This window comes from Tropicimonas isoalkanivorans, from assembly GCF_900112335.1.
GTDB classification, from domain to species: Bacteria; Pseudomonadota; Alphaproteobacteria; order Rhodobacterales; family Rhodobacteraceae; genus Tropicimonas; species Tropicimonas isoalkanivorans.
In genome coordinates this window covers 735,789-849,164 of record NZ_FOLG01000001.1, presented here as the reverse complement: position 1 = coordinate 849,164, position 113,376 = coordinate 735,789, and the positions used below count along the sequence as shown (strand labels likewise).

Sequence of the window (113,376 nt, the reverse complement as noted above, 5' to 3'; positions counted from 1 at the left end):
ACGCCGCACAGTAAGCGCCGACCACCGTCACCCCGGACTTACGGGGTGACGGGCAAGGACATTCCACGAACGGGAGCCCAGACCATGCGAGTTACCCCCACCATCGCCGCCGCGTTGGCGCTTGGCGCAGCGAGCCTGTCGCCCGCCCAGGCGGGCGTGTCGTCCGTCCTGACGATCCATTCGAACTACACCACACGGGAACTGCTTTCGCCCTGCCAGGAGGCCGACAACGACGCGCGTTGGGGCGAGGCAGCGGAGATCGAGTGCGAACAATACCTCATAGGCTTCGTCAACGCGCTCGACGTGACCGGTCAGCTTGGACCCGAGGTTGGCATTTGCCTGCCCGAGGACAATGTCGCCGACGAAGTCCGCTGGGCCTTCATGCGGTGGGTCCATGCCTCCTATTCCGAACGTATCGCGATGCCGGCGGCGCAATCGGTCATGGACACGCTGAAAGACTCGTTCCCCTGCGAATAGACGTCGGCTGAACGCCGTTAGCGTTCAGCCCCTAGCGCGCGGCAAATGGCGCCGTTGCGCCGTCAGCCGGTATTTCGCAGCCCGGACGCCACTCCGTTGATCGACAGCAGGAGACCACGCTTGATCCGCTCCGTGGTTTCCTCGGTGCGAACTTTCTCCATGAGCGACACCTGGATGTGGTTGAGCGGGTCGAGGTACGGCGTGCGGTGCTGTTCCACCTTGACTGGCCGCTCTCCAGTGATGGCTTCCAACGCGTCGGCCGTGGCGTGCCACTCCTCCGAGATACGGCTGAAGATCCGGTCCCTGAGCGCCGTGTCTTCCACCAGGTCGGCGTAGTGCGAGGCGATCGACAGATCGCTCTTCTCGATGACCGAGACCACCTTCGCCACCATGGAGTGAAAGAATGGCCAATCGCGATAGAGGTCGGCCAGGGCGTCGCCCCGGTCGGGATTCGCGTCCTGCCAGGACTTCACCGCGGTCCCGAAGCCGTACCAGCCGGGAAGCATCAGGCGGCACTGCGCCCAGCTGAAGACCCACGGAATGGCCCTGAGCGACGTGATCTCCCGCGTGGTCGAACGGGACGCTGGCCGTGAGCCGATGTTAAGCGAGGCGATCTCGTTGATGATGGTGGAGGACCAGAAAAAGTCCTCGAACCCGTCGGTCTCGAAGACGAGGCTTCGATAGGCCCGGAAGGCGTGCTCGGAGAGGCTCTCCATGATTGCCTCGGCGTCTTCTGTGGCGAGGTCCGGGCCGGGCAGCAAGCTCGCCTCCGCCGTTGCGGACACCAGCGTTTCCAGGTGTGCATACCCGCTCTCGGCATGGCCATAGCGCGAGGAGATCACCTCGCCCTGTTCGGTCAGCCGGATTTGACCGTCCACGGCCCCCGGCGGCTGCGCAGTGATGGCTTCGCGAGCGGGCCCCCCGCCGCGGCCGACGGAACCGCCGCGGCCATGGAACAGGCGCAGGCGCAGGCTGCGGTCGCGGAACAGCTTTACCAGTTCACGCTCTGCCTTGTGCAGCTCCCAGCCCGAGGTGACGAACCCGCCGTCCTTGTTGCTGTCGCTGTAGCCGAGCATGATTTCCTGGATGCCGCCCTGGCTGTCGAGCACGCGGCGGTATTCCGGCAGGTCCAGCAACTCGCTGATGATCGTGGGACCCATCTGAAGGTCGGCGATGGTCTCGAAGAGAGGCACCACCGAGATCGTACAGCTGCCGTCGAGCGCAAGAAGGCCCACTTGCTTCAGCAGGACCGAGAGCTCGAGCACGTCGGAGACCGACTGCGCGTTGGAGATGATCGCGGTGCAGATGGCCTTCGGTCCGAAGCGGTCGATGATGTCCTTGGCCGTGCGAAAGATCCGGAGCTCCTTCTCCGTTGCGTCCGAATAGTCCCAGAACGGGCGCAGGAGCGAGCGCGGGGAGTTGAGTTCGGCCCGGAGGAGTTCGACGCGCGCCTCCTCCGAGAGATCCATATAGCCGGTCCCGGGCGCGATCGCTTCGAACAGTTCCGCCACGGTCGTGGCATGGACGGCAGAGTTCTGGCGCAGGTCGACGCTGGCGAGATGGAAGCCGAAGCTGCGGATCTTGCGCCGAAGCGAGAGCAGCCGTCCGTCCGCGATCAACCCCGCCTGATTTGCCCGGAGCGAGGTGTCGATCACATCGAGATCGGTCAGCACTTCCTCCGGGCCGGTGTACGGGGAGGCCGGCAGGGGAACGCGGGGCGGCGGCGCTTCGGGGTCGATCTCCTTCAGCGTCGCGGCAAGCCGGGAGAAGACACCGATCAGGCCGCGCCGGTACGGCTCGTCCTGTCGGTGGACGGAGCGGTCCGGCGACCTCTCGGCGAGCGCGAGTACCTCGTCGCTCACCGGGACGACGCGGGTGGACATCGACAGCTCCAGCCCGAGTTGGTCGATCTCGCTCAGATAGTGCGACAGCGCGTGGCCCGCTTGCAGACGGAAGGTGTTGCGAAGGACCTCGTCGGTCACGAAGGGGTTGCCGTCCCGGTCGCCGCCGATCCATGTTCCGATCCGAAGAAACGGTGGGACATCCTCTCCCGGCCGGAGGTGGAGGGCATCGTGCACGGCTTCCTGTATCTCTGGAACGGCGCGGAAGAAGGTGTGATCGAAGTAGGCGAGCCCATTCTTGATCTCGTCGTTCACCGTCAGCTTGGCACGGCGGAGCAGGTGGGTCTGCCAGAGCGTCGAGATTTCGCGTTCGATGGCCGTATCGATGTCGGAATGATCGAGCCCCACTGTCCGGGCGCGGGTGCGGTCGTCGAGCAGGCGAAAGATCTTGAACTCCGAGCGCATGGTGCTCTGCCGCCGGATTTCCGTGGGGTGGGCGGTGAGGATCGGGCTGACGAGGGCCTCGCGGAAGAACTTGCTGATCTGCTCTTCTGTAAACCCGGCCTCCCGGATCGCTTCCACCACGCTTTCAAGCTGTGACGGCTCGTTCCGGCCGGCGGCCAGCGTCTCCTGATCCTGCGAGATGTTCAGGAGGTGAAGGAAATAGGTGAAGGCGCGCAACACCTGCAGCGTTCTGTCTTCGGACATGCCGGAGATGGTGCGCTGCAGCTTCTGGTAGGCGTTTTCATCCCCCGTCCGGTGGTAATGGATCGACGAGAGCCGGATGTTTTCCACGGTGTCGAAGGCGTCGCCACCCTCCTGCGTGTGAACGACCCGGCCGAGGATCTTGCCGAGGTAACGAATTCCTTCGTCCACGTGCACCTGCGGGTCACCCCCCTCGATTTTCACCGATTCATCAACCAACGCGACGTCTCCTGTTTTTGCATCGCTCCGCCTTAACACGCTTCAAAACGGCCTGCTTCCGAAAAGAGCTGTGGCCTGCGCCGAGGTCGCCTCCGACGCCGATTTGGGGCGGCAAAGCGGAGGAATGGCGCCGTCCTGTGCTGTTATTGAACCGTTAGACGCGTAGCGCGCGCAGCCGCGCGTCCGTCACTTTATGAGCGGGAGGAGCTTCTTGAAGGCTGGTGTGCCAGCCTGCCCGAGCCACTCGAAGACGACCATTTCCGTCGTGACGATCCCCGCCCCATTCGCCGCCAGGCGCGTCACGGCGGCCTGTTCGCTTTCTGCCGTGCGCGACGAAGTGGCGTCGGAAACGAGGAACACCTCGTATCCCTGTTCGATCAGACCGGCGGCGGTCTGGGTGACGCAGATGTGCGCTTCGATCCCGGCCAGCACGGCCTGTTTCCGACCGAGCTTCCGGAATGCGTCGGCGAAGGTGGCGTCCTCCATGCAGGAGAAGTGCGTCTTCGTGAGCACCTTGGTGTCCGGCGGCGGCGAGAGATCGGCAACCGTGGGCCCCAGTCCTTCGGGATATTGCTCCGTGATCAGAACCGGCACGCCCGTTTCCTGCGCGGCGGCGAGCAGGGTGCGCGTGTTGCGGACCGTCTGGGCGGGGGATCGCATGGCAGGCAGAAGGCGTTCCTGAATGTCGATAACGACAAGCACGGATTCGGCGGACCGAATGAGCATGGAAAAGGTCTCCCGTGATAGGTCGGTCGAAGGGCCACGATCCGGGATGTGCCAGATGCGGGCAGGGGAGTGCAACGCGTCTTTGTGCGGTCGCATGCTGTGATGGCCAGCCATGCAGGCGGGCAATACGGCGCCATGGACCCGCAGGCCCAACGGTCGTATGCCTTTGCACCTGCGGTTGTGACGCGGATTGCCAGTCCGAAACTTCGTTCCGGAGCAGGCGTTTGCCGCTTTTGGACGAGCGGGTCTGGCGGATTGCGGGCGAAGGTCTACGCTACGATCCGCAGGGGGAGTGGCGGCTGTTCATGTGCCCGGGCGCATCGCCACGGCACGGACGGGTGTCGTCGGGACTGGAAGGGAGGACCGGATGAAACACAGCACAAGGCAGACAACGGACGGCGCGGGACGTGGAGCGGGGGACTGCCAATGACGCATTCGCTGACTGACATCGAAATCGCCCGCGCCGCCGACAAGAAGCCGATCCAGGAGATCGGGGCGCGGCTTGGCATTCCGGACGAGCACCTGCTTCCCTTCGGACACGACAAGGCGAAGGTTTCGGCCGAATTCATCGCCTCGCTCGCGGACAGGCCGAAGGGGCACCTTGTCCTCGTCACTGCGATCAACCCGACGCCCGCGGGCGAGGGCAAGACCACGACGACCGTGGGGCTGGGCGACGGGCTCAATGCCATCGGCAAGAGCGCGGCGATCTGCATCCGGGAGGCATCGCTTGGCCCGTGCTTCGGCATGAAGGGGGGCGCGGCCGGGGGCGGTTATGCGCAGGTCGTGCCGATGGAGGACATGAACCTCCATTTCACGGGCGACTTCCACGCGATCACGGCGGCGCACAACCTGCTGGCCGCGATGATCGACAACCACATCTACTGGGGCAACGCGCAGGAGATCGACATCCGCCGGATCACCTTTCGCCGGGTGATGGACATCAACGACCGCGCGCTCCGCCAGATCGTCTGCAACCTTGGTGGCGTGGCGAACGGTTTCCCGCGCGAGGGCGGCTTCGACATCACCGTGGCCTCCGAAGTGATGGCAATCCTGTGCCTCGCGACCGACATGGCCGATCTGGAAAGGCGCCTGGGCGACATTATCGTCGGCTACCGCCGCGACCGCTCGCCGGTGACGTGCCGGGACCTGAAGGCGGACGGGGCCATGGCGGTTCTGCTTCAGCAGGCGATGCAACCCAACCTCGTGCAGACGCTGGAGAACAATCCCGCGTTTGTTCATGGCGGCCCGTTCGCCAATATCGCGCACGGCTGCAACTCTGTGGTGGCCACGACGACGGCCCTGAAGCTTGCCGACTACGTTGTCACCGAGGCCGGTTTCGGGGCCGATCTCGGGGCCGAGAAGTTCATGGACATCAAGTGCCGCAAGGCGGGGCTGGCCCCCTCGGCGGTGGTGATCGTGGCGACGGTCCGGGCGCTCAAGATGAACGGCGGCGTGGGCAAGGACGGGCTCGGGGAGGAGAACGTCACGGCGGTGAAGAAAGGTTGTGCCAACCTCGGCCGACACATCGAGAATCTCAAGCAGTTCGGCGTGCCGGCCGTGGTGGCGATCAACCACTTCGTCACCGATACGGACGCGGAGATCGAGGCGATCCGGGACTACGTCAGGGGTCAGGGCACGGAGGCGATCCTGTGCCGGCATTGGGCCGAGGGGTCAAAAGGGACGGAGGCGCTGGCCACAAAGGTCGTGCAGATTGTGGAACAAGGGGCGGCGCAGTTCGCCCCGCTCTATCCCGACGACATGCCGCTTTTCGAGAAGATCGAATGCATCGCCAAGCGCATCTACCGCGCCGACGAGGTGCTGGCGGACGTCAAAGTGCGCAAGCAGCTCCGGGACTGGGAGGCGCAGGGCTACGGGCATCTGCCGATCTGCATGGCAAAGACGCAGTATTCCTTCACCACCGATCCCAACAAACGCGGCGCACCCGTCGGTCACAGCCTGCCGGTGCGGGAGGTGCGCCTGTCCGCCGGCGCGGGGTTCGTTGTGGTGATCTGCGGAGAGATCATGACGATGCCGGGCTTACCGAAAACGCCCTCCGCCGAGGCCATTCACATCAGCGCGCAAGGGTTCATCGAGGGACTCTTCTGATCCGCTGCCCGGCCACACCATGGCCGGCCAAGCACGCCTCCGGCCGCCCGGAGGAACAAGCCCGCTCCGAACCGCGTTCCTCTGCAAGAGGGGCGGCGCGTTCGGTGCCGTTCGAAGTCGGCGCCCGTATAGCGCCAAACTGCCGAGGTTTCCGATGGGTCTGATTGTCTTCCTCCTTTATCTCGCCGCCTGTCTGGTTGCGGGTGCGACTGGGGTGCTGTTTCCGCCGGGAACCTGGTACGATTCCCTCGACAAGCCCAATTGGACGCCCCCGAATTGGATGTTCCCCGTCGTCTGGGCGGTTCTCTACCTGCTCATGTCGTGGGCAGCAGTGATCGTGACAAACTCCCTTAGCGGGGACGACGCATCGCGGATCGGCCTGTCGTTCTGGTCGCTTCAAATCACCCTGAACGCTCTCTGGACGCCGGTCTTCTTCGGGTTGCGGCGTATCGGAAGCGGCCTCCTGGTGATGGTGCCGTTGTGGCTGGCCGTTGCTGGCACCATGGTGACATTCTTTATGGTGAACCTGCTGGCAGGTCTTCTGTTCGTCCCCTACCTCGTATGGGTGACGGTGGCTGCGTCGTTGAACTATGCCATCTGGCGCCGGAATCCGGCACCAGAGCCCATTGATCTCGACGCCTGAAGCGATTGTCCCGACTCCGCCTGCACCTTAACTGCTTTTTTGAGGGCGCCGTGCGGCTATGGCGGTTGCAAGTTGGGTCGGGACCTCACCATAGTATTCCGGATGTCGACTTTCTGGTTTTTGCACTAAGTCATCCATATGGGATGCGGTCTTGCCGAAAGGTCGCAGTGAAGGATCGGGCGATGGCAGCTGAAGTCGCTGCCGGCCCTAAGTTGAGGAGATACTTATGAAGACCTTTTTGTGGGCCGCTGCCCTTGTTTCGATGCCGCTGTCGGTCGCTGCGCAGGGCGATGTCGATGCTGGCGAGAAAGCGTTTCGGCAGTGCCAGACATGCCACGTCGTGGTGAACGACGCGGGCGAAACGCTGGCTGGCAAGAAGGCCAAGACCGGCCCGAACCTCTATGGGATCGCAGACAAGCCGGCAGGTTCCGAAGAGGGCTTCAAATACTCCAAATCCCTCGAGGCGGCCGGGGAGGCGGGTTTGACGTGGAGCGAGGATGACTTCGTGGCCTATGTCCAGGACCCGACCGGTTTCCTGAAAGGGTATCTGGAAGACGATGGCGCGCGGGGCAAGATGTCCTTCAAGGTCCGCAAGGAACAGGACGCGCACGATCTTTGGGCATACCTTTCGTCGCTCGGCGCGGACAGCTGATCAGACGATCGCCTGAAAGAATTCTGATGCAGGGCCGGAGTGATCCGGCCCTTTTCCTTTGCAATCGTGCCGCGTTTTCACCGGCCAAAGCTGCTCGTGCACGACCCCGTTTGGGGCGTTCCGAAATCCGACTGGTGGGGGGGCGCAATTCGGACAGTGTGTCCAAAAAAAATACCGGCGCCCCGATAACCGAGACGCCGGATCCTAAAGTATAAATATATGCGCACCACTCACTCGCGCTAGGAAATTCAAACCGAAATAAACATTCGACTTTTGGCGCTTATCAACACAACCAACTGCACTCACACTACGGTAGAACCACAACTGCAAACTGGCAGTTTTCCGCCGACGGGTGAATTCGTTTGAATACCTAGGTAATACTACCTAACGGCAGCAGTCATCCGTTTTGCCCGCTCCGTTGCCCTTGGGGCACGGGCGACCCAGGCCGGCGGTTCTGGACAGACCGAAATGTTGCATCCGCCGGCTATGGCCGGTTTGATCGCGGCAATCGGTGCGCGATCCGGCAATTGAAGGGGGCGCGTCAGCCGATCCAGACCAAGACGGTGGTGTCATGAGAAATTCGCTCGGCCTGTTGCTGGCGATCGGCCTTGCCGGGCTACAATTCGTTGCCGTTCTGGCGGTGGTCTTTTCGTCCTATGTCACGTCGGAACGGGCGCTGCTGGACCACGCGCGATCGTTGCTGAGTGATGTCGGCACGAACACCATTGCCCACAGTACCGGCTTTCTGCGACCCGCCCGGGCCGCGGCAGAGCTTTCCGCGCGGCTCGCCCAGACGGATGTGATTGCGAGCGACAGGCCTGAGCTGCTGGAAAAGTTGCTGTTTCAGCAACTGCAACTCGCGCCGCAGTTCGCCGGCCTGTTCTACGGCAGTGAGGGGGGCGATTTCGTCTATGTGATGCGCAGCGACGGGCCGGGGCCCTTTCGCTCCAAGTTCATCCGCGTGCAAGACGGCGTCCGGTCCACGGAGTTGATCTGGCGGAACGACGCATTCGAGGTCGTCGAGCGCAGGATGGACCCGGAGGACACCTACGACCCCCGCGTTCGCCCCTGGTACCAACGCGCCCGCGACCAACGGACGACCATCTGGACCGATCCCTACATCTTCTTCACCTCGCAGCAGCCCGGCATCACGCTGGCCTCGCCGGTGATGAGCGGCGTGGACGGCATTCGCGGCATCGTGGGTGTGGACATCGAGATCAGCGACATCTCCGATTTCCTCGCCCAACTCGAGATCGGGAGCCACGGCAAGGCGCTCATCATCCACGACAATGGCGATGTCATTGCCCATCCCAACAAGGACCTTCTGAAGACGACGGATGAGGATGGAACGTTGCGGTTCGCAAATATCCGGACGTTCGACGACCCCATCGCGCAGGCTGCGTTTTCGCAGCTGACACAGGACGGAAAGGTGCCGGTGGCGCGCGAAACGCTGTCGCAGTTCGAGTACAACGGGGAAACCTACGTGTCGGTCGTCATGCCGGTGATGAGCGAGAAACTCCCCTGGACCATCGCCGCCTATGCCCCCGAAAACGACTTCACGTCCGAAATCAAACTCAACCGCCGGATGAATATCTGGATCGCGGCTCTGGTGGCTGCGACCACAGGGCTGGCCGGATTGGCTCTGGCGCAATTCATCTACAAACCGGTGCGGGCCTTTGCCGTCCGCTCCGCGTTGATCTCGCAGGGCGAGCTGGACCCGGAAGAGCCGCTTCCCAAAACCTACCAGGAACTGGAGAACGCCAACGCCATGCTGATGGAGCAGATTGCAGCGCGGCGGGAGACGGAGCTGGAATACGGTCAGACCTTCGCGCTCTCCTCACGCGGGATGGCGCAGGTCGCGCCGGAGAGTGGACAGTTCATCCGGGTGAACGACCGCTTCTGCGAGATCACGGGGTATTCGCCAAGCGAATTGCTCGGGATGACCTTCACCGACATCTGCTATCGCGAAGAAGCGCCCTTCTTGCTGCTCGACGGCCAGCATGGTGCGGAGACTAGCGAGATCAATCACGAGATGCGCTGCCGCCGTAAAGACGGCGAAACGATCTGGACCGCCGTGAACGCGATCATGATCCATAACCAGGAGGGCAAGGCGCTCCATGTCGTGCTGACGTTGGACGACATCACGCTGACCAAGCGCAAGGAGGAGAAGATCTCTCAGCTCAACAAAGACCTCTCCAACCTGTCGCGCGACAATACGATGGGCCAGATGGCGGCGGGGCTCGCCCACGAACTCAACCAGCCGCTGACCGCGATCGCCCAGAACGCGGATACGGCGCTGCTCATGATCAAGGGCGTTCCCGAGGCCGATCCGGAGTTGCGTCAGGTGCTCGACGAGATCGAGGAGCAGTCGCTCCGGGCGGGCGAGATCATCCGGGCCCTGCGCGCGTTTATCCGCAAGGACGAGGGGACACGCACCGATTTCGATTTTGTCGAGCTTCTGGACCAGACGAAGCGACTGGTGATTGCCGAGGCTCATGAAGTCGGTGCCGAGATCGCGACCGAACTGGGCCACCTTCCTCAGGCCAATGCCAACCGGGTGCAGGTGGCGCAGGTGCTGGTGAACTTGCTGCGCAACGCCATCGAGGCGGTGGCGGAAAACCCCGGCAAAGATCGGCTCGTGACGGTCCACGCACGGCAGCGCGGTCCGCAGATTCTGGTCTGCGTCACCGACAACGGTCCTGGCGTCGATCCAGACCTGACGCTTTTTACCCAGTTCGAGACGACCAAACCCGGGGGGATGGGGCTGGGACTGTCGATCTGCCGAGCCATCGTGCAGGAGAACGGCGGGCAGCTTTGGCACGAACCGGCGGAGACAGGCGGCGCACGGTTCTGTTTCACCCTCGATGCCAGCGCCGACGCATAGCGCGCCGCGGCGCCGTCAGACAAAAGGCTCAACGGTGGACAGGGCCAAGCGTCGCATGTGACTAAGTTAACATGACGATGGCGGTCTGCGCGACGTCGCGTTAGTCTCGCCGACGGAGCCCTCGGTTTGACAGAGAAGTGGAATGTCTGACACGGACGCTGTCGTCTTCATCGTGGACGACGACAAGGATATTCGAACGTCGCTGACGCGTGCCCTCCGCACGCGGGGGTTCACCGTGCAGACTTTCGACTCCGCGCAGGCGTTCCTTGATGCATACGACGGTGAACAGCCGGGCTGCGTGGTGCTCGACTTCGGGATGCCGATGATGTCGGGCCTGGATCTGCAGGAGCACCTGAACGCCAAGCGCTGCCCGCTCGCCATCATCTTTATCACCGGGCATGGCGGCGTGCCGGAATCAGTTCTGGCGATGAAGGCAGGTGCGGTGGATTTCCTGGAGAAGCCATTCCGTCAGGCGGTGCTGGTGGACCTTGTCGAGACGGCGTTGGACCTTTCCCGGGAGAAATACGAGGCCCGCGAGCGCAGCCGCGGCATCAAGCTGAGGTTTGATCGGCTGACGGCCCGGGAGGAGGAGATCGTCGCTCGGATGATTTCCAATCCGGCCGAGGTGTCCAGCAAGGAGATCGGCAACTATCTGGGGATCAGCCCGCGCACCGTGGACCACCACAGGGCCCGCATTCTGGAAAAACTCGAGGTCAGCTCCGTCGTGGAATTGATCGACCTGGCATCGAAACTGAAAGAGGCCACCCCGGGCGATAGTCCAAACAGGTGAGCGTCCCGCGACAGAGCCCCCGCGCATCAGTCCGAGGGGGGGACGTGTTTCGGAACCCTCAAGCCGTTCATCTGTTGGACTAAAAGGACTTATGGGACGGATGTGGCAAATGGAACGGGCCGCGGCGCGGACACGGTGCAAAACCGCATGACAACATCACGCGACCGCCGACCGAAGCCAATGAGGGGCTTCCGCCACACAGTGACTCTTGCTGGCGGTCTGGTCGGGTCTGGGCTCATGTCTGGATGCACTGGGCAGCAGTCCGCGCTTATTCCGCGCGGAGAGGACGCCGCGGTACAGTCCACGCTGTTTTTCGTCATGCTGGTCGGGGCCGTCGTCCTATGGCTGATGCTCAACGGCCTCTTCTTCTACCTTACGCGCGTGCGTCCGGGGGCGGTGCCCCAACGGCTCGCCAACGGTATGATCATCATCGGAGGGCTGGTGGTTCCGGCGGTGTTGATCGGTGCGTTGCTGGCCTGGGGTTTGTCCATCCTGCCCGACCAGCAACGTTCCGGGGATGGACTGACGATCCGCGTGACGGGCGAACAATGGTGGTGGCGCGTGGAATACTGGCCGGAGGGTGCCGAGGCGCCGATCGTCTCCGCCAATGAAATCCGGATGCCGGTGGGCGAGCGGGTGGAGTTCGCGCTTGGTGCGAAGCGGGTGATCCACTCGTTCTGGATCCCCGCACTCGGGGGCAAGATGGACATGTTTCCGGGCCGCGACACGCGTGTTTCCCTGAAGGCGACCGAGCCGGGCGTCTACCGCGGGCAATGCGCGGAGTTCTGTGGGGCCAGCCATGCGTGGATGGCATTTGCGGCGGAGGCCATGCCCCCGGCCGACTTCGCCGCTTGGCTCGATCACGAGGCGTCGGCGGCTGTCGCGCCGTCAACCCCCGACGCGGTGGCGGGCGCAGAGATATTCGCGCGCGAGGGGTGTGGGGCGTGTCACACGGTGCGCGGAACGGACCACATCGGGCAGGTTGGCCCGGACCTGACGCATGTCGGCGCAAGGCACACGCTTGGGGCCGGTCGGCTCGGCGCGACGCTAGAGGATTTCGCCGCCTGGATCAGCCACACGGACGAACTCAAACCCGAGGTCGAGATGCCCGCCTATGGCCACCTGCCGGAGGAAGAACACCGTCTGCTCGCCGCCTATCTGAAGGGACTCCAATGAGCGAAGACGATCGCCCGATACCGCGGAAGGTGAGCCAGGCCGACGACCTCGCGCCGGAGGGCGTCTATCCGCCCACGGAGGAGATGCTGTCTGAGCCGGTGCCAGCCGACCTGCAAAAGGCGCAGGCCGACCGTCTGCGCAAGGCATGGGTGGCCCCGACCGGGATTCGCTATGTCACCGCAGTGAACAACAGCGAGGTCGGCGTCTGGTACTCGATGACGGCCTTTGCCTTCATGCTCATCGCGGGCGTGATGGCCCTCATCATCCGGCTGCAACTCGCGTTCCCCGAGAACGACCTGATTTCGGCCGACCGCTTCAACCAGCTTTTCACGATGCACGGCTCGGCTATGATGTTCCTGTTCGCCGTGCCGATCTTCGAAGCGATCGCGATCCTGATCCTGCCGGGGTTCCTCTCCGCGAGGGACCTGCCATTTCCGCGGCTGTCGGCCTACGGCTACTGGTGCTTCCTGATCGGTGGGATCTCTGTGATCGGCTCGGTCTTCGTCGATGCGGGGCCGACGGCGGGCTGGTTCATGTATCCGCCGCTTGCCACGCAGGACGAGGGAATCGGCTCGGACATCTGGCTGCTGGGGTTGAGTTTCATCGAAGTCGCCTCCATCGCCGCGGCTGTCGAGCTGATCGTGGGCACGCTCAAGTGCCGCCCGCCGGGGATGCGCGTGAACATCATGCCGCTTTACGCGTGGTACGTCCTCGTGGTCGGTGGGATGATCCTGTTCGCCTTTCCGCCCCTCATCGCCGGGGATTTCCTGTTCGAACTGGAGCGGTCCTTCGACTGGCCGTTCTTCGACCCGACGCGCGGCGGCGATCCGCTGCTGTGGCAGCACCTGTTCTGGATCTTCGGCCACCCCGAAGTCTACATCGTCTTCCTTCCGTCGATTGCCATCGCGGCGATGGTGGTGCCGACGGTCGCGCAACGCCCCATCGTGGGCTATTCCTGGATCGTCCTGTCGGCGGTGGGTACCGGATTCCTAAGCTTCGGGCTTTGGGTGCACCACATGTTCACGACCGGGCTGCCCTCCATCTCGCTGGGGTTCTTTTCCGCCGCCTCGGAGGCGGTGGTGATCCCGACCGGCATCCAGCTCTTTGCGTTCCTGGCGACGCTTATGGTGGGGCGGGTGAGGGTCAACCTGCCCATGCTGTGGATCGCCGGCGGCCTGGCCATTTTCACCGCTGGCGGGCTGACCGGCGTGATGCTTGCCATGGCGCCGTTCGATTTCCAGGCGCACGACAGCTATTTCGTGGTCGCCCACCTGCATTACACGCTGTTCGGCGGGATGGTGTTTCCGGTGATCGCGGGGGTCTACTATTTCTTCCCGTTTGCCCGCAAGAAACTGCTGTCAGAACGTCTCGGGCGGATCGCCTTCTGGTTGATCTTCGTCGGGTTCAACGTGACGTTCCTGCCGATGCACTGGGTGGGGCTGCTCGGCATGCCGCGCCGGATCTATACCTTCCCGGGTGGGCTGGGGTGGGACACGGTCAACCTGATGTCCACGATCGCGTCCTTCCTCATCGCCGCTGGCTTCGCCGTCTTTGCCTGGGACGTGATCCGACCCAAGACCCGGCAGCCGCAAATCCCGCGCAATCCCTGGGGCGGCGGTACTCTGGAGTGGACCCATGACGTGCCGGAAGAGCTCTGGGGCACCCGATCCATCCCCTATGTCACCTCACGCTATCCTCTGTGGGACGATCCGAAGCTGCTGGAGCGGCTCGACAGCGGCCGCTACTATCTGCCGGATGCGGAGACGGTGCGACGCGAGACGATGGTGACGAGCGTGATCGACGCGAAGCCTCTGCTGATCCAGAAGGTGACGGGGCCGAGCTGGCTTCCGTTGCTGGCGGCGGTCTTTACCGGCGGGGCGTTCATCTTTCCGACGTTCCACGTGTATCCGCCAGCCATAGCCTCGGGGGCCGTTGCTCTCGCCATTATCATCCTCTGGTTGTGGCGGGAGACGTCTTGGCCGCCGGAGCATGAAATGCGCGACGCGGGCTTGGGGCTGAGGCTGCCGAACTACGCCGCCGGTCCGAACTCCGTCGGTTGGTGGGCGATGTGGATCACCATGCTGGGGGACGCCACGGCCTTTGCCTCCGTCGTGTTCGCCTTCTTCTACTACTGGACGTCGAGCGCGGACTTCCCCCCGGTTGCCATGCCGGACCCGGATCGGGCGCTCGTCGGGCTTGCTGTGGTCGGCCTACTGCTGGCTTGGGCCGCCACGGTCAGCGCGGCCTGGCTTAATGCTCGAGCGCGAGTGACGGCTGCCCGTGCGGCCTTGATCGTCGCGCCCGTTGCTGCAGCCGGGGGCGCTGCGGCGCTTGTCCTGTCAGTGATTGGGCTGTCACCTTCCACCCATGTTTACCCCGCCGTCATGTGCGCGCTTGCGATTTGGGTGGTGGTCCACGCTGGTGTGGGGATTGTGATGCAGCTCTACTGCCTCGCGGCCTCCGTCGCGGGAAAGATGACGCCGCGCCATGACGCCGACATTCAGAACGTCACGCTTTACTGGCACTTCCACCTGATCGCGGTGCTCGTGACCTGCGCCGTGATGGGGCTTGCGCCTGGGGTCATGCGATGAAAACCCCGCAAGAGCCCCGCGCCCAGGAGGAACGCCGCGAATTCCGTGAGGAGGCGGAAAGCCTCTTCCGCATCACCTTTGCCCCGGTGATCTGGGCGGCCCATTTCCTTCTGTGTTACTGCACCCTCGCGGTTGTCTGTGCCAAGGGGGGCGACCCAGACTTCTGGCGGACCGCCTTGGTGGGGCTGACCCTCGTTGCCCTGCTGGCAATCACCTGGACGGGCTGGCGTGCCTGGCGGCAGTGGGACGCCCACAACACCGGCGACTACGCCAATGCGCGCGGAGAGGACGAGGACCGGCACCAGTTTCTCGGGCAGGCGGCGCTCCTGCTGGCGATCATCTCGGCAATAGGCGTGATCTACACCGCCCTTCCGCTTGTCCTCGTGGAGGGCTGCAGATGAGACCGACGTTCCTCCTCCCCGGCCTCGCGCTGCTGGTGGCCATATGGACGCTGCCATTGGACACAGTGCTCGGCGTCTTCCCGGTGCACATGTTGCGTCACATGGTGCTCGTGGCGCTTGCGGCACCGCTGCTCGTTCTGGGGCTACCGAAGCTTGCCGCCCGGGTCGCGATCAATCCCCTGATCGCCGCCGTGCTGGAGTTCGCGGTCGTGTGGGGCTGGCACATGCCGCAGACGCACGCGATAGGCCGGCTCAGCGGGGTTGGCTTCGTGGCGGAACAGGCGTCGTTTCTGCTGGTCGGTGTGCTGGTCTGGGCCGGATGCCTGCTGAGCCGTCAGCCGCTGGCCGGGGCAGGGGGGCTGTTGCTGACCTCCATGCACATGACCCTGCTCGGCGCGCTGCTGACGCTCGCCCCGAGGGACCTTTACGCAGATATGTGTGGAACGGCGCCCGACCTCGCCGGTCAACAGGGGGGCGGGATGCTGATGCTGGCCATCGGCACGCCGGTCTACCTGGTTGCCGGGCTCATGCTCACCGCCCGAGCGCTTGGACGGAGCGAGATGGCATGAAGGTCGAGCCAGGAACCCCAAGGATCGTATTTCGCACCCTTGCCGCGCTGGCCAGCCTGGGTGCGCTCGCGGGGGGAGGCGTTGTCGCGTTCGGCCTTTACAACGTGTCGGCACGGGTCGGGCACTGGCCGGGGGTCGGGTGGGTCTTGCACACCACCTTCGTCCAGTCCGTCAAATTGCGCGCCATGCCCGAGGCGGAGGTGCCGGACCTGTCCGACCCGGCGCTCGCAGACCTCGGGGCCCAGCACTACGCCACCGCTTGTGCTCCCTGCCATGCGGCGCCGGGGGTGGAGCGGTCGGCCACGGTGCGCGCAATGGTGCCGGCGCCACCGCATATCGAGGAGGCGGTGGCGCATTGGGAGGCCAATCACCTGCACTGGATCGTCTACAACGGGATCAAGATGAGCGGCATGCCGGCATGGTCCGCGCCGGAGCGCTCCGCAGAGGTCTGGCCGGTGGTTGCCTATCTGCTGCGGGTGAAGGAGGGAACGGCCCCCACGGACCTTGTGGCGCAGGACGGCGGAGCGCGTGGCGACTGGGCGGCCTATTGCCAGGCCTGCCATGAGGATGTGTCCGCCCATGTGCCGCGGCTCGGCATCCTGTCGCCGGAGTATCTCAACAAGGCGCTGTCGGACTACCGTGACGGGTCCCGCCCGAGTGGGATCATGGAGCAGGCGGCGTCGCTCGTACCGGCTGACGACATCCCGGCCCTCGTCCCACGGATGTCGCCACGGACGCCCGCCGAAGCGGTGACAGAGGCTCCGGCCGGCCCCGGTGCCGACCTTGCGCGGCGCGGGACCGATGATGTCCCCGCCTGCGTCGCGTGCCACGGTCCCGGTGCAACGCGCGCGAAGGCGGAGTTTCCATCGCTTGCGGGGCAGGATCCGTCCTACCTCGCGGCGCAGCTTTCCCTTTGGCGCGACGGGCTCAGGGGAGGGTCGGACGTGATGACGAAAGCGGCGATGGATCTGAGCGACGCGGATATCGCCGCCCTCGCGGGCTGGTACGGCGCGCTTTCTCCGGAAATCGCACCCGCGCTGCAATAGTCTCGGCCAGTGCTTCTATGGGGAGCCGTGTCGGGCTAGGACCGGAGGCTCTACGAGATCAGCACGCGCAGGGTAATGGCAATCGCTCCCAAGGTCAGGATGCCGGCCAAGTACAGGCCGGCAAACCAGGCGATCCGGCGCAGGGAGCCTTTTCGTTCGGAGGATCGGTCTTGCGCCATCAGTGATAGCCGTCGTCGGGATCAATCTTGCCGCGGAAGACCCAGTACGCGTAGGCCGTGTAGACAAGGATGATCGGGATCAGGATCGAGGCACCCACCAGCATGAACATCTGCGCGTTGGCGGGTGCCGCGGCCTCCCAGATCGTGACTTCGGTGGGGATGACGTACGGATACATCGACACGCCGAGGCCCACGAAACTCAGCACGAACAGACCGAGAGACAAGATAAAGGGCCAGTAATCATGCCCGTAGAGTACAAGGCTGCGCCAGATCAGGGCGGCCAGCGCAAGAACGGCGGCGGCGACGCCGACGGCGATCCCGATCCGCCAACCGCTGAACCACCGCAGGTAGTAGCCCTCCTGCAGAAATGGCGTCCAGAGGCTTACGACACCGATGAAGGCGACCGTTGCGAGGCACAGATACCATGCCCGCCGGCGCATTCGGGCTTGCAGGCGTCCCTCGGTCCGCATGACGAGCCATGTCGCGCCCAGTAGCATGTAGCCCACCATGAGTGCCACGCCGACGGTCACCGAAAAGGGCGTCAGCCAGTCCCACCATCCGCCGGAATAGCTGCGGGCCTGCTCGTCGATGGAGATCCCCTGAAGCAGCCCCCCGAGGGCGATCCCCTGCGACAGCGTGGCGATGGCGGAGCCGCCGATGAACGCGACGTCCCACACACCGCGCCAACGCTCCGTCCGCCAGCGGAATTCAAAGGCAACGCCCCGAAAAATGAGGGCCAGAAGCATCGCAATGATCGGGGCGTAGAGTGCAGGGAGCACAAGAGCATAGGCGAGCGGAAACGCCGCGAACAGGCCGCCGCCGCCCAGCACCAGCCAAGTTTCATTCCCGTCCCACACCGGCGCGACGGAGTTCATGATCACGTCCCTGTCCCGGCGGTTTGGCTCTACAGCGAACAGCATTCCCAGCCCGAGGTCGAAGCCGTCCAGGATAACGTAGACGAGGACCGCGAAGGCAATGAGGAATGCCCAAATGAGCGTCAGGTCGATGGAGATGCCTTCGGTGAATGGCATGGTTCATTCCCCCGGTTGGCGGTCTTTGGACCGGTGGCTGGCTGCGCCCGCTGCGGGCGTGATGCCCGCCGTGCGCGTCGGTCCTTCGGTCACGCTGCCCAGACGCGGCTCGTTGGCGTCGGCTGGGCGGGACATCAGGCGAAGAATGTAGAACGTGCCGGAGCCGAAAATGGCGAAATAGACGAGCACGAAGGCCACGAGCGACGCTCCGACAGCGGGCGAATCCAGCGGTGCTGCACTCTCTGCGGTGCGCAGCAGGCCATAGACGGTGAACGGCTGGCGGCCGACCTCGGTCGTGACCCAGCCCGCAATCACTGCGATCAAACCGGATGGCGCCATGACAACCGCAGCACGGTGCAGCCAAGGCGCGTCGTAGAGGCGCTTGCGCCACCGCGCCCAGAGAGACCACATGCCCAGGCCGGCCATGCAAAGGCCGAGCCCGACCATGACGCGGAAGGCCCAGAACACGATGAAGACGGGCGGTTGGTCCTCGTCCGGCACCGTGTCGAGGCCGGCGACCGGGGCATTCGGGTCATGTTTCAGGATCAGGGAACCGAGCTTGGGGATGCCGACGGCGTAGTCCAGTCGCTGTTCGGCGTCATTGGGAATGCCGAAGAGGTAGAGCGGCGCGCCATGGGGGTGGCTTTCGTAGTGGCCTTCCATCGCCATGACCTTGGGGGGCTGGTGTTCAAGGGTGTTCAACCCGTGCGCATCCCCTAGGAAGATCTGGATCGGGGCCACGATGGCCGCCATCCACATGGCCATGGAAAACATCGTCTTGGTGGCTTCGGGCGCCGATTGGCCCCGGCGCCTGCGCAGCAGCAGGTGATAGGCCCCCACGCCGCCGACGATAAAGGCCGTGGTCAGGTACGCGGCCGTCACGGTGTGCATCAGCCGGTATGGGAAAGACGGGTTGAAGATCACCTGCCAGAAATCCGTGGGCAGGAACTGCCCGGTCTCCGGGTCGATCTCGAAGCCCGCGGGCGTCTGCATCCAGCTGTTCACGCTGAGAATCCAGAAGGCCGAGAAGACCGTGCCGACCGCGACCGCGAGGCAGGCGATCATGTGCAGCGTCGGGCCGACCCGCTCCCGGCCGAACAGCATGATGCCGAGGAACCCGGCTTCGAGGAAGAAGGCGCTCAGCACTTCGTAGGCCATGGGAGCGCCGATGACCGGGCCCGCACGGTCCGAGAACACAGACCAATTGGTGCCGAACTGGTAGCTCATCACGATGCCCGAGACGACGCCCATGGCAAACGCGAGGGCGAAGATCTTGACCCAGTACCGGAAGAGGTCGAGGTACTTCGTCTCCTTCGTCCAGAGCCACAGGCCGTTCAGAACGGCGAGGTAGCTGGCAAGCCCAATCGTGAAAGCCGGGAACAGGAAATGCATGCTCACCGTGAAGGCGAACTGGATGCGGGCGAGAAGGACGGCGTCGATGGAGTCGAACATGGCATGATCCGACATCCAGCGACGTCGGCCTTGCAGAAAACGGTGATGCGCGGCGGCAGTTAGGCTGCCCTCCTTCCTATCTAGGTCGCACCTGCAGAAATTCGAGGTTGCTGACGCTGCGTAGCCTGCCCGTTTGGGTAGATGCGTTCGAGAACGGCGTCCGTGTCGATGCTGCCAATGGTTCCGGGACCCCGGCCCCTGCGTCCGGTCAGGCGCGTATGGACGAACGCTTCCGCCACGCCCGGTGGCGCGCGGCGCAAGAGTACGGACGCCGCCAGCAGCAGCGCGGTCTGCTCGACAAACCAGCGTGCTTCGGCTTCCTGCGGCTTTTGCGGCCATCTGTCCCGATGCTCCCGCAGGGCCCGCGCGTAGGTGCGGTCGAGTGACGCACCAGCATCCAGTTCGGCGTCTAGCCCGGTGCGCGCGGCGGGCAGGCGCGCGAGCGTTCTGAGAACATCTAGGCAAATCACGTTGCCCGATCCCTCCCAGATGCCGTTGAGCGGGGCCTCCCGGTAAAGCATCGGAACCGGGCTGTCCTCGACGTATCCCGCCCCCCCGAGGCACTCCAGCGCCTCGCCGATGACCATTGGGCAAAGCTTGTTCGACAGGAACTTTGCCAGCGCCACGCCAATCCGCGCAAAGGCCCGATCCTCCGGCCCGCCGCCGTCGAAGGCTCGGGCGACATGCAGGCCGAGGGCGAGGCTTCCCTCGAAGTCCAACGCTAGGTCCGCCAACACGGCGCGCATCAACGGCTGATCGATCAGGGTACGTTGGAAGGCCGTGCGGTGGCTTACCCAATGGTGCGCCTCCCGAAGGGCGGCGCGCATCAGACCCGCGGGCGCCAAAGCCGTGTCGAGCCGCGTATGGTGGATCATCTCTATGATCGCCCGCAGTCCCTGACCCTCGTCGCCGACCTGAAAGGCGAGAGCGCGGTGGTACTCGATTTCCGCCGAGGCATTGGACCGGTTCCCGAGCTTGTCCTTGAGCCGCATCAGGCGGATGGCGTTGCGGCCCTCCGGCAACCAGCGCGGGACAAGAAAACAGGTCAGCCCCGCGGGCGCCTGGGCGAGGGTCAGGAACCCGTCCGACATCGGCGCCGAGCAGAACCACTTGTGCCCGGTCAGGCGCCAGTTTTCGCCGTCACGCTCGGCTCGGGTGGTGTTGGAGCGGACGTCCGATCCTCCCTGCTTCTCTGTCAGGGCCATGCCGAGCGTCGCGCCTGCCTTTTCCGCGACCGGACGCACAGTTGGGTCGTAGTGCCGCGATACCAGCCGTTCCCGCCAGACAGGGAACGGGGAACCCTCCGACGGCAGGGTGGGGATGGCGGCATATGTCATGGTCAGCGGGCAACAATGGCCCGGCTCCATCTGGCTTGCGAGGTAGACCATGGCCGCGTGGCGCAGGTGGCCATCCGTCTGTCCCTCCCAAGGAATAGCCGCATACCCCGCCGCGCACGACAGGTCCATGAACCGATGGTAGGCCGGGTGAAAGCGCACCTCGTCCAGCCGCCGGCCGGCCCGGTCGAATGGCACGAGGTCCGGCGGGTGGCGGTTGGCCTCCCGCGCGGCGAGTTGCATGTCGGCGGTCCCGAGAGCCGCGCCATAGGCCGCCAGCCCGTCGCGTGCGTCGTGGTCGATGCCCGCTACGTGATCGGACAGGGCCTGGTCGCCTCCAAACAGGTCCAGGTCCCCGAGATCGGGCGGTTGGTTCTCGACCCTGTGCGTGCCGAGGTCGGTTTGTGCGGCGGTGGTCGTCATCAACGCTCCTCCCTTGGCGTCGCCGGCAAGCGGCGCGCAGGAGGAGGATAGCACCTTGGGGGTATCATGGCCCCATACGGGTGGCGCCGCGTCGTGACAGGCACGAGAAAAACGCGGGCGTTGGGGGCGCCCGCGGTCTGCCGCGTCACGCGGCAAGAACGGCCCGGCTGGCGGACCGAAGACGGATGGGGTCAGGCGCCGTTCTTCGCCCAGACGACCATGAATTGTGCCGACCCGGTCGGGAGGATTCGCATGGCTGGCATGTTCTTCACATCGAGAATTCTGGAGCAGTCCTCGCTGAGGGTTTCGATGGTGGTCCAATCGTCGCCGGTGGCGTTGCGGCGCTGGATCTGAACGTCTCCGTCTCCGACTTCGGCATGGATGGTCGCCGGCGAGACCCAGTGCGGAAAGACGTGTTCTTCGTCATCAGGCAGGACGAGGGCGGTCGCGCCCCAGGTGCCAAGGGTCATGGTTGTCTCCTGTGTTTCGTAGTGCAGGAGAATGGGGCGGACGGTTTGCCACTCGGTAACCGCGGCGCACGCAGTGTTGCGAATTCGCCCATCTGGCGACGGACCAGCGATGAACTGTCTTCCCGGCAACCTGAGGTTGCCGTAGGGTTAATAAACGTTAACAATGGTTAACGCGATTTGAGGACGAGCATGAAAGATCCGGACCCGGAGAAGGCCTCGGAGACACCCTGCGACCACCACGGCCCGGATGATCCTGATCGGCGTGCCGCGCTGAAGGCCGTGCAGAAATACGCCGCCTGTGTCGCTGGCACGTCCACGGTCATACTGTCGGCGGACGACGCGCTCGCTGCGCAATCGTTCTGCTCGGTCATCGATCCCGACAGAAACGCCTGGATCTACCACTGGTTCTGCGACGGTCCCGAACCTGACGGTCCTGGTAAAAGGTCCAAACAGCCCAACGGAAACCTTGGCCTGCAGCGGTTCGACCGCGACAGCAACGGGTTCAGGCCGAAATAGCCGGTGACGCTGGCAAGGCCTATATCGGCGCCTGCGCGGCGGATCCCGTCCGAGGCTATCGCCAACGTCGAAGTGCTGCCGCTCGGATCGAGCCTGCTCCTACGCTCGCGCGGAACTGGGGCCAGCGTGCTCTCAAACGGCGATGGCGCGGCGATCCTGGATGGCTTGCGCCTCAACGCTCCCGTGGAGGACATCGGACAGGTCGTTTCGGTCCGCAGTGGCATGGCTCAGGAGGCATCGCTCAAACTGGTGAGCGAAACCCTCAGACGCTGGCACGATGCTGGCCTTTTCGCGTCGCCTTCTGAGAACCCGGTCGCAGCGCAAGTGCCTGACATGCGGGAGGCCTTACACCAGGGAGCCTATTGCCTCGGCGAACATGGCTGTGTCGTCCGCACGCCCCATGCATTCCTCCTCGCCCAGATCGACGCGGTGGTGGGTGCCTATGGTGCCGAGAAGGGGCTCGCGGGGGTAGATGTGATCGAGTTGGACGGCGCGTGGGGCGACTTCCGGCTGCGCCGCAATGGGGCCATCGTGGCGACCGGGCTGGACCACGACCAGATCCGCCACGGCACTCTGCGGCAGGTGCTCGCGGCGTTGGCCGGACGGGACCGGGTCGCGGCACTGTTGCATTCCGCCTGTGTTGCACGGCACGGGCAGGGCGTTCTGCTGGCCGGGGCGACCGGAGCCGGCAAGACGACGCTGGCCTTGGCGCTGGCTGCGGCAGGGTGGCAGCATGTCGGAGACGACCTCATTCCGCTCATGCGCGACGGCCAGACTGTGACCGCCATTCCGACCGCGGCATCGGTGAAGCGCCCGGGAAGCTGGGATCCCGCTCAGGCCCGCGCTGGCGGGACGGACGACATTGCGAGCATCCTTGGGGTGGAGTTCCAGCCGCCGGCAAACCCGGCTCGGGCAGGGCGCATCCTGCCAGTTTCGGCCATTGTCTTTCCCCAATACATATCGGGCTGTACCCCCACCACCGAAGCCCTGTCTCCGGAGCAGACCCTGGTTGGCCTGCTGAAGGTTGGGGCGGCCCCTCTTGCGCTATCTGACAGCCTGGCCCCTCTGGTCCGCCTGGCCGACGAGGTGCCCGCCTGTCGCATCACCTATCCCGATACGGACACAGCGCTCCATGCATGCTCCGGAATGGTGATCTGATTGGTGCGGATGCGGGATGACCGGAGCAATCGGGCACGCGCAGAAGGCGAAGTCGTTTCCGGCAAGTGCACAATTGCCCCACGCAAGACAGACAGTTTTCACTTTCTTGCCTTTAACCGGACCTACGACGTGCGAGCAGGCAGGAGCAGAGCAGAAGAAATATCGCCATGAACCAGCTTAACAGGCTCGTGTCCGGCCGCCCCGTCGGCCGCACGACTGAGACGGAAAAGGACGACGAGATCGACCTCCGCTCGATCTTCATGGCCCTTTGGCGCGGGCGGTACTGGATTCTCATCGCGACCGTCCTGGGGCTTGCCTTCGGATATTACCAAGGGGTTGTGGCATCGACGCCGGTCTACGTTGCGACGGCAACCATCATGCTCGAACGCGAGGAGACGCCGGTGGCCGGTCTGCCGTCGCTGACGGCGGGCAGCGGCAACGCGTGGAACGACGCTGTGCTCAAGACAGAGATGGGGGTCATCGAATCCTACAATCTCGCTGAGAAACTGGCGGTGGAACTCGATCTCATCCGCAATCCCGACTTCAATCCCTACCTGCCAAGGGAGGACGCGGGCAGTGATCGGGGCTGGTTGTCCAGTATGCTCGGCAAGGATTCCACACCGCAGGAGACCGTAGCGCCACCGCCGGATAACCAGATCCTGCACTCCATCGCCAGCCGTCTGCGCCGCGCGATTTCGGTCTCGAACCAGGAATTCTCCTACATGCTGGATATTTCGGTTCGGGATACCAACGCCCAACGGGCGGCCCTTTTCGCGAACACGCTGGCTGACCTCTACATCCGCGATCAGGTTGACGTGCGCCTCGAGCGCACCCGCGAGGCGCGGGAGTGGCTGTCGGACCAAACAGCCGATCTCAAGGCGGAGGCAGATGCCTCGGCCCGCAGGATGGAAGCATTTCGTGGCGACGCGGACCTCCAGAATGAACAGACGCTCGAGGCGTTGAACCTTCAGTTCAAGACCCTCCGCGAGCGCGCCGAGACGGCGGAACAGGACGTGCGCGACCTGTCAGACAAGCAGGCGCTGATCGAAAATGCGCGGTCCAGTGGATCGGCCTCTGACCAGCTCGCCGCGGTGGAGCGGGTGACCGGCCGCCCATGGAGCGTGTCCGTGGACGAAACCGACCCGGCTTCGGTCCAGCGGCTCCAAGCGAAGGTGGATACGCTGCTTTCCGATTTGTCCCGGGATCTCGACAAGCGGATAGTGCATGCCGAGAGGCTGCGCGCAGCGCTTCAGGAACAACAGGTGGAGATCGACCAGCAATCCACTGAATACGTCCAGCTTCGCCAGCTCGAGCGTGAAGCGGAAGCCGATCGTCTGATCTACGAATACTTCCTCGCCCGCCTGAAGGAAGCGGCGGTCAAGGAAGGCTTCGCACAGGCGTCGGCCCGCGTCCTTTCGCCGGCCTTCGGGGGGAGGCAGATCGGGGCGAACGGCTTTCGGTTCATGATCATGAGCGGCCTTATGGGCATGGTTCTGACATGTGGCTTGCTAATCCTGCGCGACCGCATGAACGACCGCTATCGCCTGAGTGAAACCCTGGAGGGAGACACCGGTCTGCCGGTCCTGGGGCAGATCCCGCAGATCCCCGGCCGGTCTCGGATCGACCTGATCTCCTACATCGTCGGCAAGCCAGGTTCTGTCGGGGCGGAAGCGGTGCGTGGGCTGCGGACGTCGCTGCAATACACGTCTATCGACTCCCCGCCTCGGGTCATCATCGCGACCTCCTCTGTCCCGGGGGAGGGCAAGACAGTCACCTCCATCGCGCTGGCCCATCACTTCGCCGGGCTAGGAAAATCGGTTCTGTTGATAGAGGGCGACGTTCGGCGTCGGGCGTTCTCCGAGATCTTTCCGGCCCCGAAAGACAAATCCCTGCTCTCCGTCCTTTCGGGGGAAACAGACCTGCTCGACGCCGTGCAGAGCCAGGTTTCGCTTGGCATCGACATCTTGTCCAGCGGCCAAACCACCGCCAATCCGGCTGACATTCTGGCCTCCCAGGCCTTCAGTTGCCTGATCGACGTCGCGCGGGAGGCATATGACTTCGTGGTAATCGACACGCCGCCGCTGTTGCTGGTGCCCGATGCGCGGGTGGTTGGACAGTATGCGGATACGATCCTGTTCATGGTCCAATGGGAGAGCACCCGGCGCAGCCAGGTGCGCGACGCGCTGGCGCAGCTCGAGCTTTCTGGCCTGTCGGCCGATGGCCTGGTACTGACCAAGGTCGATACGGAAAAGATGCGCTCCTACGGTCACGGGCAGCGGTACGGCGCCTATTCCGGCAAGGGCGCGAACAAGTACTACGTCAACTAGGGGCGGCCCTTTCCGCTACCGGAACCACCTACGACGCTCCCGATGGAAAGCCGCAAGCCGGCGCAAACCGCGCCAGCTCGCCAGCGTCTTCAGGTAGTGCTGCCGCCGGTCCGGTTCGTACAGAAAACCGCGGGCGTAGTGCTGCAACCAGCCAAGGTCCGACTGACGGCGAAGGGAGTGTGGTTCGCCGAACGCGGTGAGCACCCGATCCACCCAAGCCGCCTGCCGCGTTGCATCGCCATCTAAGAGACGCGCGGCGAGGGCCGACATCCTATCGAACGCCTCGACTTCTCCGGCTTGCGCGAAACGGTCTCGTGCTGCCGCCAGTTCCTCGCCCGAAAGATCGCGTGAGAGTAGGCCGAAATCGATCACGTCCCGCAAGCTGATCCGGGGCAGGGCGAGACGGTCCGTCTGGCCGAATTGCGCGTGAAGGACGGTGTGGGCGAGCCGGTCCGCGCCTGAAGGGACACGCACCCCGGCCGCGGTCACCGGCAGCGCATTCCGCAAAACAGCCTCGGCCGGCAACACGTGCTCCGCCGCGCCCTGTCCGAGCTGGCGGTGCAATTCCACCGCGCAAGGCCAGCCCGGGGCGAGGAGCGGCGGAAGATGATGATGGCCGCGTTGGTTGATCTCCGAAACGGCCTCCTCCCGTGCCCCAAGGTCGAGAAGGCTCTGCCTGAGCCTTGCGAGATCCGCATTGGCCAGCAGGACGTCGATGTCGCTGAGGAGTCGCGCACCCGGCGACGGATACCGCGGTGCCAATAGCTCCACGGCGCCTTTCAGTGCCACGGGTGTCAGGCGTCCTTCGTCGGCGATCCGTCCGAGAGTGTGCAAATGCGCCTCAATGGCGTGGTTGCGCCGTGCGTTGGCGGCCTGAATTTCGCGGAAGTAGACCGGCAGATCCGGCGGCACCGCGTCTCGCAGGTCCGGTGAATTAGAGAATGCGCACCAGATCAACGGATGGACGTGACTGGCCGTCGCCACCGCCACCAGATCCTCCGGCGAACTGCTGGCAATATCGCGCAAGAGCCCCTCGGGCGCAGGTCGGCCTAGGGCGACCGGAACTATGCCCAGAACGGCGCGGTGGGGGGCGGAGGCGCAGGAGGTCAGGTGGGGCTGCATGATCCTGTCAGGCGGTCTGGGGCGACATGTCTGAGGCTAGCGCGCGTGGTCCGAGAAGGGAACGGCGCACCGGTGGAGCGGACGACCAAGTGGCCGGGGTGGTGGTTTCTTCGTGGTCGGAAAGGGAGACCTCCCGCCGCTCCCTTGACAATTCTGCATAGCCCAAAAATGGCCCTCAAGCCGATCGAAAGAGTCCCCGATCAGAGGGCTCTCCGCGACATGGCGACCACCGCGCCGACCATTTGACGCGGGGCGGCAACTTGCCCCTGAATATTGGGGAATCCCGCGGAAATCTGTCGTTGACAGGGAAGCATGTAAAATCGGCACTCGTCGTGTCCCCAAGGACTTAACCCGATTCGCGACACGTGACCGTTGTAGCTGGGAGACAGTCACCCACTGCCGCAATGGTTGTGCCCCGTCGCGGCCTATCGGCGGTTTACTGCCTACGAAAATGATTGCTAAGGTCATTCACAGGCAGTGTCCGGCGCGACGACAAAAACGCATAAAAAAGCCGGAAGAAAACAACAAATTGTGCCAAGTCGGCCCCTCTCGCGACCGAGTGTTGCGCGGAGATGTTGTGAAGGCACATAAAATAGGGGCGGCGGATGTGAAACGGTTGACCGGATTTTGGGGGCTTCTATCGGCGTACTGGGTTTCGGAAAGGTGGCGAGAAGCCTGGATCCTGACCGCAATCATTATCGCCCTGACCACTTTGCTCAGCAAGTCCAGCGTCTGGGTTGCCATGGCGAGTGCGGACTTCCTTGCCTCCCTGGCAAACTTTCACTCCCTCGACAGCGCGAATCCGGCCCAGGTGGTTCTTCTGGCGGCCGTCACCTATTTCGCGTTCTTCTTTTCCCGGACGGGCGGGGTGGCGCTGCGCCACTTTCTGTCCTCCACGCTTCACCGTCGGGCGCGGGGGTGGCTGGTGGAGCGCTTCAATCGCGAGATCCTGGCCGATGAGCGGATCGCTTTCGACCTGATGAGCGACCGCTCCGAAGCGAATGGCATCTCGCGGATGCCGGATGCCATCGACCAGCGTATCGACGAGTGCTCCGTCGGCCTCTACGGCGGCGTCATCGGTCTGACGATGGGCCTGTGGGGCGCGGTCACCTCGATCTGGTTCATTTCCTCGGCGCTTATCGAACGCAGCCAGCCTGTCCCCTTCCTCGACCGTTGGGGTGTGGCTGCGAGCGATGCGCTTGTTCAGTGGTTCGGCCCTGTCGCCGCACACGTCAATCTGGTGCCGGGCCAATATGGCACGGCCCTGATGGCGGGGGCGCTGGTGCTGGTGTATGTGCCGACGATTACCTATGTTGCCTGGCTGCTCGGGCGCATCATCGAACGGCTCAATCTCCAGCGCCAGCGCCGAAATGGCGCCTGGCGGGGCGAATGGGGCGTGATGCTCAACCGGGTGAGCCAACTTGCGGCCTCCCGAGGCGAGCGGGCGCAGGCCCGGATCAATGGGCGCCTCTACGCAGATGTCGATGTGACCTGGGGGCGGCAGAACCGGCTGGACGCGGGCATGATGATGTTCTCGAACATGTACAGCTTCCTTTCCAGCCGGCTGCTTGCATATCTCCCCGCCCTGCCGGCCTTCATGGCGGGCAACCTGTCCTTCCGCGACTTTGCGGCGAACAGCGAGTTGACGGCGGAACTGATCGGGGACGTGTCCTGGTTCATCAATGTCATGCCCGCGATCGCGACGCTCAAGGCGAACGCAGTGCGCCTGACCGAGGTTGCCAACGCCATCGAACGGGTGCGCGAACGCCAACAGTTTTACGCCGAGACAGGCGTCAGCCGGTTCGAGCGCACCCGGACACAGACTGGCCCGGTACTCGCGGCTCATGGGCTTGCGCTGCGTCACCGTGGGCACGATGCGGAGCCCTTCCTCTCCGTGCCGTCGCTCGATCTGCGCCCCGGCGACCGGGTTTACCTGCGCGGCCAGAACGGTTGCGGCAAGAGCAGCCTGCTGAAGGCGGTGGCCGGGCTCTGGCCTTATGGCGAGGGCCGCGTCTCCATGCGCGAGGGCGCGGCGATGTTCTTCGCCGGTCAGGAGCCGGACCTTCCGGACCGGTTGACCCTGAAGGCGCTGGTCGCCTATCCCGACCACCCCGAACAGCATTCGGACATCGCGGCAGCACATGCGCTGTCCCGCGTGGGGCTGGGCGACTTCATCCACTGCCTCGAAGACGAGCTTTACCAAGGCAAAAACTGGCGCAACGTCTTCTCGGGCGGGCAGAAGCAGCGGCTTGTTCTGGCCCGCATCCTGCTGGCGAAACCGCAGGTCCTACTGCTGGATGAGGCCACCTCCGCGCTCGACGTCAATGCCGTGGTGGACTTCCACCTGACCCTGTGCGAGTGCTTGCAGGAAACCGCGATTCTCGCGGTGCTGCACGGGGAAACCGTGCCGCATGATCCGGATGGCGAGCCGTTCTATTCTTCGGTCCTCGAAATCCGTAATGGCGTCGGGCGCCTGCGTCCGGTCGTGTCGACGGAATACGTTGCTGCCCGTCACGCTGCGGAGTAACGGGACAACACGCAGGGCCCACGCATGGACTCTTACGAGAGTGTTGATCGGCTGATGGCCGAGATGACGCTGGCCGAGAAGATCGGCCAGCTCAATCTTTTGGCGGCAGGCGAAGGCCTGGCGACAGGGGCCGCGCAGCATACGCCGCTGTCCAGGCGGCTGGACGCGGGGCAGGTGGGGGCGGTCTTTGGAACGAAGTCTCTCTCCTCCGCTCGCTCCATGCAGGAGCGGGCACTGGCCGGCTCCCGGCTCAAGATTCCGCTGTTCTTTGCCGAGGATGTCATCCACGGGCACCGAACGGTCTTTCCGATCAATATCGCTCTCGCGTGCAGTTGGGATCTGGACCTGATCGAGGACACCGCCGCCTTTGCGGCCAGCGAAGCGGCGGCCGAAGGGCTGCACCAGGTTTTCGCCCCGATGATCGACGTCTCCCGCGACGCCCGTTGGGGTAGGGTCGCCGAAAGCCCGGGGGAGGACCCGCTGCTGGCCGCGCGCCTCGCGGCGGCCGCCGTGCGGGGGTTTCAGGGCAAGGGCATCGCCGCCCCCGGCCGGGTCGCGGCCTGCCTGAAGCATTTCGTTGCTTACGGCGCGCCGGATAGCGGGCGGGACTACGATAACGTGAGCCTGGCCTGGGAAGATCTTCTGTCCGTCTATCTGCCGCCCTTTGCCGCGGGCGTCTCGGGCGGGGCGGCGAGCCTGATGGTGGCCTTCAACGCGGTCAACAAAGTACCCATGCACGCCGGGGAGGCTCTGGTGGAGGGCTGGCTGCGCGGGCGGGCTGGGTTCGATGGGTTGGTCGTCTCCGACTACACCGGGATCAAGGAACTCATCGCCCACGGCCTCGGGCCAGCGCCCGTGGCTGCCGCGCGGGCTTTGCTGGCGGGCGTGGACATGGACATGGTCGGCGAGGATTACCTGCACCAGCTCCCTAAGCTCGCCCGGGACGGGCTGGACGCGCCGGATGCGGGGCTCTCGCTGTCGCCCCAGCAGATGGTCGACCTTGTCGACCGGTCCTGCCGACGGGTACTGACCTTCAAGGCGCGGCTCGGCCTTCTGGACAACCCCTTCCGCGGCTTGGAAAAGGCGCGCGCTGCCCCTTCCCGCACAGAGGGGCGGAAACTGGCCCGACGGGCCGCAGCGCGCTCGGCCGTACTGCTCAAGAACGATGATGTCCTTCCGTTGGAGCGCGATGCCAAGGTCGCCCTGATCGGCCCCTTTGCGGCGGATCGGGCGAACATGCTGGGCACCTGGGCGGTCTCCGGAAAGGCCGAAGACGTCGTGCCCCTGGACGACGCGGTCGCGGCTCTGACGGGACGGGCGCCCACGGTGGCCTGGGGCGCGAACATCGTGGAGGAGGCGTGGCTGGAGCGGCGGCTCAACGTCCATGGTGTGACGGTGGAGCGCGATCCCCGCGGTGAGGCCGACACGCTGTCGGAGGCCGTAGAGGCCGCTATGGCCGCCGATGTCATCATCGCATGCGTGGGGGAGGCGAAGGAGCATGCCGGCGAGTCCTCGTCCGTGCTGTCACCGGAGATACCCCTGCCGCAGCGCCGTCTGATCGCGGCTCTTGCGAAAACCCGCAAACCACTGGTCGTGGTCGTCTTCGCGGGGCGGCCCCTTGCGTTGGGCGACGTCGCGGAGCAGGCCGACGCGCTGCTCTATGCCTGGCACGGTGGCATTGCCGGGCCGGAGGGGGTGGCCGACCTTCTCTACGGCGCAACCGTTCCGTCCGGGCGTCTCGCGGTGTCCCTACCGGCCCATCCGAACGAGATGCCGTTCTCCTATGCCAGCGAGCCGACCGGCCGGCCGCACACCGGGCGGTTCGAGAAATTTCGCACGGGCTGGCTCGACATGCCGGATGGTGTGCATCGTTTCCCGTTCGGCTTCGGTCTGGGGTACGGCAAGGTGCGCTACGGCAGGCCCAGCTTGACGGCCCAGAGGTCTCCGGCGGACCGCCCCGTGCTGCTGCGTCTTCGGGTCGAGAACGCGGGGCCCGGCGAGGTTGTCGAGACCGTGCAGCTTTACGGCTCGGACCCGGTGGCGCGCGTGACCCGTCCCGGGCGGATGCTGCTGGACTTCAAGCAGGTGACGCTAAGCGCGGGCGAGAGCCGCGAGGTGGTGTTCGAGATCACGGCGGATCAGTTCCGCTACCCCATCGCGCCGTCGCTGGACGCCGCAGAGTGGGTCCGCGATCCCGGCCTCGTTCGCCTTCACGTCGGCCCTAACAGCCGCGACACCCAGACGGTAGAAGTGACGTGGAAGACGTGATCCGAGGTCTTGACGACGACGCCCTGCGAGATCGCGTTTCGCAGGCGACCGCGCTTTATTTTCTCGACTGGAGCCACCCGGTTAGCGGAATGGCGCGCGAGCGCAGCGCCGGCGCGTTTGGCTATGATGTCGAGGAGACCGTGTGTACGGGTGGCACCGGCTTCGGCTTGCTGGCCCAGATCGTTGCCGCAGAGCGCGGCTGGCGGCCGCGACGAGCCATCTTGGACCGAGCGGACCGGATCGTCGACTTCCTGGAGCGGGCAGACCGCTTCGACGGCGTCTATCCCCATTTCCTCGATGGAACGACGGGCCGCGTACTCCCCTTCATGGCGGGTGACGAGGGCGGCGACCTCGTGGAGACCTCCTTTCTCATGCTTGGTCTGCTGGGGGCGGCGGCGTATTTTACCGAAGCGCCGGAGCTCGGCGTGCGGATCGAGGCGTTGTTCGATGCGGTGAACTGGGCGGCGCATCTGCGGACGGACGGCGCAGTGATGTGGCACCGTTTCCCCGGGCGGCCGTGGCCCGCGCACGCGCTGCCGATCCGAGGATGGAACGAGGCGCTTCCCGTGTTCGTACTGGGCGCCGGTGCGCGGAGCCATCCCATTCCGCCCGCGTCCTATCACCGGAGCTGGGCCGCCGCGCCCGCGTTCAGGAACGGGCGGACCTACGATGGCACCGTCCTGCCGCTCGGGCCGGACTGGGGAGGGCCGTTGTTCTTGTCGCAGTATCCGTTCCTCGGCATCGATCCCCGCGGCCTGCGGGACGCCTATGCCGACTACGGCGTCCAGGCCCGGGCCCATGCGTTGGTCAACCGGGCGCACTGCCTCGCCAACCCCCACGGCTGGCGCGGCTATGGCAGGGACTGCTGGGGCCTGACGGCGAGCGACGACCCGTCCGGCTACGTTGCCCATTCCCCGACCGAAGATACCGGCGTCATCACACCGACCGCGGCGCTTGGGTCCTTCCCCTACGTGCCGGAGGAGGCGATGCCGGTGCTGCGGCACCTGCACGACGATCTGGGCGACCGGATTTGGGGCGAGGCAGGGTTTGCCGACGCGTTCTGCGAGACGCGGGACTGGGTGGCCGGCAGTCGTCTCGCCATCGACCAGGCGCCTATCGTGATCGGGCTGGAGAACCACCGCTCGGGGCTGCTCTGGCGGCTTGTGTCCGGGCGTGAGGAGGTCCGGCGGGGCCTGCGGGCTCTCGGCTTCTCGGCACCCTACCTTGAGGATGCCATCGCCTGAAGCGCCCGCTGCCGCGCCGCGTCGGCCTCCAGAAAGGCGGCCGCGGACCATGTCAGCGCGCGGCACGACGTGGGCGCGCCGGTGCGCCGGTCGAACTGCTCCGGCAGGTCCAATGTGCCTTCCGGCGCCACGTCCTGAATCAGCCGCATCCAGCCCTCGGCTTTCGCGAAAACGGTTGCGTCCCTGCTGTCGGCAGCGACGTGGTAGTGAAGTTCGGCGAAGCCCAGCGTGGTCGGGTACCAAGGGTTGCCATCGAAGTAGACGTCGTCTTTCCAGCGGCCGATGGCGGGCACGGATCGGCCCCGGTTGATCGGGTAAAGGTCGGCGAAGATCGTTTCCAATGCGGCGACAGTCGCGCGGGTTCGTGATGCTGCGAGTGCGAAGGGCCCGCCCCGGCGGCCGGCATGCAGAATGGCGAGGATCGTCGCACTGTCGAGCTTACCGGCGGGCGCTTCTAGGCTCTCGCGCCATCCGCCCGTCACGGGATCGGCTGCTTCCTCAATGAGGGCCGCCACGCGGTCGGCTCCTTCGCGCAGGTGAGCCCCCGACGTGCCCCGCGCCTCCGCGCGCTTCGCCCCACGGTCCAACGCGTCCCATTCGACGATCAGGGTGAACGTCGTGCGGCGGGGAGGTGTTTCCTCCCAGGGGCCGATGCAGGGCCGGCCAGCAACGGCCGCCACGTGCGCGAGGTCCCGCTCAATCAGCGCGTCGGCCTCCGGTGAGGCCGTCTCAGGCAGGTCCGCCAAGACGGACATCACGCTGGATGCCCTGAGCGCCGGGCCGTCGTCCTGCGGTCGGGCCCATTGCTCCAGGTCCGGCGTGCCATCAGCCGCGACGCGCGGTTCCTCCAACCACGCCCGCCCCGTCAGCGCTGCAAGCTCCCCATCCGGTCGCAGGAACTTTTTGTGGGTGTCCAACGTTGCTGGTTCGATGGGGTTGAAAGCCGGGCCGTCGCGGTCCGGATCGGAGATGTAGGATGAAAAGCGAATGTTGTCGGCAATTGCCTTCAACCAAAACGCACGCGATTCCGGGTCAGCTTCGATCGCCTTGGGCACCGCGCGGAGCACGATTGCGGCATCTCGAATCCAATGATGGAAATAGTCCGGTTCCGGGTCCCAACTCGAAATCTGCGTCGAGGCGAGGATCGACCCGTTTACCGGGTGAACTGTCCATCCGAACCCTTCGCGATGGCGCGTCAGGCCAGTTGCCGACGTTGCCGCACGCATGGCGCGGGCCGACCCGAGCCGTTGCGCCGCAATCCAATCAGGGTCCGGTCTTGCTTCTTTCACGCGCCAAGTGCCGCGAGGGCGGCCTTCAACATATCAGCGCACGCGGGTCCCGCAGGGCAATGATGTTCGCCTGGCAAGGCCCCGAAAAACCTGCCATTTCCGGCGGATGCGAAGTAGGTTCGGGCATAGGAGATCGGGACGATACCATCCTCCGCACCAGTCACGACGCCCAGCCTGGCATTGGTTCGGGCAAGGGCAGGCGCGGCGTCCTGCGTTTCCATCTCGGCGCGGAAAAGCGGAGCCTCGCGCTCCAGTTCCGCGACAGCCGGAGGACCCATCGCTCGGCGTGCGTCGAGCAAGGCGAGCCCCGACACGGCCGGGGAAACCGCGAGAACGTGGTGGGTGGTGGGCGTGCCGGCAGCGAGATGCGCAATCACGAATGCGCCGATACTGTGCCCGGCGAGCGCGCACGTCTCGCTGGGCCATTCCGACAACACCCAATGCCAAGCTTCAGCCGCGGCGGCCAAGTGGCCCGTCAGGGTCAGCTCGCTCGCAGGCCCGGACTCCAGCAGTGCAGAGGAGTTTGGCAATTCCGGTGCGATGACGCGCCAGCCTGCGGCGAGATACGCCTCGGCGATCTCGGCAATCTGAGGCTGGTCGGGCGCGCCGTTCCGGCCGTGAACCAGAAGCACGTTTCCTTTGGGGGTGGCATTCCGGCTCGCGATCAAAACCGGGATAGGGCGAGGGAGGGCCGGCACTACTCGGCGCTCCGCCGCGTCGGTCCAAGAAGAACGTCCACTTGTCATATTGCTCGTATCAGCCTCCGCGTCGTGTGGCCTCAAGGGTGTGTCGGAACGGCGCCGGACAGCAAGGCGGAAAGAGACAGAAAACCGGGGAAAAATTTTCGTGGAGATAGTCAGATGCTCTTGATTTCCGGCCGCCGCGGGACAATCTCGCGATCAGTCTGCCGCTGCCACGAATCACGCCGCCATTCCATGACCTTAGCGAGTCGCCGTTTGCAAACTGCGCAATCTTTGAGCCTTTGGTTGTGGCGAAATTCCCACGATAGGCGATTTTTCGCGCTTGCATGCAAATTATCGCCTACAAACTGATTCGGGATCTTTGCTGCAGCGCAGAGCGGGTTAGATATCCGGGCGTTTGAGCTTACATTTGTGTCACTCTGGGGGACATTCCGTGACTGTTGACGATCATACCAGCCGAGAGGCTTTGTCGATTGGGCCGTGGCAACGGCGCCAGGTAATTGCCGCCATCGCGGCAACCGTTGGCGCGCCCATGCTGCTGTCGCCCATCGGCGCGCAAGCTCAGGATGGTGAGGCCGTGCCGTTTTCCTTCGATATGCTGTCCGAGCAGATGCGCAAGCAAGCGGCGGAGCCCTACAAGGCGCCCGAGCAGGTGCACGGCTTCTTCGCCGATCTCGACTACGACGCTTACCAGCGCATCCGGTTCCGGCCTGAGCAGGCCCGGTGGCAGGACGAGGGCGTGAAGTTTCGCCTGCATTCCTTCCATCCCGGCTGGCTGTTCAAGGAGCCGGTGAAGGTTCACGAGATCGTGGACGATGTGGTGCAGCCGATGACGTTCACCACCGCCGATTTCGAGTACGACGACGAGGATCTCGCCGCCAAGGTGCCGGACAACGAAGAAATGCCGGGCATCGCCGGATTCAGGCTGCACACGCCGCTGAACCGTGCCGACATCTTTGACGAGCTGGTTGTGTTTCAGGGCGCGAGCTATTTCCGCGCGCTCGGTCGTGGAAACACCTATGGGCTGAGCGCCCGTGGCCTCGCCGTGAACACCGGCTTGCCGGAGGGCGAGGAGTTCCCCCGCTTCTCCGAGGTCTGGCTGCGACGTCCCAACCCGGGCGATCCGTCGATCACCTTGTATGCGGCGCTCATCAGCCCGTCCGTGACCGGGGCCTACCAGTTTACCATCACGCCCGGCGACACGACGGAAGTCGATGTCGTGTCCCGTCTGTTCCTGCGCAAGGACATCAAGCAACTCGGCATCGCGCCGCTGACGTCGATGTTCCTGTTCAGCGGCGCGGACATGGGGGCGTTTGACGACTACCGCGCTGCCGTGCACGACAGCGAGGCCCTGATCCTCAATACGCAGGCGGGAGAGACCTACTACAGGCCTCTCAACAACCCGCCGCAACTTGCGAGCTCCTACTTTGGCGCCGTAAGTCCGAAATCCTTCGGACTGGCGCAGCGCAGCCGGGACTTCGAGCATTACCTGGATGCGCAAGCACACTACGAACGCCGCCCGTCGCTGATGATCGAACCTGTCGGCGATTGGGGGCGTGGCTCCGTGCGTCTGGTGGAGATCCCGTCGGACCTGGAAATCCACGACAACATCGTGGCCTATTGGGTGCCCGAGGGGGATGCCCGCGCCGGCGATGCGATGGAGTTCGCCTACCGGATGCGGTGGGGCCTGACTCCCGAGGGTGCCGTCCCGGCAGACCTCGCCAGGGTCGTGCGCACGCGTGTTGGCGAAGGCGGTGTGGCTGGGGTCGATACCGACACCGGCACCCGCAAATTCGTTATCGATTTTGCCGGTGGATTGCTTGGGCGCCTGCCCGGCGATGCAGAGATCGAGCCCGAAGTATCGGCGCTGAACGGCGAAATCGTGGAAACCGTCCTAAGCCCCGTAGATGGGAAGGACGTTTGGCGACTGGTAATCGAAGTCCGGGCCGAACCCGGCGCGGTCGTCGAACTGAAGGCAGCAATATCAGGCTACGACCAAAATCTTACTGAGACATGGGTGGACCAATGGATCAACGCGTAAGCCAGATGGAATTTGAAATGAACCGACTAACCGACCAGACCGAAAACCGCGGGCCCGACTGGGCACCGCCCTCCGCGCCGCTGGTCATGCCGAAACAGGAACTGGAGTCCCGATCGAGCTGGCTGGAGCTGGCCGACATCGGCCGGCTGTTCCTGTCCCGTCGCAAGGCATGATCCGGCCCTGAGGGATAGACGACATCATGAAAACCAACCGCGCTCCCGACGGCATAACCCGGCTCTCGAGGCTTATTGCCTTGGGGTTTTCCCTCGTCGCTGCGGTGACGGCCTCCGCACTTATGGCGGAGGCGTCCGCTCACGACGGGTTCGGGACGTGGGACGCGGTTCGCGCCGCACTCATTTTCGCCACCACGGCCTGGCTGGCCTGGGGGGCGTCACTGGCACTCATCGGTGTCCCGGGGCGCCAGAAATCGCGGGCGTATCCTGAACTCTCAAATCCACAGCCGCGGACGGTAATTGTTATGCCGATCTGCAACGAGGATCCGTTGAGCACCTTCGCGCGGATCGCCGCCATCGACCGGTCGGTGGCGGGTGCCGGCGTTCGCGCCGATGTTGCCGTCCTGTCCGACACGCGGGACGATAAGGCGGCGGCCGAGGAGCGTCTGGCTTTCGAACGGCTCCTGCTGGAGACCGGCGGGGAGGGACGCACGTTCTACCGCCGCCGCGAGCAGAATGTCGGCCGCAAGGCTGGCAACATCGAAGATTTCGTGCGGACTTCGGGCAGTGCCTATGACCTTGCGGTCATTCTTGACGCCGACAGCTTGATGGAGGGGGAGGCGATCCGGAAGATGGTCGCCCGAATGCAGGCGGAACCCGACTTGGGGCTGCTGCAAACCTTGCCGCGCATTATCGGCGCGCATTCCTTCTTCGGCCGGGCGCTCCAGTTCGCAGCCAGCTTCCACGGGCCGGTATTCACCCGTGGGCTTGCCCGGATGCAGGGGGCGACCGGCCCGTTCTGGGGTCACAATGCCATCGTTCGCGTGCGGGCCTTTGCGGAAAGTTGTGGGCTCCCGGAGCTGTCCGGCCCTCCGCCGTTCGGTGGGCATATCCTGAGCCACGACTATGTCGAGGCGGCACTTCTGGCGCGCGGCGGATGGCGGGTGGAGGTGGACCAGACCATCGACGGCTCTTTCGAGGAAGGCCCGGAGAACGTTCTGTCTTTCGCCCGGCGCGACCGGCGCTGGTGCCAGGGCAATCTGCAGCACGCGCGGTTGCTTTTCTCTCCCGGATTCGCCGGGTGGAGCCGCTTCGTGTTCCTGCAGAATATCTTCGCGTATGTCGTGTCCGTACTGTGGGCGGCGTTTCTGGTCGCATCGTTCATCGCCACGATCACCGCGCCGCCGCCGGACTACTTCCCGGAGCCGCACCAACTGTTCCCGCAGTTCCCGAACACCAGCACACGCGAGATCACAATGCTCGCCTTCGGTGTCGTCGGCCTGCTCATCATTCCCAAGCTCACGATTCTCCTGGGCGCCATCTCGTCGGGCCGGGTGACATCCTTTGGCGGCGCCGTCCGGACAGGGTTTTCCGTTCTGGCCGAGGTGCTGCTGACGACCCTGCTGGCGCCGCTCATGCTGCTCTATCACACCCGCGCAGTGCTGCAGGTGCTGTCCGGTCAAGACGGGGGGTGGCCCGCCAACCAGCGCGGAGAAGGTATGCTGACCCTGGCGGACGGCTGGCGTGCCGCGCGCTGGATCGTGTTGATCGGGGCCGCCTCGCTTGCCGCGGTGCGCTGGATTGCACCGGATCTCACAATCTGGCTGCTGCCGGTCGGTTTGCCCATGCTCTTCGCGCCGTTCCTCATCGCCTGGACGTCACGGCCCCTGACCCACGCGCTTTTCCGGGTACCGGACGAGTCCGCTCCGGCCCCGGTCGTATTGCGCTATCGCGAGATCTGCGCGCGGTGGAGCCGGAGCTGGGAGACGGAGACCGAGGCCGCCGCCGCTCCGGAGGGTGCTGGTGTCCTTGCGTAAAGCCGAACTCGTGACCTTTCCTGGCAATAAGCCCAAGCCGGCAAAAACAGCCCGCGATCCGCGTATCGACGCGTTTCGCGGGCTTGCGCTGATCATGATCTTCATCAACCACGTTCCGGGAAACCCGTACGAATACCTGACCATCCGCAACCTCGGCTTTGCCGATGCGGCGGAGGCGTTCTTCCTAATGTCCGGGATTGCCGCAGGGCTGGCCTACACGGCGCGCTTCTTCCCTTCCGAACGCGAACGCAATGGCCTCTGGCCTGCGATCGCGCCGCTGTGGAAACGGGCATGGACGCTTTACCTCGTCCAGATGGTTCTGTCGGCCGCTGCACTGGCCATCTTTGGCATAGCGTACCAAGTCTCCGGCTTGCCCGACCTTCTGACGCAGATCAACATGCGGCAGGTGTTTCAGAACCCCACGCAGGGGCTGATTGGCCTTCCGCTGCTTACGCACCAGTTCGGCTACGTGAACATCCTGCCCGCGTATTCTGTGCTGCTCTTCTGTGCGCCGGTGGCGATCTTGGTGGGATTGAAATGGCCGCGGGCGCTCTTCGCTGCGTCGCTGGGGCTATGGGTGGCTACGGGAGTATTTCGTCTGAACCTGCCCAATTACCCGAACGAGGGGGGATGGTTCTTCAACCCCTTCGCGTGGCAAGCGATTTTCATCTGCGGACTGCTGACAGGCCTCAGCCTGCGTCAGGGTAAAGTCTTCTTTCCCCGCTCGCGTTTGCTTTTCTGGATTTCGGTAGGGTTTCTCGGGTTCGTGTTGTTCTGGAAGTATTTCCCCGGCGCCGAGAACTTCTTCAACATCCAGATGCATCACCTGGCCGAGGCTGGGGTTCCGTTCATCTTCACATCGCATGACAAGACGTTCCTCGCCGCACCGCGCTTCCTGCACATTCTCGCGCTGGCATATGTCCTGTCGCAACTGCAGATCGTGACCTGGCTGTCGGCCCATAAGTACGCCACTCCGGCCCGGCTAATCGGTCGCCACGGGTTGCTGATCTTTGCCGTCGGCACGGTTCTGTCGCTCGCCTGTCAGGCGTTGATGATGGTGGTGCCGCAGGCCGAATGGCTCGCCTGGGCTCTGCCGCCGCTGGGCGTCGCCGCGCTGCTTGCCGTGGCGTGGCTCGCCCACGTGTCCGGCACCAAAACGCCGCGAAAGACCGCGCCGCCGCCGGAACCGGAGCCCGTCCTTGTACCGATTACCGCAGGCCTCCGTGGGCAGGCACGGCCGCCGGTGTAAGCCGGGGCGTTCGCGTCCGGATTAACCCGCCTGCGCCATCATCCCGCGAAGATCCTCGGCCGAGAGCGCGACGGGGTTGGCCTTCATCGATGACGAACTCGCCGCCGCCTCCGCAGCCTGAGCCTGTGCGTCTGCCGTGACGCCCAGGTCGGTCAGCGCGGGCAGGCCGCAGTCGGAGGCCCAATGAGCGAGGCTATCGAAGGCAATATCGGGCGCGCAACCGAGCGCTTGCGCGATCCAATCGCGGACCTCGTTCAGCCGCGCGCGTACCTTCGGGTCCACCACGCGCGCGTCATTGAGGGTGAGGCCGTGCGGCAGGAGCACGCCGCAGATCGCGCCATGCGCTGCGCCCGTCAAGCCGCCGAGCGGTCCGGCCAGGCCGTGAACGACCCCCAGCCCGGCATTTGCCAGCGCCAGCCCGCCGCAGAGCGAGACCCAGGCCATGGCGTCGCGGGCCTCGGGGTCCTCTCGGTCCATGAGTGTCCGCAGCGCAGTCAGACCGACAAGGATCGCGTCCCGGCACAGCGCGTCGGTCATCGGATTGGCGCGGGTACACAGGTAGGGCTCGATGACTTGCGTGATCGCATCAAGGCCGGAGGCCAGCGTGACGGCGCGCGGGCAGGCATCCGTCAGGCTTGGATCGACGATCGCCAGGTCAGGCAGCATGGCGCGGTCGCGGAGGCTGACCTTGCGGCGTGCCTCTGGGACGGCAATCACGGCGTTCCGCGTCACTTCGGCGCCGGTCCCGGCGGTGGTCGGCAGGGCCACGAAGGGCAGGGGTGGCTGCTCCAGCGGCAGGCCACGGCCCACGACCTCCAGATGGTCGAGCATGGGTCGGGTCGCCGGAACCAGCGCGGCGATGGCCTTACCGGCATCCACCACCGCCCCGCCGCCGATGGCGATCACGGCCTGCGCCCCCATCAGCCGTGCCGCCGCGACCCCCGCTTCGATCATGGCGACGTCGGGCTCGCCCGGCACACTGAACACTGTGGTTTCGCACCCCTCAGTCGCCAAAGCCTCCGGCAGCCATGCAGACCGGAGCGCCGAGGCACCAGTGACCAGAAGGAGCCGACGCCCCAGGCGGGCCAGGTCCGGTACCGCATCAGCGGCCGTGCCGCGCCCGAAGCGGATTTCGGTCGCCGTTGCGAACGTAAATGTAGGGTGGGTCATCGATCAGCCTCCGAAATGCCTCCCGTTGCTGCACCGTTTTCCGGCCACGGCCAATGCGTCGAATTGCTTAGTCCGGGCCGAATGGCGCAACCGTGACCGTCGCGTCTTTGACTTCCGATGGAGCGCCTACATGTGTTAACGAAACGGAGGCGTTTACCAATGGCGGAAAAAGATCGCACGGCGTCCCGGCACGTACCGGCCGGGCGCCTGTCTCGGCTGCACCGGCTCGGCGCGATGGCGACGGGAGTTGCCGGGAATGTCGCGGCGCAAGGGATCTCGCAATGGAGCCGAGGCCAACGGCCGGACCTGCGTCAATTGCTGTTGTCGCCCGGCAACGCCGCCCGTGTGGCTGACGACTTGGCCCGTATGCGGGGGGCCGCGATGAAGGTGGGTCAGCTCGTTTCGATGGAGGCGGGCGATGTCTTGCCGCCGGACCTCGCGGCCATTTTCTCCCGCCTGCAAGCGTCGGCGGACCCGATGCCGCCTAAACAACTTGAGCGGGTGCTGCGATCCAATTGGGGGGAGGACTGGCGCGGCGACTTCGCGCATTTCGATCCTCGGCCCATCGCTGCGGCCTCCATCGGCCAAGTGCACAAGGCCACCCTGCGGGACGGCCGGACGCTCGCCATCAAGGTGCAGTATCCCGGCGTTGCCCGCAGCATCGACGCCGATATTGCGAATATCGGCACCCTTATCCGAATGTCGGGGATGCTTTCGCCCGGCTTCGACATCGCGCACTACCTTGAGGAGGGGAAGCGGCAGTTGCGGCTGGAGGCCGACTACCGGCACGAGGCGGCCCAGCTCGCAGCCTATGCCGCGCTCGTCGGGGAGACGGAGGGCTTCGAGATTCCCACGGTAGCCGAGCAATGGTCCACGGGCGAGGTTCTCGCCATGTCCTTCCACGAAAGCCGGCCCATCGAGTGGCTCACCGACGCGTCGCAGGAAGAGCGGGATCGGGTGATCGCCCGTCTGATAGACCTCGTTCTGCGGGAGATCTTCGAGTTTGGCCTCGTGCAGACCGACCCTAACTTCGCCAATTACCGCTACGATCCGGGAACCGGCCGCGTCGTGCTGCTCGACTTCGGGGCCACGCGCAGCCTGCCGCCCCAGATCATCGACCAATGTAGGGAGATGCTGGCGGCGGGGCTGGCCGGCGACCGGCCCGGCCTGGAAAGGGCCTCAGCCGCGCTCGGCGTCCTTCCGGAGGCTATGGCGCCAGACCATCGCGCCCAGATCCTCTCGATGATGGAGATCGCGTTCGCAGACGCGCGGCGCGAGGTGTTCGACTTTGCGGAAAGCGACCTGCTGGCGCGTCTCCGGACGGAGGGCCGGAAACTGGCGGCGGACCGTATGCCCCCGCCGGAGATACCGATGGATGCGCTTTTCCTGCAACGCAAGATCGGCGGCACGTTCCTGTTGGCGACTCGGCTGCGGGCACGGGTTCCTCTCCGGTCGATGTTCGCGGCCTTCGTATAGGCGCCGGATTGATCCGCCGCCCATGCCCGGCCGTATCCGTACCGAAGCCACGGGAGAGCCGCATGAAACCGATCCTGCTTTTGTTACTGTTCCTGGGCGTCGGCCAAGCCGCCACTGCCGGCCCCGTCGGGGGCACTTTCGCATCCATCGACGGCGGGGAAATTTCGCTGGAGGACTGGCGTGGGCGGCCCGTGCTTGTGGTCAACACGGCATCGCGGTGCGGGTTCACCGGGCAATACGACGACATGCAGGCGCTCTACGATGCCTATCGGGACCGTGGCCTCGTCGTGCTCGCCGTCCCGTCGGACGACTTCCGGCAGGAGCTGGACAGCGATGCTGCGGTCAAGGACTTCTGCGAGGTGAACTTCGGCCTCGATCTTCCGATGACCACTATCACCAGCGTGCGGGGAGGCGATGCGCATCCGTTCTACGAGGACGTGCGGGCAGAAACCGGCTTCGCGCCGCGGTGGAATTTCAACAAGATCCTGATCGGCCCAGACGGTGAGGTGGTGAATACCTGGGGGGCGTTGACCAATCCGCGAGCGCCCCAGATCACCCGGCAGATTGAGCCGTTGCTCAATCGGGGGTCATAAAGCATTGAGGTCGTTGCCAAGATTTCCTGGTTTCGCTCGGCGCGCTGACCCTCAAGTTATCGCCGACAAAGGGGTGTAAGGTGCAACGCGCATTGATCGTTGGCGCCTCCGGTGGGATCGGCGCGGCCCTCCAACGGGTGCTCGCAGATCGGGGCTACGACGTCGTTGGCCTTTCCCGTACGTTGGACGGCCTCGACGTGACGGATGCCGCGTCGGTCGACCGAGTGCTGGGGGCGCAGGAGGGACCGTTCGATATTATCCTCGTGGCGTCCGGTATCCTCGCCCCGGAGGGTGGCACGCCGGAGAAATCGCTCGATCAGATCGATGCCGCCGCGATGGCGCACGTGATGGCGGTCAATGCTATCGGCCCGGCACTCGTTCTGCGCCACGTTCCGCGCATGCTGCCAACGGACGCGCGATCGGTGGTCGGCGTCCTGACGGCGCGCGTCGGGTCGATCGGGGATAACGGGCTTGGCGGGTGGTACGCCTACCGCGCCTCAAAATCGGCAGCCAATCAGATTGTTCGCACCGCAGCCATCGAGATTGGACGCAAGCACAAGCAGGCGGTCGTGGTCGCGCTTCATCCCGGAACTGTGGCGACGCCATTCACCAAAGCCTATCCCGGCCATCGAAAGGTCGCGCCGCATGAGGCCGCGGAGAACCTGTTGCGGGTGACCGACGGCCTGACGCCTGCCGAGAGCGGCAAGTTCTTCGACTGGGCCGGCAAGGAGGTGCCGTGGTGAAATTGATCCTGGTGCTGGGCGACCAACTCACCCCGGAGATGGCCGCGCTGAAAAAGGCCGACAAGGGCGAAGACGTCGTGGTCATGGCCGAGGTCGCGAGCGAAGCGACCTATGTCTCCCACCACCCCAAGAAGATCGCGCTGATCTTCGCGGCCATGCGGAAGTTTGCGGGCCGACTGCGCAACGATGGCTGGGAGGTCGCCTATACCCGGCTGGACGACGAAGACAACGCAGGGTCCATCCCCGGCGAATTGCTGCGACGCGCGGACGAGACCGGTGCGAAGTCTGTGCTAGCCACTCGGCCGGGCGAGTGGCGGCTGATCGAGGCGCTGGAGGAGACGCCGCTGGACGTGGAGCTGTTGGAGGACGACCGCTTCATCGCCAGCCATACTGAGTTCGAGAAATGGGCGGAGGGGCGCAAGGAATTGCGGATGGAGCATTTCTACCGCGATATGCGCCGAAAGACCGGCCTTCTGATGGAGGACGGCGACCCCGCTGGCGGCAAGTGGAACTTCGACCATGAGAACCGGAAACCTGCAAAGGACGACCTATTCGGTCCTCACCCGTGTTGGTTCGAGCCGGACAAGACCGTGGAGGAGGTTCTGGACCTCGTTGAGGCGCGGTTCGGGGACAATTTCGGCGATCTCCGCCCCTTCGGATTCGCGACCGATGCGGCGCAGGCCGAACAGGTGCTGGAGCACTTCCTGACGGAGTCCCTGGAGTGTTTCGGCGACTACCAGGACGCGATGCTCGCGAACGATCGCTTCCTCTATCACTCCCTAATCTCGGCCTACATGAACATTGGCCTGCTCGACCCGCTCGATGTCTGCCGCCGGGTGGAGACAGCATGGAAGGACGGCAAGGCTCCGATCAATGCCGCTGAGGGGTTCATCCGGCAGATCATCGGTTGGCGGGAGTACATGCGGGGCATCTACTTTCTGGAAGGGCCCGACTATCCCCGCCGCAACGCGCTCAACCACCAGCGCAAGTTGCCGGACCTGTATTGGGGCGCGGAAACCAAAATGGCCTGCCTGTCCCATGCCGTCGCCCAGACGCGGGAGGAGGCCTATGCCCACCACATTCAGCGGCTGATGGTGACTGGAAACTTCGCGCTTTTGACTGGCATCAACCCGACAGAGGTTCACGAATGGTACCTTTCGGTCTATTTCGACGCTTTCGAGTGGGTGGAGGCGCCGAATACCGTGGGCATGAGCCAATTCGCGGACGGCGGGATCGTGGGGTCGAAGCCGTACGTCTCGTCCGGCAATTATATCAACAAGATGTCGGACTATTGCGGCGGCTGCGACTATGCGGTGAGCAAGAAAACGGGGCAGGGGGCGTGCCCGTTCAACCTGCTGTACTGGTACTTCCTGAACCGTCACCGGGAGCGGTTCGAGAAGAACCCGCGCATGTCGCAGATGTACCGGACTTGGGACAGAATGTCGGACGATAAACGGGAGACTGTGCTGGACGAGGCGGAAGCGTTTCTGGACCGGATGAGCGCAGGCGAAACGGTCTGACGGTTGAAATTGGCCATCAGGTCTGCCGTCGTCGAGACGCAAGGCGGCGAGGGGGAGCGGCGCTGACCTCGGTCTGATGCTGCAATAGCGGGGCCGGTGTCCCGTGGGTCAAGCTGACCCGACGTCAATGGATGGGCAAAGTCTGGCATTGCGTTATCTCAAGGGCTAGTGCGACAGTGCGGTCTGGTTCAAAAGCCGTTCGGCCGCTCTCGATTACTAAGTCGCGCTCCGAAACCCGCCAAGCATGACCCGCAGCACGCTCATCACCTTTGCCATCGGGGCGCTCGGCGGCCTGCTGGCGCAACTTGTGGGTTTGCCCGCCGGCGCCCTGCTGGGCGCATCGCTCGCCACCTCCGCCGCGGCCTGGGCCAAGGTCGAGTTGCATGTGCCGGGCGGTTTGCGCGATGGGGCCATTCTGGTGATCGGGGTCGCCTTGGGCTCCGGCATCGATCCGGACTTCCTGCAATACCTCCACCGCTGGGCCACGAGCCTGGCTATGCTGGCGATTTCCATCACCGCCACCCTCTATGGCAGCAGTTGGCTGCTCAGGCGGTTCTGGAAGTTCGACCGCCATACCGCTTTCCTCTCCAGTGTTCCCGGGACATTCTCCATGGTCATGGCGCTCGTCGCGGAGGGGCGGGGAAAGCCCTCGACGGTGCTGGTGATGCAGACCATGCGCCTGCTGAGCCTTACGGCCATCGTGCCGCTGGCCGTTGCGGTGCTGGGGATAGATGCCGCGAGCGGGACAGGGAAACCGATGGGCAGTCTGTCGCTCCCGGTCTTCCTGGCCCTCATGGTTCCCGGCGCGGCGTTGTCCCTGCTGCTGCGACGCGTGGGGTTTCCTGCAGCGTTCCTCGTGGGAGCCATGCTGGTCAGCGCGGTGGCGCATGCTTCCGGCCTCGTTGAGGGGCGACCGCCGGGGTGGATCCTGACAGCTGGCTTCATCGTGACAGGCGCGACGCTCGGCAGCCGTTTCACCGGCATCGGCGTGTCGGAGGTCTTGGGTGCCCTCGGCGCGACGGCCGCCGCCGTTGGATCCGCTGCCGTTATCTCGGCCGGGTTCGCAGCGCTAACCGGCGCCCTGACCGGGCTCCCTTACGGACAGATCTGGATCGCCTTTGCCCCCGGCGGCGTGGAGGCGATGTCGGCCATCGGGCTCGCGCTCAACTTCGATCCCGCCTATGTGGCCACGCACCACCTGTTCCGCATTCTCGTGCTGATCGCGCTTCTTTCCGTGGCGATGCGCCGAAGCAGGTAGGTTCCTCTGGCTCGCCTTTCAGCCGGCCACGGGCCCGTCCTGTTTCAAACCTTCATATAAGTAGTCGCGCGTGAGCGGGACGGCGTCCTGGCGGCGGGCAATCTGGACCTGGAACACGTTCTGGTTGAAGTGGCGGAACGACATCTCGGACGCCGTCAGATAATACCGCCACATCCTGCAGAACCGCTCGTCATAGAGGGCGCGCGCGGCGTCGATGTTCGCCTCGAACCGCTCGCGCCAGTGGCGCAGCGTTTCGGCATAGTGCAGCCGCCAGACCTCCACATCGGTCACCCACAGACGTTCCTTTTCGATCGGGGCCATCATCTCCGACAGGGCGGGCACGTAGCCGCCGGGAAAGATGTACTTGTCGATCCAGGGACTGGTGGAGCCGGGCGGCGTGTTGCGCCCTATGGTGTGAATCAGCGCCACACCGTCTTCCGTAAGGCGTTGACGCACGTGGGAAAAATACTCGCGGTAGTGCGGCACGCCGACATGCTCGAACATGCCAACGGAGACCACGCGGTCGAAGCTGCCGGTGACGGTCCTGTAGTCGGCGAGCCGTATCTCGATCCTGTCGGCGAGGCCTGCCGCCTGTACCCGTTCGTTGGCGACCTTGTGCTGCTCCTCAGACAGCGTCACGCCCAGAACACGGGCGCCATGATCCCGGGCAAGCGTGAGCGCCAGCCCGCCCCAGCCGCAACCGATATCGAAGACCCGCATGTCAGGCTCGAGCAGCAGCTTGCGCGCGATATGGGCCTTCTTCTGCGCCTGGGCCACCTCCAGCGTGTCGTTCGGGGTCTTGAAGTAAGCGCAGGAATAATTCCGGTCTTCGTCCAGAAAGAGATCGTACAGCGCGCCCGACAGGTCGTAGTGATGGGCCACATTCCGCTGCGCGCGTGACACCGGATTGCGTTGCGCCGCGCGGCGCAAGCTGCGGCGCATGGCGAGATGGGCTTCGATAGGCAGGGCCGTGTGTCCCGCGCCGCGATTTGCCAGAATGAGCGCGAGAAAGTCGGGCAGGTCCCCTTCCTCGATCGTCAGACGCTCGTCCATATAGGCCTCGCCGAGCGCAAGATCGGGGTTGGCGAGGAGCTTTCGGGGAAGGTCCGGATCGGTAAATCGTACCGTGCATTGCGGACTGCTTCCGGAGCCGTAGGTCCGGCTGGTTCCCTCGGCGTCGATCACCGTGAGCGTTCCCGTACCGATAAGGCGGCGCAAGGTCGTATCGAATAGGCGGTTAAACATGGCGTACGTTCTTGGTCATCACCCGGCGACCAATCGGCTGCCGCCAAGCTCGAATTGTCGATAAGGCTCACTCTGCCAAGACTTTTTCGACCTGTCGAGACAGTCCGCTCTGGCATACCGGGTGAACACCTCCGTCAATCCCAGCACCCGATCGCTCATCTTCATGCGACGGACTGCTGGACGAACAGGGTCTCCGACTCGTCGGGACGGCTTCGGAACATTTCCGCGAACCCAAAGCCGCGTCGCCCGGTGGCCAACAGTAAGGCCGCCGCGAGGACCATTTCATTTTGCATGGTGGACAGTCGGAAGCGGAACAAAACCGGTAAACAGCCGTTAGTCGGCCATGACAATAACGAGCGGCCACCTTTCGAGAGCCGCAGAAAACGCAAATAAGGAAGGACCGCACCAATGCATTCGATCATCTACATAATAGGGTTGGTCGTCGTGGTTCTGGCCGTTTTGAACTTTATCGCCTGAAACCGGAGGCTCTGGCCATGACCACTGAGACATATAATGAAACGTCGAAGACCTCCGCCGAGATCCGGCAGGCCGGTCGCGACCTTCGAGACACTGCCGCTGAGGAAGCGCGCGGCGTCCGCGACGCGGCAAGTGAACACATCCAGAAACAAGCTGAATCGGCGCGCGATGGAATTGCCGATGAGGTCGGCTCCGTCGGTCGCGCCCTCCGTTCCGCCTCAAGCGAACTGAGAGACGGGTCCCCGCAGGAGCAGATCTTCTCCACCGCTGCGAATGCTCTGGCCGATTTCTCGGACACCATGCGCGGAAAGGACCTCGGCCAGATGCTGAGCGAGGTCAACGACTTCGGGCGTCGCAACCCGATGGCATTCCTGGGCGGTGCCGCTTTGCTCGGTTTTGCGGGAATGCGGCTGGCGCGTGCGTCGTATCGCAGCCCGTCCTCGCCATCCGCACCAGCGCCTGCGACGATACCGTCAACGCCGAGCGTTTCGCCGACGACGTCCACCCCGAGCACCTCGCCGGCTGCACCGCCCGCGAGTGGGGTAGGCCTTGCAACCCCGCCGACCACCCCCGCTACGGGGAACCCATCGACATCCACGATCTCCCCGAGCCCGTCGACTGGCGCGGCCCACACCCCGTACGGGAGGACCGATAAATGAACGAACGTCCTGCAACCGAGGGCACGACGACGCTGATCGGCGAGGCGCTGACCTCCGTCGCGTCGCTCGTTCGCTCCGAAGTCGATTTGGCACGCGCCGAGATCGATCAGAATCTTCGCAGCGCGGGCATGGCTCTCGGGATGATCGCCGCGGCCGTCATCTTGGCGCTGACAGCGTTAAACGTGCTTGCGGCCGCTATTGCCGCGGGTCTTGCAAACCTCGGCATCGACGCCGGTTGGGCAGCTTTGATCGTTGGCCTTGCCTTCGGTCTCCTTGCCTGGGTGTTGTTGAACCGCGGTTTGAACAATCTGAAACTTTCCAGCCTGGCGCCGACGCGCACCGCCGAGAATGTGAAGCGTGATGCGCGCGCCGTCAAAGGAGCTACCAATGCCAACTGATCGCCGTTCCCCGAGCGAGATCGAGCGTGATATCGAACGCGACCGTTCGGAACTCGCAAGCACGATTTCGGAACTTCAATCCCGTTTCACCCCGGAAGCCGCTGTGAATGCAGCTTTCGGCAACCTCCGCGAACATGGTGGCGAGTTTGGCACCGCGATCGGACGGTCTGCCAAGCAGAACCCGATCGGGCTGGCACTTACCGGCATCGGGTTGGCCTGGCTGATGTTCGGCCGTTCTCATGATGAGCCGGGCGCGCAGCAGTCCGGTCCGAGCGATCGCAGACTGACCACCAACGTGCCGGAAGAGTATGGGTACACGCCCCCGCGCGTCACCGATCGGACGCCGTCGCCGACCGAACCGCGCCGCAGCAGCTATGCCGGCTACTACGGGACCAAGCGGACCGGCTACGAGCCCGATTGGGCGGTGGACGATGACGAGGACGATGCTCTCTACGGCTACCCAATTGACAACGCTTCGGGACATATCGACGACAGCACGAGCCCCTCGGCACTCGATCGTGCCAAGGCAGCCGGCGCGACGCTCAGCTCGCGCGCGGGGTCTGCGGGCGACGCCGTTGCGTCTGGTGCGGGACGTGCTTCCGACGCTGCGCAATCCGGTGCAAGCAAGGTGGCGGAGGGCGTATCCAGTGCGGCGAGTTCCGTCGCGGACGGCGCGCGCTCGGCAGCGAGAAGCGCGGCGGATGCTGCCAACCGCGCTGGTCGCACTGTGTCCGACACCGCGCGGAGCGGAGCAGACCACGCCGCTCGAGTGCGCGCTCGCCTTGCGCGCGGAACCGAGGATCTGAGCGAGGCCGCCCGGGAGCGTATCATCACCGCTCGCCGCCGTGCTCTGGATGCGCGGCACCGCGCAGCGGCAAAAGCGCAGGACGGGTGGAACCGCGGGCGTGACAGTGCCGTGGAGTTCTACGACGAGTATCCCCTCGTGGCCGGGGCCCTCGCCGTGGCCGTCGGCGCCGCGCTTGCCGCGAGCCTCCCGCGCACGCGCCGGGAAGATGAACTGGTGGGTGAGTATTCCGACCAGCTCTTCGATGAGGCTGAACGGATCTATCTCGAAGAGCGCGACAAGGCAGAGCGCGTTGCCGTCGCTGCCTTGGAGGAGACCCGTGCAGTTGCCAAGGAAGGCATAGACGCGGCCAAGGAACAGGCGCGGAAGGCTGACGAGTCCGGCCAGTCGGCCGTGCAGAAAGTGCGCGAAGGGGTGACCCAGGCGGGTGACCGCATCGCGACCGCCGCCAAGGATGAGGCCGAGAAGCAGAAGCTCGGCAACACGGAGGCCTGACGATGACGGATGTCCGCGGGACGACGGCAACCAAGCCGACGGAAATCCCCATGCGGGGATGGATGGAAATCGGCCTGCGGACATGGCGCCGGGCGGGGGAGGACCATATAAGCCTCATCGCCGCCGGCGTCGCCTTTTACGGCCTTCTGGCAATCTTCCCCGCCATCACCGCGCTTGTCGCTGTTGGCGGGCTTGTCATGGACCCGGTGGAAGTGGGTCAGAAGATCGACACAGTCGCGACGGTCGTGCCACGTGAGGCGTTCGGTATAATCGAATCCCAGGCAACAAAGGTTGCAGGGGCACAGAGCACGGGCCTTGGCCTTGCCGCGATCTTCGGCATCCTGCTCGCGATCTACTCATCCTCCAAAGGCGTTCGCAGCCTCGTTGAAGGGCTCAACATCGCCTACGAGGAAAAGGACACGCGCGGCTTCATCAAACAGAACCTGGTTGTCCTGGCCCTGACGCTGTTTCTTATCGTGGGGATGCTGCTGGGGATCTTCGCGACCACCGTGCTGCCGGTAGTCCTGTCCGTCGTAAACCTGGGTATGGTGACAGAGCTTCTGATATCCGCGGCACGTTGGGTGGTTATGTTTCTTTTGACGATCGGCGGGATCATGGTGCTGTATCGCTACGGCCCCCACCGCGCCACCGCACAGTGGAGCTGGTTGTCGCCTGGGGCCACGTTGGCTTGCATCGTGTGGCTTGGGGCCTCCATGTTGTTCGCCGTCTATGCGGACAACTTCGCGAATTACAACGAAAGCTTCGGCACGCTTGGCGGCGTGATCGCCCTGCTCATGTGGCTGTGGATTTCGGCCTACGTGATCCTGCTCGGGGCTGAACTGGATGCAGAGATGGAGCAACAAACGACGGAAGATACCACGACGGGCTCTCCAATGCCAATGGGCGTGCGTGGTGCGACCAAGGCGGATACCCCACCGCCGGAGCCCACCTGACATCTTCCGAACGCCGTGCGTGGCGTTAGCACCGCCGCGCAATTCAACGCGATCGATGCTCTACCATTCAAAACAGTATCAGCAACACCTCGCCAACGGGATTTGCACGTTAAGCATGTCGCCTTGTCCTTGATTTTCAGGGCAGGGCACGCAATTGCACGCGGACCATGCAGGCAAACGGCGACTTCGGCGGGCAACAACGCAGCGAAGCGCCCCGAAATCGAGACACTACGCCATGACGCAAGAACCCGCGAAGACGTCGTTTGCAAATCGGCCGTCGCTTGGGCAGAGTGCGGGCATGTACGCATCCCACGGCTTTCTTCGCTCCGACATCGGGGACGTCGACGTTGTATATGACGACGGCCTGTTCCACCTCTTCCACCTCGTTCTCCCGAACCACGACTTCATCGCCCACGCGGTCAGCCGTGATGGTATGACGTGGCGCCGGGTGAAGAACGCGATTTTCGTGGGCGATCCCGGGCACTTCGACGACGACATGCTGTGGACGATGCACGTCTCACGCGATCCCGAGCGCCCCGGCGCCTGGCGGATGTTCTACACGGGCCTGTCGCGCGCCGAATACGGGCGCGTGCAACGCGTGGGGATGGCCCGGTCAGACGACCTTTATCACTGGACCCGGTGCGAGAAGGCCAATTACCCGCTCGAAATCGAAGGTTCCTGGTATGAATCCCGGATCGATGAGGGCCGGAGCTGGGTCAGCTTCCGCGATCCCTTCTTCTACCACGACCCGGAGGAGGGGCATCGCCTTCTGCTCGCGGCAGCCCGGGTGAACCACGGGCCCGTCATCCGCCGCGGCTGCGTGGGCGTGGCGCGGGAAACAGCGCCCGACCAATTCGAATTCGAGGAGCCGCTGCACAAGCCGGGCCTCTACGACGATGTCGAAGTGCCGAACCTGTTCCGGCTCGGTGGGCGGTACTACCTCGTAGGCTCGATCCGCGAAGACACCAAAATCCACTACTGGTATGCGGACGATCTCCGCGGCCCGTATATGAATTTCGACGACAACGTGCTGCTGCCCAAGGGGAACTACGCCGCCCGCATCTGCCAGGTGGAGGACCGGCTGCTGCTGTTCAACTTCTTCCAGCGGCGGGAGTTCGTCTATGGCCGCGAGACCATCGGCCGCCTTCTGCCCCCGCCGAAGGAGCTTGTGGCCGGGAAGAATGGGCACCTCATTCCGCGTTCCTTTGGTGGGTTCGACACGCTTGCGAAGTCGTGCACATCCATCACAGAGCCTCATGAATTGCGGACGCTGTTCGGCAACCCCCACGCGTCCGTCGCCGACGGCGGGGGCGAGATCCACATTTCCTGCATTAGCGGATACGAAGCCTTCCTTCTGCCCGGAGAACGCGATGATTTCCGGCTACGGGCCCGGATACAGCTCGAAGGCCTCGGCAAATGTGGCCTGGTCCTGCGTTCGTCCGACGAGGGGGACGGGTATTTCCTCGCCCTCGACCTCGTGAAGGGCTACGCGCAGATCCGGCGTTGGGGCGCCAACCCCCACGCTGAATTTGAGCACGCCTTCACCTACGAGGGGCTCCAGCGCGGATCCTTCCTGACCCACGATCCCCGCGAATCCTGGGAGACCGAGATCGTTGCGCACGGCCCATACATCGAATTCTCCATGAACGGTCAGGTGACGCTTTGCATTGCCGACGACGCGTACAGCAGCGGGCGCATCGGCTTCTACACCGAGTCCGCAAAAGTGAAGCTCGACAATATCACGGTTGAAGACCTGCACCGCGCCGTTGCGGAAGAAGAGACCGTCTATACATCGACCCGTCAGAGCGACGTTCCCATGTCGCCTGACGTTCCCATGGGACCATGACCGGCACTGACATACGACAGACCCGACCCTGGCTGCTTGTCAGCGACATCGACGACACCCTGACCGGCAGTTCCGAGGCCCTGCAACGCTTCTCCGACGCGATCGCGCGATACCATGACCGCATATGGTTCGCGGTCAATTCCAGCCGCCCCTCGGGCAGCGTCGCGGAGACGCTGGAGCGTGTGTTTCCCCCCGGCCTGAAGCCGGACGCTGTGATTACGGCCCTTGGTACGGAAATTTCCCTCGGGGGCGAACCGGTTCCCGACTGGGATGCCCGGTTCGAGGGCTGGCCGCAGGAGCGGATCTTCGAGATCGTCTCCCGCTTCGGCCACCGCCCTCACGCGCCCGAATTCCAGACGCCACGCAAGGTAAGCTTTGCAATCCCCGGCGAAAAGGCGCAGGCCGAGGTGCGGGCGGCGCTGGCGGAGCAGAACATCCGGTGCCGCATCATCGCGTCCGGCATCGACGACTTCGACATCATCCCGGAAAACGCGGGTAAGGATGCCGCAACGCTCCATCTGGCCCGGACGCTCGGGTGCGACATTACGCATGTAGTCGTCGCGGGTGACAGCGGGAACGACCTCGCGATGTTCCACGTTGTCGGTAATGGGATAGCGGTCGGAAACGCCCGTCAGGAACTGCTCGATGGGCTTGAGCCGGGCACGTTCTACCACGCGAGGCACGACCACGCGGCCGGTGTTCTGGAGGGGCTCCGGCATTATGGCGCCCTGCCGGCGACCGACGGCGACCCATAAAATAGAGAGAGGTATTAAAGCACACCATGAACAGCAATTTCACCGGATCGCTCATGCTCATTTCCCTTCACGGCTATGTCGCTGGGTCGCCCGAACTCGGCAAGCCGGACACGGGGGGGCAGGTCGTCTTCGTCATGGAACTGGCGAAGCGCTTCGCGCGTCTGGGATACAACGTCGACGTTCTGACGCGGCAGTTCGAGGATCAGCCGGCCGAAGATCGGATCAACGACAACCTGCGGGTCTGGCGCATCCCCTTCGGCGGGCCGGATTTCATCCGCAAGGAGGATATGCACGACTGGTACGGCGACTTCGTCTCCAATGCCCTCGCGGCAATCCGGCGGCAGGGGTTGAGCTACGACGTGGTCAACAGCCACTATTGGGATGCAGGAGTTTCTGGCCAGAAGATCGCCGAGGAACTCCAGATCCCCCATATCCACACGCCTCACTCGCTCGGCTGGTGGAAGGCCAAGGACATGAAGAGCCTCGACGAGGGGGAGAGCGCGAACTACCGCTTCAAGGAGCGCATTCAGACCGAATACGTGCTCTATCGCAGCTGCGACCACATCATTGCCACCAGCGAACAGCAGGCAACGATGATCGAGGAACAGTACGAGTTGCCGAGCCATCACATCACGATGATCCCCCCCGGCATCGACGAACAGCGCTTTACCGCGGTGACGCCCCAGCAGCTCGAGGAAGTGCGCCAGCGCCTGAAGATGACGGAGAACGACGTCTACGTCGTCGGCCGCTCGGCAACGAACAAGGGATACGACCTGATCATCCAGGCGCTGCCTCACCTGCGGCAACTGCAACCGGACGCGCGGCTTGTCCTCGCGGCAGGAGCAAACTCGGAGGATGACGAAACCCTCATCGACTCCTGGAAAGCTGAAGCGGCGGAGCTCGGTGTGGCTGACAACATTGACTGGCGCGGCTACGTGGCCGACGAGGATCTCGCGGACTACTACCGCGCGCCGGGCATCTTCGCCCTGCCGTCGCGCTATGAGCCGTTCGGGATGACCGCCGTGGAGGCAATGGCTTGCGGCACGCCCACCGTTTTGACGACCCGAGGCGGACTGTTCGAGCAAGTCGACTTCGGCCGCCACGCCCTCGCTGCCGACCCGACGCGGCCGCAGGAATTTGCCGCGATGGTGAACATGCCCATGCAGCATGATCGGTTGCGGGAAAGGCTCTCGGTGGAGGGTGCACGGTTTGCGCGGCGTCATTTCGGCTGGACCGGGATTGCCCGCCGCACACTCGAGATCTTCGAGAGCTTCAAGGGGCGTTACCAGGCGGCGTTCTGAGCTGCTCCCGCGCGCTTGCCGCCTACGCCCCCTGAGTGCCATAGCTTGTCGATCGGGCTGATCAATCGGGACTGGCAGGACCCGCCGAAGGCGGGCGCGGCCCAACCGCTGACGAACCGCGCCCGCCGGGCGCGGGAAGGCAGTGGGCGGGAGCCCCCCTGACCTCTGCACACCCGTTGAACTCGGCACGGCGCGAGCGTAGAAGGGCCGGCATGTCTCAGGACGGCGCCCCTTCGGACCCAAGGTCCCTCATTCGCATCGCCCGCGAATCCGGCCGGAACGAGCGGGGGGAGCCGCTCGATCTGGGCGAGCGTGTTCGCGAGCTCCGCAAGGCGAAGGGATGGACGCTGGAGCAGGCGGCCGGGCAAGCCGGGCTGGCGCGCTCCACGCTCTCCAAGATCGAGAACGGTCAAATGTCGCCGACTTACGATGCGCTCAAGAAGCTCGCCGGCGGGCTGAAGATCAGCGTTCCCCAACTTTTCACACCGCCGCCTCAGGTGGAGGCAAACGGCCGCATGGTCGTGAACATGGCCGGCGACGGTGCCGCCCACGCGACCGCGACCTACGAGCACGAGTTGCTCGCGGACGGACTCACCACAAAGAAAATGCTGCCCTATCGCGCGCGCATCCGAGCCCGGTCCATGGAGGAATTCGATGGCTGGGTCCGCCACGAGGGCGAAGAGTTTCTGTTGGTCCTGACCGGCGTGATCCGCCTCTACACCGAGTTCTACGCTCCCGTAGACCTGCGGCGCGGTGACAGCGCCTATTACGACGCCACCATGGGCCACAACGTCGTTTCCGTCAGTCAGGAGGACGCGACGATCCTCTGGGTTACATCACTCAACTGACCCGCGTGGCTCGTCTCACTCCGCCGCGTAAGCGAAAGTCGTTTTGGCCTGAGCTCCGGGAAGCAGGCGCAGTTCGAGTGCCTCCAGCCCTTCGGACAGAGTCAGGTCATGCGTGTTCGCGATATATTCGGTGAGAAGGTGCTTGTTGCCACGAAATCTCGCCAGCGCGGTGGCATCAGCATAGGGGAAAAGGGTCTGCAACCGGTGAAGTTGCCCGTGCCATTCCTGCAGAAATTCGCACCACGTCATCACCGTCCTCCCCTCGTTTCTATTGCGACCACGTTACGCGAAGTGCTGGGCTGCAACGAAATGGTTTAATTATGGGGGAACGGCATTTTGGGCTTGTCGGCTGAATTCCGAGCAGAATTCTCGACCCGGTGGCGATCCGCCGCGCAATAATCTTGCGTCGGCATGTCGACCGGTTGCGGCGAATCATCTCAGCGCCGATTCGTCCGCCTTCCAGCGTCAGACGTCTGGCGGCAGCAATCCGAGACCACGGAGATAGATTCCGATCCCGGTTTCCAGCAGGTCCTCGGGCGGGAAAGGCGCCCGGCTTCCCGGCGCGCCACGGGCGTAGAGTTCGACGACCCCGTGGCTCATCGCCCAGATATGGGCCGAGACCATCTGTGGAGGCGGGCGCCGGTCGGGTGGAAGCTGCTCCATAAGCCCTTCGGCGGCGCGCTCCAGCACCCCCGCCGCACGATCCGCCGCGTTTGCGAGTTCCGGATCCGAGCGGAGCGACAGGCCTGCCTCGAACATGGCCTGGTAATGGCCCGGGTTTTTTCTTGCGAAGGCGAGATAGGCGCGGCCGGTGGACTCGAAACTTGCAAGCGGCGACGGCTGGCCCTTCTCGAAGGCATATTCCATCAAGTCGGCAAAGATCTCGAAGCCTTCTTTCGCAATCGCATAGAGCAGATCCTCTCGGCCCTGGAAGTGGCGATAGACGGCCGCCGGCGTCACCCCCGCGGCCTTCGCCGCCTCCGACAGGGTAAAGCCCTGCGGCCCCTTCGCCTCGATCAGGCCGAGCGCGGCGTCGATCAGGGCCTGACGAAGGTTCCCGTGGTGGTAGCCGCGTTTCTTAGGCATGTATCAGGGCAGGGCCACCGCAGATCGCTGCGTCGACCTCGCCCACCACCTTCGGTTTCTTGCCCTCGTACTCGATCTGGCTCAGCACGAGGCGGATTGCGGCGATCCGGGCGCGGCGCTTGTCGTCGGCGCGGATGACGGTCCACGGGGCGTAGATCTCGTGCGTCAGGTGCAACGTCTCCGAGATTGCTTCGGAGTATTCGTCCCAGAAGTTCAGCCCGTCCACGTCGATCTTCGACAGTTTCCACTGCTTCAGCGGATCGTGCTCGCGCGACAGCATCCGGTTGAGCTGTTCCGCCTGACTGATGTTCAGCCAGATCTTGAAGAGCTTGATACCGTCCTCCACCAGCAGTTTCTCGAAGTCGGGAAGCTGCCGAAAGAACGCCTGCCGTTCGGCCTTGGTGCAAAATCCGAAGACGTGCTCGACCACGCCGCGGTTGTACCAGGACCGGTCGAACAGGCAGATCTCGCCGCCCGCGGGCATCTGTTCCACGTAGCGCTGGAAGTACCACTGGTTGACCTCGCGGCTGGTGGGCGCGCTGAGCGCCACCACGCGGGCCGAACGGGGGTTCATATATTCCATGAACCGCTTGATGGCGCCGCCTTTTCCGGCCGTGTCCCGGCCCTCGAAGACGATCGCGATCCGCTCCTTCGAATTTGCCGCCCAGGCCTGCAATTTGACCAGTTCGATCTGGAGCTTGTGGAGCGTCTCCTCGTACTCGTCCTTGTCCATGCGGTCTTCATAGGGATAGCTCCCCTGGAGGATCGGCTTGCCATCGGCATCCTTGATCGCCTCGCGGACGGGATCGGGGGCTTTTTTCTTGTAGAACTCACTGATGGCGCCGTCGAAGGGCAGGTTTGACATAAGCTTTTCCCGTGTTTTGTTCACTATGCAGACGGACGTACCCTAGTTCAATCCGCCCCGGGATGCGGCCCGGATCACGGCTTCCGCGCTTGCCTCCGGGTTCGCGTGGTGTGGCATGTGACCGACGCCCGGCAATTCGGTCAGCTTGGCATCCGGAAGCAGGTTGGCCGTGGGGCAGGCGTGCACGTTGAAATAGACCACACTGTCGGACGTGCCATGGACGATCTCGACCGGCATGCGGAGGGTCGGATAGCGACGTGACATCGCGGCGAGATGGGGTTTCAGCCCGCCCACCTGCCGGACATTCGCCCCCAGCACCTTCGGCCGGCGCAGAGTGAGGGGAACGCCCATGTGCTCTACGTAGCCGTCCGGCACGGGCTGCGGGGCGAAAATGGCGGCAATGGCACGATCGGCCACCGAACGCGGTGTCAGGCGGGTGGCGAGGCGAACGGCGAGCCAGCCGCCGACGGGCGTGGCTCCGACACGGTACCAAAGGCCGAGCTCACCCGGCCATGGCATCGTGGCCCCCGCGAGCGAGACCACCGCGGCCACCCGCTCCGGCCGGTCCAGCGCCCAGGCCATCGCGACCGCGCCGCCATAGGAATGGCCGACGATCACGGCGCGGCGGATGCCGAGTTGCGCGGCCGCCGCGTCCAGCATGGCGGCTTGCTCGGACGGACTCTCGCCCCCGCGGTGCAGGCGCTCCGAATGGCCCAGTCCCGGCCGGTCGAAGGCGGTGACGCGGAAGTGCCGTGCCAGCCGGCCGGCGAACTCGAAGGTGAAATCCCGCAGGCTGCCCGACGCGCCGTGCAGCAAGACGACATCTGGCCCGTCTCCCTCCACAAACGCGTGCACCTGCCGTCCGTCCACCTGCAAAAGCCGGCCGACGGGTGGAAAGGCGCGCGCCGCCCGGCGGGCGCTACCGGGGATCAGTCCCGATGGCATGAAGGTCGAACGGGGTGGTTTGGTAAATCTCGTTGATCCAGTTGCCGTAAAACAGGTGCGCATGGCTGCGCCAGCGATTGGTCGGCATGTTCTCCGGATCGTCGTCAGGATAGTAATTGACCGGCACGTTGATCGGCTGGCCGGCATCCACGTCCCGGTCGTATTCCTCCTTCAGTGTGCCGCTGTCGTATTCGAAGTGGTTGAACACGTAGAGCGCCCTGTGGTCGGGGTCCTCCACCAGCGCGGGGCCGGTGTCGTCGGAGGAGATCAGCGGGATCAATGCGGGTACGGCCTCGATCTCGTCCTGCCGCATCTCGGTCCAGCGGCTCACCGGCATCAACAGATCGTCCGAGAAGCCCCGCAAATAGGGCGACGCGGGCGCGAGGTTCCGATGCCGGAAGCACCCGAAGGCCTTGTGATCCAGCATGTGTTTGGGGACGTCATGAAAATAGTTGATCATCGCCATCCCGCCCCAGCAGACGCCGAGGGTGGAATGCACGTTGGTCTGGGTCCACTCGAAGATCTGGGTGAGCTCGTCCCAATAGGTCACCTCCTCGAACGGCAAATGCTCGATCGGGGCGCCGGTGATAATGAGCCCGTCGAACTTCTCGTCCGTGACCTCGGTCCAGGGATTGTAAAACGCCTCCATATGCTCGGCGGCGGTGTTCCGCGTCTCGTGGGAGGAGATGCGGATCAGGTGAAGGTCGATCTGCAACGGCGTCGCTCCGATAAGCCGGGCGAATTGCGTCTCGGTCTGGATCTTTTTGGGCATCAGGTTGAGCAGCCCGATGCGCAGGGGGCGAATGTCCTGCCGCGCCGCGCGATCCTCGCCCATGACCATGACGCCCTCGTTCTGAAGGATGTCATAGGCGGGCAGGGTTTCGGGCAGTTTGATCGGCATGACATGTCTCGCGGGTTGGAACGCCTCAGATAGACCTTGCGTCAGCCGCGCTCAAGGGCGCGGCCAATGAGCGCCTCGAACGCTTCCGGGCTGTCGGCGGCGGCGACTTCCTCCGCCGTGACCTTGACGCCCCAGTTGTCGGCGATGGCGGCATAGGCCGGTTGCCGCGCGGCCATGGCACGGCGGTAGGCGAAGCGGACGAATGCGTCCGGGTCAACCTCGCCGGCTGTCGCCTTGTGGTCGCAAAGGAAGTCCTGCCAGCAGCTCTCGGTGAAGGCGGGCCGGTAGCACATGGGTTTCGGCGCCCGGTTGAAACGCCGCACCAACTCCTCCGCATGCGCCTCCGAGCCTTCGATCCAGACAAGAAGCATCGTCTTTGCCAGCGTGGTCAGGATTTCGTCCTGCGGGTCGTCGGGATCGACAACTTCACAGAAGGAGCCGCTGAAATCGCAGACGAAATGGGGGTAGCCATAGATCTCTTCCGCCCTGTCGACGAAACGCGGCACGTCGAGCATCGCGGCACGTTCAGCCGCGTCGTGCTGGGCCTGGCGCTTGCGATATTCTTCCATCGGCAAACCGCCGCGGTCCGGATCGCCGGGTTTGCCGAGGTATTGGGAGAGCGGCGCGAGGTTGTTGAAGGTGATGTTGGACTCGATACGGATGGAATCCGACATCAGCAATTCCCGCAGGTGCGGCACCTGCATCGCCTGGCGTTTGAACTCGTCGGAGATCAACTCGCCCATGTACCGCGTCCCGATGCGGTAATCGACGGAGTAGTGGAACCAGTCGCCATGTGCTCGGAGCTGGTTCGAGACATGCGTCTTGCCCAAGCCTGACATGCCAAACAGACCCAAGCGTTTCTTGGGGGTGGCGAACCAGGCGGCGGCGTCGGGATAGAGGAGGCGCGGGAAGCTCATGCGCCGATTGGTAGCGGGCGGACCGCCATTGATCCAGAGCGATTCGTCGGTGTAGGCCGGTGACGTGCCGGGATTATACCTGCGGAAATTCGGCGCACCCTTGCGCTGGCTGTGCCGGATATTCGGTCGGCCTGACCGACGAAGGGGCGGGATTTCGGCCGGATCGTGCCGGTATGGAAAATCAACATGGACACAGTGCGCCCGCCAACTAGGTTCGGCGCATAGCGTGCCGCAGCCGAACAAACCGCCCCAAAAGGGCGCCCGTGCCGCGGTCTTAAGGAATTGACGGGTGTATTTGTATGGGTAAGCAACCAATCGTTATCGTGGCGGGGCAGTCGAATGCGACGATGCCGCCCCTGCCGATCGCAGTGTCACAACAACTCGCCGAGATGGGCGCCATCGTCGTCCACTATGCGGTGTCGGGCAGCGCCTTGTCGGCGCATCGGTATTATCAGGACAATGACGACTGGGACCCGTCCGGCGAGCCGGGAGCCGGCGAACTGCTGGACGATCTCTATGCGCGGGTGGACAGCATCGTTGACCCGGGCAAGCCTGGCCATATCGAGGGGGCCCATGTCGCCGGAATGATCTGGGTGCAGGGGGAGGCCGACGCGGGCCTGAGCGAAACGGCCGCGGACTACAAGGCGAACCTGAAGCTGCTGCACGCCGACGTGACCGCACGCTATGGCGCTCACGACATGGTCGTTTCGCTCCTCTCTGAAGACGTGTCGGCGGAACGTCGGGAAGGGCTGTGGCAGGACAGCGCCGAACAGGAAAACGGCTGGGCGACCGTGCGTCAGGCGCAAATGGCCGTGGCCGCGAAGGACGCTTCCGTCCTCTCCGTGGACCCCGACACCGTGGCCGCCGGCCAGGGCTTCACGGTCGAGGACATGTTCCAGGACGACCGGATCCATTACGAACCCGATTTCGCTGCCCTGCTTGGGCAGGAGCTGGCGAGCACGTTGTCGGTGTCTGGCGACGCGGACATTCAGGTCGGCACGCAAGGCAACGACTGGTTCAAGGTGTCTGCCAGGGCGCCGGTGCAGCAGATGCTCGGTTTCACCCAGTACGACACGGCGGATTTCTCGAACCTGAGACACGGCGTGTGGGTCAAGAACTACCTCGGCGAGATGGCGGTGGCCCACGAAAGGGGCAACGCGACCGAGTTGACGGTCTCCATGGTGAGCGTGGAGGCGGCCAAGGGGACGAGCTATGCCGATGTCTTCGTGCTGGGCCGGCAGATGCACACCGTCGACGCGTCCGGCGGGGCGGACAAGGTCATCGGATGGGGGCGAGGCAGGGATGTGATCGACCTCGGCGCCGGAGACGATGTCGCCTCCGGACGGGGGGGCCGGGATATCATCCACGGCGAGAATGGCCGGGATGTGCTGCGCGGGAACGGCGGCGCGGATCGGCTGTTCGGCGACGCTGGCCGGGACAAACTTGTCGGCGGTGCCGGGCGGGACAAGCTGGTTGGTGGTGCAGGCAACGATGAATTGCGCCCGGGGGGCGGCGAGGATCGGATTATCTGGCGCCCCAACGAGTCCGGGACGGACCGCGTGATCGGGTTCGAGCAGGGCGACGACCTTCTGGTATTCCAAGACAGGAACGTCGACTTCGGCGATCTGGAGTTCGACGCGGGCCGTTCCAACCTTCGAATTCACATCGACGCAGGCGGAATGGACCTGACCGTCGTCCTGGTCGGGGGTGCGGACTTGACGCTGACCGAAGATGATTTCCTCTTCTGAGGTGCTCTCCGCCCGGGTCCCGATGTGTCAGGCCCCGGGCAAGACGGATCAGAAGTTGTAGGCGATACGCATCCCGAGCGTGAACGCGGTGTTGTTCTCGAACTCCGCCCGAATCACGTCCGGCGTGCCCGTTTCCGGTTTCGCATCGCCGAGCCACATGTACCGGGCGCCACCCGAAACCGTCACGTCTCCTATTTCATAGGCTGTGCCCAGAGCTACGGCCCAGAATCCGTTGGTCGGCGAAAGCGGCGACACAACGTCGTCCTCCCCGGGCTCGTATAAAACAGCCACGGATCCTGCCCAAACGTCGGTGAACTCGCGCGCAAGGCCAATTTCGTAGGTCGTCGCATCGTCGAGGTCCACCAGCCCCTCGCGGGCGGTTCCGATGAAATACTTCGGGTCGATCTTGAACTCGCTCCAGTCGACCCACCGCACCGAGCCGAAGAGCAGCGTGTTGGCTGCGATGCCCGTTTGCATGTCCAGGTTGATCGATTGCGGCGTCTCGACCTCCGTCGTGGTCTTGAGGTCTCCGGGCAGGCCGAAGGCGCCGAGGCCGTTCTCGGTCGTCTTCATGTCGTGGCTGATCTTGGAATTGTAGGTCAGCGCCACCCGCAATGCGAGTTCCGGGATCTCGTAGGCATAGCCGAGCGAATAACCGAGCGAGGTGTCCCGTTCCAAATCGACGTCGTAGCCGTTGAACGGCCCGTAGGCGACGCCTTCCAAGCCGATAGACCCTTCCGCGGCCTCAATACGAATCCCGCCGTGAACGCTCCAGCGCGGGTCGAAGGCGTAGCGCAGCAATCCCGTCACGGCGTTGGTTTCCGCGAAGGCGCGGGTCCCGCCCAGTTCGGTCGCGGTGGCGCTGCCGTTATACGCAATGTCGGTGCCATAGGGCTGGTCGAAGATCACCGCCGCCGACAGGGCTTCGGTGAGTTGCATCTTCACCGCCGCGCCGAAGGTCCAGAAATCGTCGCCCACGCCGTTGTACCCGAAGCCCGAGGACAGGACGTCGACGGGTCCGATCGGCGTGGCGACGGAAATGCCGTCGCCGGTTCCGGTGATGTCGGGCGACGTGTGGGCGAAAGAGAGTTCCACATAGGCGCCGTTCGCGCCGCCCTCTTCGAACAGCGCGCCGATCGGCTGGCCAGTGCGGTCCAGTCCGCCCGCACAGGCGCCTCCTGCAATGGCTGCAAGTATGGACGCGCTGCCCAATGCTCTTTTCATCGTTCCTGTCCCTTGGCTCTCGGTTGGCCGCACGCCGGACGGTGCGCGGGGGTGATACGTTTGGTGTATGGTTGCTGGGGCCTCAAATTCGAGCTTTCCCCTACGGCGGTTCTACCCTCCCACTTTGGGAAGCTACAGCGCTTCTGCACACGGGATACGCGAAGATTCAAATGTGTATCAGGATGGCAGCGCTGCCCGCCGGCTGGTTCCAGCGCGGATGTTGAGCCAGTTCGCCCCGAAGATCACGGCAGCCCCGAGGACCATCATGGCGTCCATGGGTTCGCCATAGAAGAGCGTGCCGATGACTGCCATAACGGGCAGCCTGAGAAAGTCCATCGGCATCACCACGGCGGCCGGCGCGAGGGCCAGCGCGCTCGACAGGCAGAAATGGGCCCCAAGCCCCGCCGCGCCGATCAGCGCCAGCCAGGGTACGGACCGGGCGGAGGGCAGGGCGATCTGGCCGTCGATGCCAGAGCAGACAAGACCGAACACGGCTTGCATGAGAGTGAGCCAGAACATGATGCAGGTGATCGTTTCGGTCCGTGTCAACTTGCGGGTGAAGAGGGCCGATCCAGCGAACCCGATGGCCGCGCCGGCCGCGGCAAGCATCGGCGGCGACAGGTTCCCCAGATCGGGCCGGACGACCATGATCACGCCCGAAAAGCCGATGACGGCCGCAATCGCCCGTACCCGGGTCAGGCGCTCTCCGAGGATCAGCGGCGCAAGCAGGGCAACCCAGATCGGCGAGGTGAATTCCAGCGCCATGACCTGCGCCAGCGGGATCAACGCGAGCGCGTAGAACCACAGGTTCTGTCCCGCGAAATGCGCGACATTCCGGGCGACATGCCAGCGCATGTTCCGGGTGGAGATCTGGCGCAGGGCCCCGGTGGCCCCGCCTACGATCAGGACTATGGCGAAGGACACGACCGAGCGGTACATCAGGATCTCGAACGTGTCGTGGTCCAACGAAACGGCACGCCCCCCCCACCGCCATCAGCGAGAAGCAGGTGATTGCGCCGGCCATCCAGGCGGCCGCGCGAAGCGGGTGGGGGTCTGACATTCGCAGGAGCCTTCAAGGTACGAGCCTTGCCCACGACCTGTCCTGAAACGGGCGAGGATGCAAGGGAGGGGCGTGTCGCAATGAACCGGATCGCGTTTGTGGGTGAGTGCACACGGGTTCGTGTGCGACTTAACAAACGCCGCACAACCGGTTGTAAAGTTAAGGTTTCTTGAGTGGGGGCGTCGATTGACGCGGCAGAACCGACCTGCCACTCAACTCTCTACCGCGGAAACGCCCGTGGCCCTAGAGCTCACGCAGGCCGCCTATTCCCACTCGATCGTTCCCGGCGGTTTGCTGGTAATGTCGTAGGTGACGCGGTTGATGCCCGGCACCTCGTTGATAATGCGGGTCGCAGTCTCCCCGAGAAACTCATGACTGAAGGGATAGTAATCCGCCGTCATCCCGTCGACGCTCGTCACCGCCCGGAGCGCGCAGGCGTGGTCATAGGTGCGCCCGTCGCCCATCACGCCGACGGTGCGCACAGGAAGAATGGCGACGAACGCCTGCCAAATCTCGTCGTAGAGGCCGTGCTTGCGGATCTGGTCGATGTAGACGGCGTCGGCCTCCCGCAGGATTTTCAGCTTGGCGCGTGTGATCTCACCGGGGCACCGGATCGCCAGCCCGGGGCCGGGGAAGGGGTGGCGGCCGATGAAGCTCTCCGGCAGGCCCAGTTCGCGCCCGAGGGCACGGACCTCGTCCTTGAAAAGTTCCCGCAGCGGCTCGACCAGCTTGAGCCCCATCTTCTCCGGCAGTCCGCCGACGTTGTGGTGGGACTTGATGGTGACGGAAGGGCCGCCTGAAAAACTCACCGATTCAATAACATCGGGGTACAGCGTACCCTGCGCCAGAAACGCGGCCCCCCCCACCTCGTTGGCATGTTCCTGGAACACATCGATGAAGAGCCGACCGATGGTCTTCCGCTTCACTTCCGGGTCGGAAACCCCGTCCAGCGCAGAAAGGAACCGTTCCGAATCGTCGGCCGCGATCAGCGGGATGTTGTAGTTGTCGCGGAACATGGAGACGACCTCTTCCGCCTCTCCCTTCCGCAGCAGACCGTGATCGACGAAGACGCAGGTCAGTTGGTCGCCGATGGCCTTGTGGATCAGCACCGCGGCCACCGAGGAGTCGACGCCGCCGGACAGGCCGCAGATCACTTTGGCGTCGCCCACCTGCTCACGGATCTTGGCAATCGCCTCCTCCCGGTAGGCGCCCATGGTCCAGTCGCCCTTGAAACCGGCGAGTTTCACGAAGTTCTCGTAGAGCCGTTTTCCGTTCGGCGTGTGGTGCACCTCGGGGTGGAACTGCACCGCATAGAAATGACGTGACGGATCGGCGGTGATGGCGAAGGGCGCGCCGGGCGAGGTGCCGTAAACCTCGAAGCCCGGAGCGATCTCGCTCACGTGGTCGCCGTGGGACATCCAGACCTGCTCGCGGCCCTGCTCGAACCAGCCGTCCAGCAGCGGCAGGCGGTCATCGCCGGGGGTGACGTAGGCCCGGCCGAACTCGGCCGTGGCATGTTCCCCCGCTTCGACCCGGCCGCCCAGGTCCTGCATCATCACCTGCTGGCCGTAGCAGATCCCGAGGATCGGCACGCCCATCTCGTAGACGCCCGCCGGGGGCCGCGGGCTCCCCTCGCGCATCACGGAATCGGGCCCGCCGGAGAAGATCACGGCGCGCGGCGCGAAGTCCTTCAGAAAAGCGTCGGTGACGTTCTGGTAGGGGTGGATCTCGCAATAAACGTTCAGCTCCCGCAGGCGGCGGGCGATGAGCTGCGTGACCTGGGAGCCAAAGTCGACGATCAGCAAGCGGTCATGGGTGTGACTGGTCATGCCGCCTGAGTAGGGTGCCGCGATAGCGCTGGCAAGAGGCCGCGCCGCCCGCAAACCAGGTGCAGGCGATGGGGGATGTCGGTTTCCTGCGCAAGGTGCCGTAAACCGCCCCTGCCGTCTCCGGGCAAATGGGTAAAAATTGTCGGGACAGACGGGGCCTGGGCGAGGATCGACGATGGCGGAAGACACATCACGGCGGCGTGGGGGCGGTGGCGCGGCGCGCCGGGCGCGGCGAACGGCAGTATCCTTCGACTGCGCGAAGGTTATCGACCGCCGGATCCCCGATCTGCCGGTGTTCTCCGACGATCTGCTGGAGACCATCGAGCACAATGCCGAAACGGTCCTTGAGGAGATCGGCGTTTCCTTCGTCGAAAACCCGGCGGCGCTGGAGCGGTGGAAGCAGGCCGGCGCCGACGTCTCGGGCGAGCGGGTGCGCATTCCCCGGGGTCTCGCGCGACAGCTCTGCGCCACGGCGCCGGCGCGGTTCATCCAACACGCCCGCAATCCCGAACGCTCTGTCGAGATCGGCGGGCGCAAGCTGGTGCTTGCTCCCGTCTACGGCCCCCCCTTCGTGCGCGACGCTGAACGTGGGCGGCGCTATGCAACGATGGAGGATTTCCGCACCTTCGTGAAGCTGGGCTACATGTCGAAGTGGCTGCATCATTCCGGCGGAACCGTCTGCGAGCCCACCGATTTGCCGGTCAACAAGCGCCATTTTGACATGCTGCTTGCCCACATGACGCTGTCGGACAAGCCGTTCATGGGCTCTGTCACGGAACCGTCCCGCGCCCGCGACTCAGTTGAGATGTGCGATATCCTCTTCGGTGGGCTCGCGGACCGCACCGTCCTCACCTCGCTCATCAACATCAACTCTCCGCTCACCTTCGACTCCACCATGATGGGCGCGTTGGAAACATACGCGGCGGCGAACCAGGCCTGTATCATCTCGCCGTTCATCGTCGGCGGCGCGATGGCGCCGGTGTCTGTCATGGGGACGCTCACGCAGGTGCTGGCGGAGGTGCTGGCGGGCGTCGCCTACAGCCAACTCGTCCGTGCCGGCGCGCCGGTGATTTTCGGCGCCTTCGTCGCGTCCATCGACATGAATTCCGGGGCTCCGACCTTTGGCACGCCTGAGGCGTCCCAGATCACCTATGGCGCGGGCCAGCTCGCTCGCCGGCTGGGGCTCCCCTACCGGTCCGCCGGCGCGTTCACCGGCTCCAAGCTGCCAGACGCGCAGGCGGCTTACGAATCGGCGAACTCGCTGAACGCGGGGCTGCTGTCGGGGGTCAACTTCATGCTGCACGCCTGCGGCTGGCTGGAGGGGGGGCTGGTGGCCTCCTTCGAGAAGTTCGTGATGGACGCAGACCAACTCGGGCCCTTGCACAGGTTTGCGGCAGGTGTGCCCGGCGACGAGGAAGCTCAGGCTATGGATGCGATCCGAGAGGTGGGGCCGGGTGGGCATTACCTTGGATGCGGGCATACCCAGCGGAATTTCCAGGATGCCTTCTGGCGGACGGACTTGCTGGATTACAAGCCATTCGAGACATGGGACGAAGAGGGCGGTCGGGACACGGCGACGCTGGCGTCAGCGCGGGTGGCCAAGCTGCTGTCCCAGTACGAAGCACCGCCGATTGATGCTGCCGTGGTTGAGGCGCTCGAGGCGTTCATCGCCCAGCGGAAAGAGGCGGAGGCGGACGCGTTCGTTTGACCGCGTCCGCTCCAGCCCGGCGGCAGGTGCGGCGGCCTCAGGCCGTGGTCCGCGCCCGAAGCCAGAGCTGCGCTTCCGACATCAGCGCGATCAGCAGGTCCACGTGGCGGGCGGGCGAATAGGCCATGTCGCCTGATCGGCGAGACTGTTCCAGATCGGCTTCCAGCGCCATCAGCCGCCGCAGCGCCCGCGCGCCGTCAAACTGGGTGTCGCCGTGGGTGATCCGCTTCAAATCTCGCTTGCGATTGTAGCTGGTCATCCCCAGGCGGGCAGCGCGGATCAGCAGCCGGGGTCGCCGAAGCGAAACAAGGGTTTGGGCAAAATCGGTCATGGCGAGTCTCCGTGAGTGTGCCGGGAAACTGGCACACCTCCAGCGGGCGTTGCGGACCTGCCGACTCCACCGCACGGGGCACTCAGGAATGTTTGTCAATTTTAAACAATTCTTGCCGAAGTCTTGAAATTAACCGGAGCGAAGGGATTCGCCGGTACGAGGTAAGATGCGTTTAACCATGGTTTCCGGAGACTTCAGGTGTATGACGAGTGAGGCCGATGACGATCTGGCGGGCAAGGTGCCCGGTTGGGTTCCGCAGGCCGCGATGCACTATCTCCGGCACACTGAACAAGGTGTGTCGATCCGCGAAGTCGCCCGCGCCGAAGGGTGCCATGCCTCGACCATCCTGCGCCGGATTCGGCGTTTCGAACAGCGGCGGGACGACCCGCTCGTAGACGAAGCGCTGGCCCGGCTGGGCGCGGAGCATTTCAGGACCGAACGAAGAAAGCGAACCGGACCTGAGGAGACCGCCGACATGACCGCATATTGCTCGCTGCACACGGACAAGCCCACTGCCGTTTGCGAGGAAACCACCGTCCTGCGCGAAGCGCGCCGTATCCTGCGACGGCTGTCCGAAAGCGGCGCGGTGCTCGCCGTCGCGCCGGAGATGGACAAAGCCGCGGTTCTGCGCGAGATGCCGGATGGCCGCACCACGCGGACGGCGGTGGTGGACCGGCCGGTGGCTCAGGCCTTCGCGCTGAAGGAATGGATTGCCAGCCGGTCGTCGGGCCGCGTGACGAGCTACACGATCACCGCCGCGGGGCGCGCCGCGTTGAAGCGGCTGCTGAGCGAGGAGGGCGCCGGTGCCGGTTTCGCCGAGGCGCCGATGCCTTTTGCCGATCAGCACAGGGACTGGGGCCAGAAGGTCGTGTTCGACGATGAGGGCGAGGGCGAGCCCCGCCGCCGCCGGGTGCGCTACAACATGGCTGAGAGCCCGGTCGTCCAGCTCGCCCGCCGCCGCGACAAGGACGGTACGCCCTTCCTCGACCCCGAACACGTGGCCGCCGCCGAACGCTTGCGCGAGGACTTCGAACTGGCGCAGATGGGCCCGCGCGTTGCGCAGAACTGGGAGCGTTTCCTCACCGGTGGCGCGCGCGGCGGCTTCGGCGGTGGAGACCCGGTGTCCGGCCCGGAAGGCGCGCGGGACCGCGTCGCTCGCGCGCTGCGCGAGTTGGGGCCGGGGCTGGGCGACATGGTGCTGCGCTGCTGCTGCTTTCTCGAAGGGCTTGAAGCGACCGAACGGCGTCTGGGCTGGTCCGCGCGTTCCGGCAAGATCGTGTTGCGCATCGCTTTGGCGCGCCTGGCCCGGCATTACGAGGAAACCTATGGCCCCGGACGCGGCATGATCGGCTGACGGCGGCCGGACGTCCGACCGAAGTAAGGCGCCTCCCCGGGGGCGCCTTTTTCATATCGGCGCACGTAACCTTCCCACCTTCCCGCCGCGGCCATCTGCGCCGCCGGCCGCGATTTTGCCGTTGATCCCTGGGGGCGTGTGCACCGCCGAGACGGATTCCATCCAGCTTTCCGCAAAATCGCCGTTGTTGGCGTTCCAGCCATAGCCAATGGCGCCGTCCAGCTTGAGATCGGTGATGTCTCCGCCGTACGAGCGCGCGACGTCATAGTCGTCGGACTGGTCGCCACCGCTCAACGCCTCGTACCACTAGGCGCCTCGCAGGCTCAAACCGTTCCATCCCGGGGTGTCATACCGTATCTGCTTCCTCGTGCTTCCGTTGTAGTCCTTGAAGACGTCGCCGATGGTGAAACCCGAAAGGTCGCCGTCCCGCCTGCGAAGGGAGTAACTGCCGGCAGTATCGGGCCGGTTGACGTATCCGGCAAGCGCGGTGCCGGAGAGGTCGCGCGCCGCGACGCTATCTGTCGCCATGCTGCCCTGACCCAAGAACAGTGTGCCGAAATGACCGCCCAGGCTAATCTCGGCTTTCCGGATGTCCGTCTTTTGCCAAATCCAGATCGGGTCCGACACTTGAGCGAACCCGGAGCATTGAGGGCCGCCGAGCGCTGCCTCCAGCACCATGCCGAACGTGAGGCCGCTCCCCGCGGGTTGCATGAGCGTGAGCCCGATACGGCAGTTCGAATTCCCGTTGTCGGTGAGGTTGCCGTAGGATTTCGCGTCGTCGTCGTAGCCGAGGTACATGGGGCTCACCTGGCCGTAAAACGTGACGGTCACACCGTCGGCGGGGTGAAGGCGGAGGCGGCGACGGCGGTGCAGATCGAAGGGACTGCGAGGAACGCCCTGACGAGAACGTCAGCGGGATGAGACAAGTCGGCTCTCCCTGTTCCACACCACGAAAATCAGTTGGTACCCGGGCCAGCAGACGACGGCATTCCAGGGGCTGTCAAATTTCGATCAGGTCGTAGTGCGAAATCCGTCGGAACTTGACCAGGTCAGCCTCCGAGGGATCGATGTGCGGGTTGGTATAGTCCTCTCCCACGAACGCCTTGAGCGCGTCGAGGCTGTCCCAGACCATCACCATCGAGAACTCGTTTGGATGATCGCCATGCGGCAGGCCCGGTAATAACCGCACCAGGCCCGGCGTGCTTTTCATCATCGGAATGGCCACCTCGTGGAAGAACCGCGCGAACTCGGCTTCCTTGCCCGGGTGGGTCGTCACCTGGAAAATGCGCATGATCATCGGGACCCTCCTCCCGGGCTGCGCCTCGCTGCTCTTGTCATGCCGGTTTCCGCCTTGCGGCCAGTGTAGCACAGCAGGCGCGTTTTGCGTCGCGGTAAGGGAGGACGAGATCGACTGGCCCGCCGACCGTCAGCAGACGGTCGACGGGCCGGAAGGGTCGACGGACGGTAGAGGGAGGGGACGCCCGCCGACCGGTCGGAGGGCCCGGGGGGAGGTGGGCCCTCTTTTCGTTGGGTTCAGAAGAAGCCGTTCTTGGTCGGGTTGTAGCTGACCAGCATGTTCTTGGTCTGCTGGTAATGATCGAGCATCATCTTGTGGTTCTCGCGCCCAATGCCGGACTGCTTGTAGCCGCCGAAGGCCGCGTGCGCGGGGTAGCTGTGATAGTTGTTCACCCACACGCGTCCGGCCTGGATGTGGCGGCCGAAGCGGTAGCAGGTGTTCAGATCCCGCGACCACACGCCAGCGCCGAGGCCGTACATCGTGTCGTTCGCGATGTGCAGCGCGTCCTCCTCGTCCTTGAAGGTGGTCACCGACACCACCGGGCCGAAGATTTCCTCCTGGAAGACCCGCATCTTGTTGTGGCCCTTCAGGATCGTCGGCTGGATGTAATAGCCGCTCTCCAGTTCGCCGCCCAGCTTCGCGGCGTCCCCGCCGGTCAGCACCTCGGCGCCTTCCTCGCGGCCGATCTTCAGGTAGGAGAGGATCTTTTCCTGCTGCTCCTGGCTCGCCTGTGCGCCGACCATCGTGTCCATCCTGCGCGGATCGCCCTGAACGATCGCCTGCACGCGGGCGACGGCCCGCTCGATAAAGGCGTCGTAGATATCCTCCTGGACCAGCGCGCGGCTCGGGCAGGTACAGACCTCGCCCTGGTTGAACGCGAACATGACGAAGCCTTCGATGGCCTTGTCGAGATAGGCGTCATCCTCGCGCATGACATCCGAGAAGAAGATGTTGGGAGACTTGCCGCCCAGTTCCAGCGTCACCGGGATCAGGTTCTCGGTGGCGTACTGCATGATCATGCGGCCGGTCTGGGTGGATCCGGTGAAGGCGATCTTGGCGATGCGGGTGCTTCTTGCCAACGGCGCACCGACCTCGGCGCCGTACCCGTTGACGATGTTCATCACGCCGGGGGGCAGCAGGTCCGCGACCATCTCTGCCAGAACCATGATGGCGGCCGGGGTCTGCTCGGCGGGTTTGAGAACGACGCAGTTGCCTGCGGCCAGCGCCGGGGCCAGCTTCCAGGCGGCCATCAGCACGGAGAAGTTCCAGGGGATGATCTGGCCCACGACGCCCAGGGGTTCGTGGTAGTGATAGGCCACGGTATCGGCGTCGATCTCCGACATCGTGCCTTCCTGTCCGCGCAGCACGCCCGCGAAGTATCGGAAGTGGTCGATGGAGAGGGGAATGTCGGCCCCGGTGGTCTCGCGGATGGGCTTGCCGTTGTCCCAGGTCTCGGCGGCGGCGAGAAGGTCGAGGTTCTGCTCCATCCGGTCGGCGATCTTGAGCAGGATGTTGGAGCGTTCCGCCGGCGAGGTGCGGCCCCAGGCGTCCTTCGCTGCGTGGGCGGCGTCGAGCGCGGACTCCACATCCTCGGCGTTGGAGCGGGCGACTTCGCAGACCACCTGGCCGGTGATCGGCGTCACGTTGTCGAAGTAGCGGCCGGATTTCGGCGGCACGAACTGTCCACCGATGAAGTTGTCGTAACGGTCTTTGAAGGGCGACGTGTGGCCTGTTGCGGCCGGTTGCGTCATCTCGTTCATTTGGTGTCCTCCCAGACGGACCGGGTCATGGCCCGGAATGGGAGGAGACTAGGAGGAGGTACTGGCCCTGTGACCCCCGGCGCATACGTCGGGAGCGGCCATGTGTCTCAACCCTGAGACAGGTCGTCGCCGGTTTCGCCCGACTCGGCGCCGGAGTCCAGCAATCCGAGCCGTTTCATCCGCCGATAAAGCGTCGCCCGGCCGATTCCGAGTGCGCGGGCCGCCTGGCTGACGTTCCCGCCGGCACGGGCGAGGGCGCGTTTCACCGCCGCCCGCTCCGCCCGTTCGAAGCCGCTCGGACCATCGCCGGACTCCAGCAGATCGCGCGCCGGTCGTGCCTTCACGAGCGGGCCGTTGCCCAGATCGAACCGCCGCCGCGCCTCGCGGGTCGCGCCAACGACGATATCGTCGCCATCCACCGCGAGCAGCGCCGCGGCATCCGCATCGCCACTTTCCACCACAACGATGCGGCTCTCGGGGAAACTCGCGCGGAAGTGCTCGGCCTCGATCTGCCGGACGGTCTGGGCCACCGTCGCGGCGATCAGTTTGTTGATCGCCTCGGTCTGATCGGCCCGTGCGGAGGAGACGTCGAGCGCCGCGAGCAACTGCCCGTCCGCGCCATAGATCGGCGCGTCGATGCAGCTCATGGCGATATTGCGGGGATGGAAATGCTCGTCCCGGTGGACGATCAGACGCCGCCCTTCGGCAAGGCAGGTGCCGATGCCGTTGGTGCCTTCGCGGGCCTCGCTCCAGTCCGCGCCTTCCCACAGGCCCCAGGTCTCGAAGATCGCGGCGTCCCCCTCGGAGTATCGCTGTTCGAGGATGACGCCTTCGGCATCGGTCAGCACCACGCCGCAGCCGTTCATGCCCAGCAGCGAATAAAGCCTGTCGAGCTGTGGTGCCGCGATCCGCAGAAACGGCTCCAGGGCCTCCTTGCGCAACTTGAGCTGCGTGTCGCCCAGGCGGTGGCGGTAGTGATCCTGTGTCGGGTCGAGCCCGTGCTTGACCATCGAACGGCGCCAAGATGCGGCCAGACGCGAGCGCGCCGCGGCCGTCCCGGACTGTGCCACCTCGACCACGCGGTCCGCGTGATGGTTCCTGGATTCCATAGGGCGTCCTCCCAGCGGCGAATATTGGACAGGATCAGTCGAAAGCCAAAGATATTTTGCAAGATCGTGTCGCACGATTTCGTGGGGCGCCTTATTTCAGGCGGTTCCCTCGCGCCGCAAGCCGGCTTTGCGCTCCGAAAAGGGCAATTGGTTTCGGGGCCTGCACCATATATGAGGGAGAGAACTCGTGAGGTGTGACATGCGCGACCTGAAGATCCCCGACCAACGCCACCCGGAAAAGGCGCACCGCCCGGACAACGCCCAGCCGAAGAAGCCGGACTGGATTCGCGTGAGGGCGCCCGGCGGGCAGGGGTTCAACGACACGCACAAGCTGATGCGCGACCTGGGGCTCTCCACCGTCTGCGAGGAGGCCGGCTGCCCGAACGTGGGCGAGTGCTGGACCCAAGGCCACGCCACCATGATGATCATGGGCGAGATCTGCACCCGTGGCTGCACCTTCTGCAACGTGGCCACCGGCAAGCCGTCGGATCTCGACGTGTTCGAGCCGGGCCGCGTGGCGCACGCGGTGGAGAAGCTTGGCCTGCGCCACGTGGTCATCACCTCCGTCGACCGTGACGATCTGGAGGACGGCGGGGCGGAGCATTTCGCGCAGACCATCCGCGCCATCCGTCACCGAGCGCCGGATTCCACAATCGAGATCCTCACGCCGGACTTCCTGAAATGCGCGCCTTCGGTTCTGGAAACCGTGGTCGAGGCGAAACCCGACGTATTCAACCACAACCTTGAGACGGTCCCTGGCCTCTATCCCTCGGTCCGGCCCGGTGCGCGCTATTTCCACTCCCTCCGCCTGCTTCAGCGGGTGAAGGAGCTGGACCCCACGATGTTCACGAAGTCGGGCATCATGGTCGGACTGGGTGAGGACCGGCAAGGTGTGCTGCAGGTGATGGACGACATGCGATCGGCGGACGTCGATTTCCTGACCATTGGCCAATACCTGCAACCGACGCCCAAGCACCACGCCGTGGAGCGGTTCGTGACGCCGGACGAATTCAAGTCCTACGAAAAGGCGGCATACGGCAAGGGCTTCCTGATGGTCTCGGCAACGCCGCTCACGCGCTCCTCCTACCACGCGGGCGACGATTTCGACCGTTTGCGGGCGGCGCGGCTGGCGAAGCTCGGGCGGGCCTGACAGACCGGCGCTGCCGGCCACTCTTTGATTTACGTTGCGGAACCGACTACGCTCCTCCGATCCGCTTGGAGGGGCTGTCATGAGACTTGCCGTGGTGCAGTATCCGCCGGTCTACCTGGACAAGGAACGTTCGCTGGAACGCGCGGTGGACCTTGTTGCGGAGGCCGGAGCGGAAGGCTGCGAGATGATCGTGTTCCCCGAGGCGTGGCTACCCGGCTACCCGACGTTCGTCTGGCGTCTGGCCCCCGGCGCAGGGATGGGCAAAACGGATGAGTTGTTCGCCCGCGCCCAGGCCAATTCCATCGATCTGAGCCGGGACGATCTCGCCCCGGTAAAGGCGGCCGCGAAGGAGCATTCCATGGTCGTCGTCATGGGCCACCAGGAACTCGACGGCGCGGTGAGCGGCAGCACGCTCTATAACAGCGTGGCGATCATCGACGCGGACGGGCGGCTGCTGAACAATCACCGCAAGCTGATGCCTACGAACCCCGAGCGCATGATCTGGGGCTTCGGTGACGGCTCGACGCTGAACGTGGTCGACACAGCCGTGGGCCGGGTGGGCGCGCTGCTGTGCTGGGAAAACTACATGCCGCTCGCGCGGTTCGCTCTCTACGCGCAGAGCATAGATATCTACGCCGCTCCGACCTGGGACAGCGGCGCGACCTGGCTCGCCACCATGCAGCACATCGCGCGCGAGGGCGGTTGCTGGGTGGTGGGTTGCGCGACGGCGCTGAAGGCGTCGGACGTGCCGGCGTTGGTGCCCTATCGGGAGGAGCTTTTCCCCGATCCGGAAGAATGGGTGAATCCCGGCGATGCAGTCGTCTTTCGCCCCTTCGGCGGGCGGGAGGCGGGGCCCATGTCGCGCGAACAGGGGCTTCTGTTTGCAGAGATCGACGTTGACGCGGCGCGCGCCTCCCGGCGCAAGTTCGACGTGAGCGGCCACTACGCACGGCCGGATGTGTTCACGCTAAGGGTGAACCGTGCGCGGCAGACCCCCATCGCGTTCGACGAAGGCGATTGATCCGGCGCCGTCCGTGTGTCAATGCGTTCAGGACATCACGCCATTTCCATCCGCGCGGCCTTCACGTTCCGAGCGATCTCCTCCAGGTGCACCTCGCAGGTGCCGCAGCATCCGCCCCAGATGTCGATCTGGGGCTGCCGGCGCGCCAGATCGCCCATCAATTGGCCTAGTTCCACCGGGTTGCCTTCCTCGAGGTGACCGAGTTGGCACAAAGCGATCTTCTCCATCTTGGACGCGTTTGGCCGCAGCGCCCGGATCCGGCGCTCCCAATCGCCGCCATCCAGCGCGGGTTCGAATTCCACCGGGTGCGAACAGTTCAGCAGGTAGAACTCCGGGCCGCCACCGGCCTCCGCGTCGATCCTTTCGATAGCCTCTCCAAGGCTCGGCCCCGACTTGAGGCGCGCGTTGCTGTCGAGCGTCAGGCCCATCACGATCGGCAACCCGATGGCACGGGCCGCACGAATCGCGCCCACGGCCTCGGGGATGTTGTTGAACGTCATCGTCCATGCCATCTCGGCGCCGGCCTCGCGCAGGGTGGTAAGCTGAACGGCGTGATACTCCTCCGCCGAGTCCGCCGTTATGTCCCGGTTCAACCCGTAGGCGTCGCCGCGCGGACCGACGGTGCCGCAGACAACCATGTCCGGGATCTGGCCCGTGTACTCGTCCCGCAGTTCGCGCAGGAAGTCGATGGAGCGGTGCTGCATCTCGGCCAGCCCTTCCAGCGAATACCCCAGCAGCGCAGCCCAATCCGGGCTGGCGCGATAATCCAGCCCGTTCATAACCATGGAGAAGCCGTGCTGCGCCGCGACATCCAGCGACCGCCGCCACATGTCCTGCATCGCCTGCAGCGCCGCGGGATTGTCGAGTAGCGGGAACATGGCGAACTGCGGCAGCTCGTGTCCCCACTTGTACATGATCTCGGTTTCGATCCCGCCTTCGGTCAGCCAGAGCTTTCCTGGCTGCTGCGGGGGCATTCCATCGGGATGCGGCATGGCTCGGTCCTGTGGTTGCGCGGGCGCATCATAGCACGTGCGTCACCGCCGACCAAAATAGCCATGCCCGTCATTCCACCGGTGCGAGCCCAGCGAGATAGACAGCAATCGCCTCCCGGTCCTCTTCGGGCAATTGGCCGAGCCCCGCGATGATAGGCTCCATCTCCCCGGCGACCTCTTCGTGGCTGGGGGTGAAGCCGCTCTGCAGGTACCAGACCATCTCGCTCCGCGACCAGTCGATGGCGGCGGGCGTGATGTTCGGCACCTCCCCGGTGCCGACAGGGTTGGGCGCACCGGCCATCCATCGGCTGCGATCCAGTCCGCCGAAACGGTCGCGCGGCGTGTGGCATTCGGCGCAATGCCCGAGCGCCTCCACCAGGTAGCGTCCGCGTTCCATCTGCGGGCTCGGCGCTGCGCCGACGAAAGCGGTGTCCAGATAGCGCCACTTCCAGAAGCCGACCAGGCTGCGGAGCGAGTATGGGAAGGCAACTTCGCTCGCCGCCGCCGGCGTCTCAACGGCGGGCAGCGTGTCGAGATAGGCCTTCAGATCGGCGATGTCCTGCACACGCATGCGCGCATAAGTTGCGTAGGGCATGACCGGGTAAAGGTGTTTGCCTTCCGGTGTGACCCCTCGTTTGAGAACGCTGGCGAGCCCCGCGAGCGTGTAGGCGCCGATACCGGCCTCCGCGTCGGGCGAAATGTTGGGGGCGACAAAGGTACCGTACGCGGTCGCCAGCCGTCGGCCGCCGCTCATTTCCGGCGCCTCCTGTCCTTCCGCGCCCGCCTTGGCATGGCAGGCGGCGCAACCGGCGGCGAGGAATACCTGCCGCCCGGCCGCGGGGTCGCCCTCCAGCCCCGCGACCGCCGACTCCGGCAATGGCTTCGGACGCGTCAGCCACAGGCCGCCGGCGCCGAGCAGGACGGCCACGATGACGAGAATGGTGAGAAAACGGCCCATGGACTGCCTTTCCGGTGGTGGCTCGGCGGAACCAGGCGCCGGCCTCGTGCGCCACACTAGGTAAGACTGCGTATCTCCGCAAAGGGATGGCGCGCGGTTTTCGGCAAGTTTCCGCGAGGGTATCCGTCCGAAATCGGCTTGCCGACCGCCGCGGAGGCGGGGGAGAGCGCGGGGCGAAATCCCGCGCGGCGCGCTCGGGCGCGCCCGGCCCTCAGGCGATCATGGACCACGCGATTCCGGCCAGCACCGCGCCGAACGTCGCGAAGCCGATGTAGCCGGCAAAGACACGCGGTTTGACCAGTGCCCAGACCGCGACCGCTGCCGGAATGCAACTCACCCCGCCAGCAATGGCGAAGGACATCGCTGCGCCGTTGGACATCCCCTGCTGCAGCAGCGCGTCGATCAGCGGCACGGCCGCGTAGCCGTTCAGATAGGCGGGCGCCCCCACGACCGCGCCGAGCAGAATGGGCATCAGTCCGGTGCCGCCGAGCACGCCCGCGACCGCTTCCGGCGGAATGTAGGTCAGCATCAGGGCTTCAATCATGTAGGCCAGAAGCAGCCACTTGAGCAGGAAAAGAGCGTTGTCCCGTGCCGTCGCCCCGAACTCCCGGCGGCGCTCCGGTTCGCTCCAAAACCGCCAGACCGGTTTGCCGGACAGCGGGTCGGGGGTGCACGACCCGCAGCCGCACCTGCTCTTGCCGCGGGCGACAGGCGATGCGCGCAGGGGGTCGGCAAAAACCGGGGAGTCAGCGAAAACCTTCACCCCGAAGCCGCCGAACAGGCCGATAGCCACCGCCGCGACCATCTTGGCGGTCGCGAATTGCCACCCGAGCGTGCCGGAAGTGATGAGGAACATCGCCGGGTCCATCAGCGGCGAGGCGAGCCAGAAGGCCATGACCGCCGACAGCGGCGCGCCGATGGCGAGCATGGCGGCGATGAAGGGGATGACTTCGCAGGAGCAGAAGGGCGACAGCCCCCCGGCGAGCGCGGCCAACAGGATCATGCGGACCTCGCGCCCCTCGAAGGCGCGCGCCAGCAACGTCTCCGCGCCGGTCGCTTTCAGCCAGGCCACCGCGAGCACCGCAAAGACGATGAAAGGTGCGGTATGGGCCAGCGGGCCGAGCGCGAAGGTGACTGTGGGGACTGCCTTCGGCGGATCGATCACGCCCACGGCAAACGGCAGAAACGCGATCAGCAGCCAGACCTTGTCGGCCTTGCGCCAGAGAGCGGGGCGGGTGGGGGAGCTATGCGTCGTGTCAGTCATCGGAACCCGGCAGGATCGAGGGGGCGCAGTCGGCACAGCACTCCGACAGCAGGATGTCGGTGAGCGCGCGGATCTCGTCGAATGCGACGGCGGCGCAGATGATGCTCCGGCCCTTGCGGGTCTGCCGAACGAGGCCCACTTGCGCGAGTGTCTTGACATGGTGGGTGAGCGTGGAGCCACTGACGCCCGAACGGGTGCCAAGTTCGCCGATACTTAGTCCCTCTTCACCCGCCCGCACCAATGTTCGCAGCACCATGAGGCGTTGTTCAGAGCCGAGCGCGGCAAAGGTCGCGGCGGCGGCTTCAAGCGGAACCGGGGGAGGCAGCGGAGCCATCATGGCGCGACATTTTCACATTTCTAGAAATATGGCAATGATTGAGTCGCGGTGGAATCGGAATAGCTTTCGTTCGGCCGTGCGCCGGTGGAAAATGGCGGAATTGGGTATTTGGTCCAACAAGACGCAGGGGCGAGGCGCGCCTGCCGGACGGTGTGACAGTACGGCGGGCGGAAACGTCTGCTTTGCGCGCCGATTGAAAGGGTTTAGAACGTCGCGTCCATGATCAGTCTTCCCGACCGCATTTCCGCCTGCCGTCTCTGCGCCGACCGTTTCGCCGCGACTGATACCGCCCATGAGCCCCGGCCTGTGGTCTGGTTCGGCTCCGGCGCTCGGATTTTGATTGCCAGCCAGGCTCCCGGGGCACGGGCGCATGCCGCGGGAGTTCCCTTTCATGACGCATCGGGCACGCGGCTCCGGGAGTGGCTCGGAATGGACGGCGCGACCTTTTACGACCGGGGCCGGGTGGCGATCATTCCCATGGCGTTTTGTTTTCCGGGCTATCGAAAGGGCTCCGATCTGCCGCCTCCGCCGGAATGCGCGCGCGCCTGGCGGGCGGAGGCGCTCTCCTATGCTGGCCGGTTCGACCTGACGGTCCTGATCGGGGGGCATGCGCAGAAGTACCACCTTGGGAAGGCCGCGGCCGGGGGAGTGACCCGCACCGTCGCTGCCTGGCGCGACCATGCGCCCGCCGTCTTTCCCTTGCCCCACCCGTCCTGGCGCAATACGGCGTGGCTGAAGCGAAACCCGTGGTTTGAGGCCGAGTTGCTGCCGGTGCTACGAAAGCGTGTTCAGGAGGCCCTGAAATGAGCGATGAGACGACGGCGCTGGACCTGGCGCAACAGGCGGTGGCCGAGGCGCCGGAGGATGTCACCGCGCAGATGCGCTTCTACGAGCGGCTGGCGGATTCGGAGCTGTTCCTGCTGCTGGAGCGGGAGGCGGAGGGCGACAGTATCGAGCCGCGGATCTTTCCGCTGGGCGACGGGCCGGTGGTTCTGGTGTTTGACCGCGAGGTGCGGCTGGCCGATTTCGTAGGTGAGGCGGCGTATTATGCCGGCCTCTCCGGGCGGCAGGTGGTGAAGCTGCTGGCCGGGAAGGGGATGGGCCTGGGGGTCAACCTCGGGGTGCCGCACTCCGAAACGGTTCTGCCCGCGGAGGCGGTGGACTGGCTTGCGGCCACGCTGGAGCACCGGCCGGAGCAGGCGGAGGAGCGCCCGCGGGAGGTGTCGGCGCCCGGCGCCGTGCCCGAGCAGGTCTTGCGCGGGCTCGACGTGAAGCTTGCCACCGCCGGGGGCCTGGCGCAGATCGCTTTCCTTGCCACCGTCGTCTACGAGAGCGGGCGCAGCGGGCATTTGCTGGCCTTCGTGGATGCGGTGCCGGGGGCGGAGGGCGCGCTGGCCACGGCGGCTGGAGAGGCGCTGACCTTTTCCGGGCTGGAGGCGGGCGAGATGGACGTGGCGTTCCTCGCTGCCAGCGATCCCATGTCGGCGCGGCTGGCGAAGGTCGGGCTGCGCTTTGACCTGCCGGAGCCGGAGGCGGTCGAGGTGACAGAGATCGATCCGCCCGGCATGGACCCGGACGCTCCGCCGATCCTGCGCTGAACTTGTGCTCCGCCGTGGGGCGGAGCGGCCGGCCGCTCGGCGCGTCCTCTCACTCCTCCGTCATGTCGGAGACGATCAGCAGCACCTGATCGAAATCCTTGCTGTCTCCGTTGGGCTTGGGCGACGACCGGAAGATCCGCTGTTCGACTCGATAGAGGTCGTATCCCGCCAGGGTGCCGCCGTTCTTGATGAGATCTCCGGGGCAGGGGATGTGATCGGTTTCCCTCTCCAGGATGATGTGCCTGCCGGGGTTTCTGAAGTCGAACGTTTCCTGGTGCACGACGGTCAAGATCATGACGGGTCCTCCTGTTCGCTGTGCCGCCACCCTAGCACAGGTTCAGCGGGAAGGGGGCTCCCGCCCGTCTTCGGCGCCTGTCGGCGCCTCATCCCGTTGGGCCGGGCGCGCCTTCGGCGCGTCGGCGGGGATCTTGGATGGCTCCTTGAACTATGAAGCAGGGCGACCCTCGCGGCCGTTCCCCCGCTCTCCGGCTCCGGCTCGACTGCCCGCCGAAGGCGGGCTTGGCCCAACTGCCGACGAGGTGCGCGGCACGCGCACGCCGGCGGTGGGCGGGAGACCTCGGCTGGGCGGTGTCCGACGGTGGGACAGTGCGTGGTTCTATAGATTTCAAGGGCTTGCGGGTACGTATTCACGAAGCATTAAGGAATTGGGCCGCGTCGACGGGTGGGGCGCTGCTTCGTTCCGGTGGCAAGCCGGGGTGGCTCGGTGCGACGACGGCGGGGAGGGGGCGTCTTCGTTCATTTTCCGCTCTCAGGCGGGGCCGGAGGCGTTGGGAATTCCGGTCTTGCCGGTCGCGCAGCGTTCGACGGGGATGGGCGCGCATTTTGGGAGCCCCCGCGGTCGGCCGGTTTGGGCGGACCTTCACCCTTCGAGCGACTACGAAGGATTTGCCGACGCGGCAAGGCGCGGGTCGGAGAGGGTTCGGTTGGCCGCTGTGGGTCGGGCAGTTTTCCCGGTCTTGCTTGGGAATGGGCGGCCAATCTGGCTTGGAATTCGACGCCGCATTTTCTGGAAAACACTCGACAGCGACGGGCGCGCCTGTCCGGCTCACGGGTGGAGTGCACTAGGTCATTCTCCGACCGGACGGCCGCGGGCGGGCTGCCGGCACGGGGCGGCGCAGGGCGAAGGGCTTGCGGTCGGCCTCCGTGTTTTCGACGTCGGTACGGGCCTGCGCGCAGGCAGGCAATTTGGCTGTGAAAAGGATACGACTGTGGCGTGCCATGCCAGTTCGGGGGACCGAGGCGCGTGCGCGGATTGTCTGCGTCCCGGCCTTTTCCCGTCTCCCGCCGGACGCGCCGGAGGCCCGGCGGGCGCGGGCCGCTTGACATCTCCCGTGCCAAGGGGTGTATCGGCGCGGACCAAGACAGACCGCCGAAAGGGCCCCGATATGCACGCCTACCGCAGCATGACCTGCGCCGACCTGACCCGCGCCAACGTGGGCGATACCGTCCGTCTTTCCGGATGGGTGCACCGGGTGCGCGATCACGGCGGCATCCTGTTCATCGACCTGCGCGACCATTACGGCGTGACGCAGGTGCTGGCCGACCCGGACAGCCCGGTCTTTTCCGAGGTCGAGAAGGTGCGCTCCGAATGGTGCATCCGCATCGACGGCGAGGTAAAGGCGCGCGACGAAAGCCTGATCAACCCCAAGATTCCGACCGGGGAGGTTGAGGTCTTTATCCGTGACATGGAGGTCCTGGGCGCCGCGGAGGAACTGCCGCTGATCGTTTTCGGCGATCAGGAGTATCCGGAGGAGACGCGTCTGCGCTACCGCTTCCTCGACCTGCGCCGCGAGGCGATGCAGGAGAACATGAAGCTGCGCTCCGATGTCGTGGCGTCCATGCGCCGCCGCATGTGGGATCAGGGCTTCCGCGAGTACCAGACACCGATCATCACCGCCTCAAGCCCCGAAGGCGCGCGCGACTTCCTCGTGCCGTCGCGCCTGCACCCGGGCAAGTTCTATGCGCTGCCGCAGGCGCCGCAGCAGTTCAAGCAGCTCATGATGGTGGCGGGCTTCGACAAGTATTTCCAGATCGCGCCGTGTTTCCGCGATGAGGACCCGCGGGCGGACCGCTCGCCGACGGACTTCTACCAGCTCGATATGGAGATGAGCTTCGTCGAGCAGCAGGACATCTTCGACACCATCCAGCCGGTGCTGGAGGGCGTGTTCGAGGAATTCGGCGACGGCGCCAAGGTCGACAAGCACTGGCCGCAGATCTCCTATCGCGATGCGGCGCTCTGGTACGGGACGGACAAGCCGGACCTGCGCAACCCGATCAAGATGCAGGACGTCTCCGAGCATTTCCGTGGCTCGGGTTTTGCCATCTTCGCCAAGCTGTTGGAGCAGGACGGCACGCAGATCCGCGCCATTCCGGCGCCCACGGGCGGCTCGCGCAAGTTCTGCGACCGGATGAACAAGTTCGCGCAGGAGCAGGGGCTGCCGGGGATGGGGTATATCTTCTGGCGTGACGGCGAGAGCGGAATGGAAGCCGCAGGCCCGCTCGCCAAGAACATCGGCCCGGAGCGGACGGAAGCGATCCGTCTGCAACTGGGGCTCGGCAAGGGCGACGCGGCGTTCTTCCTCGGCGGCAAGCCGTCGGTCTTCGAGGCGGTCGCCGGGCGCGCCCGCACCGTGATCGGCGATGAGCTGGGTCTGACGGAAAAGGACCGCTTCGCCTTCTGCTGGGTCGTGGATTTCCCGATCTACGAGAAGGACGAGGAGACCGGCGCGATCGACTTCGAGCACAACCCGTTCTCGATGCCGCAAGGCGGGCTGGAGGCGCTGGAGGGCGACCCGCTGGACGTGCTCGGCTACCAGTACGACTGTTCTTGCAACGGCTACGAGATTCTGTCGGGGGCGATCCGGAACCACAAGCCGGAGATCATGTTCAAGGCTTTCGAGATCGCGGGTTACCCGAAGGAAGAGGTGATCAAGCGCTTCGGCGGCATGGTCAACGCCTTCAAGTACGGCGCGCCCCCCCACGGCGGTTGCGCGGCGGGGATCGACCGGATCGTGATGCTGCTGGCGGACGAGGCCAACATCCGCGAGGTGATCCTGTTCCCGATGAACCAGCGGGCCGAAGACCTGATGATGGGCGCACCGTCGGAGCCGACCAACGAGCAGCTTCGGGAGCTGTCGCTGCGGGTGATCCCGCAGGAGTAAGCCCGCCATGCGGGTCAGTGCAGCAGGCGCTCGGGGAGACTCCCTCGGGCGCCTTTTTTGTGCGGACTGCGCGGGAATGTGGCAGCGATGCCTGGGCGGCTCTTCCTACGTGGGGATGCCCTGTGGAGCCTGCGGCGCGCGGTGCTATGGTTCGCCCGCGAGCAGGTGCGGAGACTTCGTTGACGTTCGACCCTATGACAGGTGCGGTTCGGTTCGGGACCGGGCGGTCCCCGGTGATTGCCGACCCCGCCGGGCCGTCGGCGATGCTCGACGCGCTGGCGGGGGAGGACCGGATGGCGGTGCGGCATCCGATGCCGGGGGCGGAGACGCTGTTCCGGGCCGCTTGGGAAATCGCTGACATTGAGGCGGTGCACCGGGACGGCGCGGCGACCCCGGCGGCGCTGGAGCGGAAGGAGACCCTGCTGGAGGATCTCAGCGCGCTCGAGGCGCGCCAGATGGCCCGGACGCTCGCGCGCGGTCTGGACTGCGAGGATGGGCTGCGGGAGCGGCTGGTGTGGTTCTGGGCGGATCATTTTACGGTAGAGAGCACGCGACCGGACACGCTTGGCGGGGTGTCGCTGTTCGTGGAGGAGGCGATCCGCCCGCATGTGGCGGGCCGGTTTGCGGACATGCTGAAGGCGGCGGTTCTGCATCCGATGATGCAGCTCTACCTCGACCAGGCGGGAAGCCTTGCCGACTACGCGCCGGGCGCCGCGGGGGCGTCGGCGCCAGCGATGAACGAGAACCTCGCGCGGGAGGTGCTGGAGCTGCACACGCTGGGTGTGGGGGGCGCCTACGGGCAGTCGGATGTGCGGCGGCTGGCAGAGATGTTCTCCGGGCTGCCGCGCGTGGCGCGGGGCGGATCGGCGGTCACGGCCCCGGTGCGCCGGGATGCGCCCGGCCGGGCGGAGGTGATGGCCGCCTTGGACGACCTGGCGGCGCACCCCGACACGGCCCGGCACATAGCGGGCAAACTGGCCGTGCACTTCGTGTCCGAGGCGCCCGACGCGGGCCTGGTGGAGGCGCTGGCGCAGAGGTTCCGGGACAGCGGCGGCGATCTGCTGGCGATGACGGAGGTGCTTCTGACCCATCCCGCCGCGCAGAGCGGGACGCCGGGGAAGGTCAAGCCGCCGTTCGATTTCGTCGTCTCCTGCCTGCGGGCGCTGGGGACGCCGGGCGCGGATGTGGTGGCGCTCGAACCCGCCGACGTGCGGGCCAGATTCCTCGGGCCCCTGGCGCAGATGGGCCAGCCGTGGCAGGCGCCCGGCGGGCCAGACGGCTGGCCGGAGGCTGGGGGCGCGTGGATCACCCCGCAGGGGTTGGCGGCCCGCGTTGCCTGGACGGTGCGCCTGCCGGAGATTGTCGGTGCGGAACTGCCCGATCCGCGGCGCCTGGTGCGGACGGCGTTGGGGCGGCGGGCATCCGAGCGGCTGATGTTCGCCGCCCGCGCGGCGGAGACGCGCAGCGACGGGGTGGCGGTCGTTCTCGCCTCGCCGGACTTTCAACGCAGATAGGAGCGCGACATGGCACGCACTGCCCCGATCGACCGCCGCCGATTCCTGCGCACCAGTGCGGTGCTTGGCTGTTCGGCGGCTGCGAGTCCGCTGCTGACGCCGGTCTCGTTCGCCGCCGCGCCGTGGGACGCGCGCCTCGTCGTCATTATCCTGCGCGGGGGCATGGATGGATTGGACGTGGTGCAGCCGTATGGCGACCGGGAGTTCGCGAGCCTGCGCGGTGGGACGGTTGGGATTGGTGAGGCCAGCGGAGACGCGCAGGATCTCGACGGCTTCTTCGCGCTCCATCCGGCGCTCCTGCCGCTGCTGCCGCTCTGGACGGCGGGGGACCTTGCCGTTGCCCATGCCGTCTCGACGCCCTACCGCGACAAGCGGAGCCATTTCGACGGGCAGGACCTGCTGGAGGCGGGCGCGGGGTTCGGGCCGGGAGAGCGCCCGGCGCGCGACGGCTGGTTAAACCGGATGTTGCAGGGCATTCCCGGCCTGGAGGCGGAGACGGCCTTCGCCATCGGACAGGAGGACCCGCTGCTGCTGCGGGGGGATGCGCCGGTGGCGAACTGGGCGCCGGGGGCGAGCCTCGCGCTGACGCCGCAGGCGGAGCTATTGCTGGAAATCGTGTGCCAGGACGACGTGCTCTTTCGGGACGCTATCGAGGAGGCGCTTCAGGTGAGCGGCGAGATTGCCGATGGCGGCGCCGTGAAGGGCGCGCCGCACCTGCAGGTGGCGGAGTTCGCGGCAGAGCGGCTGCGCGCGGAGACGCGAATCGCCGCCTTTTCGATCAACGGGTGGGACACGCACCGCGACCAGGGGCATGGGCTTTCGCGGGCGCTGGGGCGGCTGTCTGACACGATCCTCGCCTTGCAGGATGGCCTCGGGCCGGTTTGGGGGCAGACGGCTGTTCTGGCGATGACCGAATTCGGCCGGACAGTGCGGCCGAACGGGACCGGGGGAACGGACCACGGCACCGGCGGCGCCATGCTGATGGCGGGGGGCGCGGTGCGCGGCGGGGTCGTACACGGTCGCTGGCCGGGGCTGGGAGAGGCGGACCTCTACCAGCGGCGGGACCTGCTGCCGACCGCGGACGTGCGAGGCTACGCCGCGGCCGTCATGCGGGAGCTGCTTGGGATCGACCGGACCCTACTGGAGACCACGATCTTTCCGGGGCTGAGAATGGAGGGAACCGGAGGGGTGATCCTTTAATAGGACGGTCTTCGCATGGCGACTCCTGTGGCTATTTGGGTATTTGCGCCAACAAGAAGCCGAGGGTTGATCTTCTTGTTGGTAAAAATACCCAAATCGCACCGGTGCCATTTTGCCTAAAAGGCTGCGCTTGCAGCCCTGCGGGTATCCACGAGCGAGGAGACCGCGTGGAGGGCGTCCGCCGGGTCCTTTCCGCGGCGGCCGGCTGCGTGGAGGCGGCTGGCGGCCTCGGCCAGCGCGGGGTCGGAAGCGCTGCGGGCGACGGAGGTGAGGAACTGCGCGAGGTAGTCCAGCGTCGGCTCGTCCACCCGGCTGGCCAGAATGTCGGCCGCGTGATTGAGGTCGTCGCGCAGGGCGATCGGGTCCGGTGCGATCTGGTCGCCGGAGATGAGCCGCATCCCGCGCGGATGCCGCCTGAGCGGCAGTCGGGACAGGATCGCTTGCTGGAAGAGGGCGAGGCTGGTGATGGGCTTTGCCAGGAAGCCATGCGCGCCGGCGGACAGGGCCACGCTCTCCGCGTCGGGATCGCCGCTGGTGCCGAGGATGATGGAGGCAGGTTGATCGGACGACGCCAGTTCGCGGATCAGCGTGTCGCCGGAGCCGTCCGGCAGGCCGAGGTCGACCACGACGGCTGTGGGGCGGTAGGTCGCCAGGTGGCGGCGGGCGGAGGCCAGGCAATCGGCGCGCCGGATGCGGGCGCCGCTGCGCAGGCAGAGCAGGCGCATCGCCTCGCTCGCGAAGCGGCTGTCCTCGACCACCAGCACCGTCACGCCCAAAAGCGGCCGGTCCGGCGTTGGTTTGCGGGCAAAGGCCTCCGTGCAGAGGTCGTCCATCGTCCTTCCTTTCATGCTTTGCGCAGAGTTAAGGACGATTCTCCCTAATGGATGGTAAATGGACGTCGCGCCGCAGGCGGCGGGGTTGCGAAACCCGGGGCAGCGGAGCGATAAGGCGCGCGAAGCCATCAGAAGGAAGTTCATCATGATCGGTCGTCTCAACCACGTTGCCATTGCCGTGCCCGACCTCGAGGCCGCCTCTGCGAAGTACCGCGACACCCTCGGCGCAAAGGTGGGTGCGCCGCAGGACGAGCCCGATCACGGCGTGACGGTGGTGTTCATCGAGCTGCCCAACACCAAGGTCGAGCTGCTCTACCCGCTGGGCGAGAACTCCCCCATCGCCGGTTTCCTTGAGAAAAACCCGTCGGGCGGCATTCACCACATGTGCTTCGAGGTCGACGACATCATCGCCGCCCGCGACAAGCTGAAGGCCGAAGGCGCCCGCGTGCTCGGCAACGGCGAGCCCAAGATCGGCGCCCACAAGAAGCCCGTGCTGTTCCTGCATCCGAAGGACTTCAACGGCTGCCTCGTCGAGCTCGAGCAGGTCTGAGCCATGGCGATCACCTCCGCGTTCGTCCTGTTGTCGGTGATCTGGTTCATGGTGTTCTTCATCGTGCTGCCGATCCGGCTGACGACGCAGGACGACGCGGGGGACGTGGTTCACGGCACCCCGCGCTCGGCGCCGACGGACCCGATGCTCAAGCGCAGGGCGCTGATCGTCACGGCCATTGCCCTGCCGCTCTGGGCCGTCGTCTGTGCGATCATCGTGACGGAGACGATCACGGTCGACGATTTCGACCTTTTCAAGCGCTTCGGTCCGGAGAGTGGTGCGGCTCAGACGGACTGACCCTTACCGCCGGTTCCGCGCGGCGTCCGGCGTTTCCAGCCGGTGATAGAGGTGCGTGAAGGTCGCCGCCCCGAGGATCGGCACGAAGAGGTTGACGATGGGGATGGACAGCGGCGCGGCCATGAGCGTGCCTGCCAGCCAGATCCGTGGCATGTGCCGCCGCCGGGCCGCGATGGCCCCCTTGCGCCCCACGCGCCGCATGGCGACGAGTTGGAAATATTCGCGTCCGAGCAGGTATCCGTTGACCACCCAGAACAGCAGCGGCGCGAAGGGGCCGACGAAGAAGTAGAGGATCAGGGCGATCAGGTTGACCACGACGATTACCCCGAGAAAGCTGACGCTGTCCTTCATCGCCTCGCCCCAATTTCCCGGGTTCGCGGGGGGAAGCTGGGGGTAGTGCCGTTCTTCCACGGCTTCGGCGACCTCGTCCAGGAAGAACCCGGTAAAGGCCGAGGCCACGGGGACCATCAGGAAGACAGAGGCCACGAGCATCAGCCCGACGGTTGCCACCGAGACGACGTTGTCCGCGAAGTCCAGCGACAGGCCGAAGAGGGTGAGGTGGTCGGGCACCAGTCCGCCGATCAGCCAGACCAGCAGCACGGTGGCGCCGGCAAGGAGCAGGACCGTCAGGCCGACCCCCAGCAGGAACACGCGGAGGAACCGCCGGTCCGACATCTGGGACAGGGCAAGCGAGACGTCGCGGAAGATCCTCATTCGCGCACCCACTCGGTGATGGCGTCGACGTCCGGGCGCGGGCGTTCCGGCGGGCGGGCCTTTTCGCTGCCGATATGGATGAACCCGGCAACGAACTCCTGTGGCTGGAGCCCGAGGCCCTGTTCGACGAAGGGGCGGTCGTAGACGGCCCATCCGGTGAGCCAGTTTGCGCCCCAGCCGGCCGCAAGCGCGGCGGCGAGCAGGCCGTAGCAGGCTGCGCCCGCCGACAGCACCTGTTCGATTTCAGGAACATCGTCGCGGGGCTTCGGGGTGCCGATCACGGCCACCGCAAGATCGGCGTCGGCGAACTGGCGCACCATCTTTTCGGCGGCCTCGGGCGCGATGTCCAGCGCGGCGGCGCGGGCGGGGATCAGGGCGGCAAGCCGCTCCAGCGCGGGCTTTTCCAGCACGATGAAGCGCCAGGGCTCCAGTTTCTTGTGGTCGGGGGTGCGGGCGGCGATGGTCAGCAGCGCGCGCAGCGCGTCCGGATCGGGCACCGGCGTCGTGAGCGTCTTGGCCGGGCGGGACCGGCGGGTCTGGAGGAACTCCAGGGCGGCCTGGTTCGGGATGGGCATGGTCTCTCCAATGCGGCAGGTGTCGCTCCCGTATCTAGTCCCGCCGGGGGCGATCCTCCAGACCGGAGACGGGGTGATGCGGCGTCTGTCGGCGGCTGGCATTCCCTATTGCAGAGGGCTACCCTGCGAGGTGGTCGGGAAAAGAGGCGGGGCGATGAGCAAGGCAGACCTGGCGTACCTTGCGGAACCGGGTGCGGAGATCGCGGTGCGGGTGACGCCGAAGGCGTCGCGCAATGCGGTCGAGGTGGCCGACGACGGCGCGCTGCGGGTTTACGTGACAACCGTTCCGGAAGCCGGAAAGGCCAATGCCGCCGTGCAGAAGCTGCTCGCCAAGGCGCTTGGGGTGCCGAAGTCGACGTTGGCGCTGGTGCGAGGAGCGACGTCGCGGGACAAGGTGTTCCGTGTGGATGGGTAGGCGCTTCGTTTCGCCGACGGCGAAAACTATGAGGGGCGATGGGGGGCGTCTGCCCCCCGCGCGGCCCGGGCCGCGCTCCCCCCGAGGATATTTTCGGACACAAGAAGGTCAGGCGGTCGCGCTCGTGATCCGGTTGACATGCCCCATCTTTCGGCCCTCTCGGACGTCTGCCTTGCCGTAGAGGTGCAGGGCGATGCCGGGGGTGGCGGCGAGGTCGGGCACGCGGGTCATGTCGGTGCCGATGAGGTTTTCCATCGTCACGTCGGCATGGCGGCTGCCGTCGCCGAGGGGCCAGCCGGCGATGGCGCGGATGTGTTGTTCGAACTGGTCGACGGTGCAGCCGTTCTGGGTCCAGTGGCCGGAGTTATGGACGCGCGGGGCGATTTCGTTTACCAGCAGGCCGCCCTGCGTGACGAAGAGTTCGACGCCGAGGACGCCCACATAGTCGAGTGCGTTCAAAATCCGCCCTGCGAGAAGCACCGCGTCGGCGCGGAGCGCGGCCGGGATCGGGGCCGGGACGGTGGTGGTGCGCAGGATGCCGGCCTCGTGGACGTTCTGTCCGGGGTCGTAACAGGCGACCTCGCCGGAGAGACCGCGCGCGGCGATCACCGAGATTTCCATGGAGAAGCCAACGAACCCCTCCAGCACGGCGGGAGCGTCCTTCATAGCCGCCCAGGCGTCTGGGACCTGCGCCGGGTCCGTGAGGCGGACCTGGCCCTTGCCGTCGTAGCCCAGGCGGCGGGTCTTCAGGATGGCGGGGCAGCCGAGCGACTGGACGGCGGCGGCGAGGTCCGCCGCGCTTTCGACATTCGCATAGGGGGCCGTGCGCAGCCCGAGGCCGCTGAGGAACTCCTTTTCCGTCAGGCGGTCCTGGCTCACGGCGAGGGCGCGGCGGTTGGGGCGCAGGGGGCGGAGGGCCTCGATCCGGTCCAGCGCCTCGGCGGGAACGTTCTCGAATTCGAAGGTGACGACGTCGACGCTTTTGGCGAAGGCCTCCAGCGCGGCCGAATCCTCGTAGGGGGCCTGGGTCAGCTGTGCGGCCACGTCCGCCGCGGGCGCGGCACCGGGCTCGAAGATGTGGCAGCGATAGCCGAGGCGGGCGGCGGCGACAGAGAGCATGCGGCCCAACTGGCCGCCGCCAAGGATGCCGATGGTCGAACCGGGGGGGAGCGTCGTCATGGGGCTACTCTTCAAGCCGTTTCTCAATGGATTTCAGGGCGGTTCGCAGCGCGTCGTGGGCGCCTTCGCGGCGCAACGTCTCGACCATTTGAAGGCTCAGGGTGCCTTCGGTACCCAGGGCGTCGCGTTCCTCCGCGAGGCGGCCGGCGCGGCCCTTGTCCATGGCGGCGAGGAAGCCTGCGACGAGTTGGGTGGTGAAGACCTCCGCCCCGGTGGGGTCGCCCGTCTTGTCGCCGAGCCAGCCCGCGCCGGTTGCCATCAGGTCCAGAAGGCCGGGGACCATGGCGCAGATCGCGAAATGCGCGTTGAGGGCGGACTCGCTGCCGACCTTGATGACGGGGTTCTCGGGCCCGAACAGCTCCGCCAGCAGCCGGTCGTTTCCGTAGGCCGCGAGGGGGCAGCCGCCGGCCTCCACGAAGCCGAGCGGGACGGTCTGGACGAGATCGGTTGCGGGGGCGCAGAGGGTGCGGAGGAGGGGCTCCGGATTGCTGGCCATGACCGAGACGATGCGGTGGTCGGGGCGGAACGTCAGCGGGGCGAGGACGCTTTCGGCCACCGGGGGGCGGAGGCAGAGGAAAACGATGTCGGCGGCGTCGAGCACGCCCTGCGCGTCCGCGACGTGCACGCCCACCTCCCGTGCGAGGGCGGCGGAGACCTGGGCGTTGCGTTCCGTCACGGTGATCTGGTGGCCCTTGCGGGCCAGGAAGCGCACCATGGGGGCAGCGATGTGGCCGGTGCCGATGAACCCGATCCGGCTCATTCCTGCGGCTCCTCCGGGATGGAGGCGGAGAGCGCCGCGCGCCAGGCGTCCAACCGCTCGGCCAGTGCGGGGTCCTCGTTGGCGAGGATGGCGGCGGCCATGAGCCCGCCGTTGGCCGCCCCGGCCGCCCCGATGGCCATGGTGGCGACGGGGAAGCCGCGGGGCATCTGGACGATGGAATAGAGCGAGTCGACGCCGTTGAGTGCGCGCGTCTGCACTGGAACGCCGATGACCGGCACGCGGGTCTTGGAGGCGACCATGCCCGGCAGGTGTGCCGCGCCGCCGGCGCCGGCGACGATCGCCTTCAGGCCGCGCTCGGCCGCCGTCTTGCCATAGGTCCAGAGCCGGTCGGGCGTGCGGTGGGCGGAGACGATGCGGGCCTCGTAGGGCACGCCGAGCTCGTCGAGAATGGCTGCGGCTTCCTTCATGGTCGGCCAGTCCGACTGGCTGCCCATGATGATTCCCACCTTCGGCTCCGGCATCGCGCCCTCCTGTCCCACGGAGCGCGCACCATAGCAGCGCGGCGGTCAGGGGCAACGGGGCGCGCGGGTCAGGCGATGATATCGGGGGTCAGTTCATCTTCGAGCGCGGCGATGCGGTCTTTCAGCGCCAGTTTCTGCTTCTTGAGGCGCCGAATGGTGAAGGAATCGGCCGTGCCTCTTTCCTGGAGCGCGTGGATGGCCTCGTCGAGGTCCCGGTGCTCGCGGACGAGTACCTGGAGCTTGACGCGCTTCACCTCCGTGGGGTCCATTTCACTGGGTGCGTTCATGCGAGCCTTCCGCGACCTCTGCCAGCTTGAACTCTGGGCGATAACGTCATGACTATAGGCGCGCCCGGCCCGATCCGCCAAGCCCCACCTTGCGCCGTTGCGGTATCGTGCCCATATGTCGCTTCGGGTGCCCGAACGCGGGGCCCGCACATGCATGGTCGCTTTGTGAAAGGACGTGCCCGATGACCAAGACCGCCCTCGGTTCGCATCCCTTCCTGTTGGGATTCGAGCAGCTTGAACGCCTCGTCGAACGGACCGCGAAGTCCGGCAACGAAGGCTACCCACCCTATAACATCGAACAGTTCGGGGACCGGAGCTACCGGATCACGCTGGCCGTTGCGGGCTTCAGCGAGGGGGATCTGTCGATCACCGTCGAGGACCGGCAACTGGTCATCCGCGGACGCCAGGCAGAGGCCGGCGACGACAGGATCTTTCTCTACCGCGGGATCGCGGCCCGGCAGTTCCAGCGCAGTTTCGTGCTGGCGGACGGAGTCGAGGTGAAGGGAGCGACGATGGAAAACGGCCTTTTGCACGTGGATCTGGAACGTGCGGCGCCCGAAACCGTTGTCCAGACAATAGAGATCAACCGGAACTGAGGAGAGGCAGGTATGGACCATAAACATCCGCTTATCGAGGCGCAAGCCCAGGAAGACCGGCCGATCGTCTATATTCGTCCGGTGGCCGTGACTGACTTGCCGGTGGAGCTTCGGCAGCAGGCTGAGGGCGTGGAAAATCTCTACGCCGTCCATGACGAGCAGGGGCAGCGCCTGGCGCTGGTGCAGGGGCGCGAACTGGCGTTCGTGCTGGCGCGTCAGAACGACATGACGCCGGTCAACGTCCACTGAATTTGGAGGCGCGCTTTGGCGCGTCTCGCTACCGTGCCAGTACCACGGGTGCCCGACCGTCCGGGCATCTCTTCCAAACAATCCTGAATATTGCCAAGCGCGTTGCTTGCGATGGCCCTGATCGGGTCGCGCTGAGCGCGCGTTGTCGTGTCCCAATCCTGAAAGTTGAAACCACGAGGTCGTGCGGGGAAGTCCGTCCGGGTGGTTTTTCGCTATTTGAGCGTGAGGCCGTGCGCGTGGCAGACGTCGACTATTCTACAGCAACAGGCCGGCCGCGGAGCGACCGGCCTGTAGAAGTGCGTGACCCAACTTTCAGGAGCGTTGGGCAGTCAGGGCGATGTCGACCACGACGTCGAAGCCGAGGGTTTTCGCGTCCGTCTGGGTGTCGCCGATGTGGAAGTCGCGCCGGTCCAGAGTGACGGTCGCCGTCATCTCCGCAGTGTCGCCGGAGATGTCGAGCGTGAAGGGCATTTGCACGGGCACGTCCGCGCCGCGCAGGCTCAGGACCCCGTCGGCCAGGTATTGGCCCTCGCCGTCGGCGGGCAGGAGGTCGGCCCGGAACGTGGCGGTGGGGAAGCTGCCGGCGTCGAAGTATTCCGGCCCCATGGCCTTGTCGGTGACGGAGCCGAGGGTGAGCGAGCCGATGGCGATGGTCACTTCGGCGGTGCCGTGTTTGCCGGCTACGGCTTCCTCGGTGAAGTCGATGCTGGCGGTCCAGTCCGCGAAGGCGCCCGTCACGTCGGCCCCCATCTGGCTGACGGTGATCGCGAGCGTACCCTCCTGCACCTCCCAGCCGCTTTCGACGGCGGCGAGGGCCTGGGTCTCCTGCGCGTCGGTCTCCCCTTCGTACAGTCCGGCAGCCGCGCCGAGGCCGATGGCGACGAGGGCGACGGCGACAGCCGCAACGGCCGTCACGCGGGGCGCTTCTGCGTCCGGTTGGCCGGGCGCGCGGGTGCCGAAGAGCATCCGGCGCAGGGTCGCGTCCCGGTCGAAGAGGTGGTGTTTCAGCGCGCCCGCCACGTGAAGGCCGAGGGTGGCCACCAGCAGCAGCACGAAGACGAGATGAAGCCCGGAAAAGAGGACGGAGACGGATTCGGATTTCGGAACCAGCGGCAGCGACTGGCCGAACGGCCACCAGATCGGCGCGAAGCCTTCGGTGGCGGCGTGATGGATCCAGCCGGTCAGGGGCGTGCCCACGAGCGCCACATAGAGCAGCCAGTGCACCGTCTGGGCGAGCCGGGCCTCGATCCGACGGTCACCGTTCAGGAGCGCGGGATGCGGTTGCAGCGCGGTCCAGACGAGCCGGGCGAGGGCGAGGAAGAAGACGAGGATGCCGAGGGTCTTGTGCAGGCTGAAGAGCTGGGCCTTCACGGCGAGCTGGGCTCCGGTGTCGTAGGGCCATTCTTCTGCGATCAGGCCGAGCGGCAGCAGCACGAGGATGAGGCCGGCTGTCAGCCAGTGCAGGGCACGAGACACCAGGCCGTAGCGGTCGGGCGTGTTCGAAAGGGACATGGGATGCGGGCTCCATGGCGGTTGGATCGGTCAGGTACGGTGACATATGTCCAAACCGGGGGATGGCCCATCTCCGCGGGCGCACAGGCGGTGTGCGCGCCGGGCGGGGCGCTCCTGTCGCTTGTCGGTCGCAGCACTTGGCGATACACGGGCGCCATGAGACGAGAAGGTTGGGAGTGAGACCATGAGCAGGGCATTCGTTTTTCCGGGGCAGGGCGCGCAGGCGATCGGGATGGGCAAGGCGCTCGCCGACGCGTATCCGGCGGCACGGGCCGTGTTCGACGAGGTGGACGAAGCGCTGGGCGAAAAGCTCTCCGACCTGATCTGGGACGGCGATATCGAGACGCTGACGTTGACGGAGAATGCGCAGCCGGCGCTGATGGCGACCTCGCTGGCAGCGATGAAGGCGCTGGAGGCCGAAGGCGTCGGGATCGAGGCGGCGGCCTTCGTTGCCGGTCACTCGCTGGGTGAATACTCGGCTCTGGCTGCGGCGCAGGCATTCAGCATCACCGATACCGCGCGGCTGTTGCGGACGCGGGGCAAGGCCATGCAACAGGCCGTGCCGGTGGGCGAAGGCGCCATGGCCGCCGTGCTGGGGCTGGACCTGGCCGCGGTGCGCGAGGTGGCGGCTGAAGCCGCGCAGGGCGAGGTGTGTGCGGCAGCAAACGACAACGACCCCGCGCAGGTCGTCGTGTCCGGGGCGAAGGCGGCCGTGGAGCGGGCGGTGGAGATTGCCAAGGGTCGGGGCGCCAAGCGGGCGATCCTGCTGCCGGTCAGCGCCCCGTTCCATTGTGCGCTGATGCAACCGGCGGCGGAGGTCATGGCCGAGGCGCTGGCGCAGGTGGATATCGCCGTGCCGAAGGTGCCCGTCGTCGCCAACGTGCGCGCGGAGGCGGTGACGGACCCCGACGAGATCCGCGCGCTGCTGGTGGAGCAGGTGACCCACGCGGTGCGCTGGCGGGAGTCCGTGGCGTGGATGGCCGCGCAGGGCGTGGACGAGACGTGGGAGATTGGTGCCGGGAAGGCGCTGACGGGCATGATCCGGCGCATCGACAAGACGGTGGCCACACGCGCGGTGGGAACGCCGGAGGACGTCGCGGCGGCCGCCGAAAGCGCCAAGGGTTGATCGGGGCCTGGCGAGACTGACGGGAAGGAATGGACATGTTTGATCTGAGCGGAAAGACGGCACTGGTCACTGGTGCCTCGGGCGGCATCGGGGGGGCGATTGCCAAGGCGCTTCATGGCGCGGGGGCTGTCGTGGGCCTGTCGGGCACGCGGGTGGAGCCGCTGGAGGCGTTGGCGGCGGAATTGGGGGAGCGCGCACATGTGCTGCCCTGCAACCTGAGCGATGCCGGCGCGGTCGATGCGCTGCCGAAGCAGGCCATCGAGGCGATGGGCGGGGTGGACATTTTGGTCAACAACGCCGGGATCACCCGTGACCAGATCTTCATGCGGATGTCCGACGAGGAATGGGCGCAGGTTCTGGAGGTCAACCTGACCTCCACGATGCGGCTCTGCCGGGGCGTGATGCGGCCGATGATGAAAAAGCGCTGGGGGCGGATCGTCAATATCTCCTCCGTGGTCGGCGTGACCGGCAACCCGGGGCAGGCGAACTACGCGGCCTCCAAGGCGGGCATGATCGGGTTGACGAAGTCCATCGCCTACGAAGTGGCGAGCCGGGGCATCACCGCCAACGCGGTGGCGCCGGGGTTCATTGCCACGGCGATGACGGATAAGCTGACCGACGAGCAGAAGGATGCGATCAACACCCGCATCCCGGCCGCCCGCATGGGTACGCCGGAGGAAATCGCCGCAGCGGTTCTGTACCTGGCCAGCGCCGAGGCGGGCTATGTCACCGGCGCGACGCTGCATGTGAACGGCGGGATGGCAATGATCTGACGCGGCGCGCGGGGGCGCGAATGCGCAACCAGCGGCCGGTTCGGGAGAATGGAATTGCGGGTGCCGAACGCCCGATCAAGGCGTTTGCATTTGCAGGCGAACGTGTTAAAGGCGGCGCAGTTTTGGTCCCGGGCCTTTCCGAGGACGGGCCGGGCATGGGCTCCCGCGGCGGACGGGAAGAGCCGCCCCTGGCGGGGTAACGAGGTAGAGCGCCTTCGGGGTGCGGACAAGAACGGGGCAGCAAGCCCCAACGAATGAGGAAGAAACATGAGCGATATCGCGGATCGCGTGAGGAAGATTGTGGTCGAGCACCTGAGCGTCGACGAGGACAAGGTGACCGAAAACGCGTCGTTCATCGACGACCTGGGCGCCGACTCGCTTGATACCGTCGAGCTGGTGATGGCGTTCGAAGAAGAGTTCGGCATCGAGATTCCGGACGACGCGGCCGAAACTATCCAGACGTTCGGCGACGCGGTGAAGTTCATCAAGGAAGCGTCCTGACGGGCGTTTCCGCAAGCCTTGTGGCTTGGCCGGGAATGGCGCTCCAGTGGGGCGCCATTTTTCGTTGAGGGGTATCGCGATCCGGCGACGTTTCGCTGAACCCGCATGACCGACATACCGCGGTCCGCGGCTTGTTGCGCCAATCACGGGGCGCGTGTATCACCCCCAAAGCCAACAAACGAACTAGGGTGCGAGAAATGCGTCGAGTGGTAGTCACCGGTTTGGGAATGGTCAGCCCGCTGGCATGCGGGGTGGAAGAGACCTGGAGCCGGCTTCTGGCCGGAGAGTCGGGGGCGGGGCCGATCACGCGATTCGATCCCGAGCGGGTAACGACTAAGTATGCCTGTGAGGTTCCCCTAGGCGATGGTTCGGACGGGACGTTCAATCCGGACGACTGGATGGAGCCGAAGGAGCGCCGGAAGGTCGACGACTTCATCCTGTTCGCTATTGCGGCGGCCGATCAGGCCGTGAAGGACGCCGGATGGACTCCCGAGAGCGAGGAAGACCGCCTGCGCACGGGCGTGATGATCGGCTCCGGGATCGGCGGGCTGAGTTCCATTGCGGACACGGCCATCGTGCTTAAGGAGAAAGGCCCGCGGCGGGTGTCGCCGTTCTTCATCCCCGGTTCGCTCATCAACCTCGCGAGCGGCCAGGTCAGCATTCGCCATGGCTTCAAGGGGCCGAACCACGCGGTGGTGACGGCCTGCTCGACGGGCGCGCACGCCATCGGCGATGCCTCCCGCATCATTGGCTTCGGCGACGCGGACGTGATGGTCGCGGGTGGCGCGGAGAGCGCGATCTGCGAGATCGGCATCGCGGGGTTCAACGCGTGCAAGGCGCTGTCGACCAAGCGGGCGGACGACCCCAAGGGCGCAAGCCGGCCTTGGGACGCGGACCGGGACGGGTTCGTGATGGGCGAGGGCGCCGGCGTCGTGGTGCTGGAAGAGTACGAACATGCCAAGGCGCGCGGCGCGAAGATCTATGCCGAGATCCTCGGCTACGGGATGTCGGGCGACGCCTATCACATCACCGCGCCGTCCGAGGATGGCGATGGCGGTTTCCGCTCCATGCAGGCGGCGCTGAAGCGGGCGGACCTGCCGGCCTCGGCGATCGACTACATCAACGCACATGGCACCTCGACGATGGCGGACACGATCGAGATGGGCGCGGTGGAGCGGCTTTTGGGTGATGCCGTGGGCAACCCCACCATGTCGTCGACCAAATCGTCCATCGGGCATTTGCTTGGCGCTGCGGGGGCTGTCGAGGCAATCTTCTGCATCCTTGCGATTCGGGACCAGGTGGCTCCGCCGACGCTGAACCTCGACACACCGCCGGAGGGCGCGAAGATCGATCTGGCGCCGAAGGTGAAACGGGAACGGGAGATCAACGTGGCGCTGTCGAATTCCTTCGGATTCGGCGGGACGAACGCCACGCTGGTGATGGGTAAGGTCGACGCCTGATGGCGCGGTCGCTCGCTTCGAACGCGCTGACCATCCTCGTTGTGCTGATGGTTGCGGCCGGCAGCATCATCGGCTGGGGGCGCAGCCAATATGCCGGGCGGGGGCCACTCGAGGATGCGATCTGCGTCGTGGTGCCTTCGGGCGCCTCCATGTCCAAGATTTCACGGGACTTGGAGGAGCAGGGCGCGATTTCCAACGGGACGATCTTTCGGCTGGGGGCCGAATACAGCAAGCGCTCCAACCAGTTGAAGGCCGGGAGCTTCGTGGTGGAGCCGCACGCCTCCATGGACGAGATCATCGAAGCGATCACCGCCAGCGGGCGGAGCACCTGCGGCACCGAGGTCAATTATCGCGTCGGCGTGGCGGAGGCGAACATGGTGGTTCGCGAACTCGATCCGGGCACACAGCAGTACGTTGAACTGGCAAGCTACGTTCCGGGAGAGGAGCCCGCGCCGGAGGGGCTTGACGCGATCATGGAGAACCCCAGCACGCGCTACCGCATCACGCTCGCGGAAGGTGTGACGAGCTGGCAGGTGATCGAGGAGCTGAAGCGGGCGCCGTTCCTGAGCGGCGAGGTTGCCGAGGTTCCGGCCGAGGGGAGCCTTGCGCCCGACAGTTATGAGACGCCGAAGGGCGCCGATCTGGGGGAACTGGTCGCAGAGATGAAGTCCCGGCAGTCTGCGATTCTGGCGGACCTCTGGGCCGCGCGGGCCGAGGGGCTGCCGCTGGAGACGCCGGAGGAGGCGTTGACCCTTGCGTCGATCGTCGAAAAGGAAACCGGGGTGGCCGACGAGCGCCCCATGGTGGCGAGCGTTTTCGTGAATCGACTCAAGGACGGGATGCGGCTGCAGACGGACCCGACGGTGATCTACGGCCTGACGGAAGGGAAGGCGCCGCTCGGACGCGGCATCCGGCAGAGCGAACTGCGCAAGGCGACGCCTTACAACACCTATGTGATTCCCGGCCTGCCGCCGACACCGATCGCAAACCCGGGCCGCGAGTCCATCGCGGCGGCCTTGAATCCGGCAGATACGGATTACCTTTTCTTTGTTGCCGATGGCAGCGGTGGGCACGCTTTTGCCTCGACCTTGCGCGAGCACAACGAGAACGTCCGACGCTGGCGCGAGATCGAGGCGCAGCAGGTGGCGCAGTAAGAAAACGGTTAACAAACAGTAACCTGGCGCGCGCTGCTCAGGTGGCGCGCGAAGCTCCGAGCTTGACTCGGCGAACGGTCTAATGTAGAAACAAGTCAAGCTGGAAGAAGTGGGCAAGCGCCGGACCAATGGTCTCGGCGCTTTTTCGTTTCACTCGTGTGGAGGCACGTGAAAGAGCAGGTTCATAGATGAACAAGACCTTTGTTCCCGGACAGCCGGGAGACGACGCCGGCCAGTATTTTGATCAGGCCATCACCCTATATCGCAGCGGCTCGCGGGAGCTGACGGATATCATCGAAGAGATCGGTCTGGGCAAGACCGAGCGGGCACGGAAGCTAAAGGGAGTTCTGTCGGAGCTTCGCAAGGCTTCGTTCACCATGATGGAAGAGGCACGTCATGTCGAAGACCTTCGCCGAAAGCTCGTCGGGGATGTTCACAAGCAGGCTTTCGACCTTGCCGCGGCCCGCGATGAGATCGGGGGCAGAATTGCTCGCCTCCGAGCCGCCAGAGGTGCAGGAGGCGTTTCTTGAGGGGCTGAGCGCGGAGGCGCTGTGCGCGTTGCCCTGGCTGTTCGAGTTCTGGGCGATGCCGCATCAGGTGCCGCCGGCCGGGGACTGGAAGACATGGGTCATCCTGGGTGGGCGCGGCGCGGGGAAAACCCGCGCCGGGTCCGAATGGGTCCGGTCCAAGGTCGAGGGGCCGTGCCCGCAGGACACCGGGCAGGCCCACCGCGTCGCACTGGTGGGCGAGACGGTGGAGCAGGTGCGGGAAGTGATGATCTTCGGCGACAGCGGCATCCTGGCCTGCTCGCCGCCCGACCGGGTTCCGGAGTGGCAGTCCACGCGCAAGCGGTTGGTCTGGCCGAACGGGGCGGTGGCGCAGGTGTTCTCGGCGCATGAGCCGGAGAGCCTGCGGGGGCCGCAGTTCGACTGTGCCTGGGTTGATGAATTGGCAAAGTGGAAGAAGGCCGAGGAGACCTGGTCGATGCTGCAGTTCGGGCTGCGGCTGGGCGACAACCCGCAGCAATGCGTGACGACGACGCCGCGGGACGTGGCAATCCTGAAGGATCTGCTCAAGCGGGACTCGACGGTGGTGACCTCGGCCGCGACGGAGGCGAACCGGGCCAACCTGGCGGCGAGCTTTCTGGCCGAGGTCGAGGCGCGGTACGGCGGCACACGGCTGGGGCGGCAGGAACTGGACGGCGTTCTGGTGGAGAACACCGAGGGCGCGCTTTGGACCTCGGCGCTGATCGAGGCGGCGCGGCGGGACTCGGCGCCGGCGCTCGACCGGATCGTGGTGGCCATCGACCCGCCCGTGACGGGGCACTCTGGGTCCGACGAATGCGGGATCGTGGTCGTTGGCGTGGAGGCGAAGGGCGATCCGAAGGACTGGATCGCTTGGGTGCTGGAGGACGCGAGCGTTTCGGCCTCCTCTCCGACCGCGTGGGCGCATGCCGCGGTGGCGGCGCGGGAGCGTCATGGCGCGGACCGGCTGGTGGCGGAGGTCAACCAGGGCGGAGACCTGGTGCAAACGGTGTTGAACCAGATCGATCCGCTGCTTCCCTTCAAGGCGGTGCGGGCGCAGCGGGGCAAGGCCGCGCGGGCGGAACCGGTGGCCGCGCTCTACGAACAGGGGCGAGTGCGGCATGTGCGCGGGCTCGGCGCTCTGGAGGATCAGATGTGCCGGATGACCACGCGGGGTTTTGAGGGGCGGGGATCGCCGGACAGGGTGGACGCGCTTGTCTGGGCAATGACGGAACTGGTGATCGAGCCGTCAGGCCAGTTTCGCCGGCCGCGGGTGCGGACGCTTTAGGACGTTTGCACCGACGCCCGGCTGCGCCGCCCATGGCGGGCGTCGGGATTTGGGTATTTGCGCCAACAAGAACGTGCGGCCGCTGTCTTCTTGTTGGTAAAAATACCCATGTCCGCAGTTGTCGCTTGCGACGGGTGAGAAGGTAAAGCGCACCGCCCGGATTGCGGCTCTTCGAACACTGACAATCAGGAGAGCGTGGCGCGCGCCTTGAAGGGACGCGCCCTCTCCTGGTGCGCCCGCCCCCCGCCATTTGGCGGGGGGACGGGCTGGGAATGCCGGGGCGTCCCGCCCCACAGGAAAAGGAGCGAGAACGCATGGTACTGGATTTCCTGCGACGGTCCGGCGACGGGGCCGAGACCAGTCAGCCGCCGGAACGGAAGGCCTCGGCGACGGGGCCGGTGATCGCCTGGCAGGGTGCCGGGCGGGTGGCGTGGTCGCCTCGTGACACGGCGTCCCTGACGCGGACGGGGTTCGTCGGGAATCCGATCGGGTTTCGTTGTGTCAAGCTCGTCGCGGAGGCGGCGGCGGCGGTGCCGCTGGTCTGCCAGGACACGGAGCGGCGGTACGAAACCCATCCCGTCCTGTCGCTTCTCTCCCGGCCGAATGGCGCGCAGGGCCGTGCAGACCTGTTGGAGGCGCTCTTCGGGCAGATCCTGCTGTCGGGGAACGGCTACATCGAGGCGGTCGGTACCGGCGGGTTGCCGTCCGAACTGCATGTGTTGCGCTCAGACCGGATGAACCTGATCCCGGGCGCGGATGGTTGGCCGGTGGCCTACGAATACACCGTCGGCGGAAAGACGTTCCGGTTCGACATGGCGGCTGAGGTTCCACCGATCTGCCACATGCGGAGCTTTCACCCGCAGGACGATCATTATGGGCTGTCGCCGATGCAGGCGGCGGCGATGGCGATCGACGTTCACAGCAGCGCGTCGCGTTGGTCGAAGGCGCTTCTGGATAACGCGGCGCGCCCGTCGGGGGCCATTGTCTATCGTGGTTCGGACGGGGGGCACGGGACGCTGACGGCGGACCAGTACGACCGGCTGCTCAGCGAGATGGAGATGCACCACCAGGGCGCGCGGAATGCCGGGCGGCCGATGCTCCTGGAGGGCGGGCTGGACTGGAAGCCGATGGGGTTCTCGCCGTCGGACATGGAGTTTCAACAGACGAAGGCCGATGCCGCGCGGGAGATCGCGACGGCGTTCGGCGTGCCGCCGATGCTGCTCGGGATACCGGGCGACATGACCTACGCGAACTACCAGGAGGCGAACCGGGCGTTCTATCGGCTGACGGTGCTGCCGCTCGCCAGCCGCGTGGCGGCGACGCTCTCCGACTGGCTGTCCCGGTTCCAGGGCGAGGCGGTGACGCTCGCTCCCGATCTGGATCGCATCCCGGCCCTGAGCGCCGAGAGGGAGGCTCAGTGGGCCCGCATCGGCGCCGCGTCCTTCCTCACGGAGGCGGAAAAGCGGTCGCTGCTGGGGCTGCCCCCATTGGTGGAATGAGGCGCAACGGATTTCGAGAAGGATGGAAGGATGACTCAGATCGACGGAGGCGGGCTGGAACGCAAGTTCTGTCCGCAGGACGCGACGCTCATCGTCAAGGACGGCGCTGTCGTGGAAGGCTACGCGTCGCTTTTCGGCAAGACCGACCAGGGCGGCGACGTTGTGCAACCGGGTGCCTACGCGGCCTCGCTCAAGGCGATGGCGGGTGCGGACCGGCGGGTGAAGATGCTGTGGCAACACGATCCCGCCCAGCCCATCGGCGTGTGGGACGAGGTTCGGGAAGACGCCCGGGGCCTTTACGTCAAGGGCCGCATCTTGACCGAAGTGGAAAAGGGCCGCGAGGCTGCCGCGCTGATCGAGGCGGGCGCCATCGACGGTCTGTCGATCGGCTATCGCACCAAGCGGGCCGAGAAGGATGCACGGGGTCAGCGGCTCCTGCACGATCTGGAGCTGTGGGAGGTGTCTCTCGTGACCTTCCCGATGCTCCCCGAAGCGCGGGTGGGTGCGAAGGGGGAGAGCCCCGAGGCCGGCCTGATGCGCGAGCTGGCGGAGGCGCTGGAGACGGCGCGCCGCGAGATGGCGGCGGAGTGAGCCGCCGATCCTCCCCCTTAGTCTTGCAGGAAGGACGCAAGCGATGAGCACAGCCGAGACCAAGGCTCGGACCGGGCAGGACATGCCCGACATGAAATCTGCCGTGACGGGGTTCCTGAACGATTTCAGGGGCTTTCAGGCCGACATCAAATCTAGACTTCAAAAGCAGGAAGAGCGACTGACCATGCTGGATCGGAAAACCATGATTGCCGGACGCCCGGCCCTTGCCACCGCCGCCGATGCCGAAGGTGCGCCGCACCAGAAAGCGTTCGAGGCCTATCTGCGGTCCGGCGACGAAGACGCACTGCGGGGCTTGCCGCTGGAAGGCAAGGCGCTTTCGACCGCGGTTGCGGCGGACGGCGGCTACCTCGTCGATCCGGAAACGGCGGAGGCGATCAAGAGCGTGCTGAAGGCCGATGCGTCGATCCGGTCGATCGCCAATGTCGTCAACGTCGAGGCGACGTCCTTCGACGTGCTGATCGACCACGGCGAGATGGGCTCCGGCTGGGCCACCGAGACTGCCACCAGTATCGAAACCGACAGCCCGCAGATCGAGCGCATTACCATTCCGTTGCACGAGCTCTCGGCCATGCCGAAAGCGAGCCAGCGGCTTCTCGACGACAGCGCCTTCGACATCGACGGCTGGCTGGCCGGCCGCATCGCGGACAAGTTTGCCCGCGCCGAGGCCGCGGCTTTCATCAACGGTGACGGTGTCGACAAACCGACCGGGTTCCTGACCCATCCGACGGTGGACAATGACGTCTGGGCCTGGGGCAACATCGGCTACGTCCCGAGCGGCGCGGATGGTGATTTTTCCGGGGCGGACGCGCTGATCGACCTCGTCTACGCGCTCGGAGCGCAGTATCGCGCGGGCGCGAGCTTCGTCATGAACTCCAAGACGGCGGGCGCGGTCCGCAAGCTGAAGGACGCAGACGGCCGGTTCCTGTGGTCCGACGGCCTTTCCGCGGGCGAGCCGGCCCGGCTGTTGGGCTATCCGGTGTTGATCGCCGAGGACATGCCGGACATCGCCAGCGGCGCCGCGGCCATCGCGTTCGGTGACTTTTCTGCCGGCTACACGGTTGCCGAACGTCCCGACCTGCGGGTGCTGCGTGACCCGTTCTCCGCCAAGCCCCACGTTCTGTTCTATGCCACGAAGCGGGTTGGTGGTGACGTCAGCGACTTTGCGGCGATCAAGGTTCTGAAGTTCTCGGTGGGCTGACGCTCGCCGGAATAGCGGTTTCGGCTCGTCGGGGCCGAAACCGTCGACAGGCGTGTGTCTCATGACGAAGTCACCGCGTTGTCCAGCTGCTCCCCTCCCTCCGAGCAATGCGGGGCACGCGCCTGTCACTCAACCCTTCGAGGGGAGGAACATTCGGAGAGATGACTGATGCTAGTCGAGCAGACTACAGCGCCTGCGGCAGCACTGCCGGTTGCGGATTTCAGGGACCATTTGCGCCTGGGCACCGGGTTTGCCGACGAGGGGGCGGAGGACAGCCTTCTGGAGACCTTTCTCCGCGCGGCCATCGCGGCGGTCGAGGCGTGGACCGGGAAGGTCCTTCTGGAGCGCCAGTTCAGACTGAGCCTGATGGGGTGGCGGGACACGCGGGCGCAGACGTTGCCGGTCGCGCCTGTCAGCGAGATCAAAGCCGTCCGTATTGTTGACTGTCTGGACTGGGAAAGCCTTGTGGACCCGTCCAAGTATCGTCTGCAACAGGACACGCACCGCCCGGTCCTTATGGCGCGGTCAAGCCGGTTGCCGACCATACCGACGCAAGGGTCGGTCCTCATCGATTTCATGGCAGGGTTCGGGCCGGCCTGGGTGGACGTGCCGGCTGACCTCGCGCAGGCGGTGATGCTGCTGGCGGCCTATTACTACGAGTACCGGCATGAGATGCGTGTCGGCGGTGCGGTGATGCCGTACGGGGTGTCGTCGCTCGTGGACCGCTGGCGCAATGTGCGCGTGCTCGGCGGTGGCGTGCGATGAGTACGTCGGCGCCCGAATTGCGGCGCAAGCTGACGCTGGAAGCCTTGGACCGGGTTGCTGACGGGGCAGGCGGGTTCCGGACGACGTGGGTCGTCCTCGGCACGGTGTGGGCGGAGGTCAAGGCGGGGACGGGCCGGGAGACCGAGGCGGAGTTTCTGACGCTGTCTACCGTGCCCTACCGGATCACAGTGCGATCGGCCCCGCCCGGGGCGCCGAGCCGGCCGAAACCGGATCAGCGCTTTCGGGAAGGCAACCGGGTGTTTCGCATCCTGGCAGTCGCCGATGCGGACGTGCGCGGCAAGTACCTGACCTGCTTCACGCGCGAAGAGGAGGTATCGGCATGAGCTACGGCACTTCGGTGGCGCTGCAGGCGGCCATCTATCAGCATCTGTTGGCTGACCCGGCGCTCGCAGCGCTCGTCGGCGCGGACATCTACGATGCCGTTCCCTCTGGGTTGGTTCCATCGCTCTACGTGAGCCTTGGACCGGAAACGGTGATGCCCGCCGGGGACAAGACGGCAGAAGGCGCGCGGCATCGCTTCACGGTCAGCGTGGTGAGTGACGGCGGCGGGTTTCTCGATGCGAAGGCGGTTGCCGTGGCCGTGTCCGACGCCCTGCATGGTGCCAAGCCGGCGCTCCAGCGGGGAACCGTCGTGCAGATGCGGTTTCTGAAGGCGACGGCCAAGCGCGTGGGCGCTGGAGCCAAGCGCCGGGTCGACCTGCGCTTCGAGGCGTTGGTCGAAGACGACTGAAATTTCTAATTCCTACAGCAGGATAGCGGAGAATAGGCATGGGTGCACAATCCGGCAAGGATCTTCTTATCAAGATCGACATGACAGGGAATGGCCAGTTCCAGACCGCGGCGGGCCTTCGGGCGACGCGGGTCAGCTTCAACGCAGAAACGATCGATGTGACCTCTTTGGAGAGCCAGGGCGGATGGCGGGAGCTGCTCTCCGGCGCCGGTGTCCGCAGTGCCGCGATCAGCGGGGCAGGCGTGTTCAAGGATCAGGATACGGACGAACGTGCACGGGAGGCGTTCTTCGCTGCCGAGACGCCCTTGTTCCAGGTGGTCATTCCGGATTTCGGGACGGTCGAGGGGGCATTCCAGATTTCGTCGCTTGAATATGCCGGGAGCCACGACGGCGAGGCGACTTACGAAATGTCCTTGGCCTCGGCCGGCCCGCTCCTCTTTTCGGCGTTTTGAGCCATGGCGAACCCTTGGACCGGCGAGGTGACGCTCGCTCTGGATGGCACGCCGCACGTCTGCAAACTGACGCTTGGTGCGCTGGCCGAACTGGAAGCGGGCCTGTCGGAAGGGTCGCTCATCGACCTTGTGGAGCGTTTCGAGGCCGGCCGGTTTTCAGCGCGGGATGTGCTGACCCTCATCGTTGCGGGGCTGCGCGGCGGGGGTTGGAAGGGGTCGGCGGACGCCCTGACGTCGGTCGAGATCGGTGGCGGCCCGGCGGAGGCGGCGCGCGTGGCGGCGGAGTTGCTCGCTCGTGCGTTCTCGCTCCCGGACACGGCCGGGTAACGCAGTGGACTGGGCTGGCCTTCTGCGTCTGGGGCTTTGTCGTCTGGGGCTGGCCCCGGACGTGTTCTGGAGACTGACCCCGGTGGAATTGATGGTGATGCTGGGCGCGGATGCCGTGCCGGCGCCACTGACGCGCGCGCGCCTGGACGAACTGGCGCGGGCTTATCCCGACAATGAGAAAGGGGGGCGCGATGGCGCTGGACCCGGATGACATGGAGAGCCTCGACGCGCAGATCGACGCTCTGGAAAGCAGCCTGAACGGCGCCAGTTCGTTGGCGTCGGCCTTCGATGGCGAATTGCGGAAGATGCAGAGCAGCATGGCGCGAACCTCCGCGAGTGTGGAGTCGCTGTCCTCCAGCATCAGCGGGGGCCTGCGGCGGGCGTTCGACGGGCTGGTGTTTGATGGCATGAAAGCCTCCGATGCGATGAAGATGGTCGCCCAGTCGATGGTGAATGCCACCTACGGTGCCGCGATCAAGCCGGTGACCAAGCAGATCGGAGACATGTTCGCGAGTGGGATTGCGGGCATCGGTGCTGCGGCCTTCGCCAAAGGCGGGAGCTTTTCCCAGGGGCGTGTGATGCCATTCGCGAAGGGCGGGGTGGTGACGGCTCCGACCGCCTTTCCCATGCGGGGCGGCAGCGGGTTGATGGGGGAAGCGGGGCCGGAGGCGATCATGCCGCTGACCCGCGGGGCCGACGGTAGTCTCGGCGTGAAGGCGGCCGGAGGCGCGTCCCGGCCTGTCAACATCGTGATGAACATCTCCACCCCCGATGCTGACGGGTTCCGGAAGAGTCAGACGCAGATTGCTGCTCAGGTTGGCCGCGCGCTCAGCCGCGGCCAACGCAACCGGTAAGTGCCAGCAGGAGACGACGACATGGATTTTCACGAGGTGAGATTTCCGGCCGCATTGAGCTTTGGTTCTGTCGGCGGCCCGGAACGGCGTACCGAGATCGTGACGCTCTCGAATGGTTTTGAAGAGCGCAACACGCCGTGGGAGCATTCCCGACGCAGGTACGATGCCGGGGTCGGTGTGCGGTCCGCCGATGACCTCCAGGACCTGATCGCGTTTTTCGAAGCGCGGCGGGGACGGCTTTATGGATTTCGGTGGAAGGACTGGGCGGATCACAAATCCTGCCTGCCGTCCCAAACCGTCCGGGCGACGGACCAGACGATTGGTATAGGCGACGGTGTCACGACGGAGTTCCAACTGTGCCGGGTCTATGAGTCAGGTGGGGCGGACTATTCGCGCCCGATCCGCAAGCCCGTGGTGGGTACTGTTCGCGTCGCCGTTGCGGGCGTGGAGATGGGCAAGGACTCCGCGTGGGTGGTCGATCCCGCAACGGGTGTCGTGACGATGGTCGAAGCCCCGGCGATCGGCAGAAAGGTGACGGCAGGGTTCGAGTTTGACGTGCCGGTGCGGTTCGATACCGATGCGATCTCTGTGTCGGCGACATCCTTCCAGGCCGGTGAAATTCCCGTTGTGCCGGTGGTCGAGGTGCGCGTGTGATGGCGAAACTTTCCGTGAAGGGGCAGGCGCTGATTGCCCATCTGAGGGACGGGGCGTCAACGGTGTGCCGGTGCTGGCGGGTCGTTCGCCGCGACGGCAAAGTCCTGGGGTTTACCGATCATGACGGGGATCTGGAATTCGACGGGACGGCTTTCTCCGCTGCGACCGGTTTCACGGCCGCGGCCGTAGAACAGACGACAGGCCTTGCCGTCAACAATACCGAGGCCGTCGGCGCGCTACGTGCAGGGGCGATCACCGAGGAGGATATAAGCGCGGGTCGATACGACGGGGCGGTTGTCACGTGCTGGGTTGTGAATTGGGCAGATCCCGAGCAGAGGATGGTTCAATTCAACGGCTCCCTCGGCGAGGTGACACGGTGCGGAGAGGCGTTCAGCGCTGAACTGCGCGGCGCAACCGAAGCCCTGAACCAGCCCCAGGGGCGGGTTTATCAATCCATGTGCTCCGCCGTTCTGTGCGACGGCGATTGCAGGTTCGACCCGGAAATGCTGGGCTATTCCATGGAAGCACCCGTGCTGAGCGTCGATGGCGGTGTGAAACTGATCGTCGCGGATGGCGGGCAGGAGGAAGGCTGGTTCAGCCGTGGCCGCCTGGAGGTGCTCGACGGGGCGGCGCGAGGGCTGATCGCGATCATCAAACGTGACTGCCGTCTTGGTGCCTCGCGTGAGATCGAGCTTTGGCAGGAAATTCGCCCGACCCTCGACGTTGGGGATTCGGTGCGGCTCGTAGCCGGATGCGACAAGCGGGCGGCCACCTGCAGAGACAAGTTCAATAACTTCGATAACTTCCGCGGCTTTCCTCACATTCCAGGCGAGGACTGGTTGACCGCCTACCCCAAGCAAGGCGACGACAACGATGGAGGAAGCCTGAATGGCTGAGAAATCTCAAGGACTGCCGTCTCAGCCAGCAGATCCTGCGCGTGTCGTCGAGATTGCCCGTCGCTGGATCGGGACGCCGTATTGTCACCAAGCTTCCATACCGGGCGTGGGAACCGACTGTCTGGGCCTTATCCGCGGCATCTGGCGCGAGCTTCTCGGCCGGGAGCCGGTGTTCGTCCCGCCCTATTCGCCCGACTGGTCGGAGGCGTCCGGCGACGAACGGCAGCGGCGGGCGGCGGAGTGCTATTTATTGCCGGCGGCGTCGAACGCGCAGCCTGAACCGGGCGATATGATCCTGTTTCGGATGCGCGATGGACGTGTGGCGAAACACTTGGGCGTAGCTGCTGAACGGTCCGGGTCGCCCAGCTTCATCCATGCTTATAGCGGCCACAGCGTGGTCGAAAGTGCCCTGACGGACGCGTGGCGAAAACGGATCGTGGCGCGCTTTGTCTTCCCTCAAGGAGTCCGGTGATGGCGACACTTATTCTTGGTGCGGCGGGGGCCGCGATTGGTGGCGCTATTGGGGGCACCGCATTCGGATTGTCGACCGCCATCGTTGGGCGTGCGATTGGCGCGACGCTGGGGCGGGTGATCGACCAGCGGCTGATGGGCGGCGGCAGTGAGGTGATCGAGACAGGCCGGCTGGATCGATTCCGTCTGACCGGTGCCAGTGAAGGGAGTGCTATCAATCAGGTTTACGGCCGGATGCGGCTTGGGGGGCAGGTCATTTGGTCCTCCAAATTCAAGGAAAGCAGCAAAACGCGCTCCACTGGTGGAAAAGGGGGTGGGGGTGGGACCTCCACCAAGACCTACAGCTATTCCGTCAGTCTGGCAGTGGCCCTCTGCGAGGGCGAGATCCTGCGCGTCGGGCGCATTTGGGCAGACGGTCTGGAACTGGGTCGCGACGATCTTGACCTGCGAGTCTATACGGGCACCGAAGGCCAGATGCCGGATCCGAAAATGGAGGCCATCGAGGGCGCTGGCAATGTGCCGGCGTATCGAGGACTTGCCTACGTGGTCTTCGAAGACCTCCAACTGGCTCGCTTCGGAAATAGGGTCCCGCAGTTCTCGTTCGAAGTGATCCGTGCCACAGATCCGGCTCATGCGCCCGCCGAAGCGCAAAGCCTGTCCCAGACGGTCCGGGCGGTCGCGATGATTCCCGGTACTGGAGAATTCGCACTGGCGACCACGCCGGTGGAATATGACAACGGCTTCGGCTGGAAAACTTCGGCCAACGTGCACTCACCCAGCGGGAAGACGGATTTCTCCACCTCGCTCGAGCACCTGACGGAGGAGCTGCCGAAATGCGAGTCGGTGTCTCTTGTCGTGTCGTGGTTTGGGAGCGATCTGAGGTGCGGCGAGTGCAGTATTAGACCGAAAGTCGAACACCATTCGATCGAGGGCAACCGGATGTCCTGGTCGGTGAGCGGTACGGATCGCAGCGAAGCCGGCAAAGTGCCGAAAATAGATGGACGCCCTGTCTATGGAGGGACGCCCACCGATCAGTCGGTCGCGCAAGCCATCCGGGCGATCCGCGCGTCCGGCAAGCAGGTGATGTTTTATCCATTCATCCTGATGGATCAGATGGAGGGAAACGACTTGCCGGACCCTTGGACTGGGGAGGCTGGTCAACCGGCCCTTCCATGGCGTGGGCGCATAACGACGTCGATCGGATCAGGTCGGCCCGGGACCACGGACGGAACTTCGACAGCAGGGTCAGAGGTTCAGGCGTTTTTCGGAACGGCGAGCGGGGGCGACTTCCACCATGACGGCTCGACGGTCGGCTACTCCGGGCCGGACGACTGGAGGTATCGCCGCTTCATCCTTCACTATGCGCACCTTTGTGCTCTGGCCGGTGGTGTCGACGCGTTTTGTATAGGATCGGAAATGCGCAGCCTTACGCAGATTCGCGGGGCGAATGGCGCATTTCCGGCGATTGCCGAATTCAAGAGGCTTGCGTCGGATGTGCGTGCGATCCTGGGCGCCGATACGAAGATCGGGTACTGCGCCGATTGGAGCGAATATTTCGGGTACCAGCCCGCTGACGACTCAGG

111 protein-coding genes (2 of these 111 running past the window's edge) are annotated in these 113,376 nt (G+C 65.4%); 71 read left to right on the top strand and 40 right to left on the bottom strand.

Annotated elements, in window-relative coordinates; translation table 11 throughout:
• Positions 1–14: the 3' end of a hypothetical protein gene (locus tag BM075_RS03960; RefSeq protein ID WP_218152802.1), read on the top strand. Its footprint begins 2,380 nt before the window's first position; the window shows 14 of its 2,394 coding nt (coding positions 2,381–2,394); its start codon lies beyond the left edge, outside the window; the stop codon is at positions 12–14.
• Positions 15–84: 70 nt separating this feature from the next.
• Positions 85–477, top strand: coding sequence for a Rap1a/Tai family immunity protein (locus BM075_RS03955; RefSeq protein WP_093359337.1), 393 nt, complete (start codon positions 85–87; stop codon positions 475–477).
• Positions 478–539: 62 nt separating this feature from the next.
• On the opposite strand, the gene ppc is transcribed toward BM075_RS03955, so the two are convergent.
• Positions 540–3,242 carry a phosphoenolpyruvate carboxylase gene (ppc, locus tag BM075_RS03950; protein ID WP_218152801.1) on the bottom strand — a complete coding sequence of 901 codons (2,703 nt, stop codon included), beginning with the start codon at positions 3,240–3,242 and terminating at the stop codon, positions 540–542.
• A gap of 186 nt (positions 3,243–3,428) precedes the next feature.
• Positions 3,429–3,968 carry a hydrolase gene (locus BM075_RS03945; protein WP_093359335.1) on the bottom strand — a complete coding sequence of 180 codons (540 nt, stop codon included), beginning with the start codon at positions 3,966–3,968 and terminating at the stop codon, positions 3,429–3,431.
• A 426-nt stretch (positions 3,969–4,394) separates the two neighbouring features.
• On the opposite strand from BM075_RS03945, the gene BM075_RS03940 reads away from it, so the two are divergent.
• From BM075_RS03940 to BM075_RS03895, 10 genes are all read left to right on the top strand, one after another.
• A complete protein-coding gene (locus BM075_RS03940; protein WP_093359334.1) occupies positions 4,395–6,074 on the top strand; it encodes a formate--tetrahydrofolate ligase in 1,680 nt (559 codons plus the stop codon).
• Positions 6,075–6,228: 154 nt separating this feature from the next.
• Positions 6,229–6,717 (top strand): tryptophan-rich sensory protein TspO, encoded by a 489-nt coding sequence (gene tspO / locus BM075_RS03935; RefSeq protein WP_093359333.1) that lies wholly within the window; start codon positions 6,229–6,231, stop codon positions 6,715–6,717.
• A gap of 226 nt (positions 6,718–6,943) precedes the next feature.
• Complete coding sequence (locus BM075_RS03930; RefSeq protein ID WP_093359332.1) at positions 6,944–7,369, top strand: c-type cytochrome; 426 nt, start codon at positions 6,944–6,946, stop codon at positions 7,367–7,369.
• A 571-nt stretch (positions 7,370–7,940) separates the two neighbouring features.
• Positions 7,941–10,253 carry a cache domain-containing protein gene (locus BM075_RS03925; protein ID WP_093359331.1) on the top strand — a complete coding sequence of 771 codons (2,313 nt, stop codon included), beginning with the start codon at positions 7,941–7,943 and terminating at the stop codon, positions 10,251–10,253.
• A 142-nt stretch (positions 10,254–10,395) separates the two neighbouring features.
• Positions 10,396–11,043, top strand: coding sequence for a response regulator transcription factor (locus tag BM075_RS03920; RefSeq protein WP_093359330.1), 648 nt, complete (start codon positions 10,396–10,398; stop codon positions 11,041–11,043).
• Between the two features lie 237 nt (positions 11,044–11,280).
• Complete coding sequence (gene coxB / locus BM075_RS03915) at positions 11,281–12,219, top strand: cytochrome c oxidase subunit II (RefSeq protein ID WP_245758732.1); 939 nt, start codon at positions 11,281–11,283, stop codon at positions 12,217–12,219.
• Complete coding sequence (gene ctaD, locus BM075_RS03910; RefSeq protein ID WP_093359328.1) at positions 12,216–14,810, top strand: cytochrome c oxidase subunit I; 2,595 nt, start codon at positions 12,216–12,218, stop codon at positions 14,808–14,810. The genes coxB and ctaD overlap by 4 nt, the downstream gene beginning before the upstream one ends.
• Complete coding sequence (locus BM075_RS03905; RefSeq protein WP_093359327.1) at positions 14,807–15,211, top strand: hypothetical protein; 405 nt, start codon at positions 14,807–14,809, stop codon at positions 15,209–15,211. The genes ctaD and BM075_RS03905 overlap by 4 nt, the downstream gene beginning before the upstream one ends.
• Entirely contained in the window at positions 15,208–15,780 is a 573-nt protein-coding gene (locus BM075_RS03900; RefSeq protein ID WP_093359326.1) for a cytochrome c oxidase assembly protein, read from the top strand. Before BM075_RS03905 ends, BM075_RS03900 begins: the two co-directional genes overlap by 4 nt.
• Positions 15,777–16,826 carry a c-type cytochrome gene (locus tag BM075_RS03895; RefSeq protein WP_093359325.1) on the top strand — a complete coding sequence of 350 codons (1,050 nt, stop codon included), beginning with the start codon at positions 15,777–15,779 and terminating at the stop codon, positions 16,824–16,826. The genes BM075_RS03900 and BM075_RS03895 overlap by 4 nt, the downstream gene beginning before the upstream one ends.
• A gap of 50 nt (positions 16,827–16,876) precedes the next feature.
• On the opposite strand, the gene BM075_RS24095 is transcribed toward BM075_RS03895, so the two are convergent.
• The 5 genes from BM075_RS24095 to BM075_RS03875 all read right to left on the bottom strand — a co-directional run bounded on the left by BM075_RS24095 (position 16,877) and on the right by BM075_RS03875 (position 21,715).
• On the bottom strand, positions 16,877–17,005 hold the full coding sequence (locus BM075_RS24095; protein WP_143089808.1) for a DUF2474 family protein: 129 nt from the start codon (positions 17,003–17,005) through the stop codon (positions 16,877–16,879).
• On the bottom strand, positions 17,005–18,036 hold the full coding sequence (gene cydB, locus BM075_RS03890) for a cytochrome d ubiquinol oxidase subunit II (protein ID WP_093359324.1): 1,032 nt from the start codon (positions 18,034–18,036) through the stop codon (positions 17,005–17,007). The genes BM075_RS24095 and cydB overlap by 1 nt, the downstream gene beginning before the upstream one ends.
• A 3-nt stretch (positions 18,037–18,039) precedes the next feature.
• Positions 18,040–19,488, bottom strand: a complete 1,449-nt coding sequence (locus BM075_RS03885) for a cytochrome ubiquinol oxidase subunit I (RefSeq protein ID WP_093359420.1) — start codon at positions 19,486–19,488, stop codon at positions 18,040–18,042.
• An 80-nt stretch (positions 19,489–19,568) separates the two neighbouring features.
• On the bottom strand, positions 19,569–21,245 hold the full coding sequence (locus tag BM075_RS03880) for an acyl-CoA dehydrogenase family protein (RefSeq protein WP_093359323.1): 1,677 nt from the start codon (positions 21,243–21,245) through the stop codon (positions 19,569–19,571).
• A gap of 191 nt (positions 21,246–21,436) precedes the next feature.
• Positions 21,437–21,715 (bottom strand): hypothetical protein, encoded by a 279-nt coding sequence (locus BM075_RS03875; RefSeq protein ID WP_093359322.1) that lies wholly within the window; start codon positions 21,713–21,715, stop codon positions 21,437–21,439.
• Between the two features lie 189 nt (positions 21,716–21,904).
• Here BM075_RS03875 and BM075_RS03870 point away from each other — a divergent pair, with 189 nt between their 5' ends.
• The 3 genes from BM075_RS03870 to BM075_RS03860 all read left to right on the top strand — a co-directional run bounded on the left by BM075_RS03870 (position 21,905) and on the right by BM075_RS03860 (position 25,716).
• Positions 21,905–22,231: a hypothetical protein gene (locus BM075_RS03870; RefSeq protein WP_093359321.1), complete on the top strand. Its 327-nt coding sequence runs from the start codon at positions 21,905–21,907 to the stop codon at positions 22,229–22,231.
• 3 nt (positions 22,232–22,234) lie between these two features.
• Positions 22,235–23,389, top strand: coding sequence for a hypothetical protein (locus BM075_RS03865; protein WP_093359320.1), 1,155 nt, complete (start codon positions 22,235–22,237; stop codon positions 23,387–23,389).
• Between the two features lie 167 nt (positions 23,390–23,556).
• The gene (locus BM075_RS03860) at positions 23,557–25,716 is read left to right on the top strand and encodes a GumC family protein (RefSeq protein WP_093359319.1); all 2,160 of its coding nucleotides are present in this window, start codon (positions 23,557–23,559) and stop codon (positions 25,714–25,716) included.
• Between the two features lie 15 nt (positions 25,717–25,731).
• Here the strand turns inward: BM075_RS03860 and BM075_RS03855 are convergent, their stop codons facing one another.
• Positions 25,732–26,838 (bottom strand): nucleotidyltransferase family protein, encoded by a 1,107-nt coding sequence (locus tag BM075_RS03855; protein ID WP_093359318.1) that lies wholly within the window; start codon positions 26,836–26,838, stop codon positions 25,732–25,734.
• Between the two features lie 607 nt (positions 26,839–27,445).
• On the opposite strand from BM075_RS03855, the gene BM075_RS03850 reads away from it, so the two are divergent.
• The 3 genes from BM075_RS03850 to BM075_RS03840 are packed head-to-tail and all read left to right on the top strand — an operon-like array spanning position 27,446 to position 32,877.
• Entirely contained in the window at positions 27,446–29,365 is a 1,920-nt protein-coding gene (locus tag BM075_RS03850) for an ABC transporter ATP-binding protein/permease (protein WP_177208235.1), read from the top strand.
• A gap of 24 nt (positions 29,366–29,389) precedes the next feature.
• Positions 29,390–31,633 carry a glycoside hydrolase family 3 N-terminal domain-containing protein gene (locus tag BM075_RS03845; RefSeq protein WP_093359316.1) on the top strand — a complete coding sequence of 748 codons (2,244 nt, stop codon included), beginning with the start codon at positions 29,390–29,392 and terminating at the stop codon, positions 31,631–31,633.
• Positions 31,630–32,877 carry a glucoamylase family protein gene (locus tag BM075_RS03840; protein WP_218152800.1) on the top strand — a complete coding sequence of 416 codons (1,248 nt, stop codon included), beginning with the start codon at positions 31,630–31,632 and terminating at the stop codon, positions 32,875–32,877. The genes BM075_RS03845 and BM075_RS03840 overlap by 4 nt, the downstream gene beginning before the upstream one ends.
• On the opposite strand, the gene BM075_RS03835 is transcribed toward BM075_RS03840, so the two are convergent.
• Positions 32,853–34,103 (bottom strand): glycoside hydrolase family 15 protein, encoded by a 1,251-nt coding sequence (locus BM075_RS03835; RefSeq protein ID WP_093359315.1) that lies wholly within the window; start codon positions 34,101–34,103, stop codon positions 32,853–32,855. The two genes, BM075_RS03840 and BM075_RS03835, sit on opposite strands and share 25 nt — an antisense overlap.
• 59 nt (positions 34,104–34,162) lie before the next feature.
• The gene (locus BM075_RS03830) at positions 34,163–34,798 is read right to left on the bottom strand and encodes an alpha/beta fold hydrolase (RefSeq protein WP_093359314.1); all 636 of its coding nucleotides are present in this window, start codon (positions 34,796–34,798) and stop codon (positions 34,163–34,165) included.
• A 502-nt stretch (positions 34,799–35,300) separates the two neighbouring features.
• Between BM075_RS03830 and BM075_RS03825 the strand changes: the two genes are divergently transcribed.
• Genes BM075_RS03825 through BM075_RS03815 form a run of 4 tightly spaced genes read left to right on the top strand, consistent with a single transcriptional unit; the run spans position 35,301 to position 40,147 of the window.
• The gene (locus tag BM075_RS03825; protein WP_245758731.1) at positions 35,301–36,908 is read left to right on the top strand and encodes an OpgD/OpgG family glucan biosynthesis protein; all 1,608 of its coding nucleotides are present in this window, start codon (positions 35,301–35,303) and stop codon (positions 36,906–36,908) included.
• 17 nt (positions 36,909–36,925) lie between these two features.
• Positions 36,926–37,081, top strand: coding sequence for a hypothetical protein (locus tag BM075_RS24355; protein WP_177208234.1), 156 nt, complete (start codon positions 36,926–36,928; stop codon positions 37,079–37,081).
• A 26-nt stretch (positions 37,082–37,107) separates the two neighbouring features.
• Positions 37,108–38,898: a glucans biosynthesis glucosyltransferase MdoH gene (gene mdoH / locus BM075_RS03820; RefSeq protein ID WP_093359313.1), complete on the top strand. Its 1,791-nt coding sequence runs from the start codon at positions 37,108–37,110 to the stop codon at positions 38,896–38,898.
• Positions 38,885–40,147 (top strand): OpgC family protein, encoded by a 1,263-nt coding sequence (locus BM075_RS03815; RefSeq protein WP_245758730.1) that lies wholly within the window; start codon positions 38,885–38,887, stop codon positions 40,145–40,147. Before mdoH ends, BM075_RS03815 begins: the two co-directional genes overlap by 14 nt.
• A 21-nt stretch (positions 40,148–40,168) precedes the next feature.
• On the opposite strand, the gene BM075_RS03810 is transcribed toward BM075_RS03815, so the two are convergent.
• On the bottom strand, positions 40,169–41,317 hold the full coding sequence (locus BM075_RS03810; protein ID WP_093359312.1) for an iron-containing alcohol dehydrogenase: 1,149 nt from the start codon (positions 41,315–41,317) through the stop codon (positions 40,169–40,171).
• A 159-nt stretch (positions 41,318–41,476) separates the two neighbouring features.
• Between BM075_RS03810 and BM075_RS03805 the strand changes: the two genes are divergently transcribed.
• The 5 genes from BM075_RS03805 to BM075_RS03785 all read left to right on the top strand — a co-directional run bounded on the left by BM075_RS03805 (position 41,477) and on the right by BM075_RS03785 (position 46,907).
• Positions 41,477–42,793, top strand: coding sequence for an ABC1 kinase family protein (locus BM075_RS03805; protein WP_093359311.1), 1,317 nt, complete (start codon positions 41,477–41,479; stop codon positions 42,791–42,793).
• Between the two features lie 62 nt (positions 42,794–42,855).
• Positions 42,856–43,386, top strand: a complete 531-nt coding sequence (locus BM075_RS03800) for a glutathione peroxidase (protein ID WP_093359310.1) — start codon at positions 42,856–42,858, stop codon at positions 43,384–43,386.
• An 80-nt stretch (positions 43,387–43,466) separates the two neighbouring features.
• Positions 43,467–44,129, top strand: coding sequence for an SDR family NAD(P)-dependent oxidoreductase (locus BM075_RS03795; protein ID WP_093359309.1), 663 nt, complete (start codon positions 43,467–43,469; stop codon positions 44,127–44,129).
• Positions 44,123–45,649, top strand: coding sequence for a cryptochrome/photolyase family protein (locus tag BM075_RS03790; protein WP_093359308.1), 1,527 nt, complete (start codon positions 44,123–44,125; stop codon positions 45,647–45,649). The genes BM075_RS03795 and BM075_RS03790 overlap by 7 nt, the downstream gene beginning before the upstream one ends.
• 244 nt (positions 45,650–45,893) lie before the next feature.
• Positions 45,894–46,907, top strand: a complete 1,014-nt coding sequence (locus BM075_RS03785) for an AbrB family transcriptional regulator (protein ID WP_093359307.1) — start codon at positions 45,894–45,896, stop codon at positions 46,905–46,907.
• Positions 46,908–46,925: 18 nt separating this feature from the next.
• Here the strand turns inward: BM075_RS03785 and BM075_RS03780 are convergent, their stop codons facing one another.
• Positions 46,926–48,152: an SAM-dependent methyltransferase gene (locus BM075_RS03780; RefSeq protein WP_093359306.1), complete on the bottom strand. Its 1,227-nt coding sequence runs from the start codon at positions 48,150–48,152 to the stop codon at positions 46,926–46,928.
• Between the two features lie 494 nt (positions 48,153–48,646).
• On the opposite strand from BM075_RS03780, the gene BM075_RS03775 reads away from it, so the two are divergent.
• The 8 genes from BM075_RS03775 (at position 48,647) to BM075_RS03740 (ending at position 56,689) form a co-directional block, all read left to right on the top strand.
• Positions 48,647–49,288, top strand: coding sequence for a hypothetical protein (locus BM075_RS03775; protein ID WP_093359305.1), 642 nt, complete (start codon positions 48,647–48,649; stop codon positions 49,286–49,288).
• Positions 49,285–49,686 (top strand): phage holin family protein, encoded by a 402-nt coding sequence (locus BM075_RS03770; protein WP_093359304.1) that lies wholly within the window; start codon positions 49,285–49,287, stop codon positions 49,684–49,686. Before BM075_RS03775 ends, BM075_RS03770 begins: the two co-directional genes overlap by 4 nt.
• Positions 49,676–50,986 carry a DUF3618 domain-containing protein gene (locus BM075_RS03765; protein WP_177208233.1) on the top strand — a complete coding sequence of 437 codons (1,311 nt, stop codon included), beginning with the start codon at positions 49,676–49,678 and terminating at the stop codon, positions 50,984–50,986. Before BM075_RS03770 ends, BM075_RS03765 begins: the two co-directional genes overlap by 11 nt.
• A gap of 2 nt (positions 50,987–50,988) precedes the next feature.
• On the top strand, positions 50,989–51,939 hold the full coding sequence (locus tag BM075_RS03760; RefSeq protein WP_093359302.1) for a YihY/virulence factor BrkB family protein: 951 nt from the start codon (positions 50,989–50,991) through the stop codon (positions 51,937–51,939).
• A gap of 298 nt (positions 51,940–52,237) precedes the next feature.
• On the top strand, positions 52,238–53,785 hold the full coding sequence (locus tag BM075_RS03755) for a glycosyl hydrolase (protein ID WP_093359416.1): 1,548 nt from the start codon (positions 52,238–52,240) through the stop codon (positions 53,783–53,785).
• Positions 53,782–54,540, top strand: a complete 759-nt coding sequence (locus BM075_RS03750) for an HAD-IIB family hydrolase (protein WP_093359301.1) — start codon at positions 53,782–53,784, stop codon at positions 54,538–54,540. The genes BM075_RS03755 and BM075_RS03750 overlap by 4 nt, the downstream gene beginning before the upstream one ends.
• A 26-nt stretch (positions 54,541–54,566) precedes the next feature.
• The gene (locus BM075_RS03745) at positions 54,567–55,841 is read left to right on the top strand and encodes a glycosyltransferase (RefSeq protein ID WP_093359300.1); all 1,275 of its coding nucleotides are present in this window, start codon (positions 54,567–54,569) and stop codon (positions 55,839–55,841) included.
• A 212-nt stretch (positions 55,842–56,053) separates the two neighbouring features.
• Positions 56,054–56,689, top strand: coding sequence for a helix-turn-helix domain-containing protein (locus tag BM075_RS03740; protein ID WP_093359299.1), 636 nt, complete (start codon positions 56,054–56,056; stop codon positions 56,687–56,689).
• A gap of 15 nt (positions 56,690–56,704) precedes the next feature.
• On the opposite strand, the gene BM075_RS03735 is transcribed toward BM075_RS03740, so the two are convergent.
• The 6 genes from BM075_RS03735 to BM075_RS03710 form a co-directional block, all read right to left on the bottom strand.
• Positions 56,705–56,938, bottom strand: coding sequence for a hypothetical protein (locus BM075_RS03735; protein WP_093359298.1), 234 nt, complete (start codon positions 56,936–56,938; stop codon positions 56,705–56,707).
• Between the two features lie 216 nt (positions 56,939–57,154).
• Positions 57,155–57,775 (bottom strand): TetR/AcrR family transcriptional regulator, encoded by a 621-nt coding sequence (locus tag BM075_RS03730; RefSeq protein ID WP_093359297.1) that lies wholly within the window; start codon positions 57,773–57,775, stop codon positions 57,155–57,157.
• Positions 57,768–58,640, bottom strand: coding sequence for a polyphosphate kinase 2 (gene ppk2, locus BM075_RS03725; RefSeq protein ID WP_093359296.1), 873 nt, complete (start codon positions 58,638–58,640; stop codon positions 57,768–57,770). The genes BM075_RS03730 and ppk2 overlap by 8 nt, the downstream gene beginning before the upstream one ends.
• 42 nt (positions 58,641–58,682) lie before the next feature.
• Complete coding sequence (locus tag BM075_RS03720; protein ID WP_245758729.1) at positions 58,683–59,495, bottom strand: alpha/beta fold hydrolase; 813 nt, start codon at positions 59,493–59,495, stop codon at positions 58,683–58,685.
• Positions 59,496–59,559: 64 nt separating this feature from the next.
• Entirely contained in the window at positions 59,560–60,486 is a 927-nt protein-coding gene (gene metA / locus BM075_RS03715; RefSeq protein ID WP_093359294.1) for a homoserine O-acetyltransferase MetA, read from the bottom strand.
• Positions 60,487–60,527: 41 nt separating this feature from the next.
• A complete protein-coding gene (locus tag BM075_RS03710; RefSeq protein ID WP_093359293.1) occupies positions 60,528–61,403 on the bottom strand; it encodes a type 2 periplasmic-binding domain-containing protein in 876 nt (291 codons plus the stop codon).
• A gap of 299 nt (positions 61,404–61,702) precedes the next feature.
• Between BM075_RS03710 and BM075_RS03705 the strand changes: the two genes are divergently transcribed.
• Positions 61,703–63,151: a sialate O-acetylesterase gene (locus BM075_RS03705; protein WP_093359292.1), complete on the top strand. Its 1,449-nt coding sequence runs from the start codon at positions 61,703–61,705 to the stop codon at positions 63,149–63,151.
• Positions 63,152–63,199: 48 nt separating this feature from the next.
• Here the strand turns inward: BM075_RS03705 and BM075_RS03700 are convergent, their stop codons facing one another.
• From BM075_RS03700 to guaA, 3 genes are all read right to left on the bottom strand, one after another.
• The gene (locus BM075_RS03700; protein ID WP_093359291.1) at positions 63,200–64,375 is read right to left on the bottom strand and encodes an OmpP1/FadL family transporter; all 1,176 of its coding nucleotides are present in this window, start codon (positions 64,373–64,375) and stop codon (positions 63,200–63,202) included.
• 177 nt (positions 64,376–64,552) lie between these two features.
• Positions 64,553–65,341 carry a DMT family transporter gene (locus BM075_RS03695; RefSeq protein WP_342741230.1) on the bottom strand — a complete coding sequence of 263 codons (789 nt, stop codon included), beginning with the start codon at positions 65,339–65,341 and terminating at the stop codon, positions 64,553–64,555.
• A 357-nt stretch (positions 65,342–65,698) separates the two neighbouring features.
• Entirely contained in the window at positions 65,699–67,264 is a 1,566-nt protein-coding gene (guaA, locus tag BM075_RS03690; RefSeq protein ID WP_093359290.1) for a glutamine-hydrolyzing GMP synthase, read from the bottom strand.
• Between the two features lie 175 nt (positions 67,265–67,439).
• On the opposite strand from guaA, the gene BM075_RS03685 reads away from it, so the two are divergent.
• Complete coding sequence (locus BM075_RS03685) at positions 67,440–68,972, top strand: trimethylamine methyltransferase family protein (protein ID WP_093359289.1); 1,533 nt, start codon at positions 67,440–67,442, stop codon at positions 68,970–68,972.
• Between the two features lie 37 nt (positions 68,973–69,009).
• Here BM075_RS03685 and BM075_RS03680 read toward each other — a convergent pair whose 3' ends face one another.
• Positions 69,010–69,303: a DUF6477 family protein gene (locus BM075_RS03680; RefSeq protein WP_093359288.1), complete on the bottom strand. Its 294-nt coding sequence runs from the start codon at positions 69,301–69,303 to the stop codon at positions 69,010–69,012.
• Between the two features lie 202 nt (positions 69,304–69,505).
• Between BM075_RS03680 and BM075_RS03675 the strand changes: the two genes are divergently transcribed.
• Entirely contained in the window at positions 69,506–70,657 is a 1,152-nt protein-coding gene (locus BM075_RS03675; protein WP_093359287.1) for a DUF6456 domain-containing protein, read from the top strand.
• A 51-nt stretch (positions 70,658–70,708) separates the two neighbouring features.
• Here BM075_RS03675 and BM075_RS03670 read toward each other — a convergent pair whose 3' ends face one another.
• The 5 genes from BM075_RS03670 to BM075_RS03650 form a co-directional block, all read right to left on the bottom strand.
• Positions 70,709–70,951 carry a hypothetical protein gene (locus tag BM075_RS03670; protein WP_093359286.1) on the bottom strand — a complete coding sequence of 81 codons (243 nt, stop codon included), beginning with the start codon at positions 70,949–70,951 and terminating at the stop codon, positions 70,709–70,711.
• A 12-nt stretch (positions 70,952–70,963) separates the two neighbouring features.
• Positions 70,964–71,455, bottom strand: coding sequence for a porin (locus tag BM075_RS03665; protein WP_093359285.1), 492 nt, complete (start codon positions 71,453–71,455; stop codon positions 70,964–70,966).
• A gap of 202 nt (positions 71,456–71,657) precedes the next feature.
• Entirely contained in the window at positions 71,658–71,954 is a 297-nt protein-coding gene (locus BM075_RS03660) for an antibiotic biosynthesis monooxygenase family protein (protein WP_093359284.1), read from the bottom strand.
• A 236-nt stretch (positions 71,955–72,190) separates the two neighbouring features.
• Entirely contained in the window at positions 72,191–73,714 is a 1,524-nt protein-coding gene (adh, locus tag BM075_RS03655; protein WP_093359283.1) for an aldehyde dehydrogenase, read from the bottom strand.
• Positions 73,715–73,821: 107 nt separating this feature from the next.
• Entirely contained in the window at positions 73,822–74,823 is a 1,002-nt protein-coding gene (locus BM075_RS03650; protein ID WP_177208232.1) for a GAF domain-containing protein, read from the bottom strand.
• Between the two features lie 199 nt (positions 74,824–75,022).
• Between BM075_RS03650 and lipA the strand changes: the two genes are divergently transcribed.
• Together lipA and BM075_RS03640 are read left to right on the top strand one after the other, a co-directional pair.
• Positions 75,023–75,973 carry a lipoyl synthase gene (gene lipA / locus BM075_RS03645; RefSeq protein ID WP_093359282.1) on the top strand — a complete coding sequence of 317 codons (951 nt, stop codon included), beginning with the start codon at positions 75,023–75,025 and terminating at the stop codon, positions 75,971–75,973.
• Between the two features lie 79 nt (positions 75,974–76,052).
• The gene (locus BM075_RS03640; protein ID WP_093359281.1) at positions 76,053–76,994 is read left to right on the top strand and encodes a carbon-nitrogen hydrolase family protein; all 942 of its coding nucleotides are present in this window, start codon (positions 76,053–76,055) and stop codon (positions 76,992–76,994) included.
• Between the two features lie 35 nt (positions 76,995–77,029).
• Here BM075_RS03640 and BM075_RS03635 read toward each other — a convergent pair whose 3' ends face one another.
• The 4 genes from BM075_RS03635 to BM075_RS03620 all read right to left on the bottom strand — a co-directional run bounded on the left by BM075_RS03635 (position 77,030) and on the right by BM075_RS03620 (position 80,545).
• The gene (locus BM075_RS03635; RefSeq protein ID WP_093359280.1) at positions 77,030–77,986 is read right to left on the bottom strand and encodes a homocysteine S-methyltransferase family protein; all 957 of its coding nucleotides are present in this window, start codon (positions 77,984–77,986) and stop codon (positions 77,030–77,032) included.
• Positions 77,987–78,056: 70 nt separating this feature from the next.
• Positions 78,057–78,944 carry a c-type cytochrome gene (locus BM075_RS03630; RefSeq protein ID WP_093359279.1) on the bottom strand — a complete coding sequence of 296 codons (888 nt, stop codon included), beginning with the start codon at positions 78,942–78,944 and terminating at the stop codon, positions 78,057–78,059.
• 211 nt (positions 78,945–79,155) lie between these two features.
• Complete coding sequence (locus tag BM075_RS03625; RefSeq protein WP_093359278.1) at positions 79,156–80,208, bottom strand: permease; 1,053 nt, start codon at positions 80,206–80,208, stop codon at positions 79,156–79,158.
• Positions 80,201–80,545 (bottom strand): ArsR/SmtB family transcription factor, encoded by a 345-nt coding sequence (locus tag BM075_RS03620; protein ID WP_093359277.1) that lies wholly within the window; start codon positions 80,543–80,545, stop codon positions 80,201–80,203. The genes BM075_RS03625 and BM075_RS03620 overlap by 8 nt, the downstream gene beginning before the upstream one ends.
• Before the next feature lie 219 nt (positions 80,546–80,764).
• Here BM075_RS03620 and BM075_RS03615 point away from each other — a divergent pair, with 219 nt between their 5' ends.
• Both BM075_RS03615 and BM075_RS03610 read left to right on the top strand, forming a co-directional pair.
• A complete protein-coding gene (locus BM075_RS03615) occupies positions 80,765–81,352 on the top strand; it encodes a uracil-DNA glycosylase family protein (RefSeq protein WP_093359276.1) in 588 nt (195 codons plus the stop codon).
• Positions 81,349–82,143, top strand: coding sequence for an SseB family protein (locus tag BM075_RS03610; protein WP_093359275.1), 795 nt, complete (start codon positions 81,349–81,351; stop codon positions 82,141–82,143). Before BM075_RS03615 ends, BM075_RS03610 begins: the two co-directional genes overlap by 4 nt.
• Before the next feature lie 49 nt (positions 82,144–82,192).
• Here BM075_RS03610 and BM075_RS03605 read toward each other — a convergent pair whose 3' ends face one another.
• Positions 82,193–82,438, bottom strand: a complete 246-nt coding sequence (locus BM075_RS03605) for a hypothetical protein (protein ID WP_093359274.1) — start codon at positions 82,436–82,438, stop codon at positions 82,193–82,195.
• A 1,111-nt stretch (positions 82,439–83,549) separates the two neighbouring features.
• Between BM075_RS03605 and aspS the strand changes: the two genes are divergently transcribed.
• The 3 genes from aspS (at position 83,550) to BM075_RS03590 (ending at position 88,039) form a co-directional block, all read left to right on the top strand.
• Positions 83,550–85,325, top strand: a complete 1,776-nt coding sequence (aspS, locus tag BM075_RS03600; RefSeq protein WP_093359273.1) for an aspartate--tRNA ligase — start codon at positions 83,550–83,552, stop codon at positions 85,323–85,325.
• 179 nt (positions 85,326–85,504) lie between these two features.
• Positions 85,505–86,839: a DUF1800 domain-containing protein gene (locus BM075_RS03595; protein ID WP_245758728.1), complete on the top strand. Its 1,335-nt coding sequence runs from the start codon at positions 85,505–85,507 to the stop codon at positions 86,837–86,839.
• Positions 86,840–86,848: 9 nt separating this feature from the next.
• Positions 86,849–88,039, top strand: a complete 1,191-nt coding sequence (locus BM075_RS03590; protein WP_093359271.1) for a DUF1501 domain-containing protein — start codon at positions 86,849–86,851, stop codon at positions 88,037–88,039.
• A 116-nt stretch (positions 88,040–88,155) separates the two neighbouring features.
• Here the strand turns inward: BM075_RS03590 and BM075_RS03585 are convergent, their stop codons facing one another.
• Positions 88,156–88,872, bottom strand: coding sequence for a response regulator (locus BM075_RS03585; RefSeq protein WP_093359270.1), 717 nt, complete (start codon positions 88,870–88,872; stop codon positions 88,156–88,158).
• Positions 88,873–89,017: 145 nt separating this feature from the next.
• Here BM075_RS03585 and mce point away from each other — a divergent pair, with 145 nt between their 5' ends.
• Positions 89,018–89,422 (top strand): methylmalonyl-CoA epimerase, encoded by a 405-nt coding sequence (gene mce, locus BM075_RS03580; RefSeq protein WP_093359414.1) that lies wholly within the window; start codon positions 89,018–89,020, stop codon positions 89,420–89,422.
• Positions 89,423–89,425: 3 nt separating this feature from the next.
• A complete protein-coding gene (locus BM075_RS03575) occupies positions 89,426–89,719 on the top strand; it encodes a DUF1467 family protein (RefSeq protein WP_093359269.1) in 294 nt (97 codons plus the stop codon).
• A gap of 3 nt (positions 89,720–89,722) precedes the next feature.
• Here the strand turns inward: BM075_RS03575 and BM075_RS03570 are convergent, their stop codons facing one another.
• Both BM075_RS03570 and BM075_RS03565 read right to left on the bottom strand, forming a co-directional pair.
• A complete protein-coding gene (locus BM075_RS03570) occupies positions 89,723–90,433 on the bottom strand; it encodes an EI24 domain-containing protein (RefSeq protein ID WP_093359268.1) in 711 nt (236 codons plus the stop codon).
• Positions 90,430–91,008 carry a nitroreductase family protein gene (locus BM075_RS03565; RefSeq protein ID WP_093359267.1) on the bottom strand — a complete coding sequence of 193 codons (579 nt, stop codon included), beginning with the start codon at positions 91,006–91,008 and terminating at the stop codon, positions 90,430–90,432. The genes BM075_RS03570 and BM075_RS03565 overlap by 4 nt, the downstream gene beginning before the upstream one ends.
• Before the next feature lie 154 nt (positions 91,009–91,162).
• Between BM075_RS03565 and BM075_RS03560 the strand changes: the two genes are divergently transcribed.
• Complete coding sequence (locus BM075_RS03560; RefSeq protein ID WP_093359266.1) at positions 91,163–91,423, top strand: DUF167 domain-containing protein; 261 nt, start codon at positions 91,163–91,165, stop codon at positions 91,421–91,423.
• A 108-nt stretch (positions 91,424–91,531) separates the two neighbouring features.
• Here BM075_RS03560 and BM075_RS03555 read toward each other — a convergent pair whose 3' ends face one another.
• The 4 genes from BM075_RS03555 to BM075_RS03540 all read right to left on the bottom strand — a co-directional run bounded on the left by BM075_RS03555 (position 91,532) and on the right by BM075_RS03540 (position 94,131).
• On the bottom strand, positions 91,532–92,602 hold the full coding sequence (locus tag BM075_RS03555) for a 5-(carboxyamino)imidazole ribonucleotide synthase (RefSeq protein ID WP_093359265.1): 1,071 nt from the start codon (positions 92,600–92,602) through the stop codon (positions 91,532–91,534).
• Between the two features lie 4 nt (positions 92,603–92,606).
• The gene (locus BM075_RS03550; protein ID WP_093359264.1) at positions 92,607–93,362 is read right to left on the bottom strand and encodes an NAD(P)-binding domain-containing protein; all 756 of its coding nucleotides are present in this window, start codon (positions 93,360–93,362) and stop codon (positions 92,607–92,609) included.
• Entirely contained in the window at positions 93,359–93,844 is a 486-nt protein-coding gene (purE, locus tag BM075_RS03545) for a 5-(carboxyamino)imidazole ribonucleotide mutase (protein ID WP_093359263.1), read from the bottom strand. The genes BM075_RS03550 and purE overlap by 4 nt, the downstream gene beginning before the upstream one ends.
• 68 nt (positions 93,845–93,912) lie before the next feature.
• On the bottom strand, positions 93,913–94,131 hold the full coding sequence (locus tag BM075_RS03540) for a YdcH family protein (protein ID WP_093359262.1): 219 nt from the start codon (positions 94,129–94,131) through the stop codon (positions 93,913–93,915).
• 182 nt (positions 94,132–94,313) lie between these two features.
• Between BM075_RS03540 and BM075_RS03535 the strand changes: the two genes are divergently transcribed.
• Both BM075_RS03535 and BM075_RS03530 read left to right on the top strand, forming a co-directional pair.
• On the top strand, positions 94,314–94,727 hold the full coding sequence (locus BM075_RS03535) for an Hsp20 family protein (RefSeq protein WP_093359261.1): 414 nt from the start codon (positions 94,314–94,316) through the stop codon (positions 94,725–94,727).
• Between the two features lie 12 nt (positions 94,728–94,739).
• Entirely contained in the window at positions 94,740–94,976 is a 237-nt protein-coding gene (locus BM075_RS03530) for a DUF1150 family protein (protein WP_093359260.1), read from the top strand.
• A 312-nt stretch (positions 94,977–95,288) separates the two neighbouring features.
• On the opposite strand, the gene BM075_RS03525 is transcribed toward BM075_RS03530, so the two are convergent.
• Positions 95,289–96,488 (bottom strand): cytochrome b/b6 domain-containing protein, encoded by a 1,200-nt coding sequence (locus tag BM075_RS03525; RefSeq protein WP_093359259.1) that lies wholly within the window; start codon positions 96,486–96,488, stop codon positions 95,289–95,291.
• A gap of 184 nt (positions 96,489–96,672) precedes the next feature.
• Between BM075_RS03525 and fabD the strand changes: the two genes are divergently transcribed.
• The 21 genes from fabD to BM075_RS03415 form a co-directional block, all read left to right on the top strand.
• Positions 96,673–97,614 (top strand): ACP S-malonyltransferase, encoded by a 942-nt coding sequence (gene fabD, locus BM075_RS03520; RefSeq protein WP_093359258.1) that lies wholly within the window; start codon positions 96,673–96,675, stop codon positions 97,612–97,614.
• A 35-nt stretch (positions 97,615–97,649) separates the two neighbouring features.
• Positions 97,650–98,387, top strand: a complete 738-nt coding sequence (gene fabG / locus BM075_RS03515) for a 3-oxoacyl-[acyl-carrier-protein] reductase (protein WP_093359413.1) — start codon at positions 97,650–97,652, stop codon at positions 98,385–98,387.
• A 267-nt stretch (positions 98,388–98,654) separates the two neighbouring features.
• Positions 98,655–98,888, top strand: a complete 234-nt coding sequence (locus BM075_RS03505) for an acyl carrier protein (RefSeq protein WP_093359256.1) — start codon at positions 98,655–98,657, stop codon at positions 98,886–98,888.
• A 197-nt stretch (positions 98,889–99,085) separates the two neighbouring features.
• Entirely contained in the window at positions 99,086–100,348 is a 1,263-nt protein-coding gene (gene fabF, locus BM075_RS03500; protein WP_093359255.1) for a beta-ketoacyl-ACP synthase II, read from the top strand.
• Entirely contained in the window at positions 100,348–101,502 is a 1,155-nt protein-coding gene (mltG, locus tag BM075_RS03495) for an endolytic transglycosylase MltG (protein WP_093359254.1), read from the top strand. The genes fabF and mltG overlap by 1 nt, the downstream gene beginning before the upstream one ends.
• 188 nt (positions 101,503–101,690) lie before the next feature.
• On the top strand, positions 101,691–102,032 hold the full coding sequence (locus tag BM075_RS03490) for a hypothetical protein (protein ID WP_093359253.1): 342 nt from the start codon (positions 101,691–101,693) through the stop codon (positions 102,030–102,032).
• A complete protein-coding gene (locus BM075_RS03485) occupies positions 101,971–103,314 on the top strand; it encodes a DNA-packaging protein (protein ID WP_093359252.1) in 1,344 nt (447 codons plus the stop codon). Before BM075_RS03490 ends, BM075_RS03485 begins: the two co-directional genes overlap by 62 nt.
• Positions 103,315–103,628: 314 nt before the next feature.
• Entirely contained in the window at positions 103,629–104,813 is a 1,185-nt protein-coding gene (locus BM075_RS03480; RefSeq protein ID WP_093359251.1) for a phage portal protein, read from the top strand.
• A gap of 30 nt (positions 104,814–104,843) precedes the next feature.
• Positions 104,844–105,404 carry an HK97 family phage prohead protease gene (locus BM075_RS03475; RefSeq protein ID WP_093359250.1) on the top strand — a complete coding sequence of 187 codons (561 nt, stop codon included), beginning with the start codon at positions 104,844–104,846 and terminating at the stop codon, positions 105,402–105,404.
• Positions 105,405–105,447: 43 nt separating this feature from the next.
• Positions 105,448–106,623, top strand: a complete 1,176-nt coding sequence (locus BM075_RS03470; RefSeq protein ID WP_093359249.1) for a phage major capsid protein — start codon at positions 105,448–105,450, stop codon at positions 106,621–106,623.
• Between the two features lie 165 nt (positions 106,624–106,788).
• Entirely contained in the window at positions 106,789–107,388 is a 600-nt protein-coding gene (locus tag BM075_RS03465; RefSeq protein ID WP_093359248.1) for a head-tail connector protein, read from the top strand.
• Positions 107,385–107,732, top strand: a complete 348-nt coding sequence (locus BM075_RS03460) for a head-tail adaptor protein (protein WP_093359247.1) — start codon at positions 107,385–107,387, stop codon at positions 107,730–107,732. The genes BM075_RS03465 and BM075_RS03460 overlap by 4 nt, the downstream gene beginning before the upstream one ends.
• Entirely contained in the window at positions 107,729–108,139 is a 411-nt protein-coding gene (locus BM075_RS03455) for a DUF3168 domain-containing protein (RefSeq protein WP_093359246.1), read from the top strand. The genes BM075_RS03460 and BM075_RS03455 overlap by 4 nt, the downstream gene beginning before the upstream one ends.
• Before the next feature lie 38 nt (positions 108,140–108,177).
• Entirely contained in the window at positions 108,178–108,591 is a 414-nt protein-coding gene (locus BM075_RS03450) for a phage major tail protein, TP901-1 family (protein WP_093359245.1), read from the top strand.
• A 3-nt stretch (positions 108,592–108,594) separates the two neighbouring features.
• Positions 108,595–108,918: a gene transfer agent family protein gene (locus BM075_RS03445; RefSeq protein ID WP_093359244.1), complete on the top strand. Its 324-nt coding sequence runs from the start codon at positions 108,595–108,597 to the stop codon at positions 108,916–108,918.
• A 4-nt stretch (positions 108,919–108,922) separates the two neighbouring features.
• On the top strand, positions 108,923–109,129 hold the full coding sequence (locus tag BM075_RS03440) for a rcc01693 family protein (RefSeq protein ID WP_093359243.1): 207 nt from the start codon (positions 108,923–108,925) through the stop codon (positions 109,127–109,129).
• Positions 109,110–109,772, top strand: a complete 663-nt coding sequence (locus BM075_RS03435; protein WP_093359242.1) for a phage tail tape measure protein — start codon at positions 109,110–109,112, stop codon at positions 109,770–109,772. The genes BM075_RS03440 and BM075_RS03435 overlap by 20 nt, the downstream gene beginning before the upstream one ends.
• Before the next feature lie 21 nt (positions 109,773–109,793).
• A complete protein-coding gene (locus tag BM075_RS03430; RefSeq protein WP_093359241.1) occupies positions 109,794–110,426 on the top strand; it encodes a DUF2460 domain-containing protein in 633 nt (210 codons plus the stop codon).
• Positions 110,426–111,322, top strand: coding sequence for a DUF2163 domain-containing protein (locus tag BM075_RS03425; protein WP_093359240.1), 897 nt, complete (start codon positions 110,426–110,428; stop codon positions 111,320–111,322). The genes BM075_RS03430 and BM075_RS03425 overlap by 1 nt, the downstream gene beginning before the upstream one ends.
• Positions 111,315–111,794, top strand: a complete 480-nt coding sequence (locus tag BM075_RS03420) for an NlpC/P60 family protein (protein WP_093359239.1) — start codon at positions 111,315–111,317, stop codon at positions 111,792–111,794. Before BM075_RS03425 ends, BM075_RS03420 begins: the two co-directional genes overlap by 8 nt.
• A protein-coding gene (locus tag BM075_RS03415) for a baseplate multidomain protein megatron (RefSeq protein WP_093359238.1) crosses the window boundary here: on the top strand, positions 111,794–113,376 show its 5' end (the start). 2,344 nt of this gene lie beyond the right edge of the window; the window shows 1,583 of its 3,927 coding nt (coding positions 1–1,583); the start codon lies at positions 111,794–111,796; its stop codon lies beyond the right edge, outside the window. The genes BM075_RS03420 and BM075_RS03415 overlap by 1 nt, the downstream gene beginning before the upstream one ends.

Coding starts and splice junctions, on each gene's coding strand:
- BM075_RS03480 (WP_093359251.1), top strand. CDS start 103,629: ATGGTACTGGATTTCCTGCGACGGTCCGGCGACGGGGCCGAGACCAGT.
- BM075_RS03845 (WP_093359316.1), top strand. CDS start 29,390: ATGGACTCTTACGAGAGTGTTGATCGGCTGATGGCCGAGATGACGCTG.
- BM075_RS03875 (WP_093359322.1), bottom strand. CDS start 21,715: ATGACCCTTGGCACCTGGGGCGCGACCGCCCTCGTCCTGCCTGATGAC.
- BM075_RS03640 (WP_093359281.1), top strand. CDS start 76,053: ATGAGACTTGCCGTGGTGCAGTATCCGCCGGTCTACCTGGACAAGGAA.
- BM075_RS03775 (WP_093359305.1), top strand. CDS start 48,647: ATGACCACTGAGACATATAATGAAACGTCGAAGACCTCCGCCGAGATC.
- BM075_RS03895 (WP_093359325.1), top strand. CDS start 15,777: ATGAAGGTCGAGCCAGGAACCCCAAGGATCGTATTTCGCACCCTTGCC.
- BM075_RS03810 (WP_093359312.1), bottom strand. CDS start 41,317: ATGACCCACCCTACATTTACGTTCGCAACGGCGACCGAAATCCGCTTC.
- BM075_RS03445 (WP_093359244.1), top strand. CDS start 108,595: ATGGCGAACCCTTGGACCGGCGAGGTGACGCTCGCTCTGGATGGCACG.
- BM075_RS03430 (WP_093359241.1), top strand. CDS start 109,794: ATGGATTTTCACGAGGTGAGATTTCCGGCCGCATTGAGCTTTGGTTCT.
- BM075_RS03685 (WP_093359289.1), top strand. CDS start 67,440: ATGGCGGAAGACACATCACGGCGGCGTGGGGGCGGTGGCGCGGCGCGC.
- BM075_RS03535 (WP_093359261.1), top strand. CDS start 94,314: ATGACCAAGACCGCCCTCGGTTCGCATCCCTTCCTGTTGGGATTCGAG.
- BM075_RS03550 (WP_093359264.1), bottom strand. CDS start 93,362: ATGAGCCGGATCGGGTTCATCGGCACCGGCCACATCGCTGCCCCCATG.
- BM075_RS03650 (WP_177208232.1), bottom strand. CDS start 74,823: ATGGAATCCAGGAACCATCACGCGGACCGCGTGGTCGAGGTGGCACAG.
- metA (WP_093359294.1), bottom strand. CDS start 60,486: ATGCCGATCAAACTGCCCGAAACCCTGCCCGCCTATGACATCCTTCAG.
- BM075_RS03540 (WP_093359262.1), bottom strand. CDS start 94,131: ATGAACGCACCCAGTGAAATGGACCCCACGGAGGTGAAGCGCGTCAAG.
- BM075_RS03625 (WP_093359278.1), bottom strand. CDS start 80,208: ATGACTGACACGACGCATAGCTCCCCCACCCGCCCCGCTCTCTGGCGC.
- BM075_RS03800 (WP_093359310.1), top strand. CDS start 42,856: ATGAAACCGATCCTGCTTTTGTTACTGTTCCTGGGCGTCGGCCAAGCC.
- BM075_RS03680 (WP_093359288.1), bottom strand. CDS start 69,303: ATGACCGATTTTGCCCAAACCCTTGTTTCGCTTCGGCGACCCCGGCTG.
- BM075_RS03575 (WP_093359269.1), top strand. CDS start 89,426: ATGGCGATCACCTCCGCGTTCGTCCTGTTGTCGGTGATCTGGTTCATG.
- adh (WP_093359283.1), bottom strand. CDS start 73,714: ATGAACGAGATGACGCAACCGGCCGCAACAGGCCACACGTCGCCCTTC.
- BM075_RS03610 (WP_093359275.1), top strand. CDS start 81,349: ATGAGCGATGAGACGACGGCGCTGGACCTGGCGCAACAGGCGGTGGCC.
- BM075_RS03785 (WP_093359307.1), top strand. CDS start 45,894: ATGACCCGCAGCACGCTCATCACCTTTGCCATCGGGGCGCTCGGCGGC.
- BM075_RS03780 (WP_093359306.1), bottom strand. CDS start 48,152: ATGTTTAACCGCCTATTCGATACGACCTTGCGCCGCCTTATCGGTACG.
- BM075_RS03900 (WP_093359326.1), top strand. CDS start 15,208: ATGAGACCGACGTTCCTCCTCCCCGGCCTCGCGCTGCTGGTGGCCATA.
- lipA (WP_093359282.1), top strand. CDS start 75,023: ATGCGCGACCTGAAGATCCCCGACCAACGCCACCCGGAAAAGGCGCAC.
- BM075_RS03505 (WP_093359256.1), top strand. CDS start 98,655: ATGAGCGATATCGCGGATCGCGTGAGGAAGATTGTGGTCGAGCACCTG.
- coxB (WP_245758732.1), top strand. CDS start 11,281: ATGTCTGGATGCACTGGGCAGCAGTCCGCGCTTATTCCGCGCGGAGAG.
- BM075_RS03470 (WP_093359249.1), top strand. CDS start 105,448: ATGAGCACAGCCGAGACCAAGGCTCGGACCGGGCAGGACATGCCCGAC.
- BM075_RS03805 (WP_093359311.1), top strand. CDS start 41,477: ATGGCGGAAAAAGATCGCACGGCGTCCCGGCACGTACCGGCCGGGCGC.
- BM075_RS03710 (WP_093359293.1), bottom strand. CDS start 61,403: ATGAGCTTCCCGCGCCTCCTCTATCCCGACGCCGCCGCCTGGTTCGCC.
- BM075_RS03615 (WP_093359276.1), top strand. CDS start 80,765: ATGATCAGTCTTCCCGACCGCATTTCCGCCTGCCGTCTCTGCGCCGAC.
- BM075_RS03435 (WP_093359242.1), top strand. CDS start 109,110: ATGGCGCTGGACCCGGATGACATGGAGAGCCTCGACGCGCAGATCGAC.
- purE (WP_093359263.1), bottom strand. CDS start 93,844: ATGCCGGAGCCGAAGGTGGGAATCATCATGGGCAGCCAGTCGGACTGG.
- BM075_RS24355 (WP_177208234.1), top strand. CDS start 36,926: ATGAACCGACTAACCGACCAGACCGAAAACCGCGGGCCCGACTGGGCA.
- BM075_RS03870 (WP_093359321.1), top strand. CDS start 21,905: ATGAAAGATCCGGACCCGGAGAAGGCCTCGGAGACACCCTGCGACCAC.
- BM075_RS03835 (WP_093359315.1), bottom strand. CDS start 34,103: ATGCGTGCGGCAACGTCGGCAACTGGCCTGACGCGCCATCGCGAAGGG.
- BM075_RS03855 (WP_093359318.1), bottom strand. CDS start 26,838: ATGCAGCCCCACCTGACCTCCTGCGCCTCCGCCCCCCACCGCGCCGTT.
- BM075_RS03735 (WP_093359298.1), bottom strand. CDS start 56,938: ATGACGTGGTGCGAATTTCTGCAGGAATGGCACGGGCAACTTCACCGG.
- BM075_RS03880 (WP_093359323.1), bottom strand. CDS start 21,245: ATGACGACCACCGCCGCACAAACCGACCTCGGCACGCACAGGGTCGAG.
- fabF (WP_093359255.1), top strand. CDS start 99,086: ATGCGTCGAGTGGTAGTCACCGGTTTGGGAATGGTCAGCCCGCTGGCA.
- BM075_RS03905 (WP_093359327.1), top strand. CDS start 14,807: ATGAAAACCCCGCAAGAGCCCCGCGCCCAGGAGGAACGCCGCGAATTC.
- BM075_RS03525 (WP_093359259.1), bottom strand. CDS start 96,488: ATGTCCCTTTCGAACACGCCCGACCGCTACGGCCTGGTGTCTCGTGCC.
- BM075_RS03565 (WP_093359267.1), bottom strand. CDS start 91,008: ATGCCCATCCCGAACCAGGCCGCCCTGGAGTTCCTCCAGACCCGCCGG.
- BM075_RS03585 (WP_093359270.1), bottom strand. CDS start 88,872: ATGGACGACCTCTGCACGGAGGCCTTTGCCCGCAAACCAACGCCGGAC.
- ppk2 (WP_093359296.1), bottom strand. CDS start 58,640: ATGTCAAACCTGCCCTTCGACGGCGCCATCAGTGAGTTCTACAAGAAA.
- BM075_RS03660 (WP_093359284.1), bottom strand. CDS start 71,954: ATGATCATGCGCATTTTCCAGGTGACGACCCACCCGGGCAAGGAAGCC.
- mdoH (WP_093359313.1), top strand. CDS start 37,108: ATGAAAACCAACCGCGCTCCCGACGGCATAACCCGGCTCTCGAGGCTT.
- BM075_RS03675 (WP_093359287.1), top strand. CDS start 69,506: ATGACGAGTGAGGCCGATGACGATCTGGCGGGCAAGGTGCCCGGTTGG.
- BM075_RS03940 (WP_093359334.1), top strand. CDS start 4,395: ATGACGCATTCGCTGACTGACATCGAAATCGCCCGCGCCGCCGACAAG.
- BM075_RS03485 (WP_093359252.1), top strand. CDS start 101,971: ATGAGATCGGGGGCAGAATTGCTCGCCTCCGAGCCGCCAGAGGTGCAG.
- BM075_RS03945 (WP_093359335.1), bottom strand. CDS start 3,968: ATGCTCATTCGGTCCGCCGAATCCGTGCTTGTCGTTATCGACATTCAG.
- BM075_RS03700 (WP_093359291.1), bottom strand. CDS start 64,375: ATGAAAAGAGCATTGGGCAGCGCGTCCATACTTGCAGCCATTGCAGGA.
- BM075_RS03425 (WP_093359240.1), top strand. CDS start 110,426: ATGGCGAAACTTTCCGTGAAGGGGCAGGCGCTGATTGCCCATCTGAGG.
- BM075_RS03530 (WP_093359260.1), top strand. CDS start 94,740: ATGGACCATAAACATCCGCTTATCGAGGCGCAAGCCCAGGAAGACCGG.
- BM075_RS03925 (WP_093359331.1), top strand. CDS start 7,941: ATGAGAAATTCGCTCGGCCTGTTGCTGGCGATCGGCCTTGCCGGGCTA.
- BM075_RS03590 (WP_093359271.1), top strand. CDS start 86,849: ATGGCACGCACTGCCCCGATCGACCGCCGCCGATTCCTGCGCACCAGT.
- BM075_RS03765 (WP_177208233.1), top strand. CDS start 49,676: ATGCCAACTGATCGCCGTTCCCCGAGCGAGATCGAGCGTGATATCGAA.
- aspS (WP_093359273.1), top strand. CDS start 83,550: ATGCACGCCTACCGCAGCATGACCTGCGCCGACCTGACCCGCGCCAAC.
- BM075_RS03460 (WP_093359247.1), top strand. CDS start 107,385: ATGAGTACGTCGGCGCCCGAATTGCGGCGCAAGCTGACGCTGGAAGCC.
- fabD (WP_093359258.1), top strand. CDS start 96,673: ATGAGCAGGGCATTCGTTTTTCCGGGGCAGGGCGCGCAGGCGATCGGG.
- tspO (WP_093359333.1), top strand. CDS start 6,229: ATGGGTCTGATTGTCTTCCTCCTTTATCTCGCCGCCTGTCTGGTTGCG.
- BM075_RS24095 (WP_143089808.1), bottom strand. CDS start 17,005: ATGGCGCAAGACCGATCCTCCGAACGAAAAGGCTCCCTGCGCCGGATC.
- BM075_RS03955 (WP_093359337.1), top strand. CDS start 85: ATGCGAGTTACCCCCACCATCGCCGCCGCGTTGGCGCTTGGCGCAGCG.
- BM075_RS03455 (WP_093359246.1), top strand. CDS start 107,729: ATGAGCTACGGCACTTCGGTGGCGCTGCAGGCGGCCATCTATCAGCAT.
- BM075_RS03635 (WP_093359280.1), bottom strand. CDS start 77,986: ATGCCGCATCCCGATGGAATGCCCCCGCAGCAGCCAGGAAAGCTCTGG.
- BM075_RS03930 (WP_093359332.1), top strand. CDS start 6,944: ATGAAGACCTTTTTGTGGGCCGCTGCCCTTGTTTCGATGCCGCTGTCG.
- BM075_RS03605 (WP_093359274.1), bottom strand. CDS start 82,438: ATGATCTTGACCGTCGTGCACCAGGAAACGTTCGACTTCAGAAACCCC.
- BM075_RS03755 (WP_093359416.1), top strand. CDS start 52,238: ATGTACGCATCCCACGGCTTTCTTCGCTCCGACATCGGGGACGTCGAC.
- fabG (WP_093359413.1), top strand. CDS start 97,650: ATGTTTGATCTGAGCGGAAAGACGGCACTGGTCACTGGTGCCTCGGGC.
- guaA (WP_093359290.1), bottom strand. CDS start 67,264: ATGACCAGTCACACCCATGACCGCTTGCTGATCGTCGACTTTGGCTCC.
- BM075_RS03705 (WP_093359292.1), top strand. CDS start 61,703: ATGGGTAAGCAACCAATCGTTATCGTGGCGGGGCAGTCGAATGCGACG.
- BM075_RS03630 (WP_093359279.1), bottom strand. CDS start 78,944: ATGGGCCGTTTTCTCACCATTCTCGTCATCGTGGCCGTCCTGCTCGGC.
- BM075_RS03730 (WP_093359297.1), bottom strand. CDS start 57,775: ATGCCTAAGAAACGCGGCTACCACCACGGGAACCTTCGTCAGGCCCTG.
- BM075_RS03770 (WP_093359304.1), top strand. CDS start 49,285: ATGAACGAACGTCCTGCAACCGAGGGCACGACGACGCTGATCGGCGAG.
- BM075_RS03920 (WP_093359330.1), top strand. CDS start 10,396: ATGTCTGACACGGACGCTGTCGTCTTCATCGTGGACGACGACAAGGAT.
- mltG (WP_093359254.1), top strand. CDS start 100,348: ATGGCGCGGTCGCTCGCTTCGAACGCGCTGACCATCCTCGTTGTGCTG.
- BM075_RS03490 (WP_093359253.1), top strand. CDS start 101,691: ATGAACAAGACCTTTGTTCCCGGACAGCCGGGAGACGACGCCGGCCAG.
- BM075_RS03420 (WP_093359239.1), top strand. CDS start 111,315: ATGGCTGAGAAATCTCAAGGACTGCCGTCTCAGCCAGCAGATCCTGCG.
- ctaD (WP_093359328.1), top strand. CDS start 12,216: ATGAGCGAAGACGATCGCCCGATACCGCGGAAGGTGAGCCAGGCCGAC.
- BM075_RS03570 (WP_093359268.1), bottom strand. CDS start 90,433: ATGAGGATCTTCCGCGACGTCTCGCTTGCCCTGTCCCAGATGTCGGAC.
- mce (WP_093359414.1), top strand. CDS start 89,018: ATGATCGGTCGTCTCAACCACGTTGCCATTGCCGTGCCCGACCTCGAG.
- BM075_RS03475 (WP_093359250.1), top strand. CDS start 104,844: ATGACTCAGATCGACGGAGGCGGGCTGGAACGCAAGTTCTGTCCGCAG.
- BM075_RS03665 (WP_093359285.1), bottom strand. CDS start 71,455: ATGTACCTCGGCTACGACGACGACGCGAAATCCTACGGCAACCTCACC.
- BM075_RS03750 (WP_093359301.1), top strand. CDS start 53,782: ATGACCGGCACTGACATACGACAGACCCGACCCTGGCTGCTTGTCAGC.
- BM075_RS03620 (WP_093359277.1), bottom strand. CDS start 80,545: ATGATGGCTCCGCTGCCTCCCCCGGTTCCGCTTGAAGCCGCCGCCGCG.
- BM075_RS03740 (WP_093359299.1), top strand. CDS start 56,054: ATGTCTCAGGACGGCGCCCCTTCGGACCCAAGGTCCCTCATTCGCATC.
- BM075_RS03745 (WP_093359300.1), top strand. CDS start 54,567: ATGAACAGCAATTTCACCGGATCGCTCATGCTCATTTCCCTTCACGGC.
- BM075_RS03760 (WP_093359302.1), top strand. CDS start 50,989: ATGACGGATGTCCGCGGGACGACGGCAACCAAGCCGACGGAAATCCCC.
- BM075_RS03860 (WP_093359319.1), top strand. CDS start 23,557: ATGAACCAGCTTAACAGGCTCGTGTCCGGCCGCCCCGTCGGCCGCACG.
- BM075_RS03555 (WP_093359265.1), bottom strand. CDS start 92,602: ATGACGACGCTCCCCCCCGGTTCGACCATCGGCATCCTTGGCGGCGGC.
- cydB (WP_093359324.1), bottom strand. CDS start 18,036: ATGCCATTCACCGAAGGCATCTCCATCGACCTGACGCTCATTTGGGCA.
- BM075_RS03450 (WP_093359245.1), top strand. CDS start 108,178: ATGGGTGCACAATCCGGCAAGGATCTTCTTATCAAGATCGACATGACA.
- BM075_RS03885 (WP_093359420.1), bottom strand. CDS start 19,488: ATGTTCGACTCCATCGACGCCGTCCTTCTCGCCCGCATCCAGTTCGCC.
- BM075_RS03560 (WP_093359266.1), top strand. CDS start 91,163: ATGAGCAAGGCAGACCTGGCGTACCTTGCGGAACCGGGTGCGGAGATC.